General features: G+C 69.2%; 97 protein-coding genes and 1 pseudogene (1 of these 98 running past the window's edge). 48 read left to right on the top strand and 50 right to left on the bottom strand.

Going from position 1 to position 115,343, the window contains the following annotated elements:
* Positions 1 to 75, bottom strand: the 5' portion of a protein-coding gene (locus GVY64_RS02975) for an acyltransferase (protein ID WP_159838480.1). It extends 675 nt beyond the left edge of the window; 75 of the gene's 750 nt are visible here — the first part of the coding sequence; the start codon lies at positions 73 to 75; its stop codon lies beyond the left edge, outside the window.
* Between the two features lie 234 nt (positions 76 to 309).
* On the opposite strand from GVY64_RS02975, the gene GVY64_RS02970 reads away from it, so the two are divergent.
* On the top strand, positions 310 to 1,608 hold the full coding sequence (locus tag GVY64_RS02970; protein WP_159838478.1) for an outer membrane protein assembly factor BamB family protein: 1,299 nt from the start codon (positions 310 to 312) through the stop codon (positions 1,606 to 1,608).
* Between the two features lie 83 nt (positions 1,609 to 1,691).
* On the opposite strand, the gene GVY64_RS02965 is transcribed toward GVY64_RS02970, so the two are convergent.
* The 9 genes from GVY64_RS02965 to ctaD form a co-directional block, all read right to left on the bottom strand.
* Complete coding sequence (locus GVY64_RS02965) at positions 1,692 to 2,915, bottom strand: THUMP-like domain-containing protein (protein ID WP_159838476.1); 1,224 nt, start codon at positions 2,913 to 2,915, stop codon at positions 1,692 to 1,694.
* Between the two features lie 284 nt (positions 2,916 to 3,199).
* Complete coding sequence (locus tag GVY64_RS02960; RefSeq protein WP_159838474.1) at positions 3,200 to 4,177, bottom strand: class I SAM-dependent methyltransferase; 978 nt, start codon at positions 4,175 to 4,177, stop codon at positions 3,200 to 3,202.
* A gap of 37 nt (positions 4,178 to 4,214) precedes the next feature.
* Positions 4,215 to 4,988: an enoyl-CoA hydratase-related protein gene (locus GVY64_RS02955; RefSeq protein WP_159838472.1), complete on the bottom strand. Its 774-nt coding sequence runs from the start codon at positions 4,986 to 4,988 to the stop codon at positions 4,215 to 4,217.
* A gap of 102 nt (positions 4,989 to 5,090) precedes the next feature.
* On the bottom strand, positions 5,091 to 5,861 hold the full coding sequence (locus tag GVY64_RS02950) for an NUDIX hydrolase (protein ID WP_159838850.1): 771 nt from the start codon (positions 5,859 to 5,861) through the stop codon (positions 5,091 to 5,093).
* 217 nt (positions 5,862 to 6,078) lie between these two features.
* Positions 6,079 to 6,912: an ABC transporter ATP-binding protein gene (locus GVY64_RS02945; RefSeq protein WP_159838470.1), complete on the bottom strand. Its 834-nt coding sequence runs from the start codon at positions 6,910 to 6,912 to the stop codon at positions 6,079 to 6,081.
* A gap of 125 nt (positions 6,913 to 7,037) precedes the next feature.
* Entirely contained in the window at positions 7,038 to 7,841 is an 804-nt protein-coding gene (locus tag GVY64_RS02940; protein ID WP_159838468.1) for an aminoacyl-tRNA hydrolase, read from the bottom strand.
* On the bottom strand, positions 7,838 to 8,260 hold the full coding sequence (locus GVY64_RS02935) for a protease inhibitor I42 family protein (protein WP_159838466.1): 423 nt from the start codon (positions 8,258 to 8,260) through the stop codon (positions 7,838 to 7,840). The genes GVY64_RS02940 and GVY64_RS02935 overlap by 4 nt, the downstream gene beginning before the upstream one ends.
* A gap of 70 nt (positions 8,261 to 8,330) precedes the next feature.
* A complete protein-coding gene (gene serB, locus GVY64_RS02930) occupies positions 8,331 to 9,548 on the bottom strand; it encodes a phosphoserine phosphatase SerB (RefSeq protein ID WP_159838464.1) in 1,218 nt (405 codons plus the stop codon).
* 195 nt (positions 9,549 to 9,743) lie between these two features.
* Positions 9,744 to 11,486, bottom strand: a complete 1,743-nt coding sequence (ctaD, locus tag GVY64_RS02925) for an aa3-type cytochrome oxidase subunit I (protein WP_084488664.1) — start codon at positions 11,484 to 11,486, stop codon at positions 9,744 to 9,746.
* Between the two features lie 676 nt (positions 11,487 to 12,162).
* On the opposite strand from ctaD, the gene GVY64_RS02920 reads away from it, so the two are divergent.
* Complete coding sequence (locus GVY64_RS02920) at positions 12,163 to 12,969, top strand: VOC family protein (protein ID WP_159838462.1); 807 nt, start codon at positions 12,163 to 12,165, stop codon at positions 12,967 to 12,969.
* 73 nt (positions 12,970 to 13,042) lie between these two features.
* On the opposite strand, the gene GVY64_RS02915 is transcribed toward GVY64_RS02920, so the two are convergent.
* Positions 13,043 to 13,651 (bottom strand): hypothetical protein, encoded by a 609-nt coding sequence (locus GVY64_RS02915; protein WP_159838460.1) that lies wholly within the window; start codon positions 13,649 to 13,651, stop codon positions 13,043 to 13,045.
* A gap of 27 nt (positions 13,652 to 13,678) precedes the next feature.
* Positions 13,679 to 14,161 carry a hypothetical protein gene (locus tag GVY64_RS02910; RefSeq protein ID WP_159838458.1) on the bottom strand — a complete coding sequence of 161 codons (483 nt, stop codon included), beginning with the start codon at positions 14,159 to 14,161 and terminating at the stop codon, positions 13,679 to 13,681.
* 184 nt (positions 14,162 to 14,345) lie between these two features.
* Here GVY64_RS02910 and GVY64_RS02905 point away from each other — a divergent pair, with 184 nt between their 5' ends.
* The 9 genes from GVY64_RS02905 (at position 14,346) to GVY64_RS02865 (ending at position 35,767) form a co-directional block, all read left to right on the top strand.
* Positions 14,346 to 15,437, top strand: a complete 1,092-nt coding sequence (locus tag GVY64_RS02905) for an ABC transporter substrate-binding protein (protein WP_159838456.1) — start codon at positions 14,346 to 14,348, stop codon at positions 15,435 to 15,437.
* A gap of 134 nt (positions 15,438 to 15,571) precedes the next feature.
* Complete coding sequence (locus GVY64_RS02900; RefSeq protein ID WP_159838454.1) at positions 15,572 to 16,033, top strand: AMP-binding protein; 462 nt, start codon at positions 15,572 to 15,574, stop codon at positions 16,031 to 16,033.
* A 198-nt stretch (positions 16,034 to 16,231) separates the two neighbouring features.
* Positions 16,232 to 29,533, top strand: coding sequence for a non-ribosomal peptide synthetase (locus GVY64_RS02895; RefSeq protein WP_159838452.1), 13,302 nt, complete (start codon positions 16,232 to 16,234; stop codon positions 29,531 to 29,533).
* Positions 29,530 to 30,516 (top strand): ATP-binding cassette domain-containing protein, encoded by a 987-nt coding sequence (locus GVY64_RS02890; RefSeq protein ID WP_159838450.1) that lies wholly within the window; start codon positions 29,530 to 29,532, stop codon positions 30,514 to 30,516. Before GVY64_RS02895 ends, GVY64_RS02890 begins: the two co-directional genes overlap by 4 nt.
* Positions 30,513 to 31,331, top strand: coding sequence for an antibiotic transporter (locus GVY64_RS02885; protein WP_159838448.1), 819 nt, complete (start codon positions 30,513 to 30,515; stop codon positions 31,329 to 31,331). The genes GVY64_RS02890 and GVY64_RS02885 overlap by 4 nt, the downstream gene beginning before the upstream one ends.
* A complete protein-coding gene (locus GVY64_RS02880; protein ID WP_159838848.1) occupies positions 31,331 to 32,149 on the top strand; it encodes an ABC transporter permease in 819 nt (272 codons plus the stop codon). Before GVY64_RS02885 ends, GVY64_RS02880 begins: the two co-directional genes overlap by 1 nt.
* A gap of 152 nt (positions 32,150 to 32,301) precedes the next feature.
* Positions 32,302 to 33,171 (top strand): dioxygenase, encoded by an 870-nt coding sequence (locus tag GVY64_RS02875; protein ID WP_159838846.1) that lies wholly within the window; start codon positions 32,302 to 32,304, stop codon positions 33,169 to 33,171.
* Between the two features lie 541 nt (positions 33,172 to 33,712).
* Entirely contained in the window at positions 33,713 to 34,675 is a 963-nt protein-coding gene (gene nrdF / locus GVY64_RS02870; protein WP_159838446.1) for a class 1b ribonucleoside-diphosphate reductase subunit beta, read from the top strand.
* 132 nt (positions 34,676 to 34,807) lie between these two features.
* Positions 34,808 to 35,767, top strand: a complete 960-nt coding sequence (locus GVY64_RS02865) for a hypothetical protein (protein WP_159838444.1) — start codon at positions 34,808 to 34,810, stop codon at positions 35,765 to 35,767.
* Between the two features lie 55 nt (positions 35,768 to 35,822).
* Here GVY64_RS02865 and mgtE read toward each other — a convergent pair whose 3' ends face one another.
* Entirely contained in the window at positions 35,823 to 37,187 is a 1,365-nt protein-coding gene (gene mgtE / locus GVY64_RS02860) for a magnesium transporter (RefSeq protein WP_159838442.1), read from the bottom strand.
* An 878-nt stretch (positions 37,188 to 38,065) separates the two neighbouring features.
* On the opposite strand from mgtE, the gene GVY64_RS02855 reads away from it, so the two are divergent.
* The 4 genes from GVY64_RS02855 to GVY64_RS02840 all read left to right on the top strand — a co-directional run bounded on the left by GVY64_RS02855 (position 38,066) and on the right by GVY64_RS02840 (position 41,987).
* A complete protein-coding gene (locus tag GVY64_RS02855) occupies positions 38,066 to 39,148 on the top strand; it encodes an ABC transporter substrate-binding protein (protein WP_159838440.1) in 1,083 nt (360 codons plus the stop codon).
* Positions 39,145 to 40,002, top strand: coding sequence for an ABC transporter ATP-binding protein (locus GVY64_RS02850; RefSeq protein WP_159838438.1), 858 nt, complete (start codon positions 39,145 to 39,147; stop codon positions 40,000 to 40,002). The genes GVY64_RS02855 and GVY64_RS02850 overlap by 4 nt, the downstream gene beginning before the upstream one ends.
* Positions 39,995 to 40,885 (top strand): ABC transporter permease, encoded by an 891-nt coding sequence (locus tag GVY64_RS02845; RefSeq protein ID WP_159838436.1) that lies wholly within the window; start codon positions 39,995 to 39,997, stop codon positions 40,883 to 40,885. The genes GVY64_RS02850 and GVY64_RS02845 overlap by 8 nt, the downstream gene beginning before the upstream one ends.
* A 154-nt stretch (positions 40,886 to 41,039) precedes the next feature.
* The gene (locus GVY64_RS02840; protein WP_159838434.1) at positions 41,040 to 41,987 is read left to right on the top strand and encodes a TauD/TfdA dioxygenase family protein; all 948 of its coding nucleotides are present in this window, start codon (positions 41,040 to 41,042) and stop codon (positions 41,985 to 41,987) included.
* 123 nt (positions 41,988 to 42,110) lie between these two features.
* Here GVY64_RS02840 and GVY64_RS02835 read toward each other — a convergent pair whose 3' ends face one another.
* The 3 genes from GVY64_RS02835 to GVY64_RS02825 all read right to left on the bottom strand — a co-directional run bounded on the left by GVY64_RS02835 (position 42,111) and on the right by GVY64_RS02825 (position 45,166).
* Positions 42,111 to 43,913 (bottom strand): serine/threonine-protein kinase PknD, encoded by a 1,803-nt coding sequence (locus GVY64_RS02835; RefSeq protein ID WP_159838432.1) that lies wholly within the window; start codon positions 43,911 to 43,913, stop codon positions 42,111 to 42,113.
* Between the two features lie 434 nt (positions 43,914 to 44,347).
* A complete protein-coding gene (locus GVY64_RS02830; RefSeq protein ID WP_159838430.1) occupies positions 44,348 to 44,887 on the bottom strand; it encodes a hypothetical protein in 540 nt (179 codons plus the stop codon).
* Between the two features lie 60 nt (positions 44,888 to 44,947).
* Complete coding sequence (locus GVY64_RS02825) at positions 44,948 to 45,166, bottom strand: hypothetical protein (RefSeq protein WP_159838428.1); 219 nt, start codon at positions 45,164 to 45,166, stop codon at positions 44,948 to 44,950.
* A 241-nt stretch (positions 45,167 to 45,407) separates the two neighbouring features.
* On the opposite strand from GVY64_RS02825, the gene GVY64_RS02820 reads away from it, so the two are divergent.
* Positions 45,408 to 46,400 carry an LLM class F420-dependent oxidoreductase gene (locus GVY64_RS02820; protein WP_159838426.1) on the top strand — a complete coding sequence of 331 codons (993 nt, stop codon included), beginning with the start codon at positions 45,408 to 45,410 and terminating at the stop codon, positions 46,398 to 46,400.
* An 8-nt stretch (positions 46,401 to 46,408) separates the two neighbouring features.
* Here GVY64_RS02820 and GVY64_RS02815 read toward each other — a convergent pair whose 3' ends face one another.
* The 5 genes from GVY64_RS02815 to GVY64_RS02795 all read right to left on the bottom strand — a co-directional run bounded on the left by GVY64_RS02815 (position 46,409) and on the right by GVY64_RS02795 (position 51,247).
* Positions 46,409 to 47,224: an SAM-dependent methyltransferase gene (locus GVY64_RS02815; protein WP_159838424.1), complete on the bottom strand. Its 816-nt coding sequence runs from the start codon at positions 47,222 to 47,224 to the stop codon at positions 46,409 to 46,411.
* A gap of 170 nt (positions 47,225 to 47,394) precedes the next feature.
* Positions 47,395 to 49,476: a class 1b ribonucleoside-diphosphate reductase subunit alpha gene (gene nrdE / locus GVY64_RS02810; protein ID WP_236566596.1), complete on the bottom strand. Its 2,082-nt coding sequence runs from the start codon at positions 49,474 to 49,476 to the stop codon at positions 47,395 to 47,397.
* 62 nt (positions 49,477 to 49,538) lie between these two features.
* Positions 49,539 to 50,000 (bottom strand): class Ib ribonucleoside-diphosphate reductase assembly flavoprotein NrdI, encoded by a 462-nt coding sequence (gene nrdI / locus GVY64_RS02805; RefSeq protein ID WP_159838420.1) that lies wholly within the window; start codon positions 49,998 to 50,000, stop codon positions 49,539 to 49,541.
* A gap of 53 nt (positions 50,001 to 50,053) precedes the next feature.
* Positions 50,054 to 50,287 (bottom strand): glutaredoxin-like protein NrdH, encoded by a 234-nt coding sequence (gene nrdH, locus GVY64_RS02800; RefSeq protein ID WP_159838844.1) that lies wholly within the window; start codon positions 50,285 to 50,287, stop codon positions 50,054 to 50,056.
* A 390-nt stretch (positions 50,288 to 50,677) separates the two neighbouring features.
* A complete protein-coding gene (locus GVY64_RS02795) occupies positions 50,678 to 51,247 on the bottom strand; it encodes an NAD(P)H-dependent oxidoreductase (protein ID WP_159838418.1) in 570 nt (189 codons plus the stop codon).
* A 143-nt stretch (positions 51,248 to 51,390) separates the two neighbouring features.
* Here GVY64_RS02795 and GVY64_RS02790 point away from each other — a divergent pair, with 143 nt between their 5' ends.
* Positions 51,391 to 51,996 carry a TetR/AcrR family transcriptional regulator gene (locus GVY64_RS02790; RefSeq protein WP_159838842.1) on the top strand — a complete coding sequence of 202 codons (606 nt, stop codon included), beginning with the start codon at positions 51,391 to 51,393 and terminating at the stop codon, positions 51,994 to 51,996.
* A gap of 22 nt (positions 51,997 to 52,018) precedes the next feature.
* Positions 52,019 to 52,843 (top strand): ammonia-dependent NAD(+) synthetase, encoded by an 825-nt coding sequence (nadE, locus tag GVY64_RS02785; protein ID WP_159838416.1) that lies wholly within the window; start codon positions 52,019 to 52,021, stop codon positions 52,841 to 52,843.
* Positions 52,844 to 52,880: 37 nt separating this feature from the next.
* On the opposite strand, the gene GVY64_RS02780 is transcribed toward nadE, so the two are convergent.
* Entirely contained in the window at positions 52,881 to 53,123 is a 243-nt protein-coding gene (locus tag GVY64_RS02780) for a MoaD/ThiS family protein (RefSeq protein ID WP_159838414.1), read from the bottom strand.
* Complete coding sequence (gene moaA, locus GVY64_RS02775) at positions 53,116 to 54,174, bottom strand: GTP 3',8-cyclase MoaA (RefSeq protein WP_159838412.1); 1,059 nt, start codon at positions 54,172 to 54,174, stop codon at positions 53,116 to 53,118. Before moaA ends, GVY64_RS02780 begins: the two co-directional genes overlap by 8 nt.
* Before the next feature lie 164 nt (positions 54,175 to 54,338).
* Between moaA and GVY64_RS02770 the strand changes: the two genes are divergently transcribed.
* The 4 genes from GVY64_RS02770 (at position 54,339) to GVY64_RS02755 (ending at position 58,197) form a co-directional block, all read left to right on the top strand.
* Positions 54,339 to 55,583, top strand: coding sequence for a molybdopterin molybdotransferase MoeA (locus tag GVY64_RS02770; RefSeq protein WP_159838410.1), 1,245 nt, complete (start codon positions 54,339 to 54,341; stop codon positions 55,581 to 55,583).
* Entirely contained in the window at positions 55,580 to 56,629 is a 1,050-nt protein-coding gene (gene moaCB / locus GVY64_RS02765; protein WP_159838408.1) for a bifunctional molybdenum cofactor biosynthesis protein MoaC/MoaB, read from the top strand. Before GVY64_RS02770 ends, moaCB begins: the two co-directional genes overlap by 4 nt.
* Complete coding sequence (locus tag GVY64_RS02760; RefSeq protein ID WP_159838406.1) at positions 56,616 to 57,050, top strand: molybdenum cofactor biosynthesis protein MoaE; 435 nt, start codon at positions 56,616 to 56,618, stop codon at positions 57,048 to 57,050. The genes moaCB and GVY64_RS02760 overlap by 14 nt, the downstream gene beginning before the upstream one ends.
* A 133-nt stretch (positions 57,051 to 57,183) precedes the next feature.
* Positions 57,184 to 58,197 (top strand): AraC family transcriptional regulator, encoded by a 1,014-nt coding sequence (locus GVY64_RS02755; protein ID WP_159838404.1) that lies wholly within the window; start codon positions 57,184 to 57,186, stop codon positions 58,195 to 58,197.
* Here the strand turns inward: GVY64_RS02755 and GVY64_RS02750 are convergent.
* The 3 genes from GVY64_RS02750 to GVY64_RS02740 all read right to left on the bottom strand — a co-directional run bounded on the left by GVY64_RS02750 (position 58,187) and on the right by GVY64_RS02740 (position 61,074).
* Entirely contained in the window at positions 58,187 to 58,378 is a 192-nt protein-coding gene (locus GVY64_RS02750) for a hypothetical protein (RefSeq protein ID WP_159838402.1), read from the bottom strand. The genes GVY64_RS02755 and GVY64_RS02750 overlap by 11 nt on opposite strands.
* A 187-nt stretch (positions 58,379 to 58,565) precedes the next feature.
* A complete protein-coding gene (locus GVY64_RS02745) occupies positions 58,566 to 59,600 on the bottom strand; it encodes a CobW family GTP-binding protein (RefSeq protein WP_159838400.1) in 1,035 nt (344 codons plus the stop codon).
* Between the two features lie 94 nt (positions 59,601 to 59,694).
* On the bottom strand, positions 59,695 to 61,074 hold the full coding sequence (locus tag GVY64_RS02740) for an N-acetylmuramoyl-L-alanine amidase (RefSeq protein ID WP_159838398.1): 1,380 nt from the start codon (positions 61,072 to 61,074) through the stop codon (positions 59,695 to 59,697).
* A 562-nt stretch (positions 61,075 to 61,636) separates the two neighbouring features.
* Between GVY64_RS02740 and GVY64_RS02735 the strand changes: the two genes are divergently transcribed.
* Positions 61,637 to 62,008 (top strand): hypothetical protein, encoded by a 372-nt coding sequence (locus tag GVY64_RS02735; RefSeq protein WP_236566570.1) that lies wholly within the window; start codon positions 61,637 to 61,639, stop codon positions 62,006 to 62,008.
* Between the two features lie 61 nt (positions 62,009 to 62,069).
* Positions 62,070 to 62,819 carry an SDR family oxidoreductase gene (locus GVY64_RS02730; protein WP_159838396.1) on the top strand — a complete coding sequence of 250 codons (750 nt, stop codon included), beginning with the start codon at positions 62,070 to 62,072 and terminating at the stop codon, positions 62,817 to 62,819.
* Between the two features lie 12 nt (positions 62,820 to 62,831).
* Here GVY64_RS02730 and GVY64_RS02725 read toward each other — a convergent pair whose 3' ends face one another.
* Positions 62,832 to 63,689 (bottom strand): cyclopropane mycolic acid synthase family methyltransferase, encoded by an 858-nt coding sequence (locus GVY64_RS02725; protein ID WP_159838394.1) that lies wholly within the window; start codon positions 63,687 to 63,689, stop codon positions 62,832 to 62,834.
* A 166-nt stretch (positions 63,690 to 63,855) separates the two neighbouring features.
* On the opposite strand from GVY64_RS02725, the gene GVY64_RS02720 reads away from it, so the two are divergent.
* Positions 63,856 to 64,257 (top strand): PaaI family thioesterase, encoded by a 402-nt coding sequence (locus GVY64_RS02720; RefSeq protein ID WP_159838392.1) that lies wholly within the window; start codon positions 63,856 to 63,858, stop codon positions 64,255 to 64,257.
* Between the two features lie 22 nt (positions 64,258 to 64,279).
* On the opposite strand, the gene GVY64_RS02715 is transcribed toward GVY64_RS02720, so the two are convergent.
* Entirely contained in the window at positions 64,280 to 65,374 is a 1,095-nt protein-coding gene (locus GVY64_RS02715; RefSeq protein ID WP_159838390.1) for an MAB_1171c family putative transporter, read from the bottom strand.
* A 677-nt stretch (positions 65,375 to 66,051) separates the two neighbouring features.
* On the opposite strand from GVY64_RS02715, the gene GVY64_RS02710 reads away from it, so the two are divergent.
* Positions 66,052 to 66,780, top strand: a complete 729-nt coding sequence (locus tag GVY64_RS02710; RefSeq protein WP_159838388.1) for a TetR/AcrR family transcriptional regulator — start codon at positions 66,052 to 66,054, stop codon at positions 66,778 to 66,780.
* Positions 66,781 to 66,795: 15 nt separating this feature from the next.
* Here GVY64_RS02710 and GVY64_RS02705 read toward each other — a convergent pair whose 3' ends face one another.
* The gene (locus tag GVY64_RS02705; protein WP_159838386.1) at positions 66,796 to 67,350 is read right to left on the bottom strand and encodes an ester cyclase; all 555 of its coding nucleotides are present in this window, start codon (positions 67,348 to 67,350) and stop codon (positions 66,796 to 66,798) included.
* 449 nt (positions 67,351 to 67,799) lie between these two features.
* Between GVY64_RS02705 and GVY64_RS02700 the strand changes: the two genes are divergently transcribed.
* From GVY64_RS02700 to GVY64_RS02670, 7 genes are read left to right on the top strand one after another with little or no spacing between them, the layout of a single operon-like run.
* Positions 67,800 to 74,129 carry a type I polyketide synthase gene (locus tag GVY64_RS02700; protein WP_159838384.1) on the top strand — a complete coding sequence of 2,110 codons (6,330 nt, stop codon included), beginning with the start codon at positions 67,800 to 67,802 and terminating at the stop codon, positions 74,127 to 74,129.
* Positions 74,126 to 75,547 carry an aminotransferase class I/II-fold pyridoxal phosphate-dependent enzyme gene (locus GVY64_RS02695; protein ID WP_159838382.1) on the top strand — a complete coding sequence of 474 codons (1,422 nt, stop codon included), beginning with the start codon at positions 74,126 to 74,128 and terminating at the stop codon, positions 75,545 to 75,547. Before GVY64_RS02700 ends, GVY64_RS02695 begins: the two co-directional genes overlap by 4 nt.
* A complete protein-coding gene (locus GVY64_RS02690; protein ID WP_201297877.1) occupies positions 75,544 to 77,556 on the top strand; it encodes a CRTAC1 family protein in 2,013 nt (670 codons plus the stop codon). The genes GVY64_RS02695 and GVY64_RS02690 overlap by 4 nt, the downstream gene beginning before the upstream one ends.
* The gene (locus GVY64_RS02685; protein ID WP_201297876.1) at positions 77,553 to 78,785 is read left to right on the top strand and encodes an enediyne biosynthesis protein; all 1,233 of its coding nucleotides are present in this window, start codon (positions 77,553 to 77,555) and stop codon (positions 78,783 to 78,785) included. The genes GVY64_RS02690 and GVY64_RS02685 overlap by 4 nt, the downstream gene beginning before the upstream one ends.
* Entirely contained in the window at positions 78,782 to 79,276 is a 495-nt protein-coding gene (locus GVY64_RS02680) for a flavin reductase family protein (protein WP_159838380.1), read from the top strand. Before GVY64_RS02685 ends, GVY64_RS02680 begins: the two co-directional genes overlap by 4 nt.
* 40 nt (positions 79,277 to 79,316) lie before the next feature.
* Positions 79,317 to 80,279 carry a DUF1702 family protein gene (locus GVY64_RS02675; protein ID WP_159838378.1) on the top strand — a complete coding sequence of 321 codons (963 nt, stop codon included), beginning with the start codon at positions 79,317 to 79,319 and terminating at the stop codon, positions 80,277 to 80,279.
* A gap of 9 nt (positions 80,280 to 80,288) precedes the next feature.
* A complete protein-coding gene (locus GVY64_RS02670; protein WP_159838376.1) occupies positions 80,289 to 81,092 on the top strand; it encodes an SDR family oxidoreductase in 804 nt (267 codons plus the stop codon).
* Positions 81,093 to 81,159: 67 nt separating this feature from the next.
* On the opposite strand, the gene GVY64_RS02665 is transcribed toward GVY64_RS02670, so the two are convergent.
* Positions 81,160 to 81,597, bottom strand: coding sequence for a hypothetical protein (locus tag GVY64_RS02665; protein ID WP_159838374.1), 438 nt, complete (start codon positions 81,595 to 81,597; stop codon positions 81,160 to 81,162).
* Positions 81,598 to 81,693: 96 nt separating this feature from the next.
* Here GVY64_RS02665 and GVY64_RS02660 point away from each other — a divergent pair, with 96 nt between their 5' ends.
* From GVY64_RS02660 to GVY64_RS02650, 3 genes are all read left to right on the top strand, one after another.
* Positions 81,694 to 82,263: a TetR/AcrR family transcriptional regulator gene (locus GVY64_RS02660; protein WP_159838372.1), complete on the top strand. Its 570-nt coding sequence runs from the start codon at positions 81,694 to 81,696 to the stop codon at positions 82,261 to 82,263.
* A gap of 86 nt (positions 82,264 to 82,349) precedes the next feature.
* The gene (locus tag GVY64_RS02655; protein WP_159838370.1) at positions 82,350 to 82,721 is read left to right on the top strand and encodes a hypothetical protein; all 372 of its coding nucleotides are present in this window, start codon (positions 82,350 to 82,352) and stop codon (positions 82,719 to 82,721) included.
* A gap of 141 nt (positions 82,722 to 82,862) precedes the next feature.
* A complete protein-coding gene (locus GVY64_RS02650) occupies positions 82,863 to 83,558 on the top strand; it encodes a hypothetical protein (protein WP_159838368.1) in 696 nt (231 codons plus the stop codon).
* Positions 83,559 to 83,628: 70 nt separating this feature from the next.
* On the opposite strand, the gene GVY64_RS02645 is transcribed toward GVY64_RS02650, so the two are convergent.
* On the bottom strand, positions 83,629 to 84,921 hold the full coding sequence (locus GVY64_RS02645) for an MFS transporter (protein ID WP_159838836.1): 1,293 nt from the start codon (positions 84,919 to 84,921) through the stop codon (positions 83,629 to 83,631).
* A gap of 286 nt (positions 84,922 to 85,207) precedes the next feature.
* Positions 85,208 to 85,795, bottom strand: coding sequence for a TetR/AcrR family transcriptional regulator (locus GVY64_RS02640; protein ID WP_159838366.1), 588 nt, complete (start codon positions 85,793 to 85,795; stop codon positions 85,208 to 85,210).
* 71 nt (positions 85,796 to 85,866) lie between these two features.
* On the opposite strand from GVY64_RS02640, the gene GVY64_RS02635 reads away from it, so the two are divergent.
* The gene (locus tag GVY64_RS02635) at positions 85,867 to 86,586 is read left to right on the top strand and encodes an SDR family oxidoreductase (RefSeq protein ID WP_159838364.1); all 720 of its coding nucleotides are present in this window, start codon (positions 85,867 to 85,869) and stop codon (positions 86,584 to 86,586) included.
* 8 nt (positions 86,587 to 86,594) lie between these two features.
* Here the strand turns inward: GVY64_RS02635 and GVY64_RS02630 are convergent, their stop codons facing one another.
* The 6 genes from GVY64_RS02630 to GVY64_RS02605 all read right to left on the bottom strand — a co-directional run bounded on the left by GVY64_RS02630 (position 86,595) and on the right by GVY64_RS02605 (position 93,668).
* Entirely contained in the window at positions 86,595 to 87,359 is a 765-nt protein-coding gene (locus GVY64_RS02630; RefSeq protein WP_159838363.1) for a 3-oxoacyl-ACP reductase, read from the bottom strand.
* 26 nt (positions 87,360 to 87,385) lie between these two features.
* Positions 87,386 to 88,747, bottom strand: a complete 1,362-nt coding sequence (locus GVY64_RS02625) for an aldehyde dehydrogenase family protein (RefSeq protein ID WP_159838361.1) — start codon at positions 88,745 to 88,747, stop codon at positions 87,386 to 87,388.
* Entirely contained in the window at positions 88,744 to 89,490 is a 747-nt protein-coding gene (locus tag GVY64_RS02620) for a gamma-glutamyl-gamma-aminobutyrate hydrolase family protein (protein ID WP_236566569.1), read from the bottom strand. The genes GVY64_RS02625 and GVY64_RS02620 overlap by 4 nt, the downstream gene beginning before the upstream one ends.
* Positions 89,471 to 90,835 carry a glutamine synthetase family protein gene (locus tag GVY64_RS02615; RefSeq protein ID WP_201297875.1) on the bottom strand — a complete coding sequence of 455 codons (1,365 nt, stop codon included), beginning with the start codon at positions 90,833 to 90,835 and terminating at the stop codon, positions 89,471 to 89,473. Before GVY64_RS02615 ends, GVY64_RS02620 begins: the two co-directional genes overlap by 20 nt.
* A gap of 144 nt (positions 90,836 to 90,979) precedes the next feature.
* Complete coding sequence (locus tag GVY64_RS02610) at positions 90,980 to 92,368, bottom strand: lipase family protein (RefSeq protein ID WP_159838357.1); 1,389 nt, start codon at positions 92,366 to 92,368, stop codon at positions 90,980 to 90,982.
* A 166-nt stretch (positions 92,369 to 92,534) separates the two neighbouring features.
* Positions 92,535 to 93,668, bottom strand: coding sequence for an esterase/lipase family protein (locus tag GVY64_RS02605; protein ID WP_159838355.1), 1,134 nt, complete (start codon positions 93,666 to 93,668; stop codon positions 92,535 to 92,537).
* A gap of 275 nt (positions 93,669 to 93,943) precedes the next feature.
* Between GVY64_RS02605 and GVY64_RS02600 the strand changes: the two genes are divergently transcribed.
* The 4 genes from GVY64_RS02600 to GVY64_RS02585 all read left to right on the top strand — a co-directional run bounded on the left by GVY64_RS02600 (position 93,944) and on the right by GVY64_RS02585 (position 98,178).
* Positions 93,944 to 95,191: a PucR family transcriptional regulator gene (locus GVY64_RS02600; RefSeq protein WP_159838353.1), complete on the top strand. Its 1,248-nt coding sequence runs from the start codon at positions 93,944 to 93,946 to the stop codon at positions 95,189 to 95,191.
* Positions 95,192 to 95,233: 42 nt separating this feature from the next.
* A complete protein-coding gene (locus tag GVY64_RS02595; protein WP_236566568.1) occupies positions 95,234 to 95,932 on the top strand; it encodes a hypothetical protein in 699 nt (232 codons plus the stop codon).
* Positions 95,933 to 96,271: 339 nt separating this feature from the next.
* Positions 96,272 to 97,441: a thiolase family protein gene (locus GVY64_RS02590; RefSeq protein WP_159838351.1), complete on the top strand. Its 1,170-nt coding sequence runs from the start codon at positions 96,272 to 96,274 to the stop codon at positions 97,439 to 97,441.
* Positions 97,438 to 98,178: an SDR family NAD(P)-dependent oxidoreductase gene (locus GVY64_RS02585; RefSeq protein WP_159838349.1), complete on the top strand. Its 741-nt coding sequence runs from the start codon at positions 97,438 to 97,440 to the stop codon at positions 98,176 to 98,178. Before GVY64_RS02590 ends, GVY64_RS02585 begins: the two co-directional genes overlap by 4 nt.
* A 222-nt stretch (positions 98,179 to 98,400) precedes the next feature.
* Here the strand turns inward: GVY64_RS02585 and GVY64_RS02580 are convergent, their stop codons facing one another.
* The 3 genes from GVY64_RS02580 to GVY64_RS02570 form a co-directional block, all read right to left on the bottom strand.
* Positions 98,401 to 98,730, bottom strand: coding sequence for a transglycosylase family protein (locus GVY64_RS02580; RefSeq protein ID WP_159838347.1), 330 nt, complete (start codon positions 98,728 to 98,730; stop codon positions 98,401 to 98,403).
* 590 nt (positions 98,731 to 99,320) lie between these two features.
* A complete protein-coding gene (locus GVY64_RS02575; protein ID WP_159838345.1) occupies positions 99,321 to 99,785 on the bottom strand; it encodes a PaaI family thioesterase in 465 nt (154 codons plus the stop codon).
* Between the two features lie 144 nt (positions 99,786 to 99,929).
* Entirely contained in the window at positions 99,930 to 101,075 is a 1,146-nt protein-coding gene (locus GVY64_RS02570; protein WP_159838343.1) for an acyl-CoA dehydrogenase family protein, read from the bottom strand.
* 110 nt (positions 101,076 to 101,185) lie between these two features.
* On the opposite strand from GVY64_RS02570, the gene GVY64_RS02565 reads away from it, so the two are divergent.
* Positions 101,186 to 101,857: a TetR/AcrR family transcriptional regulator gene (locus tag GVY64_RS02565; protein ID WP_159838341.1), complete on the top strand. Its 672-nt coding sequence runs from the start codon at positions 101,186 to 101,188 to the stop codon at positions 101,855 to 101,857.
* A 27-nt stretch (positions 101,858 to 101,884) separates the two neighbouring features.
* On the opposite strand, the gene GVY64_RS02560 is transcribed toward GVY64_RS02565, so the two are convergent.
* Entirely contained in the window at positions 101,885 to 102,451 is a 567-nt protein-coding gene (locus GVY64_RS02560; RefSeq protein ID WP_159838339.1) for a type 1 glutamine amidotransferase domain-containing protein, read from the bottom strand.
* Between the two features lie 59 nt (positions 102,452 to 102,510).
* Positions 102,511 to 103,170 (bottom strand): MerR family transcriptional regulator, encoded by a 660-nt coding sequence (locus GVY64_RS02555; RefSeq protein WP_159838337.1) that lies wholly within the window; start codon positions 103,168 to 103,170, stop codon positions 102,511 to 102,513.
* Positions 103,171 to 103,277: 107 nt separating this feature from the next.
* Here GVY64_RS02555 and GVY64_RS02550 point away from each other — a divergent pair, with 107 nt between their 5' ends.
* The 4 genes from GVY64_RS02550 to GVY64_RS02535 all read left to right on the top strand — a co-directional run bounded on the left by GVY64_RS02550 (position 103,278) and on the right by GVY64_RS02535 (position 106,270).
* Positions 103,278 to 104,240 carry a hypothetical protein gene (locus tag GVY64_RS02550; RefSeq protein WP_236566567.1) on the top strand — a complete coding sequence of 321 codons (963 nt, stop codon included), beginning with the start codon at positions 103,278 to 103,280 and terminating at the stop codon, positions 104,238 to 104,240.
* Complete coding sequence (locus GVY64_RS02545) at positions 104,237 to 104,683, top strand: ABA4-like family protein (RefSeq protein ID WP_159838335.1); 447 nt, start codon at positions 104,237 to 104,239, stop codon at positions 104,681 to 104,683. Before GVY64_RS02550 ends, GVY64_RS02545 begins: the two co-directional genes overlap by 4 nt.
* Positions 104,680 to 105,216, top strand: coding sequence for a DoxX family protein (locus GVY64_RS02540; RefSeq protein WP_159838333.1), 537 nt, complete (start codon positions 104,680 to 104,682; stop codon positions 105,214 to 105,216). The genes GVY64_RS02545 and GVY64_RS02540 overlap by 4 nt, the downstream gene beginning before the upstream one ends.
* Before the next feature lie 103 nt (positions 105,217 to 105,319).
* Positions 105,320 to 106,270, top strand: coding sequence for an alpha/beta hydrolase (locus tag GVY64_RS02535; RefSeq protein ID WP_236566566.1), 951 nt, complete (start codon positions 105,320 to 105,322; stop codon positions 106,268 to 106,270).
* A 141-nt stretch (positions 106,271 to 106,411) separates the two neighbouring features.
* On the opposite strand, the gene GVY64_RS02530 is transcribed toward GVY64_RS02535, so the two are convergent.
* A complete protein-coding gene (locus GVY64_RS02530; RefSeq protein WP_201297874.1) occupies positions 106,412 to 107,860 on the bottom strand; it encodes an MFS transporter in 1,449 nt (482 codons plus the stop codon).
* A 155-nt stretch (positions 107,861 to 108,015) separates the two neighbouring features.
* On the opposite strand from GVY64_RS02530, the gene GVY64_RS02525 reads away from it, so the two are divergent.
* A complete protein-coding gene (locus tag GVY64_RS02525; protein ID WP_159838331.1) occupies positions 108,016 to 108,918 on the top strand; it encodes a LysR family transcriptional regulator in 903 nt (300 codons plus the stop codon).
* A 4-nt stretch (positions 108,919 to 108,922) separates the two neighbouring features.
* Here GVY64_RS02525 and GVY64_RS02520 read toward each other — a convergent pair whose 3' ends face one another.
* Positions 108,923 to 110,002: an ADP-ribosylglycohydrolase family protein gene (locus GVY64_RS02520; RefSeq protein WP_159838329.1), complete on the bottom strand. Its 1,080-nt coding sequence runs from the start codon at positions 110,000 to 110,002 to the stop codon at positions 108,923 to 108,925.
* Between the two features lie 359 nt (positions 110,003 to 110,361).
* Positions 110,362 to 111,504, bottom strand: a complete 1,143-nt coding sequence (locus tag GVY64_RS02515) for an esterase/lipase family protein (RefSeq protein WP_159838327.1) — start codon at positions 111,502 to 111,504, stop codon at positions 110,362 to 110,364.
* Positions 111,505 to 111,891: 387 nt separating this feature from the next.
* Here GVY64_RS02515 and GVY64_RS02510 point away from each other — a divergent pair, with 387 nt between their 5' ends.
* A complete protein-coding gene (locus GVY64_RS02510; RefSeq protein WP_159838325.1) occupies positions 111,892 to 112,542 on the top strand; it encodes a TetR/AcrR family transcriptional regulator in 651 nt (216 codons plus the stop codon).
* Positions 112,543 to 112,558: 16 nt separating this feature from the next.
* On the opposite strand, the gene GVY64_RS02505 is transcribed toward GVY64_RS02510, so the two are convergent.
* The 4 genes and pseudogenes from GVY64_RS02505 to GVY64_RS02490 form a co-directional block, all read right to left on the bottom strand.
* Complete coding sequence (locus GVY64_RS02505) at positions 112,559 to 113,434, bottom strand: metal ABC transporter permease (protein ID WP_159838323.1); 876 nt, start codon at positions 113,432 to 113,434, stop codon at positions 112,559 to 112,561.
* A gap of 26 nt (positions 113,435 to 113,460) precedes the next feature.
* The gene (locus GVY64_RS02500) at positions 113,461 to 114,195 is read right to left on the bottom strand and encodes a metal ABC transporter ATP-binding protein (RefSeq protein WP_159838321.1); all 735 of its coding nucleotides are present in this window, start codon (positions 114,193 to 114,195) and stop codon (positions 113,461 to 113,463) included.
* A complete protein-coding gene (locus tag GVY64_RS02495; protein ID WP_159838319.1) occupies positions 114,192 to 115,136 on the bottom strand; it encodes a metal ABC transporter substrate-binding protein in 945 nt (314 codons plus the stop codon). The genes GVY64_RS02500 and GVY64_RS02495 overlap by 4 nt, the downstream gene beginning before the upstream one ends.
* A 61-nt stretch (positions 115,137 to 115,197) precedes the next feature.
* A pseudogene (locus tag GVY64_RS02490) lies at positions 115,198 to 115,343 on the bottom strand (cytochrome P450); the annotation flags it as partial.

The raw sequence follows: 115,343 nt of genomic DNA, 5'->3' as shown, positions 1-115,343 counted from the left end.
ACGCGCCTGCTGCGGATCCCGGCGGCGCGATCCCCGCCAGCGCGAGCGCAACGGTGCGCCCCACATGCTCGTCACGAACGGTTCTCCTGTCGTGGTCCTACCGGCCGTCGCTCGCCTCGGCGGCGACGGATAGAGCCTATCGCTCGCGGCGGCCACCCGCGACGACCACCCGCGACCACAACGCCGGGACCGGTTCACCCGCGCAAAGGGCTCCCGTACAGTGACTCCTGCGCTCGGAGAGGGCGCGGGTGCGAGCCAACGACGACAGGAGTACGGCAGGTGCGAAGCGGCGGCGTACTGGCTACTTCCATGTGGCGACCGTCCCGGAAACGCGCCGCGGCCGTGCTGGCCGCGGTCGGCGCGCTGACCCTGGCCGGTTGCGGCACCGATTACGACGACATCACCGTCGGCACCGGCAAGGGCTGGACCGCCGCCTACCACGACGGCCGCAACAGCGGCACCGCTCCGATCACCGGATCGCGGAAGATCGGGCTGAGCTGGCAGCGGCCGATCGGCGGTCCGATCGCCCAGCCGGTCACGCTGGGGCCCGACGGCCAGCTGTTCCTCACCACGCGGCTGCAGAACTGCTCGATCTTCTCCTTCCAGATGGCCACCGGCCGCAAGCGGTTCTGCAACGCGCTGGGCCCGAGCGCGATCTCCGCGCCGTCGGCGGTCGACGGGATGACCAACGTCTACGTCGGCGACGACAGCAGGGTGATCTCGTTCAACTACCTCGGGCAACCGCGGTGGGCCACGCCGGTGGCAGGCACACCGGTCTCGGTGCAGTTCACCGGCGACGGAAAACTGCTGACGATCAGTCAGTCCGGTCAGGTCGACGTGTTGTCCCGGCAAACGGGCGAGCGGGCGGTCCCGACGCTGCAACTGCTCGGCGAACCCAACTTCCTCGTCAACGCCGGGCTCGGCTGGCCCGACTCGGGCCAGGGACTCGACGACTGCGCGACCGGAGGGCCGCAGTGCCCCGTCGCGAACATCTCCCCCATCGATGCGGGCAGCGGCAGCTTCTACGTGACGTTGTGGCAGCCGGGGCGGCCCGCGGCGGCCGTGGTCGCGCTGCGCTACACCGGGGACAAGGTCGTGCGGGAGTGGAGCGCCGAACTGCTGCTGGGCGGCAGTTCCACCAGCCCGGCTCTGTCCGCCGACGGCGGCACCCTCTACGTCGGCGACAACAACAACCGCCTGATCGCCCTGGACACCGCGGACGGGCGCACCAAGTGGGTGCATCGGCTGGACTGGACGCCGCGCGGCGGCATCTCGGTGTCCGATGACGGCCTCATCGTCCCGTCCGGCGAGGACGGCTACCTGCTCGCGCTCCGGGACAAGGGCGACACGGCCGAAACGGCTTGGGAGCGCAAGGATCTCGCGCTGCGTGGATCGGCAGCGCAGACGATGGGCGACACCGGTTACGTCACCGCGGCCATCGGGGACGGGCTCAACCTCGTCACCTTCGATACGCGAACCGGAAGCACCATCGATTCCGACGTCCTGCCGGGCGCGAAGGGAACCACCACCGGCACGTCGATCGGCGCGAAGGGTGAGGTCGTGGTCGCCACCCGCATCGGCGAGATCTTCGCCTTCGAGCCGGAGTAGCACCCGCCGAAGTGAGTACCGTTGCCGTACGGCGCGTCACCGCCGCACTTTCGGCGTGGGCCGGCGGCGACGCACCCGCGTGGTCACGGAGTGGCACAGAGGAAAACCGTCGCGGCGCGGCCGATGCGAGTGATCACCAGGGTGTGCGGGCGGGTGCCCCGCGGTTTCAGGCGCGCACGAAGGGCATCCGGATCGATGTCGACGCCCCGGGCGAGGATTTCGAGGGGGCCGCAATCGCGGCGATGCAGTTCGGCGCGCAGGGCTTTCTCACGGAAGTCCATGCGGTCGAGGATGCGGAAGCCACGCACGCCCTCGGGCACGGTGTCGCCGGTGAGATAGGCGATGCGCGGATCCAATTGCCACAGGCCGTGTTTCGCGGCGTAATGACGGACCAGACCGGCGCGCACGACGGCTCCGTCCGGGTCGATGATCCATTGCCCCGGCGCGCGCTCCTCGATGTCGTCGGATTCGGCATCGGTGATGCTCCACCCGCCGACCTCGGACGAAAGTACCGTCGCGCGACGACGGACACCCCGCTCGGCGAGTCCGGACGACCATAGGCACGCCTCACGCACCGAGCCGTCGAGTGAGACGACCTCCACCTCACCGGACCAATCGAGCCGGTCGAAATCGAGGCCGGGAGCGCATTTCACGGCGAGATCGCGGCCCGCGTAGGCCGCGAGCAGATCCGGCAGCGGCGGTTGGAGTTTGGCCGGGTCGTGCGTACGGCGGCCATCGGCGCGCCGGGCCGGGTCGGCGATGACCACGGTGTCACGACTGCTCGGGCGCAGGGCATCTGCTCTGGCCAGCAACACATTCCGGGTTTCCTCCGAGGGACCGGTGGCGGTTGCGCGCGCACTCCGCTCCCCCGCCCCGAGCCGGCGCGGCCCCAGATTGTGCGCGGCGATCGCCAGCCGCACCTCGTCCAGATCGCTGCCGAGCACCGCCGGGCACACCCGGGCCAGCTCGGCGAGTTCGGCTCCGATCGAGCAGGTGACGTCGTGCACCGTCCTTCCGGCCAGCCGCGCGGCGCGCTGCCGTGCCACCAGCGTCGGGGTGGCTTGCTGCAGCGCGTCGTCGGTAAGCAGCCACTGCCCGGCGTCGAGGAGTTTGGCGGCTGCTCTGCGCCGCAATCGCACTGTCTCGATCAGGGCCGCCGCCCGATCGCCGTGCGCGCGACGGACCCGCTCCAGATCGCGCAGGTGCGTCGCCGTGGTCAGCTCCAGCTGTCCCACCTCGGCCAGCGCGTCCCCGCCGATCGCGCTACCGAGGTATCCCACATCATCACGGGTGAAGCGATAGCCCACTACCGAGCTCCCGTAATCGTTCGCACCCTGCCGACCCACCGGCGTCCGGTGGCCGGGTCCGTCCCCCGCGCTGTCGCGACGGCCCCGTTCGGGTTGCCGGTGCGGGTGATCTCGACGGCGGCCTGTTTCCCGGCGCCTGTGGCGATCCCGCGAGCCTTGACCCGGTCACCGTTTCGGTGCCGCTCCATCTCCGGGTTCCGGCGCAGTGACGCCGGCCGGTTCACCTGGGCAGCAAGTTCGCTGCCCAGGTCGGCGATGGGGTCGCGACCGGTAGCGCGGGTCAACTACTTTCCGGCGGAGGTGGGCTTCACGCCGGTGATCATGGCGTTGTAGAAGAACTGGCGCGGAACGACGCGGCGCATGACGTTCTCGTCCACCCAGCTCAGCCCCAGCCAAGCGCGGTACATGGCCATCCGGTAGCGCCAGGTGAGTTTCTCGGCGGGCACCGCCGCCTCGAACGTGCGCACGGGCCAGCCCCACAGCGCCGCGGCGAACTCCTCGGTCTTGGCCGACACCTCGACGGCGCCGGCCGATCGGGCCATCGCCTCCAGGGCGCGCGGATCGAAGGTGTGCAGGTCGACGACCGCTTCCAGGGCCGCCGCGCGGGAGGACTCGTCCAGCTCCTCCTGCGGACGCCGCCAGCCGCTGAGCATCGGCAGCTTGGTCACCGTGGTGGTGGCCTTCCAGGTGATCCGGCCCAGCCAGCGCGCGTAGAAGTTGCCGACCGTGGTGGGCTCACCGGCGAACACGAAGCGGCCGCCCGGCTTGAGCACGCGCAGGCACTCCTTGAGCGCGAGTTCGACGTCGGGGATGTGGTGCAGCACCGCGTGGCCGACCACCAGATCGAAGGTGTCGTCCTCGTAGGGGATGGTCTCCGCGTCGGCGACCCGGCCGTCCACGTCCAGGCCCAGATTCTGCGCGTTACGCAACGCGACCTTCACCATGCCCGGCGACAGGTCGGTGACCGAGCCGGACTTCGCCACGCCCGCCTGCATCAGGTTCAGCAGGAAGAAACCGGTACCGCAACCGAGTTCGAGCGCCTTGCCGTATGGCAGCGGCGCGGGGCCCACGGCCAAGTCGAACCGGCCGCGCGCGTACTCGATACAGCGCTCGTCATAGGAAATGGACCATTTGTCGTCGTAGGTCTCGGCCTCCCAGTCGTGGTAGAGCACCTGGGCCAGCTTCGTATCCTTGAGCGCTGCTTCGACCTCTGCCTCGGTGGCGTGCGGGTTCGGCGCGGGGTCGTCGGGACGTACCGTCATGGTCGGCAAGCCTACCCAAATCCGCAGTTGACGCCTGCTATCGGCCCACGAATTCCGCCGACCCTGGACCGTTGGCCAGATAAGAACCTGTTCCTATCAGGCGATCTTCCGTCGTGAACAGGGCAGACCACTCCCCACGGGCCCGATCGAGGCCGTGCGGACCGGCTTCGAAGACCGCTTTCGCGGCGGCCAGCGCGCGGGCGGGACCCCCGACGAACCGGCGTGCCCAGCGCATCGCGGCGGTGTACACGTCGTCCGGCGCGACGACCTCGTCGACGAGACCGAGCGTCTTCGCCTCCTCCGGCTCGACGAATCGACCGGTGTAGACGAGATCTTTGGCGGGGCCGGGCCCGATCAGCAGCGCGAGCCGGCGGATGCCGGCGAGCGGGATCAAGCCGGTCTCGATCTGCGGCAGACCCAGCTTGACGTTGTCGCCGATGACGCGGCGGTCCGCGCCCAGCGCCAGCTCCAGTCCGCCACCGAGGCAGTAGCCGCTGATCGCCGCGACGGTGGGCTGCGGAATCCGGGCCAGGCAGCCCAGGGCGCGCTGCAGGTCGGCCGCCATGGCGGCGGCCTGCTCGCTGCCGAGACCGAACAGTTCGGCCACGTCGTCACCCGCCGAGAACACCCGTTCGTCGCCGTACACGACCACCGCGGCGACCCCAGGGTCCGCCGCGACGGCGTCGGCCGCCTCGGCCAGTTCGCGCACCAGCTGCACGTTCAGCAGATTCATCGGCGGGCGGGCGAACCGCAGGACTGCCACGCCCCGCGCATCACCCTCCGGCAGCTCCAGGGTCACGAATTCGGCCATGAGAGGCCACGCTACCGGGTCCCCACCGTCACCGACGGTGCGGATCGAAGACCGACCGCAGCCGCACCGACAACAGCCCGCCCGGCAGCTGGGCCGCCTCACTCATGGGCGCACGGATCCACGGAGTCGCCCTGTGTCGGGTAGGTCGGCGAAGTAGCGGTGGTTGTCGGGGAAGGACAGCTGCTGTGTGCCGTCCAGATCGGACAGCACGGGCAGGATCGGGTCGATCGCGCGCTCGGCCGCCAGGATGTCGGCGGTGGAGCGGAATTCGCCGAGCGCGACCAACTGCGACCACGTCGGCGGCAGCAGCACGTCGGTGCCCGAGCGCCAGCGTGCCAGGGCCTCGGCCGGGGTGCTCCACCGCACCTCCGCGGCCTCGGACGTGGCACCGTCTGCGCGCTGGCCCTCCGGCAGCACCGCGACGAAGAACCGGGTGTCGTATCGGCGCGGCTCGATGACGGGGGTGATCCAGTTCGCCCACGGACGCAGCAGGTCGGCGCGGAGCACCAGCTTCTCGTCGGCGAGGAACGACGCCAAGGTCAGCTCCCTGCGCTCCAGCCTGCCGCGCGCGTCTCGGTAGCCGGTGGTGTCGGAAACGACGCTGTCGGCGGCCGGCCCGGCCAGCAACACACCGCACTCCTCGAACGTCTCCCGGACGGCCGCGCAGACCAGCGCCTTGGCCCTGGTTTCGCTGGTCGCGAATTGTTCGGCCCACCACGCGGGTCCCGGACCGGCCCAGGCGATGTCGGCGGTTCCGTCGGAGGGGTCGACGCCGCCGCCGGGGAACACGGTCATGCCCGCGGCGAACGCCATCGCGCCGACCCTGCGCTGCAGGAAGATCTCGGGTCCGTCGGCCCCGTCGCGCACCAGCATCACCGTGGACGCGTCCTTGAGCGGCGATGCCGGTCGCTGAGAGTCTGCCTGCGCTTCTGTCTCACTCACCCTTGCACCATAACGGGCGCAATCGGACGCACTCCGTCCACAGCCCGCGCATGGCCGGAGTCGAGACCGACGTAGGACCGCACACGACCCGAGCGAAGGCGAAGGTACGCCCGATGCGCGCTTGGTGGGCGACCGCACGCCGGGCGGGTCAGCGGCTGCGGTGGCTGCCCGCGCGGCGCGCGCGCCGCGCGAAGTAACGACCGTCGACGCGATCGAGCGCAATCGATTGCCTGAAGGCGTCGCTGAGGTTCTCCGCGGTGAGCACGTCGGAGAGCAGGCCCTGTGCCACCACTTCGCCCTCGTTGAGCAGCAGGCCGTGCGTGAACCCCGGCGGAATCTCCTCCACGTGATGGGTGACCAGCACGATCGCGGGCGCGTCCGGGTCGGCCGCGAGATCGCCGAGCCGCTCGACCAGTTCCTCACGGCCGCCCAGGTCCAAGCCCGCGGCCGGCTCGTCGAGCAGCAGCAACTCGGGGTCGGTCATCAGCGCGCGGGCGATGAGCACCCGCTTGCGCTCGCCCTCCGACAGGGTGCCGTAGGTGCGGTCCGAGAGATGCTCGGCTCCCAGGCTTTCCAGCATGTCGATGGCGCGGTCGGTGTCCATGTCGTCGTAGCGCTCCCGCCAGCGGCCGAGCACCGCGTAGCCCGCGGAGATCACCAGATCGCTGACCTTCTCGTCGACCGGCACCCGGCTGGCCACCGCGGCCGACGACAAGCCGATCCGCGGGCGCAACTCGCTGATGTCCACCTTCCCGACCCGCTCCCCCAGCAGATGGGCGATGCCCGCGGTCGGATGCAGCTCGGCGGCGGCCATCCGCAGCAGTGAGGTCTTGCCCGCGCCGTTGGGCCCGAGGACCACCCAGCGTTCGTCGAGCTCGACCTGCCAGGTGACCGGGCCGACGAGAGTATGGCCGGAGCGGCGGACGGTCACGTCGGTGAAATCGATGAGCAGATCGGGATCCGGTTGCGGCACGCGCTCCATCTTGGCCCACGCGTGGGGGCACTTGCCAACGCGGGGAGGGTAAACCGAGCCGTTCGGTCGGATCTTCGCGGGACGGCTGCCCGCACGGCCGTATCGGGCACCCTCCGACACGCCCGCGCGACGGTTCACCAGGACCGGGCGGGCACCGCGATCACTGTCATCGAGCCCGGCGCCACTTCGGTGTATCCCGCGTCGCGCACGGCGACGGCTGCACCTCCGGCGACCTGCTCGACCAGCGCAGCCCAGCGCCGCGCATCCGCCTCGCGCACCGCGCAACGGAAGCCGAGTTCCGCCCAGCGCCACGCGTGCTCCACCGGCAGCGCACCGGCCAACAGCATGCTGGCGTGACCCACCTGCGCGGCCGACTTGCCCAGCGTCATCCCGAGCGCGGCGTTCACCCAGAGCACCGGCAGATCCGGATCGGGCGGCCCTGGATCGTCGTGCTCGAGATCGGTGCCGCCGATCTGCAGCCGCTTGATCAGCGGATCGACCTGCCCCACCGGGCCCGGGACCAGCGCCCGCGCCTGCGCGCCCTCGATCTCGACGGTGACGCCAGGCACGCCGCACGTCGCGCGCCATTGGGCGCCGCGCGCCCGGCGAGCCACCTTGCGGATCCGCGACCGCTTCCAAGCCAGATAGCGTTCCTGCCACTCGCCACCGGGCCCGACGCGCTCGTCCAGGCACAGCGCCACCGCGGCTGACGCGGCGGCGGCCAGCAGCGCACTGCGCGGCGGCGGATCGGTCTTGGGCAGATGCAGAACCATCTGCATCGCCTGCACCATGGCCGGGTCGTCCGGATCGCCCGCCCCGTAGCCCGCGGACAGCTCCGTGTGCCGGGCCCGGAACCCTTCGATGCCCGAAATCGTTGCACCCGTGAGACTTTCGCCGTCATCCCGGACCTCGGCACCACATTCCGGAATGCTCGTCATGGTTCCACCTCGATCGTCAACGAAAACGTCCTGGCCGGTTCCAGCCCCTGCTCCCACGGGCGCCGGTACTCCATCGTCAACGGCGTCTGCCCCACGGCCACGCCGACGAAACTCCACACCGACGTCCCACCCGCGCCCGGCGCGACAGGCACGGCCGGATCGGGTTCGAAATCCGCCTCGCCGTCCTGCTTCGCCACGGCCGCGTCCACCGTCGTGATGCTCCAGGAGTAGCCCGTGGACGGATTCGACGGGAGCGCGACCACCAGCCGCTGCCCGACCCGCAGTCGCCGCTGGTGTCCGTCGTCCGTCTCGCCCACGCGCACAACGGGATCCGCGGACTCGGTCGTAACCCCGTCCGGCGAGCCGCCACACCCCGCCACCGCCAACCCGGCCAGCAGCACAAGCAGGGCCTTCCGCACCCGTCCTCCGATCGCCGAAAGATCAACAGCAGCGAGCCTACCGAGGCGGACGCCGAACGGGCCGGGATGATCAGCCCAGCGGTACGCGGCGCAACAGCCCGTCCCTGGCGTCGGCGGCCTCCACCTCGTGCCGGGTGACCCCCAGGATGAACAGGACGGCGTCCAGATAGGGATGCGAGAGCGCCGCGTCGGCGACCTCGCGCAGCGCGGGCTTGGCGTTGAAGGCGACACCGAGCCCGGCGGCGTTGAGCATGTCGATGTCGTTGGCGCCGTCACCCACCGCGACGGTCTGTTCCATCGGCACCCCGGCCTCGGCCGCGAACTTGCGCAGCGCGGTCGCCTTGGCCGCCCGGTCGACGATCTCGCCGACGACCCGGCCGGTCAGCTTGCCGTCCACGACCTCGAGCGTGTTCGCCTGCACGAAGTCCAGTTCCAGCTCGTGCGCCAGCGGTTCGATCACCTGCCGGAAGCCGCCCGACACCACGCCGCAGCGGAAGCCGATCCGGCGCAGCGTGCGGATGGTGGTGCGCGCGCCGGGGGTCAGCTCGATCCGGTCTGCCACTTCCTCGATCACCGACTCGTCCAGTCCGGCCAGCGTGGCGACCCGCTGTCGCAGCGATTCGGCGAAGTCGATCTCGCCGCGCATCGCGGCCTCGGTCACCTTGCGGACCTCGTCCTCCACGCCCGCGTGCGCCGCGAGCATCTCGATGACCTCGCCCTGGATCAGCGTCGAGTCGACGTCGAAGACGATCAGCCGCTTGCCGCGGCGGGCCAGCCCCGCGCGCTCCACCGCAACGTCGACCTGCTCGGCCACCGCGACCTCGGCCAGCGCCGTGCGCAGCCGGGAATCGGTGTCCGGACCGGAGTCGATCGCGGTGACCAGCAATTCCATACCGGTCACCGGGTAGTCGGCGATACCGCGGATGGTGTCGATGTTCGCCCCCAAGGCGGCCAGTTGCCGCGACACCGCGCTGAACGCGCGCGCGGTGACCGGGCTGCCGAGGATGACCACCGCGTGCGTGGACATCGGCTGCCTGCCGATCGCCGCGTCCACCTCCACGTCGACGTGCATGCCGACGGTGTTCATGGCCTCTTCGAGCTCGTCCTGCAACGCCTCGGCGTCGGTCGGGCAGGTGACCAGGACGCCGAGTGTCAGCCTGCCCCGGATCACGACCTGCTCCACGTCCAGCAGACTCACCTGGTGCCGGGACATGGCCGCGAGCAGCACGGACGTCACACCGGGACGGTCGGGTCCGGTGACGGTGACGAGGACGGTGGTGTCGGCCAACTGATGCGCTCCATGTTCGATGTTCGCCGTCGCTGTGCTGGACGTCGTTGTCGCAACGCACGGTGCGTACTGATCTCTGCAAACGATCTCCACAAACGAGTGTGCACCCGCTGGTGACCAGCGGGTGCACACTCGTCGCGAGGAATCCTACGGCGCGGCCGGACGTCGTTCGCCCGGCCCCGGCGTGAAAGCGCCCTACTTCGCCAGGGCGTTCGGCTCGTGCAGCTCGGTGGCGTGCTTGCCCGAGCCCCAGCCCACGTGCGCCTCGGCGCGCATGCGCTCGACCATGTGCGGGTAGTGCAGCTCGAACGCGGGACGCTCCGAGCGGATCCGCGGCAGCTCGTAGAAGTTGTGCCGCGGCGGCGGGCAGGTGGTGGCCCACTCCAGCGAGTTGCCGTAGCCCCACGGGTCGTCCACGGTGACCACCTCGCCGTAGCGGTAGCTCTTGAAGACGTTCCACAGGAACGGCAGCATCGACGCGCCGAGCACGAAGGCGCCGATCGTGGAGATCGTGTTCAGCGTGGTGAAGCCGTCGCTGGGCAGGTAGTCGGCGTAGCGGCGCGGCATGCCCTCTGCGCCCAGCCAGTGCTGGACCAGGAAGGTGGTGTGGAAGCCGATGAAGGTCGTCCAGAAGTGCCACTTCGCCAGGCGCTCGTCCAGCATCCGGCCGGTCATCTTCGGGAACCAGAAGTAGATGCCCGCGTAGGTGGCGAACACGATGGTGCCGAAGAGCACGTAGTGGAAGTGCGCCACGACGAAGTACGAGTCGGTGACGTGGAAGTCCAGCGGCGGGCTGGCCAGGATGACGCCGGACAGACCACCGAAGAGGAAGGTGACGATGAAGCCGATGGAGAACAGCATCGGCGACTCGAAGGTCAGCTGACCGCGCCACATGGTGCCGATCCAGTTGAAGAACTTCACACCGGTCGGGACCGCGATCAGGAAGGTCATGAACGAGAAGTACGGCAGCAGCACCGCGCCGGTGGCGTACATGTGGTGCGCCCACACCGCGATGGACAGCGCGGCGATACCCAGGGTGGCGTAGACCAGCGTGGTGTAACCGAAGATCGGCTTACGCGAGAAGACCGGGAAGATCTCCGAGACGATGCCGAAGAACGGCAGCGCGATGATGTACACCTCGGGGTGGCCGAAGAACCAGAACAGGTGCTGGTAGAGCAGGATGCCGCCGGTGGCAGGGTCGTAGATGTGGCCGCCCAGGTGGCGGTCGTAGGCCAGGCCGAACAGCGCGGCGGTCAGCAGCGGGAAGGCCAGCAGCACCAGGACGCTGGTGACGGCGATGTTCCAGGTGAAGATCGGCATCCGGAACATGGTCATACCCGGAGCGCGCAGGCAGACCACGGTGGTCAGCATGTTCACGCCACCGAGGATGGTGCCCAGACCGGACACCGCCAGGCCCAGGATCCACAGGTCGGTGCCGACACCGGGCGAATGCAGGATGTCGGTCAGCGGCACGTACGCCGTCCAGCCGAAGTCTGCGGCGCCGCCCGGGGTGATGAAGCCGGCGGTCGCCATGCTGGCGCCGAACGCGTACAGCCAGTAGCTGAAGGCGTTCAGGCGGGGGAAGGCGACGTCGGGAGCGCCGATCTGCAGCGGAAGGATGATGTTGGCGAAGCCGAACACGATCGCGGTCGCGTAGAACAGCAGCATGATCGTGCCGTGCATGGTGAACAGCTGGTTGAACTGCTCGGTCGAGAGGAACTGCAGACCGGGGCGCGCCAGCTCACCGCGCATCAGCAGGGCCATCAGGCCACCGATGAGGAAGAAGCCCATCGACGTGGTCAAGTACATGACACCCAGGACCTTCGGGTCCGTGGTGGTGACCATCTTGTAGATGAACGAGCCCTTCGGCCCGGTCCGAGCCGGATAAGGCCGAGTCGCTTCCAACTGAGGGACTGGCTGGGGCTCTACGGCAGTCACTGATCCTCCTGAAAGGTGCCTTTAGGTCGCTCCGCAGGCTCCGCTGATCGCATCCATCCCCGATGTCGGGACAGACGACAGTTCGCTTGCGCTCTTGGCATCGTAAACCGGGGGCGCCCGCGTCGACCGAACGGGTCCTACTCTCTGTCGTATTCGATTGGCCGCGACTTCGTCGCGGCGTGTTCGCGGCCCCTTTATGGCTCGCGTCCGAGCGACCGCCGCCGGCGACTGCGTCGCGGACGCGGCGGCCACTCGGACGCGAGCCGGGCCGCGAACGGGCAATGGTCGGTCTCGCTTCGCTCGAAAGACGTGGTCCGGGTGAGTTGGCGCGTAGTCGGCAACCGATGAGTTGGTTGATTGCGTGCTGGTGCAGGTACCGACTCGGGTGCCCGTGGCGGCGGTCGGCGACAGCGATACGGAGAAGTAGACCGCCCTCCAACGATTTCGTCCGCCCGCGCACCTCAGCTCTCCAGGCGAGACGCTGGCCGGGATCGGCGTGCCTGCCGACCCTCGGGCGAGTGGCGTTCGGCGGCTCTGGCCGGGCGGCGATCGGCGGAGCTCCGCTGCGACCCGAGGTCATGGTCGCTCGAACTCGTCGCGCCGGGGACCGATGAGTTCCGCGAGCGGTGGGCGTCTGCATCGGTGACACGAGTTCACCTCAGCCAGGAGACCAGCGATGACGACACCGAAGAGCAGCAAGCCCGGCGATCCCTGCTGGGTCGATCTGTACAGCTCCGATCTCGATCGGAGTATCGCGTTCTACCGCGAGCTGTTCGATTGGACCGCGGAGAGCGCGGGCGAGGAGTTCGGCGGGTACGTCACCTTCCGCAAGGACGGGCGCGCGGTGGCGGGCGCCATGGGCAGGATGCCCGGCGACACCGACAGCCCCGAACAGTGGACGGTGTATCTGTCCAGTTCCGACGCGCAGACCACCGCCGACGCGGCGACCGCGGCGGGGGCGTCGCTGGTGGTGCCGCCGATGGCGGTCGGCGAGCTGGGCACGATGGCCGTGCTGGGCGATGTGGGCGGTGCGGGCGTCGGCATCTGGCAGGCCGGGGCGTTCCCCGGATTCGAGACCATGGGCCTGGTCTCCGGCGGCCGGTGGCGCGAGCACGCGGGCGCGCCGTCCTGGTTCGAGCTGCACACCCGCGCCTACGACGCCGCGCTGACGTTCTACCGGGAGGTGTTCGGCTGGTCGGACGTCTTCACCATTTCCGACGCTCCCGAATTCCGCTACTCCACGATCCACGCCGAAAGCCCGATGCTGGGCGGCGTCATGGACGCCTCGGCCTTCCTGCCCGAGGGCGCACCCGCGGGCTGGACCGTCTATTTCGGCGCCGACGACGTGGACAAGACCGTCGAGCGGCTCGTCGAACTCGGCGGAAAGGTGCTCTCCCCGCCCGAGGACACCCCCTACGGCCGCATGTCCGCGGTCACCGACGCCACCGGCGCCCGCTTCAGCATCGGCGGCAACCGCGCGTGAGGCGAATGGCCCGCACGAAGACTCCCCGCAACTCCGACTCTTGGTGCGGGTCCCTTTTCTCGTCTATAGCTTGTCACACCGGATTCGCGCGCACGAACTCCGCCATAACGTCCTCGATGCTCGCGATGATCAACGAATTCTCACCGGTGGATTCCTCGAATCGAATCGTCAATTCGTCGCACAAGGCGACGAATGGCTCGTCTTCGAGGTCGGTGAACAATCTCATTTCCGCGATGTTCCGCGCCCCGAGATAGGGCTCACGATATCCTCCACTGACGGCGTATGCCTCGTTCAGGCAGATCAGGAAGATTCCCGTCAGCGGACGCGCCGACACTTTTCTCTGCCGGAAGAACTGCGTCACCCCATCGGTTATTCGATCCGCGTTCACCAAGTCGAGGGTGTCGGCGTCCAAACCGTTCATGTATCCCGCAACGCTGTCGAGCGCCGCCAACCGCAGGCGATCGAATGCGGTGGATCCGTCTATCGAGCCGATAATCGCGATGGCGCTTTGTGCGCGGATGGCATGCACCGCCAGAGCATGACTGGAAGATTCGCCGCAGAATACCCGACCGCAGAAACGGACCATCTCCGTCAGATCGAGTCGCAGTCGTGACAGCGGTTCCTCGATGGCGTCCTCACCCCGTCTGGCAGCAGCGACCAGCTCGCGTCGACGTGTCCCCATCTGCGTTCAGCACCCCGTTCGAGTGAATTACATGGTCGCGCAGGCGAACCACTCGTTGTCCCGCGGCTCAGTATAGACAGTGAGGATGTCGTTGCCGCGGTTCGTATCGTAGGCGAGTTTCGCCCGGCTGCTCGTGCCGTTGTACTGGAGTATGTGCTGTTTGTGACCTGGCTTGTTCCCGTCCCTGGGGAAGCCGAAGCTCACCAACCGGTCCATGCAGTCCAAAAATGCTTTCGGATTGACGAACGGATCGTGCCCGCCATCGATCATATGGCGCAACGCATAGCACCGAAACTGCATCTTGGAGCCGTTCGGATGAACGGCGCCGTACAGTATCTGGCTCTCGTTCATGGCGCTGCCATCCGCATCGCACGCCGCCATATCGGCCGCGAACTTCTCGTAGTCGAATTTCGATCCGGGCGGAGGCGTTGCAGACGCCCCGCCACCTCCGGCAACGGTACAGACAACCATGAACAAGAACAACGCAAGCCGAATGGAACGCAATCTCATGATTCCCCCTCGTCGTTGTCGCGCAACTCCCCGTCGCGACCGCATCGAAACAGTAACACGGGCAGACCTCGTTCGAAAGGCGCGGCCGAGTCGCTCCACATGGAACGCGGCGAAAACCACGCCCGACGCCCACCCCTCCACCTCACCCTCGGGACGACCGGCGCCCACATGTACCCTCACTCGCATGCCGGTGAGCGACGTGATGCATGGACGCACCCGAATTCGCGCGATCCGCCATCGGAACAGCGCGGCCGGTCACCGGTTGCGGGCGGTCGTGGCGGCGGGCGCGGCGATTCTCGTGGCGGGATGCGGCGGCACCACCGACGACTCCGCTTCCATCGTGCGCACCACCACCAATATCGCGGGCGCGGGAGTGGTCGGCCTGGAGCGCGACACCACCCGGGCGTGCGCGCTGCCGAGCGCGCCGGATCCCGGTGACGCCACCCGCAGCGTCACCCACGCGGCCGGCGTCTCCGAGGTGCCCGCCGACCCGCAGCGCATCGTCGTGCTCACCACCTCCGCGCTGGACGCCGTCTGCGCGCTCGGCCTGTGGGAGCGGGTCGTGGGCACGGTGACCATGGACGGGCCGAGTCCGCAGCCCGCCTACCTCGGCACCGGCGTGCTGAAGATCCCCGGCGTCGGCACCGCCGAGCAGCCCGACCCGGCCCGGATCGCGAACCTGCACCCTGATCTGATCCTGGGCGAGATACCCACCGGCGCGGCGACTTTCACCGCGCTGCAGGCCATCGCCCCGACCGTGCTGGTCGGCTCGAACAACAGCTGGCAGGCCGAATTCGCCGCGTTCGCGGCGGGTCTGGGACGGCGCGGGGCGGCCGAGACCGCACTGCAGAACTACCGCACCGAAGCGCGCGACACCGGCGCCGCCTTGGCGGCGGGCCAGACCCAAGCCTCGGTCGTCCGGTTCGCCGCCGACAACCAGCGGGTGCAGGGCAGCGACAGCTTCTCCGGCCAGGTGCTCGGCGACGCGGGCGTGCAGCGCCCCGCGGCCCAGCGCGGCGCCTCGTTCGACGTGCGCGAGGACGAGTTCGCCACGAAGGTGGAGGGCGACGTCGTCTACGTGATCCTCGCGGGCCCGGAGGGCAAGGAGCGCGGCGAGACGGTGCTGCGCACCGACGCATGGAAGCACCTCGGCGCCGCCACCGATCGCCGGGTGTTCGCCGTGGAGGACAGCGTCTGGCACGGCGATGGCCTCACCGCCGCCCGCGCCCTGCTCACCGATCTGCGCAACACTCTCAACGGCTACGTGACCGACTGACCCACCCCCTTGGGTGGGGTTTCCCTCACCCTGGGAGTGCGTGGACCAGCGCTGGGGTTGCTGTCGAAAAGCCGTCTCGAGGACGAGATTCAGAGGTACGCCGAGAACCTCTCAATCGACCCCGAGGACACGACATGCACACGCTGACCGATTCGCTCGCCGACAACCTGTACGTCCTGCCGCAAGCGCAGTCCGTCGCCGAGGTCGATCCGCAAGCGGTCGTGGCGTCCGTCGCCGATTGCGACCTCACCTACGCCGAACTCGATCGCTGGTCCAACCGCCTCGCCCGGCTGCTGCTGGCCATCGGCGCGGGACCGGGCACCCGCGTCGCGGTCGCGATCGACCAGCCGATCGAGTCCGTGGTGGCCGAGCGGGCCGCCACCAAGATCGGCGCCATCACCGTCCCGGTCACCGACGACCGCTCCTACGCGCTCGGCACCCCGGTGGGCGTCACCACCAAGGATCAGCAGCCGGAGACCGCGGACGAGATCACCTGGCTGGTGCTGGACGAGCGCTCCACCTTGCAGCGCTACCTGGCCAGTTCCGCCGCACCGCTGCGCGCGGCAGATCTGGATCTGCTCCCGAAGACCGCCTGACCGGGCACTGTCTCCTCCCCGCGACCCGAACAGCGATGTTCGGGTCGCGCAGTGTGCGCAATACCCCCGCAGCGCCGGCCGCACCGGTTCAGAATTGAGTTGCCGCGTGCTGTGCGGCGGCAGGTACTACCGCTACCGCGGTGGCTACGGGCGGTCATTGCCGGATAGCCCGACCGCGGTCAGAACGTAGGACACGTCATGCAACAGCCTTCCCTTTCGGCGAAAAATCCGGACACAGTTCTCCCCGACGGAGCCTTCGCCCTGTCGGCGGCGCAGCGCGGCATCTGGTTCGCCCAGCATGTCGCGGGTGCCACGCCGATCTCCATCGCCCAATACGTCGAACTGACCGGGCCGATCGACCTCGACCTGCTCGCGCGATCGGCGCGGCAGGCCGGGCGCGAGTTCGGCACCGGCTACCTCCGCCTGATCGAGGTGGAGGGGCATCCGTTCCAGTTCGTCGACCCCACCCTCGACGACAGCCTGGAAACGCTCGACTTCCGCGCCGAACCCGATCCCGAGGCGGCCGCGCACGCGTGGATGCGCGCGGAGTACGAGACGCCGCTCGAGTTGACCCGTGACCGGCTGGTCCGCATCGCCATGCTGCGCGTCGGCGCGGACCGCTGGTTCTGGTACTCGCGCATCCATCACATCGTGCTCGACGGCATGGGCGCGCTGACCGTGGTGCAGCGCACCGGCGAGCTGTACAACGCCGCCGCGGAGGGCCGCGAGGCGCCGCCGGCCAAGGCGGAGGACCTGCGCAAGATCGTCGAGGCGGATCTGGCCTACCGCAGTTCGGAGCGGTTCGCCGCGGACCGGGAGCACTGGATCGCGCACCTGGACGGCATGGCCGACCCGGTGAGCCTGGCCGGGCGCACCGCGCGCGTGGACGGGCATCCGCGCCGGGTCACGGGCGCGCTGCCCGCCGAGACCGCGCGACTGCTGGACGAGGTGGCCGAGCAGGTGTCCTCCGGCGTCGCGCCGACCGTGGTCGCCGCGTTCGGCGCGTACCTGTCCGCGATGACCGGCGCACCGGAGGTCGTGCTGAGCCTCCCGGTGTCCGCGCGCACCACCGCGACGCTGCGCCGTTCCGGCGGCATGATCGCCAACGTGGTCCCGCTGCGGCTGCGGATGACGCCTGCCACGACGGCCGGCGACGTCATCCGGGCGGCCCAGGGTGAGCTGACCGGGGCACTGCGGCGCCAGCGCTACCGGCAGGAGGACATCTTCCGCGATCTGGGCTGGCCGATGGACGAGGCCGGGTCGTTCGGCCCGTCGGTGAACCTGATGATGGTCGACACCAGGATTCAGCTCGGCCCGGTCACCGGACGGTTGCACGTGCTGACCTCCGGCCTGATCGATGACCTGTTCGTCAACCTGTATCCCGGCGTCGGCGGCGAGAGCACGCATATCGACTTCCAGGCCAACGGCAATCTCTACAGCGACGCCGAGCTGACCGGCCAGCACCGGCGCTTCCTGTCGTTCCTGCACCGCTTCCTGGCCGCCGGGCCGGACGCGCCGCTGGCGAGCGTGCCGGTGCTGTCCGAGGACGAGCGCGCCGAATTCGCACCCGCCCGCGGGCCGGCGGGCGTCGCGGCGCGCACACTGCCCGCCATCCTCGCCGCGGGCGCGGCCCGTGATCCGCTGGCGACGGCGCTCGTGGAGGGCGAGACCGCGCTGACCTACCGCGAGGTGGACGACTACACCAACCGGCTGGCTCGGGTGCTGATCGCCGCGGGCGCGGGACCCGAGCGCACCGTGGCGATCTCCATCCCGCGGTCGGTCCGCTCCGTGCTGGCGACGCTCGCGGTCGCGAAGACCGGCGCGGCGTTCGTGCCGATCGACCCGACCTATCCGGCCGACCGGATCGAGCACATGGTCGGCGACAGCGGGGTGGTCGCGGGCATCACGATCGCCTCCGCGCGGAAGTCGTTGCCGGACCGGGTCTCCTGGCTGATCCTCGACGACGAGGGCACCGAGCGAGCGATCATCGAGCGGAACGCCGCACCGTTGACCGACGCCGAGCGGACCGCCGCGGTGCGCCCGGACCAGGTCGCGTACATCATCTACACCTCCGGCTCGACCGGCCTCCCCAAAGGCGTACTCGTCTCGCACCGCGGGCTGGCGAATCTCGTGGCGAGTTCCGGCGCCGGGTTCGGCGTCGACGCGGACGCCGTCGTCGCTCACGCGGTGTCGCCGAGTTTCGACATCTCGGTCGAGGAGATCCTGGTGACGCTCGCGGCGGGCGCGACGCTGGCCGTGGTGCCGCCCTCGGCGTACGCGGGCGAGGAGCTGGCCCACGTGCTGCGCGCGCACCGGGTCACACACCTCAACGTCACCCCGGCGGTCGTGGGATCGCTGGACCCGGCGACGCTGCCCGAGCTGCGCACCGTGATCGTCGGCGGTGACGCCTGCCCGCCGGAATTGGTCGCGAAGTGGTCGGGGCGGAGGCTGTTGAACGGCTACGGCCCCACCGAGACCACCATCACCGTGACCCTCAGCGCCCCGCTGACGCCCGGCGCTCCGGTCACCATCGGCGGTCTGGCCCGCGACGTGTCGGCCGTGGTCCTCGACCCCTGGCTGCGTCCGCTGCCGCCGGGCACCACGGGTGAGCTCTACCTCGCCGGGCCCGGCGTGGCGCGCGGCTACCACCGGCGCAACGGGCTGACCGCGGACCGCTTCGTGGCGAATCCGTACGCGATCGGTGAGCGCATGTACCGCACCGGCGACCTCGTGCGCTGGGTCGGCCACGACGGGCGCGTGGAACTGGAATATCAGGGCCGCAGCGACTTCCAGGTGAAGGTGCGCGGCTTCCGCATCGAACTGGGCGAGATCGACGCCGCCCTGCAACGCCACCACGACGTCGACTTCGCGCTCACCCTCGGCGTCGAAACCGGCTCGGGCGCCACCGCTCTCGTGTCGTACGTGCTGCCGAAGCCGGGCACGCAGCCGCATCCGGAGGCGCTGAAAGCCGCTGCGAGCGAGTCCCTTCCGGCTTACATGGTGCCCACGGTGATCATGGTGCTGGACAGTCTTCCGCTCACCCCGCTGGGCAAGGTGGATCGCAAGGCGCTGCCCGCACCGGAGTTCGGCGGGCGCACCAGCACGAGCAGGCCGCCGTCCACACCACGCGAGGAGACGCTCGCCGCGCTGTTCGCGGAGGTGCTCGGCCTGGAATCGGTGGGCGTGGACGAGAGCTTCTTCGCGCTCGGTGGCGACAGCATCGTCTCGATCCAGCTCGTGTCGCGGGCGAAGGCGGCCGGACTCGGGTTCGGCGCGCGGGATGTCTTCGAGCGCAAGACCGTCGCGGCGCTGGCCGCGGTGGCCACCGACGTGCCGACCGGCGTGGTGCACGAGCTGCCCGGCGGCGGCGTCGGCGAGGTGGAACTCACCCCGATCGTGCACGCGATGCTCGAGACCGGTGACGCCTGGCGGCGGTTCGCCCAAGCGGTGCTGATCGAGCTGCCCGCCGAGAGCGAACGCGCGAGTCTGGTCACCGCGCTCCAGGCCCTGTTCGACCGGCACGACCTGCTGCGTTCGACGCTGCGCCGCACCGGTGACGGCTGGAGCTGGGTGGTCGCCGAGCCCGGCGCGGTGAACGCGGGCGCCCTGCTGGAAGCCGTGACCGCGGACGCGGACCTCGAGACGACCTGCGAGCGTGCGCTGCAGCGCGCCGCCGACCAGCTCGACCCGGAGACGGGCGTGATGGCGCGTTTCGTGTGGATCGAGCGCTCCGATGCGGCGCCGCTGCTGTGGCTGGTGCTGCACCACCTGGTCACCGATGGCGTTTCCTGGCGCATCCTGCTGCCGGATCTGGCCACCGCAGCGCTGGGCGCCGAGCTCGCGCCGGTCGGCACGTCGTTCCGGCGCTGGGCACACGGACTGCGCGAGCACGCGGCCACCCGCACCGGCGAGCTGCCGCTGTGGCAACGCGTGCTGGCCACGCCCGATCCCGCGCTCGGCTCCGCGCCGATGGACCCGGCTCTCGATGTGGTGGGTTCCATGGCCCATCTGACGACCGTCGTGCCCGCCGGCATCGCGCACACCGTGCTCACCACCGCCCCGGATCGTTTCCACTGCGGCGCCGACGACGTGCTGCTGGCCGGGCTCGCGCTGGCGGTGGCCCGGTGGCGCGGACGCACCTCGGCGCTGTTCACACTGGAGGGCCACGGCCGCGCGGAGAGTGTCCTGCCCGGCGCGGATGTCGCGCGCACGGTGGGTTGGTTCACCAGCGTCTACCCCGTCGCGGTCGACCTGACCGGCATCGATGTGGCGGACGCGTTCGCGGGCGGGGACGCGGCGGGCGCCGCGATCAAAGCCACCAAGGAACAGCTGCGCGCCCTGCCCGACAAGGGCATCGGGTTCGGCATGCTGCGCTATCTGGTGCCGGACACCGCGGCGGCGCTCGCGGACGCGCCGACACCGCAGATCAGCTTCAACTACCTCGGTCGCGCGTCCACCGGCGGGGAGGCCGAGCCGTGGCTGCCGCGCCGGTTCGCCGCCACTCAGGACGACCGCGCACCGCTGGCCGCCGCGGTGGACATCAACGCCGTGCTCACCGACGCCGGTCTCGAGGTGACCTGGGCCTACGCCGGACGACTGTTCGACGAGGCCGATCTCGGCGAACTCGCCGCGCTGTGGGAGCAGGCGCTCGGCGCGCTGGCCGGGCACGCCGCTACCGCGCGCGCGGGCGGACGCTCCCCGTCGGACTTCGACCTGGTCGCCGTCACCCAGGCGCAGATCGACGCCTGGGAGCGCGACTACCCGACCATCGCCGACGTGTGGCCGCTCTCGCCGCTGCAATACGGGCTGCTCTTCCACGCGCTGTACGACTCCGACACCGCCGACGGCTACACGGTGCAGTCGCTGCTCACCTTGGCCGGGACGGTCGACGCGGCACGCTTGCGCCGGGCCGCGCAGGCTCTGGTCACCCGGCACGAGAACTTGCGCGTCGCCTTCGTCGAGACCGAGGACGGTCCGCGTCAGCTCGTCCTGGCCGACGCCGAGATCGAATGGCGGGAAGCGGATCTCACCGGTATCGCCGACGCGCAGGAGCGCGAGCGGGAGGCCGACCGGTTGATCGCGCTGGATGCTCGCACCCGGTTCGAGCTCACCCGTCCCCCGCTGCTGCGCTGCACGCTGATCCGGATCGCCTCGGACACCTACCGTTTCGTGCTGACCAACCACCACTTGGTGCTGGACGGCTGGTCGACGCCGCTGCTGGTGCGCGAGCTGCTCACCCTCTACGTCACCGACGGTGACGCCGCGGCGCTGCCGCCCGCGCACTCCTACCGTGAGTTCCTGACCTGGCTGGCGACCAGGGACGACGCCCAATCCCTCGCGGCGTGGACCGAATCGCTGGCCGGTATCGACACGCCGACCCGCGCGGTCCCCACCCTCGCAGGCATCGAATCGACCGAGACCGGCATGATCTCCGCCGACCTTTCCCGCGACACCGTGGCCCGGCTGGAGACCACGGGCCGGGAAGCGGGCGCGACGGTGAACACCCTGGTGCAGGCCGCGTGGGCGATGCTGCTTGCCATGCTCACCGGCCGCACCGACGTGGTGTTCGGCGGCACCGTCTCGGGACGGCCACCGGAACTGGGCGGGGTCGAGGAGATGGTCGGCCTGTTCATCAACACGCTGCCGGTGCGGGTGCGCCTGGATCCGGCGGAGAAGGTGGCCGACCTGCTCGCGCGCGTGCAGTCCGAGCAGGCGCGGCTGATGGACCATCAGCACGTCGGACTGGCCGCCATCCACCAGGCGGTCGGGCTGGCCGAATTGTTCGACACCCTCACCGTGTTCGAGTCCTACCCGATCGATCGCGAAGCGCTCTCGCAGGCGCTGGACATCGCGGGCATGCGGGTGCTCGATGTGGAAGGCACCGACGCGACGCCGTATCCGCTGAATCTCATGGTGATCCCGCTGCGCGGCGACGACGGCCGGGACACGCTGCGGATCACGCTGAAGTACATGGCCGACCAGCTCCCCGCGGAAGCGGCGCGGCCGCTGCTGGACCGCTTCGTCCGGCTGCTGACCCAGCTCGCGGACAACCCGCGCGCGCTGGTGTCCCAGCTGCAGTACTGCGACGACGCCGAGCGCGCCGCGCTGGTGCCGGTGCTGGGCCCGGAGTCGGTGCCGCAGGCCACGCTGCCCGAACTGCTCACCGCGGGCGCGCGGATCGATCCGGACGCCATCGCGATCACCGCGGGCGCGCTCACCATGACCTACCGCGAACTCGACGCCTGGTCCAACCGCTACGCCCGGGTGCTGCTGCGCCGCGGCGTCGGCCGCGAGGTGTTCGTCGTGCTGGCGCTCACCCGCTCCCTGGAATCGGTGGTCGCGGTGTGGGCGCTGGCCAAGACCGGCGCGGCGTTCGCCCCGTTGGACCCGAACTACCCGGTGGAACGCATCGAGCACATGCTCAGCGATTCGAAGGCCCCGATCGGCGTGACGGTCACCGCGACCGGCGAGACGCTGCCCGGCACGATCGACTGGCTGCTGCTCGACGACCTCAACACCATCCGGCGGGTGATGACCGTGTCCGAGGCGCCGATCACCGACGAGGAGCGCGGCGGCCCGATCGACCTGGACCAGACGGCGTACCTGATCTACACCTCCGGCTCCACCGGGAAGCCGAAGGCCGTGCTGCTCAGTCACCGCGGCATCGCGAATCTCGTGACGGCGCAACGGGAGACACTCGGGCTCGACCACACCGCCAGCGCGCTCCAGGTGGCCTCGCCGAGCTTCGACGCCTCGGTGTTCGAGCTGCTCACCGCGCACGGTGCGGGCGGCAGGCTGGTGGTGTCGCCGCCGGACGTCTACGGCGGGACGGAACTGGAAACGCTGCTGCGCACCCAGCGCGTCACCCACGCGGTGATCACGCCGTCGGCGCTGGCCACCATGGAACCCGCCGGACTGGAACACCTGCGCGTGCTCGCGGTCGCGGGCGAGGCGGCGACGCCGGAGCTGATCGAGCGGTGGGCGCCGGGCAGGCGCATGGTGAATCTGTACGGCCCCACCGAGTTCAGCATCTGGGCCACCGGGCCGGGCGAGCTCGTCGCCGGCGAGCCGATCACGATCGGCGGACCGATCCGCGGCGCGGCCACCGTGGTACTGGACGCCTGGCTGCGTCCGGTGCCGGTGGGCGTGCCCGGCGAGCTGTACCTGGCGGGTCCCGCCCTCGCGCGTGGCTACTTCAACCGGTACGAGATGACCGCGAGCAGGTTCGTCGCCGACCCCTTCGGCGAGCCCGGCGGGCGGATGTACCGCACCGGCGACATGGTGCGCTGGGTCGACAACGGGGACGGCTACGAACTGGAGTACTTGGGCCGCAGCGACTTCCAGGTCAAGATCCGCGGCCTGCGCGTCGAGCTGGGCGAGATCGACGCGGTGCTCTCCCGCGACGACGAGGTCGAATACGCGGTGACCATCGGGCGCGCCGGCCCGGCCGGCACCACCGTGCTGGTCTCCTACGTGCTGCCCGCCGAGGGCGCGCGGCTGGACGTCGAGCGGCTGCGAGCGCAGGTGGCCGCCGAGCTGCCCGGGTACATGGTGCCCGGCTACCTCGTCGTACTGGACACCATACCGCTCACGCCGGTCGGCAAGCTCGATCGCAAAGCCCTTCCGGTGCCGGACTTCTCGGAGGATCATCGGCCTTACCTCGCGCCGAGCACGCCGGTCGAGGAGGCGGTGGCCGCCGTGTTCGGCGAGGTGCTCGACCGCGAGCGCGTCGGCGTCGACCAGTCGTTCTTCGAACTCGGCGGCAATTCGCTGAGCGCGACGAAGGTGGTGGCGCGGGTGAACGCGGCGCTGGGCTCGCGGATCGCGCTGCGCGATCTGTTCGACGCGCCGACCGTGGCCCAGTTGTCCGCCCGGGTGGTGCCCGCCACCGGCGCGGAGCCCGGCCGGTTCGCCCTCGCGCCGCGGTTCCGGCCGGATCGCGTGCCGTTGTCGCCCGCGCAGCAGCGCATGTGGGTGCTCAACCGGATGGATCCGGATTCGCCCGCCTACAACATCGCGGTGGCACTGCGGCTCACCGGCGACCTGGACGTCGAGGCGCTGCGTGCGGCGCTCGTCGACGTGGTCGACCGGCACGAGAGCCTGCGCACGCTCTATCCCGCGGACGCGGAGGGGCCGCGTCAGGTGGTGGTGGACGCGGACGTGGCCGTGCCCGCGATGCCGGTGACCGACACCGAGGACGGCGCCCCGCTGCGCGAGCGGATCACCGAGCTGGCGGGAACCGGATTCGACCTCGCCGCTCAGCCGCCGCTGCGGGTGGGCCTGTTCCGCCTGCACGGCGGCGCCGAGACCGCACCGACCGCGGCACCGGTGTCGTCGGCTCCGTCCACCGGCTCCGCGCCGGTCGCGTCCGGGCCCGTCACCGGGACCGCGCCGGTCGCGTCCGGCTACACCGCGGGCCCGGAGGCGATCGCGGCCGCGACGCCGCCGGTACACGTCGTCGTGCTGGTGGTGCACCATATCAGCGCGGACGGCGCGTCGATGGCGCCGCTGGCCGCCGACCTGGTCGCGGCCTACTCCGAGCGGGCCCTTGGCGGACACGCCACCCGCGTCCCGCTGCCGGTGCAGTACGCCGACTTCGCACTCTGGCATCGCGAGGTGCTGGGCGACGAGGCGGACCCGGAATCGCTGGCGGCGCGCCAGATCGGCTTCTGGCGCGAGACCCTCGCGGGCGCGCCCGATGTGCTGGAACTGCCCGCCGACCGGCCGCGCCCGGCGGTGCAGACCATGCACAGCGCCGACTTCGGCTTCACGGTCGACGCCGAGACGCATCGAGCGCTGGTGGAATTCGCCGCCGCGCACGGCGTCAGCCCGTTCATGGTCGTGCACGCCGCGCTCGCGGTGCTGCTCGCACGCTTGGCCACCACCGACGACGTACTGATCGGCACGCCGGTCGCGGGACGCGGCGAGGAAGCGCTCGACCAGCTCGTCGGCATGTTCGTCAACACGTTGGCGCTGCGCACGCCGGTCGATCCGGGCGCGGGCTTCGCGGCGTTCCTGGACACCGTGCGGTCCGCCGACCTGGACGCGTTCGCCCACGCGGACGTGCCGTTCGAGCGGCTGGTCCAGGTGCTGGATCCGGCTCGCTCGACCGCGCACCACCCGCTGTTCCAGGTCTCGCTGTCGTTGCAGAACTTCGTCGAACCGGTGCTGGAACTGCCCGGCCTGCGGTTCGAGGTGGAGGACTTCGAGCGCGACGCGTCCCAGTTCGACCTGACCCTGGATCTGCGCGAGCGCTTCGCCGACAGCGGTCCGGCGGGCATCGACGCGGTGCTGACCTACGCCACGGACCTGTTCGACGAGGCGACGATGGCCGCGTTCGCCACCCGCTGGCGGCGCGTGCTCACGACGGCGCTGACCCGGCCCGAGATCCGCATCGCCGACATCGACATCCTCGACGACGCCGAACGCGCGACGCTGGTGCCGGTGCGCGGTCCCGCGCCCGCCGCGACCACGACGCTGCCGCAACTGCTGGCCGCGACCGCGCGGCGGTATCCGGATCGCGTCGCCCTCTTGGTCGGCGGGCACATCACCACCTACGCCGAGATCGATGCGCACGCCAATCGCCTGGCCCGTGTCCTGCTCGAGTCCGGCGGCGGGCCGGAAACCGTTGTCGCGCTGGGGCTGCCGCGCTCGGCGGAACTGCTCACCGGGATGTGGGCCGCGGCGAAAGCGGGCGCGGCGTTCCTGCCGGTGGATCCGAAGCATCCGGTCGAGCGCATCGACCACATGCTCACCGACTCCGGAGCGACCCTCGGCTTGACCCTCGCGGCGTTGCGGCCCATGCTTCCCGACAGCACGAACTGGCTGGTGCTCGACGACCTCGACCTGGTCGAGCGGTGGAGCGCCGCGAGCGACCGCCCCGTGAGCGAGCGCGAACTGCCCGGACCCGTCCGGCCGGACAACGCGGCCTGGATGATCTACACCTCCGGTTCCACCGGCACACCGAAGGGCGTCTCGGTCTCCCATCGCGGCATCGCCGATCTCGTCGCAGCGCAACGGGACTCGCTCGGCCTGGACGAGCACTCCCGGGTGCTGCAGGTGGCCTCGCCGAGTTTCGACGCGTCGGTGTTCGAGGCGATCATGGCCTTCGGTTCCGGTGGCGCGTCGGTGGTGGCACCGCCGGAGGTGTTCGGCGGCAGCGCGCTGGCCGAGCTGATCGACACCGAGCAGGTCACCCACATGGTGATCACGCCGTCCGCGCTGGCGACCCTCGATCCCGCCGAAGTGACCAGCGTCCGGGTGCTCGCGGTGGCAGGCGAGGCGGTCGGCGCCGAGCTGGTCGACCGCTGGGCCACCGGGCGCACCATGGTCAACCTGTACGGGCCCACCGAATCGACCATCTGGGCGACGGGTTCCGCGCCGCTGGAGCTGGGCGCCCCGGTGTCCATCGGCACACCGGTGCAGGGCGCGCAAGTGCTGGTCCTCGACGACCGGCTGCGCCCGGTCCCGTTCGGCGTGGCGGGCGAGCTGTACCTCGCCGGACCGGCGCTGGCGCGCGGTTACCACGCGCGGTCGACCCTCACCGCCGCCCGGTTCGTCGCAGACCCGTTCGGCGCGCCGGGTGAGCGGATGTACCGCACCGGTGATCTGGTGCGCTGGATCCGCGGCGAGGCGGGGCCGGAACTGGAGTATCTCGGCCGCACCGACTTCCAGGTCAAAGTGCGCGGACAACGGATCGAGCTGGGCGAGATCGACGCGGCGCTCGGCCGCGCCGACGGCGTGGACTTCGCGGTGACGCTCGGCGTGCCCGGCCCCACGGGGGCGACCGCGCTGGCCGCCTACCTGGTGCGCACGCCCGGGTCCGAGCTCGACGTGGCGAAGGTGCGCGCCTTCGCCGCCGACATCCTGCCCGGCTACATGGTGCCCGCGGCGTTCGTCGTGCTGGACGAGATCCCGCTCAACGCGGTCGGCAAGCTGGACCGCAAGGCGCTGCCCGCACCGGAGTTCGTCGCCGACCGCACCGAATACCGCGCGCCGGTCACGCCGACCGAGCAGCAACTCGCCACCATCTTCGCCGAATTGCTGGGAGTGCCGCAGGTGGGAGCCGACGACTCCTTCTTCGCGCTCGGCGGCGACAGCATCCTGGCGATCCAGCTGGTCTCGCGCGCCAAGCAACAGGGCATCACCTGCACCCCGTTGCAAGTGTTCGAGCACCGCACGGTGGCGGCGCTGGCCGCGGCCGCCGACGCCGCGGGGACCGTGGCGACGTTGGACGAGTTGCCCGGCGGCGGTGTCGGTGAGCTGCCGCTCACGCCGATCGTGCACTACATGCTGCACCGCGGCGGGAACTACGACCGCTTCGCCCAGACCGCGGTGCTGGAACTGCCGGTCGGCATCGAGCGCGCGCAGATCGTCGCGGTGCTCTCCGCCGCGATGGACCGGCACGACATGCTGCGCGCCCGGCTGGTGACCGACGGCGACGGCCCGCATCTGCTGGTCGGCCCGCCCGGCTCCGTGGACGTGGACGCGCTGGTGCACCGCGTCGAATGCACCGCCGTCGATCCGATCGATCTGCACGAGTTCGCCATGACCGAACTGGACGCCGCGGCCGACCGGCTCGATCCGGCCGAAGGCACGGTGCTGCAATTCATCTGGCTCGAGCCGGTGGGCGACGCGGGCGCGCGCACCCGGCCGGGCCGGCTGATCGTGCTGGCGCACCATCTGGTGATCGACGGGGTGTCCTGGCGGATTCTCGTGCCGGACCTGGTGGCCGCGTGGGCGCAGGTGTCGGCGGGCAACACCCCCGTGCTCGCGGAGACCGGAACGTCGATGCGGCGGTGGGCACACGCGCTGGCCGACGAGGCGCGTTCCGAACACCGCGTCGCCGAACTGGCGTACTGGCACGACGTGCTCGCCGCCCCCGATCCGGTGATCGGCGGCCGGGAACTCGACCCCGCCGTCGACCGGACCGGCACGCTGCGAATGGTCGAACGGGACGTCCCCGCGGAGGTCACCACCGCGCTGCTGACCACCCTGCCCGGCTTGTTCCACGGCAGCGTCAACGACGCACTGCTGGCCACCTTGGCGCTGGCGCTGGTGCGGTGGCGCGGCAGCGACCCGTCGGCGCTGGTGCGGCTGGAAGGTCACGGCCGCCAGGAGGAAGTGGTGCCGGGCGCCGATCTCTCCCGCACCATCGGCTGGTTCACCAGCCTCTATCCGGTGCGCTTGGACCTGGCCGGAATCGACGTCGACGACGCGCTGGCCGGTGGGCCCGCGCTGGGTAAGGCGATCCGCGCCGTCAAACACCAGCTGCTCGCGGTGCCGGACAAGGGCATCGGCTTCGGCTTGCTGCGCTATCTCAACGCCGAGACCGCGCGGCAGTTGCCGGAACGTCTGCCGGGGCGAGTCGGTTTCAACTACCTGGGCCGCTACTCCACCGGCGACATCCCGGCCGGGCTGGAGGGCTTGGGCTGGCTGCCGACCGACGAACTGGGCGACGTGCACGTCGCCGAAGACCCGGGCGTGCCGCTCCAATCGGCGATCGACGTGAACGCCGTCGTGATCGGCGACCGGCTGCGGGCGAGCTTCGGCTTCCCGTCCACTCTGCTCGACGAGGACGAGGTCACCGAGCTGGCCGAACTGTGGATCCGGACGCTGCACGCGGCGGCTCGGTTCGCCGCGACCCCGGCCGCGCGCACCGCCGCCGAGGAGGAAGCGGCGGCCACGGCGGCGCCGGCCGTTCCGGCGGCGGGCGGGCTCGGCTTGGACGTGGTGCTGCCGATCCGGCTCGGCGGCGACGAACCCGCGCTGTTCTGCATCCACCCGTCGTCCGGAATGTCGTGGACCTACCTGGGACTGGCCGACGCGCTCGCGCCCGGCCGCCCGATCTACGGGCTGCAAGCGCCCGACCTCGGCGGCCACGAACCGCCCGCCCGCTCCATCGAGGAGTTCGCCGAACGCTACGTGCGCGAGATCCGGACCCTGCAACCCGAGGGGCCCTACCACCTGCTCGGCTGGTCGTTCGGCGGTCTGATCGCCCACGCGGCGGCCGCGCGGCTGAAAGCCGAGGGCGCGGAGGTGGGCGTGGTCGCGCTGCTGGACGCCGACACCGCCGACATCGACGGCGACAGCATCGAACGGCTCACCGCGGGCTCGTTCGTGAACGCCTTCGGCGCGGTCTTCGGCATCCACGACGTGCCCGCGGACGCGACCGCGGAGCAGGCGGCGGATCTGATCCGCGAACGGCTCGGCGGGGTCTCGCTGATCGACGCCGCCACGCTGGAGCGGATGGCCGGGTCGTACAACGCCGCCGCGCGAACCAGGACCGGTTACCGCCGTCCGGTGTTCGACGGCGACATCGTGTACTTCAGCGCGGTCATCGACACTTCCGACATCTTCGGTCCCGATGGCTGGGGGCCGTATGTGACCGGCGAGATCATCAATCACGACATCGAGGCAACCCACGACGAACTGACAGCGCCGCACGTGCTGCCGGTCATCGCGCGCGTGCTCGATGCACATCTGGGAGGCCGAGGATGAATTCCGACCAAGGAGTCGTCGTCGAAGGGATCGAGAAATCCTTCGGCGTGGTGAAAGCGTTGCGCGGAGTCGATTTCGCGGCGGAGCCGGGCGAGGTGCTCGGCATCCTCGGACCGAACGGCGCGGGCAAGACCACGACGGTGAACGTCCTGTCGACGCTGATCCGGCCGGACCGCGGCCGCGCCACCGTCGCCGGGCACGACGTGGTGGCCGAACCCGCTGCTGTGCGCCGCAGCATCATGCTGACCGGGCAGTACGCCGCGCTGGACGACATGCTCAGCGGCTACGAGAACCTCGTGATGTTCGGCAGGCTGATGGGCTTGCGCAAGCGCGCCGCACGCGCCCGCGCGGACGAACTGCTGGCCGAGTTCGATCTCGAGCGCGCGGCGGCCCGCAAGGTCGGTACCTACTCCGGCGGCATGCGCAGGCGGATCGACATCGCCTGCGGCCTGGTCGTCCGGCCCGATGTGGTGTTCCTGGACGAGCCGACCACCGGACTGGATCCGCGCAGCAGGCAAGGGGTGTGGGATCTGGTCTCCGGCTTCAAGAAGGCGGGCATCACCACCCTGCTCACAACCCAGTACCTGGAGGAGGCCGACGCGCTCAGCGACCGGATCATCGTCATCGATCACGGCAAGGTGATCGCCGAGGGCACCGCCGACGAACTGAAGGCGCGCACCGGCGGCAGCTACTGCGAGGTGGTGCCGCTGAACCTGAAGGACCTGCCCGCCATCGCCGCGGCCCTGGGTTCCCTGCTGCCTCGCGAGAACCGGGACGCGCTCGGCCCGGATTCCGACCGGATCGCCATACCCGCCCCGGACGGCTCGAAGACACTGCTGGAAGCGCTGCGCCGGCTGGACAGCGCGGGCGTCGACCTCGTGGACGTCGCGCTGCGCCGCCCCTCGCTCGACGACGTATTCCTTCAGCTCACCGGGCATCTGGCGACCACGGAGGACTTCTCGCGGCCGGAGGTCGTCTCGTGACGGCGGCGACCTGGCTGAGCCAGACCCGGGCGGCGCCGCTGCGGCCGCAACAGTGGTGGGTGCTGACCACCCGGTTGATCGCGCCGTCCGTGCAGAGCGGCGAGGTGCTCACCTCGGTGCTGGCACCCGCGACCTTCACCGCCAGTTTCTACATCCCGCTGAAGACGATCATGACCGTCATCGGCACCGGATTCAGCAGCTACGCGCAGTACATGATGCCGCTGGTCGTGCTGCAGGCCGCCGCGTTCACCGCCGTCTCGGCCGCCTTCCGCGCCGCCACCGACTCCGTCGCCGGGCTCAACCGGCGCTTCGGCTCGATGCCGATCGGCCCGCTGGTGCCGGTGACGGCGCGCCTGTCCGGCAGCGTCTTCCGCTTGGTCATCGGGTTGATCACCGCGTTGGTCTGTGGCCACGTCATCGGATTCCGCTTCTACCTCGGCACCGCGGAGACGATCGGTTTCGTGTTGTTCTCGCTGCTCATCGGGCTCGCGCTGATCTGGGGCGGGGACGTCATCGGCACCGTGTCGCGCAATCCCGAGGCCACCGCGCAGGCGCTGGTGCTGCCACCGTTGATCTTCGGCATGCTGTCCACCGGGATCGCGCCCGCCGACCAGTTCCCGGCCTGGGTGCAGCCGTTCGTGCGCAACCAGCCGGTGTCCCAGTGGGCCATCGCCTTGCGCGCGTTCGCCGGTGACAGCGGACCGAACGCGGGTCAGTTGAGTCTGTCGCTGCTGGGGCCGCCGGTGGCGTGGGCGCTCGGCATCCTGGTCGTCTGCGTGCCGCTGTCGATCCGGCTGAGCTCGAGGAGGGCATGATGGCACTGCTGGCGGATCGCGGACACGAATCATGGACCGGCTCGGAAGTGTCGGTGTCGGCGCTGATGGCGCACACGCTGATCCAGACCCAGCGCCTGCTGCTGCGCTGGGCGCGCAATCCGGTCACCTTGCTGGAGACGCTGATCATCCCCTGCCTGCTGCTGATCATGCTGAACACCGTGATCGGCGGCCAGATCCAGAAGTTCACCGGCGAGAGCGCGCTCTACGGCTCGGTGCCCATGGTCGCCCTGGTGGGCGCGCTGTCCGGCGCGGTGGCGGGGGGCGTGCTGCTCGGCCGCGAACGCGACGCGGGTCTGCTCGCCCGCTTCTGGGTGCTGCCCGTGCACCGCGCTTCCGGTCTGGCTTCGCGGGTGCTCGCCGAGGGCTGCCGCATCTTCGTCTGCACCCTCGCGGTCGTCCTGGTGGGCTCCGTACTGGGTTTCCGGTTCCACCAAGGCGTCGCGGCGGCGATCGCCTTCCTGTTCCTGCCGGTCCTGTTCGGCCTCGCCTTCGCCACCATCGTCACCTCCGTCGCGGTGTTCACGGCGAAATCGACGCTGGTCGAGGGCATCACCATCCTCACATCACTGATGATGTTCTTCAGCACCGGCTTCGTCCCCCTGGTGGCCTTCCCGAAGTGGATCCAGCCGGTGGTCCACAACCAGCCCATGTCGGTGGGAGTCGACGCGATGCGCGCGCTCGCCTTCGGCGGACCGCTCGCGCGACCGCTCACCCTGACCGTCGTGTGGTCGCTCGGCGCGATCGTGCTCTTCGCGGTGCCCGCGACCATCGGCTATCGCCGGGCCAGCAGGCGCTGAGCCCGGTCACAGCGAACTCCCAGCGCGGCCCCAGCCGGTCACGAGCGTCCGTGCCTACCGTCGCGGAGGACGATCTCGGCGAACGAAAGGCACAGACAGTGGGCGCACGACATGAAGGGGCGCACGAGCACGATCTCGGCCTCGCACACGACATGAAGGTGCTGATGTCCCGGCGCCGCGCGCTGTTCTCCCTCGCGACCGCGGGCGCGGCCGCGGTCGCGGCGGGCTGCGCGTCGGGATCGAACGACCCGACGGCCACGGCGACGACCGCCTCCGCGACGACCGCGCAATCCGGCGGCGCCACCGCCGCCCCGCAGGAAACCGCGGGACCGTACCCGGGCGACGGGTCCAACGGACCCAACATCCTCGTCCAGTCCGGCGTGGTGCGCAGCGACATCACCCGTTCGTTCGACTCCTACTCCGGTGTCGCGCAGGGCGTCCCGATGACGCTCGAGCTGACCTTGCGCGACCTGGCCGCGAGCGGGGCGGCGGGAAAGGGCATGGCCGTGTACGTGTGGCACTGCGACCGGGACGGCAACTACTCGCTCTACAGCGACGGCGTCACCGAGCAGAACTACCTTCGCGGCGTGCAGGTGGCCGGCACCGACGGCAAGGTGACCTTCACGTCCATCTTCCCGGCCTGCTACTCGGGCCGGTGGCCGCACATCCATTTCGAGGTCTACGACTCGCTGGAGACCGCGGTCGCGGGTCGGAATGCCCGGCTCACCTCGCAGATCGCGCTGCCGCAGGACACCTGCGAGTCGGTGTTCGCCCACGACTCCGGCTACGCGCGCAGCGTCGGCAATCTGGCGCAGGTCACCCTGGCCTCCGACAACGTCTTCGGTGACGGCTGGGACGCGGAACTGGCCACCGTGACGGGCGCGCCGTCTTCGGGCCTGCGCGTCTCGCTCACCGTGGGCGTCGCCGAGAAGTCACAGAACACGCAGTCGGGCAACGGTTCCGGACCGCAGCCCGGCGGCCGACCGCCCGCAGACGCTCCCGGCGGCAGACCTGCGCGCTGACCGGTCGCACGTGTCCCGGCACGTCCGAGGAGCGCGCAGCGGCGTCATCGCCCGCGAGTTGCCTGGTCTGCGCCCCTCGGACCCCTGCGCTGGTCGAATCGGCGCGGGTGCGCGCGCCCGCCGAGGCGGCACCTGCGGCGGATCATCGTCCGGCCGCCGGTGACTTGCGGCACTACCGACGATCCGGCACACCGGGGAAACGACGGATCGGCGAGCCCGGCAACGCTTTCGCCGCCGCGCGGCCGGGATCGTCCGCGCCTGTGTGTCGCGGTGTCAGTACCTCGGACGCGGTTCGTCGGACCCCATATGGCAAACATCCAGCGAGCAACACTGCCCGCCGGGTGCCGATGTAGTCCCGCACGAGCGTGTGCCGCACAATAGGGGGCCGCGCGCGGCGTGTCCCGGCGTTCTTTCACCCAGCGGACGCGCGTCGCGGCGACACAAGGTGTTGTGCTAACCGGACATGTCAGCCACTAGGAGTAGTGTCCCCAGGGTAGACATTCCGTGACGGCAGCGGGCTCGGGAAAGGCGTGGAGGCAGGATGAAACTGATCGATCGGGTGTCGGCCATCAACTGGAATCGGGTGCCCGACGAAAAGGACGCCGAGGTCTGGGACCGGCTGACCGGCAACTTCTGGCTGCCGGAGAAGGTCCCGGTCTCCAACGACATCCCGTCGTGGAACACCCTGACCGCCGACGAGAAGCAACTGACCATGCGGGTCTTCACCGGCCTGACCCTGCTGGACACCATCCAGGGCACGGTCGGCGCGGTGAGCCTGATCCCGGACGCGCTCACCCCGCACGAAGAGGCGGTGCTGACCAACATCGCGTTCATGGAGTCGGTGCACGCCAAGAGCTACAGCTCGATCTTCTCGACGCTGTGCTCCACCCGCGAGATCGACGAGGCGTTCCGCTGGTCGGAGGAGAACCGCAACCTCCAGCGCAAGGCCGAGATCGTGCTGGAGTACTACAAGGGCGACGACCCGCTCAAGCGCAAGGTCGCCTCCACGCTGCTGGAGAGCTTCCTGTTCTACTCCGGCTTCTACCTGCCGATGCACTGGTCGTCGCGGGCCAAGCTCACCAACACCGCCGACATGATCCGGCTGATCATCCGCGACGAGGCGGTCCACGGCTACTACATCGGCTACAAGTACCAGAAGGGCTTGGAGCTGGTCACGCAGGCAGAGCGCGACGAACTCAAGAACTACACCTTCGAGTTGCTGTTCGAGCTCTACGACAACGAGGTCGACTACACCCAGGACCTCTACGACGAGGTCGGCCTCACCGAGGACGTGAAGAAGTTCCTGCGCTACAACGCCAACAAGGCGTTGATGAACCTCGGCTACGAGGGCCTGTTCCCGAAGGACGAGACCGAGGTGAACCCCGCGATCCTCTCGGCGCTGTCCCCCAACGCCGACGAGAACCACGACTTCTTCTCCGGTTCGGGTTCGAGTTACGTCATCGGCAAGGCCGTCAACACCGAGGACGAAGACTGGGAGTTCTGAGCCGTCGGTCAGGATGAGGCGCAGCACCGGGGCCCGGCAGCCATGCCGGGCCCCGGTCTTGTCTTCGTTCGCCGACCCGGGGTGAAAGACTCTGTGCTGTAGAGCATTCCAATCCCATGAGGGGGGCTTTCGATGTACCGACGGCTGGCTCTGATCGCGGCGGTGCTGGTGACCGCGGCCGCATGCCAGGACGACAGTCCGGCGGCGGTCTCGCAGACCGGTGACGGATCGTTCTGGTCCACGGTGCCGCAGACCGACGATCAGCGTCTGGAGGTGCTGCGCCGGATGCGTGCGATGGACACTTGCGCGCTGCTGCCGCGAGCCGAATTGACCGCGGTCGGCCGGGTGCTCACTGTCGGCACCGACGGGCTGAACTCCTGCAAGGCCGAACTCGACAGCTCGGACCGCTACAAGGGGAAGACCGTACGCTGGACCATGGCCGGACCTGTGCAGGAAGTGCAGATCCAGCGGGGAACGACCGAACGGCGCGGCGACGTGACCGTCAACTTGCTGGCGGACAAGGACACGCTGAGCGCCGAGCAAGCCGGTCAACTTCTCCAGCGCTCCTGTTCGGCCATGGCACGGTTTCCTTCGTCCGCCGCGATCGGCCTGTCGGTGGACACCCCCTTGGGGGTCGAGCCGTGTCCGATCGCCGAGTCACTGATCGGCACGGTGGTGTCCGAATGGAAGAAGGAACCACGCCAGGGCAGCGCGGCGGAAACGATCGTCACGGCGCTGACCGGCGCCGACCCCTGCGCGGTCCTGCCGAAGCTCGGCGTCGGGACCGACCCTGCGCAGCAAGGAGTCTCCAGCTGCACGTTCGTCCATCGCGGCGACGAGATCCGTCTCGCGTACGAATACAGCGCGGAGTCGCTGGTCACCGCGGGGAGTCCGGCGTTCACCGTCGGTAACCGCACCGTCTACCGAGATGCCCAGGACGAACTGCGGTTCTACAACGTCGCGGTGGGACCGCCGCTCGAGACCGGCAGCCGTAGCGTGCTCGGGCCGCGCCTACCAGCCATCTCGCTCACCGGGAAAGACGACGCGGCCCTCGAAGAGGTTGTGCGCCAGGTCTTGACGCTGTTCCCGTGAGCGGCCGGCGACCGCACGACGCTCGATCCGACGGCCGCGGGCATCGAAGACGCTGTCAGATACCGAGGACCAGCTTCGCCGTCGTGAAGTAGATGATCAGCCCGGTGGCGTCGACCAGGGTGGTGACCATCGGGGCGGAGACGACGGCGGGGTCGATGCGCAGTTTCTTGGCCAGCAGCGGCATGGTGCCCCCGATGGTGGCGGCCCAGCCGCAGATCAGCACCAGCGTGATGCCCACGACCAGGGCGATGCGCGGACCGACGAACAGGGCGCCGATCGCCAGGCCCACCGACGCCAGCAGCGAGCCCAGCACCAGGCCCACCCGGCATTCCCGCCAGATCACCCGCAGCAGATCCGACGCCCGCACCTCGCCGACCGCCACCGCGCGCACGCAGGCGGTGGCGGCTTGCGCGCCCGCGTTGCCGCCCGCGCCGATCAGCAGCGGGATGAACAGCGCAAGGTGCGCGGCCTGCTGCAGGGTGCCTTCGAAGAAGTCGGTCACGCTCACTGTCAGCGTCGCCGCGAACAGCAACAGCAGCAGCCACAGTGCGCGGTAGCGGGCCAGCTGGAACACCCCGGCGGCCATGTAGTGGCCCTCCCAGGGCGCCGATCCCGCCTGCAGCGCGACGTCCTCGCTGTCGGCGGCCTCGATCACCTCGACCGCGTCGTCGATGGTGAGCAGTCCGACCAGCCGGTCCTCGCTGTCCACCACCGGCAGGTTGATGTCGTTGGTCTCGCGCATCAAACGGGCGGCCTTCTCCGCGGAATCGGTGGCGCGCGCGAAGGCGGGCTCGGTGACGACCAGCTCCGACACCATCGTCTCGGGCTTGCTGAGCACCAGTTCGCGCAGTTCGACGATGCCGGTCAGCCGCCTGCCCGCATCGACCACCGGCAGCGTGTACACCGTCTCGGCGTTGCCGCCCTTGGCCCGCACCATGCCGAGCGCTTCGGCCACCGTCAGGTCGCGGGGCAGCGCCACCACCTCCGGCGTCATGAACTGACCGGCGGAGCCCTCCGGATAGCCGAGCAGGCTCGCGGTCATCCGCCGTTCACGCGGACTGAGGCCCGCCAGCGCCTTCTTGGCGACCTTCGCGGGCGCCTCGCGCAGCATGCGGGCGCGGTCGTCGGGCGCCATGCCCTCGATCAGGTCGCGGAAGCTCTGATCGCGCAGTCCTTGCAGGATCTGCTGCTGGTCCACCGGCTCGAGTTCCTCGAAGACGGCCAGTGCCAGGTCTTTGTCCAGCAGGCGGAACGCCATCCCGGCCCGTACCGCGTCCATGCGGGCGAGCTGGTCGGCGATGACGTGCGGCGGGTGGTTGCCGAGCCAGTCCAGCGCGGCGTCCACGCGACGGGTTTCGACGATGTCCTGCAGGGATTCGGACAGCGTCGGACGTACTTCGATGATGTCGGTCTGCGACATGAGAGGACCTCAGCACATGCGTGAGTGAACGGAGAACTCGAGAATTCACACCGCGGGCGCCGGCCCCTGCCGTCGCGACCTGATCAGGAATGCGAAGGGGCGGCGCCGCGCGGCCTTCGACTGGGAGGTTCGCTGCGCATCGCTACCCCACCTCCCTCTCGTCGTCGCCGCGGATCTCTGAATTCCGCACCATTCGGATCAACATCGCACGGACACGAAAACGTCCTCGTGCAGCTTACATCGCTCCGGAGAAAATGATCACCTCGCGAGGGCTCGCTGTGACCGAAGCCGCTTCTCAGCACCGGAAAGCGCGCGCCGGTGTTCCGGAATGTCGGCATCCTCCCCGTACGGCGACGACCGTGACGGCAGGCGAATCGAATCGGCCGCTCGCACAACAGTGCGATAACCGGGCCCGGCCTGGATCGGCGAAGAGCGCCGCACGATGTCTTCGCGCGAACGCGCGCCTGCGCGAACGATTGTGCCGCGTGACCGTCACCGAGCGGATTGATCGCACTATCAGGCCCGATGGTCATCGACCGCCGGAATACAGGTTTATACGCAGTCGGCGTCGAACTGTTGCTCCCATGCCTGGGAACCGGGAGAGTGTTTGCCAGGCAGGCGCTGAAAGTCACCGGCGTCGCCGACTCCAGCACAGCTCACGAAAGTTTCGAAGTGTCGACAGCAACAGCATTGATCCGCCGTCGCGCGGTCGACTTCATGCGCGTGCCACACGGAATCTGTTGCCGCTGAGGCAGCGCGGCCGTGGTCTGGCGACCGCACTCCGCGCGGTCGTCCACCGCCGCATCGCTCCCGCTGTGGTGTCGCCGGATGCCGGGCATCGAAATGCACGGCGTCGTCACGTCTTCGAAAGAACAACCATGCCTTTCCCCCTATCCTCCCGGCGCGTCGCCCGCGCTCTCTCCGCCGCCGTCGCGGTGCTCACCGGCCTGTCCGTGCTCACCGGCTGCGGCGAGTCCGCGCCCGCCAAGACCGCCGACGGCAAGACCGTGCTGCGCTATCAAGGCGCCACCGGGCAGGTGAGCCCCGTCGAATTGGCCGACGACCTCGGCTATTTCACGAAGATCAGCCTGCACTGGGAAGGCGACACCACCAGCGGCCCCGCCAATATCCAGGCGGCGGCGACCAACCAGGTCGAGTTCGGCAGCGCGTTCAACGGCGCGGTGGTCAAACTGATCGCGGGCGGGGCGAAAGTCACGTCGGTGCTCAGTTCCTATGGCGCCGACGAGGAGTCGTTCACCGGCTACTACATCCGTGACGACTCCGGCATCACGTCGGCGCGTGATCTCATCGGCAAGAAGGTCGCCGTCAACACCCTCGGCGCGCACCACGAATTCATCACCAGGGAGTGGCTGCATCAGCAAGGCCTGACCGACGACGAGATCAAGCAGGTGCAACTGGTCGTCGTGCCGCCGGCCAACACCGAGGACGCGCTGCGTAAGGGGCAGGTCGACGTCGGCGCGCTGGGCAGCGTCTTCCGGGACACCGCCCTCCGGCGCGGCGGCATCCACCCGCTCTACACCGACAAGGCCATCTTCGGCACGTTCGACTACGGCACCTACGTCTTCCGCAACGACTACATCGCCAAGAATCCCGAGGCCGTCGAGGACTTCGTGCAGGGCACCGCGCGCGCGATCCGCTGGCTTCAGGTGACGCCCCGCGACCAGGTGCGCGAGCGATTCACCCAGATCATCGGCAAGCGCGGCCGCAACGAGAACACCGGCTTGGTGCCGTATTGGCTGAGCTCCGGGATCCCGGTGCCAGGCGGCGTGGTCGCGGAGAAGGAACTGCAGATCTGGATCGACTGGCTGGTGCGCAACGGCGAACTGCCGAACGGCAAATTAAAGGCCGCGGATCTGTTCACCAACAAGTTCAACCCCTACGCCAACGGCAGATACAAGCCGGAGGCGGGACCGACCGGAGAGGTGGTGGCCGCGAAATGACCACGGCGACCAAGCTATCGCTGACCGGAGTGCGCAAGCAGTTCTCGGTGCGCGGGTCACACGAGCGATTCACCGCGCTCGAGGACATCTCGCTGGAGCTGCGCGAGGGCGAGTTCCTGGTGCTGGTCGGCCCCAGCGGATCGGGCAAGTCCACGCTGCTGGACCTGCTCGGCGGGCTGAGCAAGCCGACCTCCGGGGAGATCCTGCTGGACGGCAAGCCGATCACCGGCCCCGGTCTGGATCGGGGCATCGTCTTCCAGCAGTACGCGCTGTTGCCCTGGCGAACGGCCCGCTCCAATATCGAATTCGGCTTGGAGGCCAAGGGTTTGCGCCGCAAGGCGCGCCGGGAACTCGCCGAGCACTACCTGGAACTGGTCGGGCTGTCCGGGTTCGGCGACCGCTATCCCCACGAGCTGTCCGGCGGCATGAAGCAACGCGTCGCCATCGCGCGCAGCCTCGCGTTCGATCCCGAGGTGCTGCTGATGGACGAGCCGTTCGCCGCGCTCGACGCGCAGACCAGGGAGTCCCTGCAGGACGAACTGTTGCGCATCTGGCGGGCCACCGGCAAGACGGTGTTGTTCATCACCCACGGCATCGACGAGGCGGTGTACCTCGGCCGGCGGGTGGCCGTGCTGACCTCCCGGCCCGGCCGGATCAAGGCCATCGTCGACGTCGAGATCGATCGGGACACCGACGACGACGTCCGCTCCTCCCAGCGTTTCCGGGACTACCGCCACGAGATCTGGACGCTGCTGCACAGCGAGGTCCAGCGGGCGGCGAGCCTGGAGCTGGAGTCGTTGTCCGACCACGCGGCCGATGCCGAATCCACCACCGAGAGGACCGCCCATGTCTAGCGCCATACAGCTCACCGAGCGGCCGGTGCGGGAAACCGCGGCCGCGTCCACCCGGCCGGTCCCGCTGCGGCGGGCCGAGGTGGCGCCCTCCGCCGTGCCGCGAATCCTGCCGGCGGTGAGCCGATTCGCCTGGCGGGTGTTCAAGCCGACGGTCGTGATCGCCCTGTTCCTGCTGCTGTGGCAGCTCGCCCCCACCCTCGGGTTGGTGGACGAGGTGTTCCTGCCGCCGTTCTCGGTGGTCGCCCAGGCGTTCGCCGACCTGGTGGCGAGCGGGGAGATGTGGACGCACCTGTCCGCGAGCCTGAACCGTTCGCTGGCCGGGTATTCGCTGGCGCTGGTCGCCGGTATCCCGGTGGGCATCGCGATCGCCTGGTACAAGCCGGTCGCGGACTTCCTGAACCCGATCCTCGAGCTGTTCCGCAACACCGCTGCATTGGCGTTGCTCCCGGTCTTCTTGCTCATCCTGGGTATCGGCGAGACCTCGAAGGTCGCCATCGTCGTCTACGCGAGCTTCTTCCCGATCCTGCTCAACACCATCACCGGCGTGCGCACCGTCGATCCCCTGCTGGTCAAATCCGCAGCGTCGCTGGGCTTCTCGCCGTTGCGCCTGTTCCAGAAGGTGATCCTGCCCGCGGCGCTGCCGTCCGTCTTCACCGGTCTGCGGATGGCCGCCGCCAGTTCGATCCTGGTCCTGCTGGCCGCCGAGATGTTCGGGGCAAGGGCCGGGCTCGGCTATCTGATCACCGCCGCGCAGCAGAATTTCGCGATCCCGAACATGTACGCGGGCATCCTCGCCATCTCGCTGCTCGGTCTCGCCTTCAACGGTCTGCTGGTCGCCCTCGAACGCCGCCTGTCGCGGTGGCGCGCCCCGGCGAACTCCTGAGCCATGGCAGCCCCGCGCACGGTCGACCAGGCGTTGACCAAACGGCGCGCCGTCGACTTCATGCGGGTGTGCGGCAGCGCTTGTCGCGTCACCGCATTCCCCGCATTCCCGGTTGGCGCCGGCCCGATCCTCTAGTTCGAAATGAGTTCTACCGATGACCGCTGTCCACGAAACCCCCGTCTCGACCGCTACCGCTGACGCACTGCACGTCACCCCCGTCGCCGGCCACATCGGCGCCGACGTCTCCGGCGTCGATCTCCGTGAGCCGCTGACCGACCAGCAGGTCGCGGCCATCACCGACGCGCTGCACACCTACAAGGTGCTGTTCTTCCGCGACCAGCACATCGATCACGCCCAGCAGATCGCCTTCTCCCGCCGCTTCGGCGCGGTCACGCCGTCGCATCCCTATGACGACGACGCGCCCACGGAGTACCCGGAGATCCTCGCGGTCGACAGCCGGCTCTACGAGAAGCGGTTCGGGGTGCGCAAGCACAGTTACACCAACCAGTGGCACACCGATGTCTCCGCGCTGATCAACCCGCCCGCGGCCTCGATCCTGCGCGCCGAGATCGCCCCGGAGCGTGGCGGCGACACCGGCTGGACGAACCTCGTCGCCGCCTACGAGAACCTGCCCGAGTCGCTCAAACGATTCGTCGAAGGGCTGCGCGCCGAACACCGCTTCGGCGGCAACCGCCCCATCTGGGACTCCGACAGCGACTACGCGAAGAAGGTCGCGACCGCGCCGCTGGTCACCGAGCATCCGGTGGTCCGGGTGCACCCGGTGACCGGCGAGCGGGCCCTGTTCGTGAATCCCTGCTTCACCACCCGGATCGTCGGGCTCACCCCGCCCCAGAGCGACGCGGTGCTGCAGTTGCTGTTCGACGAGGTGACCGACCCGGCCTACACGGTGCGGTTCCGCTGGGCGAAGGGCAGCCTCGCGTTCTGGGACAACCGCGCCACCGCGCACCTCGCGCCGAGCGATCTGGACCATCTCGACGTCACCCGCGTGTTGTACCGCACCACCCTCGAGGGCGACATCCCGGTCGGCGTCGACGGTGAGCCGTCGAAGTCCATCGCCGGAGCGAAGTTCACCGGCGCGTAGGACCGGACAGGCGGAATCGGCCGGGCGTTTCGCCGACGCCCGGCCGATTTCGCGTCGTCGCCACCGCACCGATTCGCCGAGACGACAACCGCCTGGTCCGGCAACGGAAGCACATCACGGAGTTCAGCCGACGGAGAGCTTCACCACGGGATCGGGGCCCAGATCGGTGATGTAGACGTTGCCCGCCGGGTCGACCGCCAGACCCTGGGGATTCTTGAGGCCGGTGAACGGCAGCGGGGTCGGCGTCGACGCGCCCGCCGCCAACATCACGACCCATTTGTTGCCCCAGTCGACGACGTACACATCTCCCGACGTGTCGACCGCCAAGCCCTGTGGATCCTTGAGGCCGGTGAACGGCAACATGGTGGGCGCCGACGCGCCCGCCGCCAACAACCGCACCTGCTCGGTACCCAATTCGGTGACGTAGACGTTGCCCGCCGGGTCGACCGCCACACCATCGGGACCTTGGAGCCCCGCCAGCGGCAGCGTCGTCGCCGCCGCCGCGCCCGCCGCCAACTTCAGCACCCGATCATTGCCCCGGTCGGCGACGTAAACGTCTCCCGTATTGCCGACCGCCACGCCGTGGGGGTCCTTCAGGCCGGTGAACGGCAGCGGGGTCGCCGCCGCCGCGCCCGCCGCCAATTTCAGCACCCGATCGTTACTCGTGTCGCTGACGTAGACGTTGCCCGCGGCGTCGACCGCCACATCCTGGGGATTCTTCAAGCCGGTGAACGGCAGCGGGGTCGCCGCCGCCGCGCCCGCCGCCGATTTCAGCACCCGATCGCTGCCCATGTCGGTGACGTAGACGTTGCCCGCGGTGTCGACCGCCACACCGGTGGGCAGGCTGACGCCGGTGAACGGCAGCGAAGTCTGTGACGAATAGCCGGGGGCGACAGCTGTGGGCGAGGAGCCACCGCCGCCTGATTCCCGTTGGACACCGAGGACGACAGCTACGACGGCCACCACCGCCGCCGCGACCGCGGCGGCGAGCAGCACGGCCGTCTTGCGCGACGATTTGATTCGCCGACCAGGGCGCGCAGCCACGCCCCCGGTGCTGCCGATCGGAGAATCGCCCACCGCGGCGCAGGCCGCCACGGCCAGCTCACGCACGGTCTGGTACCGGTCGTCGGGATTTTTGGCCATCCCCTTGGCGATCACCGCGTCCAACTCAGCCGGCACCTCGGGTGTAGTGGTGCTGGGACGCGGCGGCGGAGTGTGCAGATGATGGGCGATCACACCTTGCATCCCGAATTCGCTCGCGAACGGCGGCCGACCGGTCAGGCACTCGTACAGCACGCACGTCAACGCGTACACGTCCACTCGGGCATCGGCCCTGACCTCCGCCCCGATCTCCTCCGGCGCCATGTACGCGACGGTGCCGATGGTCTCGCCGGTCGCGGTCAGCGTCCGGTCGTCGGCGGCGTGGGCGATCCCGAAGTCGATCAGGGAGGCGAACTCGTCGGCCCCCAGCAAGATGTTGGAGGGTTTGACATCGCGGTGGACCAGCCCGGCGTCGTGGGCCGCCTGCAGCGCGCCGGCCACCTGGGCGATGATCGCCACCGCTCGCCGCGGCGACAAGGCCCCTTCTCGGGTGATCACCGTGCGCAGGTCGGTGCCCTCGATCAAGCGCATATTCAGATAGAGCCGACCATCGATATCGCCGAAGTCGTGGATGGGGATCACATGGGGCTCGGTCAATTGCGCCACCGCCCGGCACTCCCGGCGGAACCGCTCACGCAGCTGCTCGTCATCGGCGAAGCGCTCGGGCAACACCTTGAGCGCCACCACCCGGTTGGTCAGCGAATCATGCGCCCGCCACACCTGACCCATACCGCCCTGGCCCAGCAGCGACAGCAGACGATAGCGTCCGAACGCCTCCGCGGACCTCTGAGTGGCGTCTCCGTCTCCCGCTACCGTTTCATCCATTGTGCCGTCCCGTGACCACCCCGACTGGCAAACGGTGTACTCGCTTGCATTCCGATCCGCGCCCGAGCGTCAGCCGCACACTCGTGAGACGTCCAGGACCGGACAAGCGAGCGTCGGCGCTGCTGTCGGCGTGCGGATTTCCCAACCATGCTCATGCCGGCAAGTAAGCGGCCGGGCACTGTCGTATCACCGGCGCGAGTACGCGAATCGCGCCCCAGAAAACCGCCAGCAACCTGTGCGAATTCAGTGTACCTCTACGTCTACTACCAACTCCGTGAAACCGGCCGTCCAGCAACCGCTGGAGTCCGGGCCGTCCGCCTTGACGGCCCGTCCGACATCGAACCGATCACACCGATCCGCGTCGGTCATGCCAGCGGTGCGCAGGGTGCCGCCGAGGACCGCGCGGGTCGCGAAATGCCCGGCTTCATGACGGACTACGAACGGACCGGCGGCATGGTCTCCAGCACGGCGCGCTCCACGTCATTCCAGCTCGGGACGTGGCGCACCCAGTCGGGAATCGGCTCGGACTGCGCGCCGAACAGGAACCGGTGCGGCACCAGATCACGCAGTACGCGGTGTACGTCGAGGCGGTCATCGATCATATGCGTGATGCCGAGTTCGGCGCAGTGCACCGCCTTGTCCGCCCGCGCACGGCAGAAGCGCACATTGTCGCGGGCGATCCCGGTCCGGTCGTAGAAGTCGTGGTGGTCGAGCCACTGGCGAGTGCGCTCCTCGATCCGGGGACCGCACTTCGAGATGATCCACGCGCGGCCCTCGAAGCGCCGGACCAGACGGGGCAATACGTCGAATGCGCCCGTGCTGGGCGGGGTGCGCAGCGCCTGCTCGGGCCCGCCGGAGAGGAACACCGTGTCCTCGTCGCCGGGCGCAAGGGCGGCCCCCTGGACGACTCGGCCGAAATCGATGCCGAGTCGAGGCTGCCTACGTCTATTCGAATGTCTGCCTGCTTCGTTCATACGATTTCCAGCGTGCGACATTCACCCCGCTGTCGCCAGTGCATTTCCTCGGTGTGCTTCTCAGCTTTGCCGCTCGTCGTGCGCCGCACGATGGGCGTCGATCTCAGGATTGTGCTCGATGCCCCATGCGGCCAGGGCGACCGCGTGGGGATCGAGGTGGTGCGCTCGGCAGACCGGCTGCGGCCGGCGATGCGCTGGATCGATGCGGTGCCGCTGGGCTTCGTGCGCCTCGTCGGTGTGCTCGAGTGCCCGGTGCGGTCGGACTGGTCTTGCCGCCACTCACGGCATCGCGGAGGCGCCGGCGGTCGCGGCAGCCGCGGGGGCTCGCTGCTGCTCGTTCTCGCCGTGGAAGCTTGCTCGCAACCATCTGGTGGTAGCGCCGATGGGTCCCGCCGCACCTGGCCGGAATTCGGTGCGCCGAGCGCCGAACGGTTGCCAGACCGCAGTGGACTGGTAACAGTGAGGTACGGAAGCCGCGGCGCTCGCCGCGGCGGTTCGGGTACACACGAAGGAGATATTCGTGCGCTTCGGCATCTTCATTCCGCAGGGCTGGCGGCTCGATCTGGTGGGCATCGACCCGGCGGACCAATGGGGGGTGATGCGAGACCTCGCCCAGCGCGCCGACGCGAACCCGGCGTGGGAATCGCTGTGGGTGTACGACCACTTCCACACCGTCCCGATCCCCACCGAGGAGGCGACGCACGAAGCGTGGACGCTGATGTCGGCGTTCGCCGCGACCACCTCGCGCATCCGCCTCGGTCAGATGTGTACCGCGATCAGCTACCGCAACCCGGCCTACCTCGCGAAGGTGGCCGCGACGGTCGACCTGATCTCCGGCGGGCGCGTCGAGATGGGCATCGGCGGTGGCTGGTACGAACACGAGTGGCGCGCCTACGGCTACGGCTTCCCGTCCGCGGGCGAACGGCTCGGCCGCCTCGACGAGGGTGTGCAGATCTTCCGTCAGGCGTGGACCAGTGGCTCGGCCACCCTCGACGGCAAGTACTATCAAGCCGACGGCGCGATCGTGCGGCCACTTCCGCTGCAGGAGAACGGAATCCCCCTCTGGATCGCGGGCGGCGGCGAGAAGAAGACGCTGCGCATCGCCGCGAAGTACGCGCAATACACCAACTTCAGCGGCAATCCCGAGGAGTTCACCCACAAGTCCGAGGTGCTGCGCGCCCACTGCGCCGACGTCGGCACCGACTTCGACGCGATCGTCCGCAGCTCCAACTTCAACGTCGTCATCGGCTCGACCCAGGCCGAGGTCGACGATCGCCTCGCGGCGCTGAAAGCCCGCCTGACGCCCGTGATAGGCACCGACGCGACCGAGTCCTACTTCGCCCAGCTCTACAACAGCGGCGCCGCCACCGGCACCCCCGAGCAGATCGTCGCGAACCTGCGCCGAGTCGGCGACCTCGGCCTCGGCTACGCCATCTTCAACTTCCCCGAATCCGCCTACGACACCTCGGGGATCGAACTCTTCGAGCGCGAGGTGCTCCCGGCCCTGAACTGATCACATGATCACCCGAGCTTGCGGCCGACCGCGCTCCAGCAGTTCACTTGCGCGTCGAGCCAGGACGGAGAATCGCCTTGCGGGCGCCATTGGTTGGTGACGACGATGCCCGGGTCCAGGAGGTCCAGTCCGGTGAAGAAGCGCGCGAATTCGTCTCGCGTGCGGGTCTGGGCGTAGACCCCGCTCTGCCGATACACGTTCAGCGCCTCGGTGATCATCTCCGGTTCGAGGTCGGCGGTGATATGCGAGACGACGAGGAATGAACCCGGCGCGAGGGCATCCAGCAACGTCTCGACGATGCCGTAGGGGTCCTGGTCGTCGGACAGGAAATGCAGCACGGCGACCAGACTCAGCGCTACCGGACGTTTCAGGTCCAGGGTGTCGAGGAGTTCGGGCGCGGCGAGGATCGTCTCCGGGTCCTTCAGGTCGGCGTCGACGTACGCGGTGCGCCCCTCCGGCGTGCCGGTGAGCAAGGCGCGGGCATGGGACAACACGATCGGGTCGTTGTCCACGTAGACCACCCGCGCTTCGGGCGTCGGCGCCTGCGCCACCTGGTGCAGATTCGGCTCGGTGGGGATGCCGGTGCCGATGTCGAGGAACTGTGTCACGCCCAGCGCGGTGAGCGCGTTCACCGCGCGGTGCATGAAGAGCCGGTTCTGCCGAGCCGCGACGCGAGTCGTCGGGAACGCCGCGATGACTTTCTCGGCCGCGTCCCGATCCACCTGATAGTGGTCCTTCCCGCCCAGGACGTAGTCGTATATCCGCGCACTGCTCGGCACGCTCGCGTCGTGGATCGGCCGGCCGTCGCCGCCGAGATCGGTCATCGTCGTTCCCATCACTACCGGATCGCTTCTGCGCCAGCTTATTCCAGACGCGAGTGGCTTCCCGCAGGTTGCGCGAACCGAGGCGGCGGAGCTGGGTAGCCGAGCGCGATCCCGGTGACCGGAGAATGCGACAGGGGCCTCCGGGCAGGAGGCCCCTGTCCGCTACGGACCTACAACATGCAGGAGACGCAACCCTCGACTTCGGTTCCCTCCAGCGCCATCTGGCGCAGGCGGATGTAGTAGAGGGTCTTGATGCCCTTGCGCCAAGCGTAGATCTGGGCGCGGTTGAGGTCGCGGGTGGTGGCGGAGTCCTTGAAGAACAGCGTCAGCGACAGGCCTTGGTCCACGTGCTGCGTGGCCGCGGCGTAGGTGTCGATGATCTTCTCGTAGCCGATCTCGTAGGCGTCCTCGTAGTACTCGAGGTTGTCGTTGGTCATGTAGGGCGCCGGGTAGTAGACCCGACCGATCTTGCCTTCCTTGCGGATCTCGATCTTCGACGCCACCGGGTGGATGGAGCTGGTGGAGTGGTTGATGTAGGAGATCGACCCGGTCGGCGGGACCGCCTGCAGGTTCTGGTTGTAGATGCCGTGCTCCATGACCGAGGCCTTCAGCTCACGCCAGTCGTCCTGGGTCGGGATGTGCACGTCCGCGTCGGCGAACAGCTGCCGCACGCGATCGGTCTTCGGCTCCCACACCTGCTCGGTGTATTTGTCGAAGTACTCGCCGCTGGCGTACTTCGATTCGGGGAAACCGCCGAAGTAGGCGCCGCGCTCGATCGCGATCCGGTTCGACGCCCGGATAGCGTGGTAGACCACGGTGTAGAAGTAGATGTTCGTGAAGTCGATGCCCTCTTCGGACCCGTAGTGGATCCGTTCGCGCGCCAGATACCCGTGCAGGTTCATCTGCCCGAGGCCGATGGCGTGCGAGGAGTTGTTGCCCTGCTCGATGGACGGCACCGAGTAGATGTGGGTCTGGTCCGACACCGCGGTCAGCGCCCGGATGGCCACCTCGATGGTCTGCGCGAAGTCGGGCGAGTCCATCGTCTTGGCGATGTTCAGCGATCCGAGGTTGCAGGAGATGTCCTTGCCCACCTTGGCGTAGGACAGATCGTCGTTGAACTCCGACGGTGTGGAGACCTGCAGGATCTCCGAGCACAGGTTCGAGTGGGTGATCTTGCCCGCGATCGGGTTGGCCCGGTTCACCGTGTCCTCGAACATGATGTACGGATACCCGGACTCGAATTGCAGCTCGGCGATGGTCTGGAAGAACTCGCGCGCCTTGATCTTCGACTTGCGGATGCGCTTGTCGTCGACCATCTCGTAGTACTTCTCGGTGACGTCGATGTCGGCGAACGGCTTGCCGTAGATGCGCTCCACATCGTAGGGCGAGAACAGGTACATGTCCTCGTTCTTCTTGGCCAGCTCGAAGGTGATGTCCGGGATGACCACGCCCAGCGAGAGCGTCTTGATGCGGATCTTCTCGTCCGCGTTCTCCCGCTTGGTGTCCAGGAACCGGTAGATGTCCGGGTGATGCGCGTGCAGGTAGACCGCGCCCGCACCCTGCCGCGCGCCGAGCTGGTTGGCGTAGGAGAACGAGTCCTCGAGCAGTTTCATGATCGGGATGACGCCCGAGCTCTGGTTCTCGATCTTCTTGATCGGCGCGCCGTGCTCGCGGATGTTGCTCAGCAGCAACGCGACCCCGCCGCCGCGCTTGGACAGCTGCAGCGCGGAGTTGATCGAGCGGCCGATGGACTCCATGTTGTCCTCGATGCGCAGCAGGAAGCACGACACCGGCTCGCCGCGCTGCTTCTTGCCCGAGTTCAGGAAGGTCGGGGTGGCCGGCTGGAAGCGGCCGTCGATGATCTCGTCGACCAGCTTGCCCGCCAGCGCTTCGTCGCCCGCGGCGAGCGTGAGCGCGACCATGCACACCCGGTCCTCGAAGCGCTCCAGGTAGCGCTTGCCGTCGAAGGTCTTCAGCGTGTACGAGGTGTAGTACTTGAAGGCGCCGAGGAAGGTGGGGAACCGGAACTTCTTGGCGTAGGCATGCTGGAACAGCTTCTTGATGAACTCGCGGCTGTACTGCTCGAGAACTTCCGCCTCGTAGTAGTTCTCGCCGATCAGGTAGTCCAGCTTCTCGTCCAGATTGTGGAAGAAGACGGTGTTCTGATTGACGTGCTGCAGGAAGTACTGGTGGGCGGCCTCACGGTCCTTGTCGAACTGGATCTCCCCGTTCGGACCGTACAGGTTCAGCATCGCGTTGAGGGCGTGGTAGTCGAGGACCTCGCCCGCTTCGGCGCCGCGGACCGGGGGCTGCTCTAAGCGAGCTGTCTTTCCGGCCGGTGCTGTCGTTGCTGTTGCCAAAACAATCCCAATCCCTCTCGGACGCGTTCGACGTCCTCAGCGGTTCCCATGAGTTCGAAGCGATACAGGTACGGCACCCCGCACTTGCGTGCGATGAGCTCGCCCGCGTAGCAGAAGGTGTCGCCGAAGTTCGTATTGCCCGCCGCGATGACCCCGCGCAGCAGCGCGCGGTTGTGCGGATCGTTGAGGAACTTGGCGACCTGCCGCGGCACGAAATCCTTGTCGGAACGATCGCCTCCCAGCACGTGCCGACCGCCCCCGTAGGTGGGGACGATCAGCACGTACGGTGCGTCGACCCGCAGCGAGTCGGCGGTGTGCAGTGGTATGCGAGTCGCCGGGAGGCCCAGCTTCTCGACGAAGCGATGCGTGTTCTCCGAAGCGCTGGAGAAGTAGACCAGCGCCGCCGTCTCCGACATGGTCGCCTTCCTCTTCTCGGGAGCAGCCCGGATGAACCGGAAGCGGTGGAGCGTCAGGCCGCCACGGTCGCGAGCGACTTGATGCGATCGGGCCGGAAGCCCGACCAGTGATCGTCCCCGGCCACCACGACCGGCGCCTGCAGGTATCCGAGTGCCATGACGAAGTCACGCGCCTCGTCGTTCTCCGAGATGTCGACGACCTCGTAGTCCACCCCGGCCTTGTCGAGCGCCTTGTAGGTGGCGTTGCACTGGACGCAAGCGGGCTTGGTGTACACGGTGACGGTCATTGACATCCCTCTCTCCTTGTGCCTGATCCACAGCTTGACCCGTATGCAATGCACGATCGACGTATGCTGCGCAAACTCCTGGAGCCGGACTCGAATCCCCTGATCAGCCACGCGTGGCCGCCTCCTGACGAGTGAGGTCTCTCGCCGTCTTCCAGTAGCGAAGACACTACACCTAGTGGCCGACAGATTCCTACAACACGACATGTAGCGAGTCACATTGATGAAATTCCATCGAGAGAAGTACCAGTACGCTCGATTCACCCCGAGATCAAACAGTGGCGCAGATCACCCTTCGGCGTGTCAGCATACTTTCAGCAAACTCTCTGGCAAACGAAGAGGGCCACCGCTACACATTGAGCGGTGACCCTCGTCCGAGACCGGAGATGGAGCTTACACGGACGCCAGTTCGCCGCGCGTGGCCTCCACCAGATCGCGCACGGTGGCGGCCAGCTGAGTCAGCGCCTCGGCGTCGTCGCGCGGGTGCGTGGCGCCGAACCGCTCGCCGATCACGCCGAAGTGCAGGTGCGCGGACTCGACCACCTTCGCGCCCGCGACGCCGAGGGCCTTGACCGCGTCGCCGTGCGCCCATTGAGCCGCGTTCGGGCTGATCGATGCGCTCACCACGGCGGTGGGCTTGGCCTTGATGGCCCCGGCGCCGTACGGACGGGAGGCCCAGTCGATCGCGTTCTTCAGCACTGCCGACAGCGTGCCGTTGTACTCCGGCGTGACCAGCAGCAGGCCGTCCGCCTCGGCGACCGCGTCGCGCAGCGCCTGGGCGGCCGCGGGCACGGAGCCGGGCACGTCGATGTCCTCGTTGTAGAACGGGATGTCGGCCAGCCCCTCGTAGAGGGTGACCTCGACACCCTCCGGCGCGGTGTGCGCCGCGGCCTCGGCCAGTCGCCGGTTGACGGAGGCGGCGCGCAGGCTACCGACGAGTGCGAGAATGCGGGTCTGACTCATGACGACTCCTGGTGTACTGATGAGGTGGTGTCCGTACGTTCACCACACACTAACCGGACCATGGTCCGATTACTTCCCGCGGAGTCGGCGTGAGCGCTGTGAACTACCCCACACCCGACGCGTCAGCCAACGGCTCGCACCGGCTGGTCGACGTGGGCACGCCGCTGCCCGGCACGGCCGAGCCCGCCGAGCGCGCCGACGCGGCCCGCAACCGGCGGCTGCTGCTGGACGCGGCGCAGCAGCTCGTGCGCGAGCAAGGCGTGGACAGCCTCACGATGGACGCGCTGGCCAAACGCGCCGGAGTCGGCAAGGGCACGGTGTTCCGCCGATTCGGCAGCAGATCCGGCCTGATGCTCGCGCTGCTCGACCATTCCGAGCAGAAGTACCAGGAGTCGTTCATCTTCGGGCCGCCGCCGCTGGGTCCCGGCGCACCGCCGGTGGAACGGCTGGTCGCCTTCGGGCGGGCCCGGCTGCTGGACATCGAGGTGGAAGGCGAACTGCACCGCGCCGCCGAACTCGGCGAGGCGGGTGACCGTTACTCGGGCGGGCCGTACGGATTGCTGCGCGCGCACGTCGTGATGCTGCTGCGGCAGGCAGGCGCACCAGGGGATGCCCGGCTCATCGCCGACGCGCTCCTGGCGATGCTGGGCGCCGCGCTGGTCATGCACCAGATGCAGGTGCTGGGCTACACCCGCGAGCAGATCGGCGACAACTGGGAGCACGTCGTTCGGCGCGTTGTCGCCTCCTGAACCGCCAGTAGACTCGGGCGCCATGGGGAACCTGCGCGAACAGATCATCAGTGAATTGGGTGTCCAGCCCACGATCGAACCGAAGAAGGAGATCCGCCGGCGGATCGATTTCCTCAAGGATTATCTGAACGCCACCCCCGCACGAGGTTACGTCCTCGGCATCAGCGGTGGGCAGGACAGCGCGCTGGCCGGACGGCTGTGCCAGCTCGCGGTCGAGGAACTGCGGGACGAGGGCGTGGACGCGACTTTCCTCGCCGTCCGGCTGCCCTACGGCGTGCAAGCCGACGAGGCCGACGCCCGCACCGCGCTGACGTTCGTCCGGCCCGACCGGCAGGTCGTGGTGAACGTCCGGCCCAGCGCCAACGCCGCGGCCGCGGAGGCGGCGTCGGCGCTGCAGGTGGACCGGTTGCGCGATTTCGTGCGCGGCAACATCAAAGCGCGCGAGCGCATGGTGCTCCAATACGCGCTGGCCGGTCAGGAGAACCTGCTCGTGGTCGGCACCGATCACGCGGCCGAGGCGGTCACCGGATTCTTCACCAAGTACGGCGACGGCGGGGTCGACCTGACCCCGCTCACCGGTCTCACCAAGCGCCAGGGCGCCGCCCTGCTCCAGGAACTCGGCGCGCCGGCCAGCATCTGGTCGAAGGTGCCCACCGCCGATCTGGAGGACGACCGGCCCGCCCTGCCCGATGAGGAGGCGCTCGGTCTGCGCTACCGCGAGATCGACGACTACCTGGAGGGCAACGAGGTCACCCCGGAGGTCGCCGAGCGACTGGAGAACATCTTCCGCAACACCCGGCACAAGCGCACCGTTCCGGTGACCCCGCTCGACACCTGGTGGCGCTGAGCGCCCTACCCGCGACCCGCCGCGCGGCGGGTCGCGTTCACCCGCCGGCGAACGGTGGCAGGACGTCGACGCGCGGGCTCAGCGCGGCCGTGGGGTCGCGGGTGAGTTCGTCGCCGATCAGGTAGGCGCACACCGACAGCATCTTGTCCAGGTCCGGGCCGTAGGCCGCCGACAGGGCCGCGCGCAGGTCGGCCACCGTCGCTCCGGCCGGGAGGTCGAGGGTTTCGCCGTCCTTGCCCACCGCGTCGGCGATCGCGGCGAAATAGCGGATCTCAACCACCGATGGCTCCCATCGTCCGCTCCGGGGGGACGAAGCCCTCCGCGTCGATGCCGTGACCTGCCCATTTGTTCCACATCGCCCCACGCCAGAGGGTCGCGACCTCCTCGTCGGACGCGCCGGAGCGCAGCGCCTGGCGCAGGTCGAACTCCTGGTCGCTGAACAGGCAGGAGCGCAGCATGCCATCCGCGGTGAGCCGGGTGCGGTCGCAGGTGTCGCAGAACTTGCGGGTCACCGTCGCGATGATGCCTACGGTGCCGGGCCCGCCGCCGACCAGCCATTTCTCCGCAGGGGCCGACGGATCGGCGCGACCGGCCTCGCTGAGCTCGAACCGGACGCCGAGCACGTCGAGCAACTCGGCGGCGGTGACCATGTTGGCGCGGGCCCATTCGTGGTCGGCATCGAGCGGCATCTCCTCGATGAAGCGCAGCTCGCAGCCCTCGTCCAGGCACCAGCGCAGCAGATCGGGAGCGCCGGAGAGGGTTTCGCGCATCAAGACGGCGTTGACCTTGATCGGGGCCAGTCCGGCGGCGCGGGCCGCACGGATCCCGGCGAATACCGATTCCAGGCGGTCGCGGCGCGTCAGCCGCGCGAAACCGGCCCGGTCCACCGTGTCCAGCGAGACGTTCACCCGACGCAGACCGGCCGCGGCCAAGCCCGACGCGCGGTGCTCGAGCCCGATGCCGTTGGTCGTCATGGCCAGCGGGATGTGTGGCACCGCGGCGTGGCAGCCCGCGATGATCTGTTCCAGGTCGCGGCGCATCAGCGGCTCGCCCCCGGTGAAGCGGACCTCGCGCACGCCCAGATCCCGCACCGCCAAGCGCACCAGACGCACGATCTCGTCCGGCGTGAGCAGTTCGTGCCGGGGAATCTCCGGCAGCCCCTCCTCCGGCATGCAGTAGGTACAGCGCAGCGAACACTTCTCGGTGATGGATACGCGCAGGTCGCGGGCGACGCGTCCGAAACGATCCAGCAAGTAGGGGGTGTCGGGACGGCCGGCGAGCGAGGGACGCCCGGAACGCACCGCGGGAATCCCGATCTCGACCAGAGTCACACGTCCATTATGACCGCCTGTCCCGATTCGTCTGCGGGCGGAATGCTCACCGAGGTCACGGATCGACAGTGAGGCAGCCGCCGCCGGGACGAGTACGGCGCCGGCGACCGGCGCACCGCGACAGAGGCGGAAAACCGCCCGGATCGGGCGTTAGGCTGACTCGCATGAACCCTCGGCCCGCCGGCGTCTCGGCCGAGCCCGTCGACGACTACCGCAACAGCATCGAACAGCTGCTGCGGCCCTTGGCCGCGCGCACGGTGGAGACCGTCGCGGTGCCGTCGGCGCTGGGCAGGCAATTGGCCGAGGACGTCCGTTCGCCGATCGACCTGCCGGTCTTCCGCAACTCCGCGATGGACGGTTACGCGGTACGCGCCGAATCGGTGCTGGTCGCGCCGGTCACCCTGCCCTTGGCCGGGGTGGTCGCCGCAGGCGCGGCGGGCCGAACGCCGCTGCCGCGCGGCGCGGCGATGAAGGTGATGACCGGAGCGCCGGTCCCGCCCGGCGCGGACTGCGTCGTGCCGGTGGAGGACGCCAGCGTGGGCGACGGCACGGTGACCATCGAACGCGGCCGCAGCGCAGGGGAATTCGTCCGAGAGCCGGGCACCGACGTCCGGACCGGCGACCTGCTCGTGCGGGCGGGCGCCCGGCTCGCCCCCCGGCACGTCGCCGCCCTCGCCGCGGTCGGCCTGTCCGCGGTGGCGGTCTTCCGCGCGGTGCGCGGTGCGGTGATCACCACCGGCGACGAGCTGGTGGCGGCCGGAAAGCCGCTGCGTCCCGGGCAGATCTACAACTCCAACGGCATCGCCCTCGCCGCGGCGCTGGCGGCCAACGGCGTCGAGGTCGTCTCGGTGGCGCACAGCACCGACGATCCGGCGCGCTTGCGCGCGCTGCTGTCGGCCGCGACCGAGCACGCCGACGTGGTGTTCACCTCCGGCGGGGTGTCCAAGGGCGACTTCGAGGTGGTCAAGGACGTGCTCGAGCCGATGGGCGGGCGGTTCGGCTCGGTCGCGATGCAACCGGGCGGCCCGCAGGGGCTGACCGTCGTCGACGGGGTGCCGGTGCTCAGCTTCCCCGGCAACCCGGTCAGCACGATGGTGTCCTTCGAGGTGTTCGCCCGCCCGATACTGCGTCACCTCGCCGGTCTGCCCACGGTGGACACCTATGATCTTCCCCTGGTCGGCGCCGTGCCGCGCTCGCCGGAGGGAAAGCGTCAGTTCCTGCGCGGCAAGCTGATCCGCGGGCGCCCCGGTGAACCGGCCGCGCACGGGCAGCCGCGGGCGGTCGAGGTGGTGTCCGGTCCTGGCTCGCATCTGGTGGCGGCGATGGCGCAGGCCGACGTGCTGATCGATGTGCCGGCCGAGGTCACCGCGCTGCCCGCCGGGGCACTTGTGCGAGTGTGGTCGTTATGAGCGAGTTGTCCCATGTCGACCACGAAGGCCGCGCCCGCATGGTGGACGTGAGCGAGAAGAGCGACACCACCCGGATCGCTGTCGCGGCAGGTGAGTTGCGCACCACGGCCGAGGTGGTCGCGCTGGTGCGAGCCGACGACATGCCGAAGGCGGACGTGCTGTCCACCGCCCGGATCGCGGGCATCGCGGGGGCGAAGAAGACCTCCGAACTGATCCCGCTATGTCATCAGTTGGCGCTGTCGTCGGTGCGCGTGGAGTTCGGTTTCACCGACACCGCCATCACGATCGAGGCCACCGCCAAGACCAAAGGCCCCACGGGGGTCGAGATGGAAGCGCTCACCGCGGTGGCGGTCGCCGGATTGACCTTGCACGACATGGTGAAGGCGGTGGACCCCGCGGCAACGCTGGACGGCGTGCGGCTGCTGACCAAAGAAGGCGGCAAGCGCGGGCACTGGGAGCGCCCAGCCGACGAGGCCCCCGCTGATCTGGAGGCGGTGACCGGCGAAGAGTTCGCCCCCGACGAGGCGGACACCCCCGAGTACGCCGAGGCGGAGTTCGGCGAAGAGGAACGCTCGGCGGTGGTGCTGGTCGCCTCGACCGGCGTCGCGGCGGGCACCCGCGAGGACACCACCGGACCGGTGCTCGTGGACTGGCTGACCGGACTGGGCTTCTCGGTGCGTGGGCCGCTGGTCTATGCCGACGCCGAGATCGAATTCGGCTTGGCCGACGCGCTGCGTTTCGAACCCGCGCTCGTCGTCAGCACCGGCGGAACCGGCGCCTCCCCCACCGACGCGACCCCCGAGGCCACCCTCGCCCTGCTCGACCGCGAACTGCCCGGTGTGGCCGAGGCGATCCGGCAGCGCGGCACCGCGAAGTTCCCGCTGGCGGCGCTGAGCCGCGGCGTGGCGGGGCTCGCGGGGCGCTCGGTGATCGTGAATCTGCCCGGCTCGCCGGGCGGCGTCCGAGACGGCATCGCGGTGCTCGAACCGCTGCTGGATCATCTGCTCGCACAAGTCGCCGGAGGTGGAAGTCATGACAACGGCTGAGGCCACGGTCCGGCTCGCCCGGATCAGCGACCAGCCGCTCGACCCAGCGCAGGTCGAGGAGGCGGTCACCGGGCCGCACTACGGCGCGGTCGTGGTGTTCACCGGGAAGGTCCGCGATCACGATGGCGGACAAGCCGTTTCGGCGCTGGAATACTCCGCGCACCCGCAAGCGGAGCGTTTCCTGCGCAGCGTCTGCGCGGAAGTCGCCGCGGCGCACGGCTTGCCGGTCGCGGCCGTGCACCGCGTCGGCTCGCTCGGCATCGGCGACCGCGCGATCGTCGTCGCGGTGGCGGCGGCGCATCGCGGCGCGGCATTCACGGCGTGCGCGGAACTGGTGGATCGGATCAAGCACGAAGTCCCGATCTGGAAGCGGCAATTGTTCGCCGACGGCCTGTCCGAATGGGTGAACGCCTGCGGGTGACCTGTCCGTGACATGAAACTCATGACGAATCAACACGGCCGGTATAGCGTGTGCGCGTCGCGGTGTCGTCGTCCTCGCTCGGTCTCGCTGCGCGTGTGAGCCGATCGGTCGCGGTGGGAGAAGGGAGCACGCGATGGGAACCGACCAGGTCTTGCTCCACCGATTCGTCATCTCGCAACTCACCGCGGCCGGTCTCGACCGCGACCTGCTGCTGCGGGAATCGGGATTGCCCGAGTGGACCATGGCGGGCGACGACCTGCACCTGCCCAGCCGGACGTTCTCCCGGTTGTGGGAGATCGGCGCACACGAACTCGGCGATCCGGACGTCGCCCTGAACGTGGCGAGCCGCTACGAGCTCACCTGCCTGGGTCTGTACGACTACTTGTTCTCCTCGGCGCCGACGCTGGGCGCCGGATTGGCCACGTGCGGACCGTACGTCACCGCGGTGACCACCAACCACCGATTCGACCTGGTCGCGGAGAACGACGACGAGGTCACCCTGTATCTCGACATGATCGACGGGGAAGGCCGCGGCCGGGATCTCACCCAGCTGTGGGGTCTGAGCGCGGTGCTCAGCCGGGCGCGGCGGGTGGTGCGCGAACCGCTGGCCCCGGTGCGGGTCTCGTTGCGCCAGCACGCTCCCGCCAAGATCGGCACCTTCGTCGAGGTCTTCGGCACCACCGCGATCGAGTTCGACGCGCCGGTGGACGCCATGACCTTCCGCGCCGCGGACATGGACCGGCCGTTGACGACCAGCGATCCGGTGCTGGCCGGCATACTCCGGCCCTTGGCCGCCGCGCTTCCACCGCCGCCGCCGCTGGCCACCGCCTGGCCGGAGCGCGTCGCGGCCGCCTTGGCGGACTGCTTGGACGACGGTGACGCGTCGTTGGAGCGGGTGGCGCGCAGGCTGGCCACCAGTCCGCGCACGCTCCAGCGGCGGCTGCGCGAAGCGGGTACCACGTGGCGCGCGGAGCTGGACCGGGCGCGCGGCGCGCGGTGGGTCGCCGCGACCGCCGCCGAGCCGCTGAGCCCTGCCCGCCAGGCAGAGATCCTCGGCTACTCCGACCCGGGATCGATGCGGCGCGCGGCGCGGCGGTGGTCGCCGGCCACGTCCGTGCCGCGGGTCGAGCCGACGTTCACCGCCTGAGGAACCGCGCGGCGATCGACCAGAACGTCGCGTCCTCGATAGCCCGGAAATCCCAGCTGTTGGTGAGGGCGTGGGTCTCGGCGACGATCGCGGGAACGTCGAAGTCGTCGCGGGTGGCGGTGCCCTTGGCCTCCAGCGCCTCGATGACGTACGCGGTGGCGCTCTCCATGGAATCTGACACGGGAAACTCCCATCGGTCGCAGAACGATTCGGTCGGTTACGGATCGGCTGCCGAGCGGCGCCGCGCGCGGCAGTACGCTCCCGGTGCCCGCCGCGCGGCGGACACGCATTCAGTCTCATGAAAAGACCGCTCGGTTACCAGCACCGAACGCGACAGGTCGCGACCGAACGCGCCAAATCCGATGCGCTCAGTGCGGCGTGTAGCGCCACACGCCGAGCATGCTCTGCGCGTCGAGCGGTTCGGCGGCGTCGTGCACGGTGTCGTGCAGCCGGGCCAGGACGGTGTCGGTGTGCAGGCCGGCGCCGATGAGCACCAGCTGCGCGCCTCGTGACTCGCCGCGCGACCAGGCGCCCGGCTCGAAGACGATGTGGCGGCCGACCATGTGCAGGACGAACCTCCTGCGTTCGTCGGCCACGCCGAAGGCGGCGAAACCTTTGGCCCGGAACAAGCCCGAAGGCGGATCCTCCAGGAAGCCGATCAGTTTGCGCGGGTCCAGCGCTCGTCCGCTGGCGAAGGAGACGCTGGTGTAGTCGTCGTGCAGATGACGGTGCCCGGCGTGGTCCTCGTGGTCGTGTTCGACGAGCAGTTCGTCGAAACTCAGCTGCTCGGCCACTGCCGGGCGTGCGCGCAGCGGTTCGTCGAACAGCAGCCCCGGATCGATCCGGCCGTAGGTGGTGGCGTACACCGGCACCGAGCCGACCAGTGCCGCGATGTCCGCGCGCAGCCGGGCGAGTCGCTCGGGCGCGACCCGATCGGCCTTGTTCACCACCACCAGATCGGCCAGCCGCAGATGGGTGCGCAGCTCCGGGTGGCGGGCACTGCTCTGCGGGAACTGTTCGGCGTCGACCACTTCGACCAGCCCGCCGTAGCGCAGGCGCGGATTGTCGCTGCCGAGCACCATCCGGATCAGGTTGCGCGGCTCGGCCAGGCCGCTGGCTTCCACCACGATCACGTCTATCCCGGCGCGCGGCTGGGTGAGCCGGGTGAACAACTCGTCCAGTTCGGTGACGTCGACCGCGCAGCACACGCAGCCGTTGCCGAGCGAGACCATGGCGTCGACCTGGCCGGCGACCAGCATCGAGTCGATGTTGATCGCGCCGAAGTCGTTGACCACCACGCCGATCCGGGTTCCCCGGTTGTCCCGGAGCAAATGGTTGAGCAACGTGGTCTTCCCGGAACCGAGAAACCCCGCGACGAGCACAACAGGAATCCGGTCAGCCATTCCGCTCACCCTAGTGCGCCGCGCGACCCGGGCGGAAAGCCGGACGCCACCCTGGCAGCGGCGAGAGTGGCGTCCGGCGGGTTCGATGTGTGAATTATTTGGCGGGGCCGAGCAGCATGCCCGCCAGGCTGTAGCCGAGATTGATCAGCTCCGTGGTGATGGCGTTGTTGTCCAGGCCGAGCAGCTTCGCCAGCGGCATCAGCAGTTCCATGATCGAGGCGTTGCCCCCGGCGGTCCCGGGTGACTGCTGCGCGTTCGGCGTGCCCGGCGACTGGGTCCCGGACGTACCCGGCGATGTCGGCGACCCCGAGGTGCCCGGAGACTGCGGAGTCGCCGTACCGGGGGCGGGCTTCGGCGTCGATGTGCCCGGAACGGACTGTGCCTGCGGCACCGCGGGAGCCGCCGGGCTCTGCGGCGCTCCTGGCGTCGTCGAACCCTGCGGAACTCCGGGGATCGTCCAGCTCTGCGGCGCTGCCGGACTCTGCGGCGATCCGGGAGTCGTGGAGTTCTGCGGCACCGCGGGAACCGTCTGGGCCTGCGGTACCACCGGGTTCGTCTGCGCCTGCGGACTACCCGGAGTCGTCTGCCCCTGCGGGGTTTCCGGGGCCGCCGCCGGGCGGTCGAGCGACGAACCCTGCGGAGCGGTCTGCCCGGATTGCTGATCAGGCGCGGCACTCGGCTGCGGCGCGCCGAGCAGGTGCCCGACCACGCCGGTGGTCAGCGCGATGGCGTGCTTGAGCTGGCCCTCCGGTGTTTCCAGCAGCGCCGCGTCCTCCGGATTGGCGCCGTTGCCCATCTCCAGGAAGACCACCGGGACGGTGGTCAGGGCGGGCCCGGCGACGTCCTTGCGGGTCTGCAGACCGTCCACCACGCCGCCATAGTTCGCAGGCGGGAATCCCGCCTCGCGGTAGGCGTCGCGCACCGCTTCGGACGCGGCGAGGCCCGCGCCGGACTGCGCCTGATCGATGATCGGATTCGGGATGGGCAGTTCGGGGACGATCAGGTGGAACCCGCGATACTGCGCGGGCGCGCTGTCGGCATGGATGCTCACGGCGAGATCCGCGCCGGACTGGCTCGCCGCGCGGGCCCGGTCGTCGATGCAGCCGCCCCAGTTCAGGTCGTCTTGGCGGCTCAGCACGACGTGCGCGCCGAGCGTCTCCAGCGACGTCTTGACGACTTGGGCGACGTTCCAGGTGATGGTGTGCTCGGGAACGCCGTTCATGGTGGTCATGCCGGTGGTCTGGCAGTCCTTCGTGCCGCCGCGACCATCGCTGACCTGTCTCGCCAAGTCTTGGGAGTGGTTCGATCCCTGGTGACCGGGATCGAGGAAAACGGTCTTGCCTGCGAGCTTCTTGGACATGTCCAGCGGCGACGGCTCCGCCTGTGCGGTGACCGGGAGCAACCCGGACAGCGTCACCGTCACCGCCGCCGTGACGGCGGTACAGATACCGGCTTTGACGATGCTTGGCTTCATAGTGCGGTCGGCGCCCCGGGATGGGGCGCCCCTCCCTTCCCACTTGTAACACCAAACCCAGTGGTTCACTCTGGCAACGCGTTTATCAGCAAAGCAAGCTGCGTGATCGAAGTGTTACAGCATGCGCGAGACCCGGCGACCAACCTCGGCCGGGCAGTTTGCGCGGAGATAGCAGAGCGTAATACATCGGCGGCTTCGGCACGCCGATCGGCACGCCGAAATCCTCGGCGACTTACTGGTGGGCGGGACGAATCGGCGACTACAGCACACTGGGAGCAGGGTGTCGTCGCCAGTAGCTGAACAACCGAGAAGTCAAGGAAACCTCCGGCGAAGTAGGGCGCGTATGCGAAGTAGGGCGCGTAACGGAATCGACGAACTCACCGGTCCCCCTTGGTCACACGGTCCTGGAGACCGAACCCGCGCGGATTCCCGGATTCGGCGCACACCACCAGGTCGGTTCTGGTATTCCTTGCCGCGGAGATGGGGGTCGTTCGGGTAAGCCGCGGCGGCGGGAGAACGACGACCGTGGACGCGGCGTCAGTACAAGGCAAGGAGAATCGGTATGCGTGCGCGCGCGCTCCTGTTCGCGGGAGCCATGACCACCGCGGTGACGCTGCTCGCGACGGCAACGGCGTCGGCCCAACCCGCGAACACGATGTCCGACAACGGCGTCTACCTGATCGGCGTCGACATCGCGCCCGGAATCTGGGAGGCGCCCGGCACCCCCGACCCCGCCTACGCCTGCGATTGGCGCAGGCTCTGGAAGGTCGAGGGCGACAACACGAACATGCAGTACATCATCGCGAACAACTACACCCGGCTCGGCCCCGTCCGGGTGGAGATCAAGCCGACCGACGTCGGGTTCAAGACCGAGAACTGCGGGCCGTGGCGGTTGTCGCCCGCGTCGCCGCCGACCGGCTCGTTCGGCGGCTGAAGCCGAACGCCATCCCAGGCGGCATATTGACTCGCGTTCAACAGCGGCTAGGGTCAGCCGCATGACGCGGAAAAGGATTCTGATCACCGGGGCGAGCGCGGGCCTCGGGGCCGCCATGGCGCGTGACTTCGCCGCCAAGGGCCGTGATCTCGCGCTGTGCGCGCGCAGGGTGGACGCGCTCACGGCGCTGCGCGACGAGCTGGCGGCGACCCACCCCGGGATCACCGTCGCGGTGCGCGCCCTCGACGTGGACGACCACGCGGCGGTGCCGGTCGTCTTCGAGGAGCTGCGCGACGAACTCGGCGGCCTGGACCGCGTGATCGTCAACGCCGGTATCGGCAAAGGCGCGCGGGTCGGCAGCGGACGTGCGGACGCGAACCTCGCGACGGCCACGACGAACTTCGTCAGCGCGCTGGCGCAGGCGGAAGCGGCGCTGGAGATCTTCCGCGCCCAGCGAGCCGGGCATCTCGTGCTGGTCGCCTCGATGAGCGCGGTCCGCGGCCTTCCCGGCAAGAAAGCGGCCTATTCGGCGAGCAAGGCGGGGCTCGCCGCCCTCGGCGAGGCACTGGCCACCGAACTGGCCCGTTCGCCGATCACCGTGACCACACTGTTGCCGGGGTTCATCGCCACGGACATGGCGGCCGAGGCGGGGGACGCACGGATGGTGACGTCCCTGGACAAAGGCGTCGCGGCCATGGTGGCCGCCATCGAGAAGGAGCGGCGGCGGGCCTGCGTGCCCGGCTGGCCGTGGCGGCTGGTCGACCTCGCACTGCCCCACCTGCCCGATGCCCTGGTGGCCCGGCTGAGCTGACCCGGCCGCCGGTCACTTGACCAGCGTGAACTGGATGACGTCGATGCGGCCCGCGCGGAATTGCGCCGCGCACCCGGTCAGGTACTTGATGTACCTCCGGTAGACCTCTTCGGACGCGAGGGCCACCGCCTCCTCCCGGTGCGCCCGCAGCGCCTCCGCCCAGCAGTCGAGGGTGCGCGCGTAATGCGGCCGCAACTCCTGCATCTTCTCCGTGCCGAGCCCTGCGCGTCCGGCGAGCCGCGTGACCTCGGCGGGGTGCGGCAGTTGTCCGCCGGGGAAGATCTCCCGCTTGATGAAGATGTGGAACAGCGCGTCTTCGCGGGTGACGGGAATCTGCATCCGCTGCAGGTCTTTCAGCGTGTACCCGACGATGGTGTGCAGCAGCATCCGGCCGTCCGGCGGCAGCATCCGGTGGCATCGCTCGAAGAACGCCTCGTACCGGGACCGCCGGAAATGCTCGAACGCGCCGATACTGACGATCCGGTCGGCCGCGCCGTCGTATTCCTCCCAGCCCTGCAACCGGACCTGCGCGCCCGCGATGCGTTCGCGCTCGATCTTGTTCCTGACGTAGTCGTACTGATTGCGGCTGAGCGTCAGTCCCACCACCTCGACACCGTAGGCCGTGGCGGCCCGTAGCATCGTCGAGCCCCACCCGCATCCGACGTCGAGCAGGGTCATTCCCGGCCGCAGGTCGAGTTTGCCGAGCGCCAGATCGATCTTGGCCTGCTGCGCCTGCTCGAGCGTCAGGTCCGGTTGCTGGAAGTAGGCACAGCTGTAGGTCATCGTGGGGTCGAGAAAAAGCGCGTAGAACTCGTCGGAAAGGTCGTAGTGCGCCTGCACCTGCCGATAGAACGGCTGGAGGTCGGTCATCGCGTTCTCCTGTTCATCGGGTTCATGCACTGATACCCCCGCACCCGCCGCCGCGTTTCACCACACGCCGACCGATACCGAACCGATGTGCAGGTCTCCGTGGGACAACGGGCGATTACCCCCGAAGTAATCGACTTCGCGACCGGCGACAGGCAGGATCGCGGCCATGATCGATGAGACGGGCACCAAGCTGTTCCACCAGACCATGCCGTTCACCGAGCGCCTCGGCGTCGAGGTGCTCACCCACGGACCCGATCTGGTCCGCAGCCGCCTGGCCTGGGACGAATCACTGTGCACGCTCGGCGGGGTGCTGCACGGCGGGGTGCTGATGTCGCTGGCCGACGCCACCGGCGCGGTCTGCGCGTTCCTGAACCTGCCCGAAGGCAAGCAGGGCACCACCACGGTGGAGTCGAAGACGAATTTCCTGCGCGCCGTCCGCTCCGGGCACGCCATCGCCTCGGCGACCCCGCTGCATGCCGGGCGCTCGTTCATCGTGATCGAGACCGTTGTCCGGGACGACGCGGACAAGCTGGTCGCGAAGGTCACCCAGACCCAAGCGGTGCTCTAGCCGCAGCCCGGGCGAGCGCCACTCAGCCCGCTGCCGCGCGGACGGCAGGCCACACGCGGGCGAGGTCGAGCAGTTGCCGCAGTCCCGCGTCGAAATCCGCCGCGGGGACCGGCAGCCGCACCGCGGTCCGTCCGCCCGGCGCCGACCCCGACCGGCGCGCGGCCGCCGCGCACGCCACTCGACGCGCGTAATCGGTCAGCGGGCATCCCGATCCGACCGGGTCGGCGGCCGCTGGGGCATAGCGTCCGAGCTGCAGCAGCGCGTCTTGGATCTCCACCGTCATGCGCAGCAGCCGGACCTTCGCATCCTCCCGCTCGTCGGCGGCGGGCCGCAGCACGATCTCGGGAACCGCGGCGGTGAGATCTCGCCACAGCGGGCGCAGCCTGCGGCAGGATCGCCCGGACCGGTCGAGTTCCACCGTGGCCAGCAGGGCCCGCACCAGCGGAATCGCGACCAGCGCCGCGTCGAGCGTCAGACAGATGATGACTGTCGCCTCGATCCTGAGCACCTGCGTGCCCAAGCCCGGCCGGCCGGAGATCACCTGCGCCATCGACAGCACCAGATTCGCCGCGAATAGCGTCGCAGCCCAGATCATCCCGCCGGATACCAGCTTCACCGCCAGGCCGACGTCGTGGGACCGCAGCTCACGCAGGCACATCGCGGCCAGCAAGGAGACATTCACCAGCAGCGGAAGGCAGAAGGCGCTCCACACCACGAGACCCTCGACATCCGGGGTCAGGTCGACGAGCCTTCCCTCCCGCCGGGCCTGCGTTCCCGCCAGGAGTATCGCCGCGGTGCATCCGGCGGCGATCGCGCAGCTGACCTGGTGCCTGCGCCGGACCGCCGCCGGATCCGCGTCGAAAGCCCAGACGCGGACGATTCCCTGCAGGCACATCGACGACATGACGGTGCAGCCCAGCGCCAGCTGATGCGTCAGACTGGCGATACCGGGCGTCATGGTGCACCGATACAGCAGCAGACTCAGCACGCCCCAGACGAACAGCCGGTTCACCAGTCGGTCGACCACCGTGTCGCGAAGCAGCGCCAGGCGGCCGGCACCGACTACCGCGACGAAGCCGAGCGCAGGCCAGGCGATCATTCCCGGAACGGATGACATCGGCCGACCTCCCACCCACGAAACCGTCGCCCGCGAACGATACCGTTGCCGGATGTTCGTGACCGCGCAGTTCCAGACCCGATTGACACTTCCGGGCACCGAGCATATGTCTTGTTTGTCCCTTTTTCGACATCACGTGCCGATCACCGGGGGAATGCGCGCACCGATTGTCACCGGGCCCAGAATCCACGCGCGTAGCTCATGCGAAGTCACAGCGTCGCACGCGGGGACGACGAATTGGAAATGGGCGCAAAAGATTCGGTTGAATGACTGTGGATGTTACGGTGTATCACATAGAGTTTCAGTGACGACACTCACCTCCGACACGCACCCTCAGGCGGGTGCGTCTGCTCTGTGTAGCTCGCGAACGCGGCTCCACCTCATGCTCTGCCCGCCCGTTCGTGCGGCAAGAACGGAGATATCTGTGCGCGATGAACCCCGATCGACTTTCCGGACCGAGCGAGTCGAAGGTGCATCGATCGGAACAGGTGTCGTTCCCCCACCACGGCCGCGTCGCGGCCGAACTCTCCGGCCGCGGCCGACGGCCCCGAGACCGGCGGCCCGCGCGGCAACCACAACCTGGGCGCGCTCGGTCGAGCGGCGGTACCGCCTCCCCGAGGACAGCGCACTAGCGAATCTATGCGTCACGGCGTGACCGTGCTGGGGAAACGGAAACGATGAGCAAGCAGACTGCCGGAACAACTGAACTAGCCGTGCGCCCGGCCGCCGGGACGGACTCGATGAACACCGCGTTGCGTGATCGCCTGATCGACGCGACCGTCGAGGTGGTGTCGACCGAGGGCTTGCACGCGCTGACCGTCCGCCGCGTGTCGCGAATGTGCGGGGTCTCCACGATGGCGGTGTATTCCAACTTCGGGGGCATGCCGGGCCTGATCCGAGCGGCGGGATCCGCCGGCTTCGCACAACTGGCCGAGCGCATGACCGTAGCCGGGGTGACCGAAGAGCCGATCACCGATCTGCTCGTGCTCGGCCTCGTGTTCCGCGACGAGGCCCAGCGCAGGCCGGAACTGTTCCAGCTGATGTTCGGCACCGGGACCCGCATCGACCTGAAGATCAACCGTGGCAATGTGCTGGTGGCCGGACACGATTCGGAGTTCGAGCATTACGCGGAGACCTTCGACCACGTGGTCGGGGCGGTGCAGCGCGCGCAGGACGCCGGGCTGATCAACACCCCGGAGGTCCGTTCCGCCGCGGCGCAGCTGTGGATGGGGCTGTTCGGCTTCGTCCAATTGGAGATGGCCGGCCATCTGGGCGACGACGGTCTGCTCGAAGTGCTGGTGCCCGCGATCGTGAATCTGCTCGTCGGCATGGGCGCGGAACTGGAGACCGTCGGCGCGTCGGTCCTGCTCGCCGTGGAGCGGTTCGCCACGCTGTTCGGCGACTGACCCCTCGCGTCCGGGTCAGAACGGCAGCCGGGACCTGAACCGCTGGGCGCGTGCCATCGCACGCTCGGCGGCACTTCCGCGCGGCGGCATCAGCCCCAATTGCAGCAGCATCTCGGTGAGGTCCCAGGTGGCCTGGCTGCGCCAGATCAGCCCGGAGCGGAACTGCCACGCGTCGATGACCAGCAGATCGATGCGCTTGCCGGTCGGCCCGAACCCGGGCGGATCGATCGGACCGAGGTGGGTACCGATCATGCGCCACGGCACGAGGGCGAGCCGGTTGTCCGCGGCGAGCACCGGCGCGAACGGATTGGTGTAGGCGACATCCGGGAACGAGCGCACCGTGTCGGTGACGAACTTCTCCACGCCCGCCCGCCCGTGCGCGGGCGCGTCCAGCGAGGGATCGTGCCAGATCGTGTCCTCGGTGACGCATTTCGCGACCGCCGCACCGTCTCCGCTGTTCCAGCCCGCGATGTATTGCTGGGTGAAGTCGAGCAGCCACGCGGCGCTTTCGATGGGTTCGGCCTCCGGCTCGATACGGAACTGCCCGGTGTTGTACGGATCCACGCCCATCGCCTTTCACCCCAGTGCGTATTCGACGAGCCATCGTAGTCACGAATGGAGGTCGGACTCAACAGGTCCCGGGGAACCGCCGCCGAACGATGCGGAATAACATCGGAATAACGGTGTAATTCCCCGGAGGCGCGGCGGCCATAACTGCGTAATAACAACAGAATAATATCGTCATACCCGTTCTGAACTGCGGTGATAACGAGTTGTCATTACTTATCCCGCAATGCATTTGGGTTGCGGGCGGTACGATTCCGTATTGACCTTCGCGAATCGGGCCTCCTACCATGGGTGGACACAGACCTCCTACCGCGGAACCACTTCACTCCGGACGACGCTGCCGGCCGAACAGGCTTACCGGCGTCGCGCTTCCGGTTGTCTCCACGCTGTTTCGACGACGTCGGCGAGAAACCGCCGACATTTTCGAATACCTGAGCATCAGGGGATTTTTCATGCCCAATGTAGCAATTGTCGGTATCGGCTGCCGTTTTCCGGGCGGCATCGACGGACCGGACTCGTTCTGGGATCTCGTCGTGCACAAGGGCGACGGGATCGTGGAAGTACCGGCGGACCGCTGGAACCTGGCGAAGTTCTACGACCCGGACCCGGACGCGCCGGGCCGGATGTACACCAGGCACGGCGGATTCCTGACCCAGCCGCTGTGGGAATTCGACGCCGAGTTCTTCGGCATCTCCCAGCGCGAGGCGTCGATCATGGATCCGCAGCAGCGGCTGCTGCTGGAGGTCGCCTGGGAGGCGCTGGACGACGCGGGGATGGCGGGCCGGGTCGGCGGCCGGGAGGTCGGCGTGTTCGTCGGCGGCTTCATGAACGACAACGCGTTGGTGCGCAGCGGCTCGGTGTCGCGGGCCTCGATCAACAGCCATAGCCCGACCAGTTCGTCGCACACACTGCTGTCGGCCCGCATCGCGTTCCTGCTCGATCTGCTCGGGCCCACCATGACCATCGACACCGCCTGCTCGTCTTCCCTGGTCGCGCTGCACCAAGCGGTGCTCGCGCTGGAATCGGGCGAGTGCGAGACGGCGATCGTCGGCGGCGCCAACGCGATGCTGCGGCCGGAAGCGTTCATCTCCATGTGCAAAGGCCGGTTCCTCGCGGTCGACGGCCGGTGCAAGTCCTTCGACGCCGCCGCCGACGGCTACGGCCGTGGCGAGGGCGCGGGCGCGGTGGTGCTCAAGCAGCTGGACGCGGCGGTGCGGGATCGGGACCGGATCTACGCGGTGGTGCGGGGCAGCGGCGTCAACCAGGACGGCCGCACGCTCGCCATCCCGGTGCCCAACCCTGTCGCACAGGAGGCCCTGGCCCGGCGGGTGCGCCTGCTGGCGGGCATCGACGCGCGCGACATCCGCTACGTGGAGGCGCACGGCACCGGCACGCCGGTCGGCGATCCGCTCGAATTGGCCGCGCTGGGCGCGGTGTACGGGGCCGTCGAGGGCCGCGACGAGCCGCTGCCGGTCGGCTCGGTGAAGAACAACATCGGGCACACCGAAGCCGCCGCGGGCGTCGCGGGCGTCATCAAAGCCGCGCTGACCTTGCACCACGGCGTCATCGCACCGCAACTGCGGCTGGACAATCCGAACCCCGAGATCGATTTCGACGAACTGCGGGTACGCATTCCGCTGGCGACCGAACCGCTGCCGAACGACGACGGCCGGGCCGCGGTGGCGGTCAACAGCTTCGGGTACGGCGGCACCAACGCCCACGCGATCCTCACTCGCGCACCGGAAGTGCCCGCGCCCGCCGCGGAGTCCGCGCGCGGGCCGATCACCGTGCTGCCGCTGTCGGCCCGCAACGAGACCGCGTTGCGCACGATGGCCACCCAGCTGCACGACCTCACCGAGGCCACCCCCGTCGAGGCGGTGACCGAGGCGGCCTGGGTGCAGCGCGCGCACCATCCGCTCCGCGCCGCCTTCGCCTACCGTGACGCCGAGGATCTGCGCACTCAGCTCGCCGATTTCGCCGCGGGCTCGGGCAAGTCGCCCGCCCGGGCGCTCACCGACGGTTCCACCCAGCCGGTGTTCGTGTTCAGCGGCATGGGCCCGCAGTGGTGGGGCATGGCCCGCGGCCTGCTCGAGGCAGGCGGGCATTTCGCGGCCGCCGCGCGGGCGATCGACGAGGTCTTCCGCGAGATCGCGGGCTGGTCGATCGTCGAGGAACTCCTGCGCCCCGAAGCGGAATCGCGGATCACCAGCACCGCCTACGCGCAACCGGCGAACTTCCTGGTCCAAGCCGCGCTGGTGGCCGAACTCGCCGAACTCGGCATCCACCCCGTCGCGGTGGTCGGCCACAGCGTCGGCGAAGTCGCCTCGGCCTATGTCTCGGGCTCGCTGTCGCTGCGCGACGCGCTGCTGGTGAGCTACCACCGCGCGCGGTTGCAGGCCACTACCGCGGGCACCGGCGGCATGCTGGCGGTCGGACTGCCGGAGGAACAGCTGCGCGAGCGCCTGGCCGGTGTGCCCGGCGTCTGCGTCGCGGCGATCAACAGCCACTCCGCGGCGACACTGTCCGGCGACCTGGCCGAATTGGACCGCATCAGGGAAGAACTCACCGAAGAAGGCGTGTTCGCCAAGGCCCTGCGCGTCGAAGTGCCCTATCACAGCCACCTGATGGACCCCATCCTCGGCGATCTCACCGCGGCGCTGGCCGACCTCGCGCCGCGACCCGCGCGGGTGCCGATCTGGTCCACCGTCACCGGTGGTGAACTGTCCGGCCCCGAGTGGGACGCCGAGTACTGGTGCCGCAACGTGCGCGAGCCGGTGGCGTTCGGCGCGGCCGTGGACAGCCTGCTCGACGCCGGGCACCGCGTCTTCCTGGAGGTCGGCCCGCATCCGGTGCTCAGCGGCAACATCAAGGAGGCGTTCGTGCGCCGCGGCCTCGACGGCGCGGCGATCAGCACCCTGGCCCGCAACGCCGACGACCGGGACAACCTGCTGCGCGCGGTGGGCGAGCTGTACCAGGTGGGCGGGTTGGACACCACGCACGCGCCCGGCGCGCCGGAAACCCCCGCCGCGCACCTGGATCTGCCCCGCTACCCGTGGCAGCGACGCAGGCTCTGGATCGAGGACCCCGCGATCGAGGCGGATCGCGTCGGCGCCGTCGACGGCTACGTCATGCTCGGGCAGCGCACCGCGGCCTCCGCGCCGGAGTGGGAGGTCGAGCTGTCCGTGGCCGCGTTGCCGTGGCTGCCCGATCACGTGGTGGACGGGTCGGTCGTGCTTCCGGGCGCGGCCTATCTGGACGCCGCGCTCAGCGCCGCCGCGGTGCGGACCGGCCGCGCCACCTTCGGGCTGGAGTCGGTGCAGTTCGTCGCGCCGCTGGTGATCGCACGGCATGACGTGCCGGTCCTGCGCCTCACGGTCGAGGAGACCACCCACCGGTTCACCTTGCGCTCGCGCGCCGCCACCGCGACCACCTGGACGGTCAACGCGTACGGCAGGCTGATCGAGGCGGACGTCGACGCGCGCACCGTCGACCTCACTCCGGCGGCGGACGCGGTGGACGTGACCGCGGCGACCCTCTACGACGGCCTCGCCGCCCACGGCCTGGCCTACGGTCCGAGCTTCCGGCTGATCACCGACGCTCGCGTCGGGGCCGACTCCGTCCTGGCCCGGCTGGATCTGAGGCCGCTGTCGGGCAGCGCGCCGAGCCTGCCGCATCTGGCCCACCCCGCCGCGGTCGACGCCGCGCTGCAGTGCTTCGCCGCCCTGTACGCCCAGACCGCGCCCGGCGCGAGCGTCGTCGTGCCGTCCTCGGTCGCGGGGGTGCGCTGGACCGGGCCGCTGCCCGAGCAGGCGGTCGTGCTGGTCCGCCGGGTGGACGGCGATCCGCTGGGCGCTGACATCACCGTCGCCTCGCCGGAAGGCGCTGTCGCACTGAGCCTTTCGGGTGTCCGGTTCGCCAGGCTGGCTGCCGAGCCGGACCTGCACGACCAGCTCGACGACCTGTTCTACGAGCCGGTGTGGTCGATCGTCGACGACATCGCGACCGCCGACGAACCCGCGGGCGGCGAAGAGTTCCTGCTCGTGGTCAGCCTGGGCAGCACCGTCTCCCAGCGCGCGAAGGAGATCGCCAGCGCCCGTGCCTCCTCGGAGATCCTCACCCTGGACCCGGAGGAGGCCGGCGCCTCGGATCGCGTCCTCGCGGCGCTGCGCGCAGCGCAGCAGCGGCCCGGGACGACGCGCGGCCGCCTCGTCGTGGTGTCGGGCGCCGAGCTGGACGCCGTGCCCAACGCCTACGGGCTCGCCCTGGTCGCGAAGGCGGTCGGCGAGCTGGTGGTCGGCGAGGAGAACGACGACGCCCCGGTGGCCGAGGTACGTGCGGTGGTGGTCACCGAGCAGGCGTTCTGCCTGCCGGTCGACGCCTTCGCGCATCCGGCGCAGGCCGCGCTCACCGGCGCGCGGCGAACGCTGCGCAACGAGCAACCCGCCGTGCAGTGGCGGCTGGTCGACACCGAACCGGCCACGCGCGCCGCCGACATCGTCGAGCAGGTGTTCGGCGACGGACGGGCCGACGAGGTCGCGTTGCGAGCGGGCGCGTGCTGGGCGCTGCACCTGCGCAAGTCCCTGCGGGAGCATCTGGCGGTCTGGGACGAGGCCGCGCCGCTGACCGACCCGGAAAGTTCGTTCCGCCTGGAGATTCCGCGATCCCGGCTGTTGTCGGATCTGGCCTGGCGCGCGGTCGATCGCGTGCCGCCGGGCCCCGGCGAGGTCGAGATCCGGATGGACGCGGTGGGCCTCAACTACAAGGACGCGCTCAAGGTGCTCGGCGTGCTCACCGAAAAGGAGCTTGCCGGAACGTACTTCGGCACCGACCTGGGGATGGACGGGTTCGGCGTCGTCGAGCGGGTCGGTCCCGGGGTGACCGAGGTCGCCGTCGGCGACGAGATGTCGGTGTGCGCCAGGGACCTGGTCCGCAGGCATGTCACCCTCCGGCCGGACGAGGGCGCCACGATGCCCCTGAACTATCCGGACACCGAACTCGACCCGTGCCACTCCAGCTCGGTGCTGCCCTTTCTGACCGCCGAATTCGCCTTCGGCGAGCTCGCCCACCTGCACGCGGGTGAGACGGTGCTGGTGCACGGCGCGGCGGGCGGCATGGGCATGGCCGCGGTCCAGGTGGCGGTGCGCCTCGGCGCGCGGGTGATCGCGACGGCGGGCTCGGAGGAGCGCCGTGCGGTGGCCGCCGCGGCGGGGGCGCACGAGGTGGTCAACTCGCGGTCGATCAGCTTCGTCGACGAGGTGCTCGCGCTCACCGGCGGACGCGGCGTCGACGTGGTCTACAACTCCTCCCCCGGCGAGATCCTCCAGCAGAATCTGCGGGTGGCCGCCGAGTTCGGCCGGATCATCGAGATCGGCAAGGCGGACATCTACGGCGGTGGCGCGATCGACCTGCGCCCGTTCGACCGGAACCTGTCGTTCTTCGCCGTGGACATGGACCGCGCCTTGGCCGTGCGCCCCGAACTGGTCCGTCGCGCGGCACGCCGGGCGATGGACGCGCTGAACGACGGCACCTACGACTATCTGCCCTACACCGCCTTCCCGATGACTTCGACCGCCGAAGCGTTCGAGACCGTGGTGCGGTCCAAGCAGATCGGCCGCGTGGTCCTCGACCTGCGCGAACCGGAACCGACCGTGCTGGGCAAGCGGCCGGGTCTGCCGATCGATCCGGAGGCCAGCTACTTGGTCACCGGCGGCTTCGGCGCGTTCGGACTGGCCACCGCGCGCTGGCTGGCGCGGATCGGCGCACGGCGCCTGGTGCTGGCCGGGCGCAGCGGCGCCACCGGGGACGCGGCTCGCGCGGCGGTCGCCGAAATCGCCGCCCGCGGTGTGGAAGTGGTCGAAGAACGCCTGGATATGGCCGATTACGACGCCGTCGCCGCGCTGGTCGAGCGCATCCGAGCGAGCGGGCACCCGCTGCGCGGGGTGTTCCACGCGGCCGGTGTGGTGAACAACCTCGAGGTACCGCAGATCACCGCCGAGTCGTTGACGGAGATCTTCGGGCCCAAGGTCGCCGGAGCGGTCAACCTGGACACCGCCGTCACCGCCGCGGACATCGAGCTGGACATGTTCGTGCTGTTCTCCTCGGCGAGCAGCATCGTCGGCATCTCACCCCAATTCGGCTACGCGGCAGCCAATTCCGTCCTGGACATGATCGCCGCCGCCCGCCGGGCCCGCGGCGCCGCCGCGCTCGCGGTGAACTGGGGCTTCATGAGCGGTGGCGGCGGCATGGCCGACTACGAGGCGGTCAGCCGGTACGCCGAGATGACCGGCTACCGCTCGGTGGACATGGACGTGGCCACCGATCTGCTGGGCGAATGCCTGCGGCTGAACCTGCCGCAGATCGTGCTGTTCGACGTGGACTGGAGCCAGTGGGCACTGGCGCACCGCCCGTCCACCCGCACGCCGCGTTTCGCCGAGCAGGTGGCGGCCGCGGGCGGCGGCGCGGCGGGTGCGGGCGCGCTGCGGGCGGAGATTCTCCAGCTGGGCGTCGACCAGCGCGGCGAGGTGGTGGCCTACCTGCTCGCCGAGCAGCTCGCGGCGGTGCTCGGCGTCGACGCCGAGACGATCGACCTGAACACCCCGCTGCCCGAACTCGGCATGGATTCGCTGATGGGCATGGAGTTCGGCGCTCGCGTCGTGCAGGTGCTCGGCACCCAGCTGTCGGTGCTCGCCGTGATCGGACTGACGTTGCGCGGGCTCGGCGCGCGAATTGCCGAGCAGATTGCCCAGGAAGAAGAGCGCGCGGCGAGGAGCGAGGACGAATGACCGGCAACAACAGAGAACTGGCCCGCGCACTGCTGGCCAGGCACGCGAGCGGCGAGCCCGGCGCCACTCCGGCGGCGGCCGACGGCGCGCGGGCCGCGAACGGCTCCGCCGCCGCGGCCACCGCACCCGGCAACAGCGCGTCACGCGGCGTCGCTCACACGTCCTTCCGTGACCACCCCGGCGTACTCGAGGCCGGACAGCGGTTCGGGCGGTTCGACACCTGGGTCAACCAGGTCGGCCTGGTCAACCCCTACTACCTGCCGCACGAAGGCGTCAGCGGCGCGGTGACCCGCATGGCCGACCGGGATGTGGTGAATTTCAGCAGCTTCGGCTATCTGGACCTGGCCGCCGACCCGCGGGTGCGGCAGGCGGCCAAGGACGCGATCGACCAGTACGGCACCTCCGCCGCCGCGGTCCGGATCGTGGCGGGCGAACTGCCGATCTATCGCGAGCTGGAAGCCGAGATCGCCCGCCGCTACGACACCGAGGCGGCACTGGTGACCGCGAGCGGCTACCTCACCAATGCCGCCGCGGTCGGATTCCTGCTCGGCAAGCGTGATCTCGCGGTCTGCGACGCGCTCATCCACCACAGCGTGGTCTCCGGCACGGAGTGGTCGCGCTGCAAGCGAGTCTCGTTCCGGCACAACGACCCCGAGTCGCTCGAGACGATTCTCAAGATGTCGCGGCGCAGCTTCGACCGGGCCATGGTGATCATCGAGGGCCTCTACAGCATGGACGGCGACGTGGTCCGACTGCCCGAGATCATCGAGGTGGCCCGACGCTACGACTGCTCGATCATGATCGACGAAGCGCATTCCTTCGGCACGCTCGGCGCGACCGGGCACGGCGTGCGCGAGCTGTTCGACCTGCCCGGCGACGCCGTGGACGTCTGGATGGGCACCCTGTCCAAGGCGCTCGGCAGCGTCGGCGGCTATCTCGCGGGCAACCGGGAACTGGTCGACGGATTCAAATACGTCGCAGGCGGTTTGAGCATGTACACCGCCGCGCCGGCCCCGTCGGCCATCGGCGCCGCCCTGGCCGGGCTCGAGGTCCTGCGCGACGAGCCGGAACGGGTGACCCGGTTGCGGCACAACAGCGAGTACTTCCACCGCCGCGCCGAGGAATACGGCTTCGACATCGGCACCTCGGAGGGTTCGCCGATCATCCCGGTCATGACCGGCGCCGACGAACCGGCGGTACTGGCGGCGCTGGCCATGCTGCAGCGCGGTTTCAGCGTGAACGCCATCACCCACCCGGTCGTCCCGGCCGGGGAGGCAAGGCTGCGGTTCTTCATCAACTGCAGGCACACCGAGCAGCACATGGACCAGGCGCTGGCCACGCTGCGCGAGGTGCTCGACGGACTCGCGGACACCGCGGGAAAGCAATTCACACTCGCCCATGAGGAGCAGCACTCGTGAAAATTCCCATCAACCGATCCCTCCTCCGAAAAGCGGTGGTGCCCGGGGTGGCCCTGCTGCTGATGGGCTCGCTGTTCATCCCCGCGCGGTCGGCGCTGCTGCCCACCTACGACGAAGCGGGCGGGCCGATCGCGAGCAAGTTCGACTTCACCGCGATGCCGATCGCCCTGCCCAAGGGCCTGCCGACCGATCGCAAGATCCGCGAGCTGCGCGAGCCGTACAAGCACCTGTCGGCCTGGATCTCCTCGGTCGGCGCGGCCATCGCGATGAACGATTTCGACGGCAACCGGCTGGCCGACGACCTGTGTGTGGTCGACCCCCGCTCCGATACGGCGTTCATCACGCCGACGCCGGACAGCAACACCGGCCGGTACGAGCCGTTCGTGCTCGATCCGAAACCGCTGCCCGCCGACGCGTCCACCGTTCCGTCGGGCTGCATCCCCGGCGACTTCAACGGTGACGGCCGGCTGGACGCCCTGGTGTCGTACTACGGCCGCACGCCGATCCTGTACCTGCAGCGCGCCAACGCGACCCGTTTGGACGCCAAGGCGTTCCGCCCGGTCGACCTGGTCCCCTCCCCGAACACCCCGGACGGGCACTACGAGGGCGAGCGCTGGATCACCGCGGCGGTCTCGGTGTCCGACTTCGACGGTGACGGCAAGCCGGACATCTACCTGGGTCAGTACTTCGACGACATGGACGTGCTCTCCAAGGAGGGCCAGCTCGCGCTGTGGATGACCGACTCGCTGTCCAACGCGCGCAACGGTGGCAAGGACCGGATCTTCACCCTGGCCTCCGCCAAGGCGGGCGACGAGCCGACCGCCGACTACCGTGAGGTGGCCAACCCGTTCCCGATCGGCATGGACACCGGGTGGGCGCTGGCCGCCGCCGCGTCCGACCTGAACGGCGACCAGCTGCCGGAGTTGTACGTGGCCAATGACTTCGGGCGCGACCGCCTGTTCGTCAACAAGTCCACGCCGGGACAGATCCGCTTCGGCTTCGCCGAGGGCGAGCGCGGCATCGTCGAGCCGAAGTCGTATGTGCTCGGCCATGATTCGGACAAGGGCATGGCGGCGGACTTCGGTGACCTGAACGGCGACGGCTTGCCGGACCTGTTCGTCAGCAACATCGCGGTGCGCTTCGCGCTGATGGAAGGTCACTTCGCGTTCTACAACACCGCCAAGGACACCACCGACGCGGCACGTCAGCTCGCCGAGGGCGTCGCGCCGTTCAAGAACCGCGCGACCGACGTCGGGCTGGCCTGGGAGACCTGGGGCTGGGACGCCAAGATCGACGACTTCGACAACGACGGTCGCAACGAGGTGGTCCAGGCCACCGGCATGATCAAGGGCGATACCAACCGGTGGCCGCAGATCCAGGAACTCGGCACCATGAACGACAACCTCACCAAGTACCCGTGGTCGTGGCCGATCATCGGCGAGGACTCGGATCTGGCGGGCAGCGATCCGGTCGGCTTCTTCAGCCGCGGTGACGACGGCAAGTTCGCCAACCTCACCCACGCCCTCGGCATGGACACCCCGGTGCCCTCGCGCGGCATCGCGGTCGGCGACACGTCCGGCAACGGCGCGCTGAGTTTCGCCGTCGCCCGCCAATGGGGCGACCCGACCTTCTATCACAACAACAAGGCGAACAACGGCCAGTTCCTCGGCCTCAAGCTGTTCCGACAGGCCTGGGAGGGCACCGCGACCGCGAACACCATCGCCGGTCTTCCCACGCAGGGCGTTCCGGCGGTGGACGCCCAGGTCGAGGTCCGCACGCCGGACGGCCGGTTGCTCACCAGTCACCTCGACGGCGGCAGCGGGCACACCGGCAAGCGCGCCACCGAGGTGCACATCGGACTCGGCGACGTCGACCCGGCCGCCCCGTTGCACGTCACGCTTCGCTGGCGGGAGACCAACGGCGCCCCGCACGAACAATCCCTCCAGCTCGCGCCGGGCTGGCACACCGTGAACCTCGCCTCGGACGCGCAGGAGGTCAAGCAGCGATGAGCGACAACGACAAGAAGGATCCGGGCGAGGCGACAGCCGCCTCGAACGGCCACCACGAAACCTCGGCGGCCGACGGCAACGGCAGCATCGTCCACGGCACATCCGCGGTCGACGACACGGCCCAGGAGGACAGAGCCGTCGCCACGGCCGGCAACGGGAACGGGAACGGGACGAGCGTGACCGCGTCGGAACGTATCTCGGCGGTCCAGCGCTCGGGCACCGAATTCGCCAAGGAATGGGTGGAGAAGCCCGCCGCGACGAAGGATCCGCGCTATCTGGCGCTGCGCAACTTCGCCATCTCGATCACCATCTTCAATCTGATCGGGTTCCCGCTGCTCGGCTTCGAGCAGCCGTTCCTCTGGCCGTTCATCGCGCTGGCCACCGCCTATTCCACCGAGATCGGGCTGGAAGTCCTGGCGGCTTGGGCGTACAAGCGGCCGCCCGCATTCCGGGGCCGGGGGCCGCGCGGGCTGTTCGAGTTCCTGCTGCCCGCGCACATCACGGGTCTGGCGTTCAACTTCCTGACCTTCGCGCACGACAAACTGTGGCCGGTGATCTTCGGCATCGTCGTCGCCGTCGGCACGAAGTGGGTGCTGCGCGCCAAGATCAACGGCAAGATGCGCCACTTCATGAACCCGTCGAACTTCGGTGTGGTGGTGTGCTTCCTGGTGTTCCCGATGATCGCGGTGGCCCCGCCCTACCACTTCACCGAATACATCACCGGCCCGGCGGACGCGCTCATCGTGCTCGGCCTGCTGATGACCGGCACGATGCTCAACGCCAAGCTGACGCTGAAGATGCCGCTGATCATGGCGTGGGTGGGCGCGTTCGCGCTGCAGGCCATCGTGCGCGGGCTCATCGAGCCGAACATCTCGATCCTGGCCGGCCTGAGCATGATGACGGGCCTGGCGTTCGTGCTGTTCACCAACTACATGGTCACCGACCCGGGCACCACCCCGTCGGGCAAGAAGCAGCAGATCATGTTCGGCGCCTCGGTGGGCATCATGTACGGCGTCGTCACCGCGCTGCACATCTCCTACGGGTTGTTCATCGCACTGGTCATCGTCTGCGGCGCTCGCGGCGTCTACTGGTGGGTCCGCGGGATCGCGGAATGGTGGCAGCAACGCGGCACGGCACCGGAGGCGGCGCAGCAGCCCGTGGTGGCCGACGACCTGGAGGCCGACATAGCGCGCGAACCCGAGCCTGCGAAGGAGGCTGCCCGCTCATGACCGACCGCGCCGAGCTGCGCCGCGTGCTCGGCGCGTTCACCACCGGTGTCACCGTGGTCACCACCGGGTCGCCACGGCCGCACGGCATGACCGCCAACGCGTTCACGTCCGTCTCGCTGGATCCCCCGCTGATCCTGGTGTGCGTCGCCCACACGGCGCGCCTGCATCGGGCGATCCACGAGGCGGGCGCGTTCGCCGTGTCGGTGCTGTCGGTCGACCAGGAGCCGGTGGCCCGGTACTTCGCCGACTCCGCGCGCCCCGACGGCGACGCGCAATTCGACCGGGTCGAGTGGTTTCCCGGTCCGCACACCGCGGCGCCGATGCTGGCGAACGCGGCCGCGGGCCTGGAATGCAAGCTCGACAACGTCTTCGACAGCGGCGACCACAGCATCGTCGTCGGCGAAGTTCTGCACGCCGAACGCGACGCCCGACTGGCCGCCGAGGGAGCGCTGACGTTCTTCGACGGCGGTTTTCGCCGCTTCATCCTGTGACGACGCCCCCAAAAGACTCCTCTGACGATTGGAGAATCACATGCCCTCGCCGTTGGGTCCGCTGCGCGCGGCCCTTTTCGTTCCCAGTCCGGCCAGTGTTCGCTCGGTGCTGAGCAAATTCGAGCAGCCCGACCAGCACACCGCGCTCGAACTCGAGCAGGTGACCATGCATCTGGTCGGCGGCATCGACTCCGCGGTCCGCAGCTCGGACAACGACGAGCTGATCGCCACACTGCTGCAGGTCCCGCCGAAGTACCGCGGGTTCGCCTACGAAGGCGCGGCCGTCGGCCTCACCGCGATCGACTCCCTCTCCCCCGGCCGGCGCGCGGCCGACCTGATCGAGGGTCCGGCCCGCGACTACGCGCTGACCATGTACGTCGGGGTCGGACTCGCGATGGCGAAGATCCCGAAGCTCCGGTGGAAGAAGCTGTTCCCGCAACACCCGCTGTTCCGCTGGCTGGCCATCGACGGTTACGGCTTCTACAAGGCGTTCTTCCAGATGCAGCGCTACGTGCGCGACAAGCACGTCGAGACCCGCTATCCCGGCTGGCTCGGCGACCGCGACAACCTGAAGCGCATCGCCGATCAGGGTATGGGCCGTGCGCTGTGGTTCATCGGCGGGGGCAGCCCGGCCGGGGTCGTGCGGCTGATCGGCGAGTTCGAGCCGCAGCGGCACGCGGATCTGTGGAGCGGCGTCGGCATCGCCGTCACCTTCGCGGGCGGCGTGGAACCGGCGGCGATGGAGGAACTCTGGGACGCCGCCGATGCGTTCCGGCCGCAGCTGTCGCTGGGGTCGGCCATGGTCGCCCGCATCCGGCAGCAGACCAACAGCGTCAACGAGCACAGCGAGGCCGCGGCGCAGGTCTTCTGCGGCGCGGGCGTGGCCGAGACCGACGCGCTGATCGAGAGCTCGCTCGACGGCCTGCCCGACGACGGCAGCTCCGGCACCTACCTGCTGTGGCGGGACCGTATCGCCGAGATCGTCACCGCGAGCCGAGCCTGAGCCGCCGCGATGGGACGGGTCGAGGACTGGGTCGGCAAGCACGTCGTCGTCACCGGCGGATCGGAAGGGATCGGCGCCGCGGTGGCGGAGGCTTTCGCGCGGCGCGGCGCGCAGGTCTCGATCATCGCGCGCCGTGAGCTACCGTTGCGCGACACCGCGAAACGGCTGGGCGTGGACTGCGCCGCCGCGGACGTGACGCGGCCGGACCAACTCGCCTCGGCCATCTCGGAATTGGAGCAGCGCAACGGGCCGTGCGAGGTCATCGCCTGTTGTGCGGGTCTCGCGCTGCCCGGGCGGTTCCTCGAGGTGGACGCCGATGAGTTCGAGGTGCAGATGTCGGCGAACTATCTCGGCGCGGTGTACGCCGTGCGGCAGGTGCTGCCCGGCATGGTGCGGCGGGGCGGCGGCAAGATCCTGCTGGTCAGTTCGACGTCGGCGTTCCTCGGAATCACCGGCTACACCGCCTACGGGCCGACCAAGGCGAGCATCCGGCAGTTGGCGTTGTGCCTGCGCTATGAAGTCGAGCCGAAGGGCGTGGACGTCACGGTGATCTATCCGGCCGACACCGACACACCGGGGCTGGCCATGGAGAACCAGCGAAAACCGGTGGAGACAAAGGCCATCACCGGGTCCATCGAGCCGATGTCGGCCCAGCGGGTCGCCGAAGCCGCCGTACGGGGCTTGGCACGCGGACGCCACCACATCGCGCTCGACCCGCTGACGCGGTTCTTCCTGGCCTGGGCGAACCTGCCCGAGGACCTCGCGCGGCCGTTCATGCGTCGCACCATCGCGAAGGCGCTGCGCGGCAACTGAACGTCGACCGCGCGAAAGGCCCGCTCGCACATCGAATTACGATGTGCGAGCGGGTCTTTTGCCGTACTCAGCCGGCGATGACGACCACACAGGCCGCGATGAAGAGCAGCTGCACCAGTGCCCGCAGCGGCAGCGGCATGGTCTTGATGCCCAGTTCGGCGCGGGCGGCGCGGACGTTCGCCGGGAACAGCGCCACCAGCAGCGCGATCAGGCAGGCCGCGGCCAGGTCCGCGGTGGCCGGGATCAGTACGCCCGCCGCACCCGCCAGTTCCAGCACGCCGGTCAGCGTCACCAGCGCGGCGGCGTTCGGCAGCCGCGGCGGCACCATGGCGATCAGGGCGTCGCGGCGCGGCTGGAGGAAGTGCGCGCTCGACGTGAGCACGAGCATCGCGGCCAGCCCGAGTGCGGCCGCGTGCGCCCACGAATCGAACCAACCGTGACCGATCAGCCACCCGGCGAGCCGGGCGAGTGCGGTGACGGCGACGAGGACAACCAGCGGTGCCATCGGGATCTCCTGTGCATCGAGCGAATCTTGACAGTGGAAAGATTAGGCACTCGGCGCGAACTTGTCAATGTCTAGATTATCGGTCACCATCGAGGTATGGCTAAGGACGGCTACCACCACGGAGATCTCCGCGCGGCCCTGCTGAGCGCGGCCGCCGAGCGGATCGCCGCCGACGGCGTCGACGCACTATCGCTGCGCAACCTGGCGCGGCACGCGGGCGTCTCGCACGCCGCGCCCGCCCACCACTTCGGCGACCGCGCGGGACTGCTCACCGCGTTGGCCACCGAGGGCTTCGAGCTGCTGGCCGCGCAGCTCGCCGGGGCCGGAGAGGATTTCCGCGAGGTCGCGGTGGCCTACATTCGCTTCGCCCGCGAGCACCCCGGACACTTCGACGTGATGTTCCGCCACAGTCTCTTGCACCCGGACGACGCGGCGTTGCGCGTCGCCCGGGAACGTTCCGCGACGGCCCTGCGCGCCGGTGTCTCGGACATCCGGCCGGGCGACAGCCACGACCGGCAGCAGGCGACTCAGCTCGCCGCATGGTCGCTGGTGCACGGCTTCGCTTCGCTGTGGCGCGAAGGGGCACTGCATAATTCATCACTGGCCGCCGAATCCGATCCGGAGGTCTTGGCCCGCAAGATGTTGTCCACCATCCGGTTCGACTGACCGGAAACCCGCTTGCGCCGAGCCGCCACCGTGCTATCCAGAGACCCGGAAGGAGCGGGCGGCCATCCCCCGGCCGCCATCGACACATGGACATCCACGCCTACCCGACCGAGGCGACCACACCGGTGGACCTGACCGAGGCGCACCGGATCGCCGACCACCATCTCGCCAACGGCGACTACGCCGACCGCGGAATCGCCTACCAGCTCACCGAATTCGACACCTGCTTCGTCGCCGTCGCCACCTTCCCCCGCCCGCCGCACGCCGAGCCGGACAGCCCGCTGGTGGTGGTCGGCGGTTCCGTCTGCGTCATCGACAAACCCACCGGCGCGATCTCCTACTGGCCGACCTACCCGGCCGACCTGGTGGCCGATCAGTACGCGACCGCTCTGCGAGACGGCCGCCTGATCATCGAGGACAGCTGGCCCGAAGACGACGAGCCACCCGCCGCTACCTGAGCCCCCGTCGCACGTGCCGGAGTAATTGCGGCCATTGACAATTGGAGATCAGCACACCAGCATGATCAACGGCACCGCCCAATGGCCAGATCAGGCAAACGTCGAGCTTTCGAAACCGATGCGGCTACAGGAGGCAGCTCCATGGGGGACAACGAGCCCGACGCGGACACACGCGAGACAGAGCAACCCCGGCAGCAGGACCCCGCCGAGCGCAAGAGCTGGGTTCGTCGTCACTCCGGGACGATTCTCACCACATTGCTGTTCCCCATCATCTCCGGGTTGATCGTCTTGGGGGTGGAGAAGTTCACCGATGACGACGCCTCCGCCGCGTCGACCTCGACGCCGGCTCAGCAGACCACCCGCAGCGCCGCCCCGGACGACCGCGCACCCTCGTCCGTTTCCTCCGCCGCACCGACGACATCGGCGACCGCTTCGCCGAACGATGTCCGATGGACCGGCACGATCAACCTCACCTATCTGGATTTGGACTCCGTCCCGCCCCGCGTGCTGACCAGCAACAATGGCGCCAGCGCATGGGTCAGTTACGACCGCAATGCTTCCGGTGGGTTCGACAAAGCCACCCTGTACGGACTCGGCGGCGGCTTCTTCACGACGAAGCCCACCCTCGCCCTGTGGACCACCCCGGCCGAACCCACCCGGCAGCAATGCTCCGACCTCGTCGCCACCCAGGGCGCCGAAACCCTCCCGGTCACCAAGGACAGCGCCTACTGCGTCAAAACCGCCGCAGGCCGCACCGCTTTCCTCACCGGCATCTCCGTCGACAACGCAATCCACGCCTACACGGCCTCGGTAACCGTCTGGTCCGCCACGCAGTAGACGACATCCCCAGCCGCACCCATCGGGAAGTCCAGGCACGACGGTGGTGTCGCGGGCGGTTGGCCGCGGTTCAGAACGCGGGTTGTGCGGGCAGATCCGGGTCGGAGGCAGGGTTGTCCTGGGCAGGTTCGCCCGCGTCGGGGACTTCGGTGCCGCGCAGTGAGGTGCCTGCGGTTTCGCGCAAGTAGTTCCAGGCGAGCAGGCCGATCAGGGACGCGCCGACCATGTAGACGGCGGGGAACAGCGACCAGCCGGTGGTCTGGATGACGGCCTCGTTGATCAGCGGGGCGGTGCCGCCGAAGATCGCGGTGGAGACGTTGTAGGCCAGCGCGAAGCCCGCGTACCGCACATGCGTCGGGAAGATGGCCGGGAAGGTGGAGCTGATGGTGGACAGCTGCGGCACGTACAGCAGGCCGAGCACGATGAAGCCGATGATGGCCCACACGGTCCCCTGCCCCATCAGCCAGTACATCGGCACCGCGAGCACAGCGAGACCCATCAGGGAGAACAACCACATCGGGCGGCGGCCGACACTGTCGGACAGTCGGCCGAAGAAGGGCAGCACCACCATCATCACCAACTGGCCGATCAGCATCATCGCTGTGGTCGCCGACTCGCCCATGCCGATGGTGTTCTGCAGATAGGTGGGCTGGTAGGTCAGCAGCGTGTAGTTCACCACGTTGAGCGCGACCACCAGTCCGGCCAGCGTGAGCGTCTCGCGCCGGTAGGTGGTCAGCACCTCGCGCAGGCCGCCGGGCGGATGCTTGTGCTCGGCGACCTCGGTGAACACCGGGCTCTCGGCCAGCCTGGCCCGCAGGTACCAGCCGGTCAGGCCGAGCGGTATGGCGATCAGGAACGGGATGCGCCAGCCCCATTCGTGCATGGTGTCCGAGCCGAGCGCGAGCTGGCAGGCCAGCACTGTCGCGGAACCGCCGACGAAGCCGGCGAGCGTGCCGAACTCCAGGAAACTGCCGAGGAAGCCGCGTTTGCGGTCGGTGGCGCATTCGGCGAGATACGTTGCCGCGCCGCCGTATTCGCCTCCGGTGGAGAAGCCCTGCACCACACGCAGCAGGATGAGCAGGATCGGAGCCAGCACACCGACGGACGCGTGGGTGGGCAGCACGCCGATGGCTCCCGTGGCGGCCGCCATGAGCAGGATGGTGGTGGCCAGCACGGCTTTCCGGCCGATCCGGTCACCGAGCGGCCCCCACACCATGCCGCCGAGCGGCCGGAGGACGAAGGAGACGGCGAAGCCGAGCATGGTGCCGAGCGTGCCCAGTTCGCCGGGGAAGAAGGCGTCGGTCAGGTATGTCGCCGTGGCGGCGTAGACGCCGTAGTCGAACCATTCGGTCGCGTTGCCCATGGCGGAGGCCGCCACGGAACGCCGCAGCGGGAAACTCTCGGATGTTCGGTCGGTCACGTGCACGTCCTCTCCAGTCCGTCCACGGACCTCGGTTCGTTCCACCTCCGGTCCGAGAACCGAAGGTGTGGCACGAAACAGACCGATACCCAGGATTCCAGCCCGGCAAACAGGCGCACAGCCGAGAACACGCAAGGAAGTCCACTGCGACCTGCCACTACTTGAACAATTGTGATGCCGGTCACATCAGATGGCGGAGGCGCTGAAAAGTGCCATCGAGCGCCGAGCTTCACCCCCGCCCGAGCATGGCGGCGACCGCGGCTGCGACCTCCCGCGCCAGCCCGCCGTCGACCGGGGCGTGCCGACTCAACAGCCGGTACCACATGGCCCCGAACGCGAAATCCACCACGAGGTCCAAGGGCACCGTCTCGGCGAACTCACCGTTGTCCACACCGCGCCGCAGCAATGTACGCAGCACCGCACGGCGTGGGCCGATCACAGTTTCCTGCAAGCGCTTCGAGAGTTCGGGATCACGCTGGGCATCGGCCATCAACCCGACCAGCGCCTGCCCCGTCAGCCTGCGCGTGAGTTCATATGTCGCGGTGAGCAAAGCTTCGATCTCCGCGAGCACGGCGGCGGACTCGGCATGCACGCGCAGCGCAGGGTCCTGCTCCGCGAGCCCCGCGAGCGCCTCCATGAGCACCGCGGCCTTGTCCGGCCACCAGCGGTACACGGTCTGCCTGCCCACGCCCGCCGCGTCGGCGATCGCCTTGATGGTCAGGTCCTGATAGCCGTCGCGTTCGCACAGCTCCAGCGCCACGCGCAGGATCGCGCGCCTGGCGTCCTCACTGCGCGGCCGGCCGCGTGTTCCGGTCATGCCGCCACTTTACAAGACACAGTGCCTCGTTTATATTTCGAGACACTGAGCATCGAAAATAGGAGGCTGTCGTGCGCAACCGAGTCGTCATCGTCGGCGGGACATCGGGCATCGGCCTGGCCACGGCGCGTAGGCTTGCGGCCCACGAATGCGACGTGGTCATCGCCGGTCGGGACGCGGACCGGCTCGCGGCCGCGCTCGCCGAGGCCGGCGAGAACGTCACCGGCCGGACCGTCGACGCGCGGGACGAGGCGGCACTGGCCCGGTTCTTCACCGAACTCGGGCCGATCGACCACGTGGTGGTGACCGTGACCGGCCCGTCGGGCACGGCACCGTTCCGCGAACTGGAACTCGACCACCTGCGCGGGCACGTCGAGGGCAAGCTGCTCGCGCACACTGCCGCGATGCAGGCGGCGCTGCCGCATCTGGCGGAGGGCGGGTCGATCACCTTGGTGTCGGCGGCGTCGGCGGGCGGTTCGATGCCCGCCACCGCGGCACTGGCCGCGGTGAATTCCGCGGTGGAGGCGATGGTTCCGGTGCTGGCCGCCGAGCTGGCACCTCTGCGGGTGAACGCGGTGTCCCCCGGCGTGATCGACACCGAGTGGTGGAGCTTCCTACCCGACGACGCGCGCGCCGAAGTCTTCGACTCGATCGCCGCGACCACGCCGGTGGGCCGCGTCGGCACCGCCGACGACGTGGCCCACGCGATCGAATTCCTGGTGGGGAATTCGTTCACGACCGGGATCGTGGTGCGCGTCGACGGCGGCGCACGATGGGGAGCGCCGAACTAGGGCGCGGTCTACAGCGGCGTCACGTACGCGCCCGCGATGCCACCGTCCACCAGGAATTGCGACGCGGTGATGAACGAGGAATCGTCGCTGGCGAGGAACGCGACGGCGGCGGCGATCTCCTCGGGTTCGGCGAACCGGCCGAGCGGAACGTGCACCAGACGCCGCGCGGCCCGCTCGGGATCCTTGGCGAACAGTTCCTGGAGCAAGGGCGTGTTGACCGGACCGGGGCACAGCGCGTTCACCCGAATGCCACTGCGGGCGAACTGCACTCCGAGTTCCCGGCTCATCGCCAGCACACCGCCTTTGGAGGCGGTGTAGGAAATCTGCGAAGTCGCCGCGCCCAGCACCGCCACGAACGAGGCGGTGTTGATCACCGAGCCCTTGCCGCGCTCGAGCATGTGCCCGATGGCGTACTTGCTGCACAGGTACACCGACGTCAGATTGACCTCCTGGACGCGCCGCCACGCGTCGATGCCGGTGGTCAGGATCGAATCGTCCTCCGGCGGGGAGATGCCCGCGTTGTTGAACGCGATGTCCAGCCCGCCGTAGGCGTCGACCGCGGTCTGGAACAGGGCCTCGACCTGGGCTTCGTCGGTCACGTCCACCTGGACGTACCGGCCGCCGACCTCCTTGGCGGCCGCCTCGCCGGTCCCCGCATCGATGTCCGCGACCACCACTTTCGCCCCCTCCGCCGCGAAGCGACGGACCGTGGCCAGACCGATACCGCTCCCGCCGCCGGTGACGACGGCGACTCGATCCTGTAAGCGCTGCAAGGTATCTCCTGTCGGATATGCGGGTATCACTGCGTGGCGAGGAAGACGTTCTTGGTCTCGGTGAAGGCGAGCGCGGCATCCGGCCCGAGTTCGCGCCCCAGCCCGGACTGCTTGAACCCGCCGAACGGCGTCCAATACCGCACGGAGGAATGCGAGTTCACCGACAGGTTGCCCGCCTCCACGCCGCGGGCCACGCGCAGCGCCCGGCCGACATCACGGGTCCAGATCGAACCGGACAGACCGTAATTCGTGTCGTTGGCGATGCGCAGCGCGTCGGCCTCGTCGTCGAACGGCAGCACGGCGACCACCGGGCCGAACACCTCCTCGGTGAGCACCCGGTCGGTGGGCGCGCCGGGCAGCACCACGGTCGGGGGGTACCAGAATCCGGGCCCCTCGGGCATGCTTCCGGTGAACGCCACCTCGGTCGAAGGCTGCACGAACGCGGCCACCCGCTCCCGGTGCGCCGCCGAGATGAGCGGACCCATCTCGGTGGCTTCGTCGGACGGGTCGCCCACCCGCACGCCCTGCACCGCAGGTTCCAGCAGTTCGAGGAAACGGTCGAAGACACTGCGCTGCACCAGGATCCGCGACCGGGCGCAGCAGTCCTGCCCGGCGTTGTCGAAGACGCCGGAGGGCGCGGTGGCCGCCGCCTGCTCCAGGTCGGCGTCGGCGAACACGATGTTCGCGCTCTTGCCGCCCAGTTCCAGCGTCACCCGCTTCACCTGCCGTGCGCAGCCCGCCATGATCTGCGTGCCCACTTCGGTGGAACCGGTGAACACCACCTTGCGAACGACCGGGTGGGTGACGAAGCGCTGCCCCACCACGGATCCCTTTCCGGGCAGCACCTGGAACACGTCCTCGGGCAGTCCCGCCTCGAGCGCGAGTTCGCCGAGCCGCAAGGCGGTCAGCGGGGTGACCTCGGCGGGCTTCAGCACCACCGTGTTGCCCGCGGCGAGCGCGGGCGCGAAGCCCCACGCGGCGATCGGCATCGGGAAGTTCCACGGCACGATCACCCCGACGACGCCGAGCGGCTCGTGGAAGGTGATGTCGACCCCGCCCGCGACCGGAATCTGCTGTCCCAGCAGTCGTTCCGGCATCCCGGCCGCGTAGTGCAGGACGTCGCGGACGTTGCCCGCCTCCCAGCGCGCGTTGCCGATGGTGTGCCCGGCGTTGGCGACCTCGAGCCGAGCGAGGTGCTCCAGGTCCGAGTCGACCGCCTCGGCGAACCGGCGCAGCAAGCGTGCCCGGTCTCCCGGCGCCACTTCGCGCCAGGCGGCCGAGGCACGCTGCGCGCGGGCGATGGCCGCGTCGGTCTCCGCTTCCCCGGCGAGTTCGACGGTGGTGACCACCTGTTCGGTCGCCGGGTTGACCACCTGCGCTGTCGTCACCGGTCGCGCTCCCTTCGATAGGTGTCCGCCGCCTCGACCAGCGCCCGGATCAATCGGCGATCGGTGGCGTCGGCCTCCGGATGCCACTGCACGCCGACCAGGAACGATCCGTCGGTGGACTCCACGGCCTCGATGGTGCCGTCGGCGGCGTACGCGGTGGCGGCCAGGCCCTCCGCGAGCCGATCGATGGCCTGATGATGGTGGCAGTGCACTTTCAGTTCCGGACCGGCCGAGCGGGCGATCCGGCTGCCCGCGATGGTCAGCACCCGGGTGGCGGTGAATCCGCCCTCGACGCCGGAGTGCTCCTCGTGACCGACGACGTCGGGCAGGTGCGGGATCAACGTGCCGCCGAGCGCCACGTTCGCCAGTTGCAGCCCGCGGCACACCGCGACTATGGGCATGTCCGCCGCCCGTGCCAGCTCGAACAGACCGAACTCCGATTCGTCCCGATCCGGCCTGGTGTAGCCGGGTATCCCGGACGACGGGCCGCCGTAGCGGACCGGATCGACGTCCGCGCCGCCGGTCAGCACCAATCCGTCGAGCCGCCGCACCAACTCCGGACGCGCGACGCCCGCGGGCGGCAGCAACACGGGGATACCGCCCGCGGCGGCCACCATCTCGACATAGGCGTGCGGCAGGACCGCGCCCGGCAGGTCCCAGGCGTTGAAGCGGACCTGTTCCACGTAGGTGGGCAGGCCGATCACGGGACGGGCTCCCGCGACCTCAGAGTCGTTCGAAACCACGGATACGCTCCCAGTCGGTGACCGCGGCGTCATAGGCGTCCAGCTCGACCCGCGCCGCGTTGCGGTAGTGCTCCACTACATCATCACCGAAGGCCGCGCGGGCCACCGTGCTGTCGCCGAACAGCTGGGCCGCCTCGCGCAGCGTCCGCGGCACCCGAGGGCGCTCGGAGCGGTAGGCGTTGCCGTGGAATTCCGGCTCCAGCGGCAGCCCGCGATCGATACCGTGCAGTCCCGCCGCGATGAGGGCGGCCACGGCCAGGTACGGGTTCACGTCGCCGCCGGGCACCCGGTTCTCGAATCGCAGCGAATGGTCCTCGCCGACCACGCGGACGGCGCAGGTCCGGTTGTCGCGGCCCCACGCGATCGCGGTCGGCGCGAAGCTCCCGGTGACGAATCGCTTGTAGGAGTTGATGTTCGGCGCCAGCAGGTAGGTGAACTCGCGCAGGCAGTCCAGCTGGCCCGCGATGAACTGCCGCATCAGCGCCGACATGCCGTCCGCGCCGTCGCCCGCGAAGACGGGCGCTCCCGAGTCATCGCGCAGACTCAAGTGGATGTGACAGGAATTCCCCTCGCGCTCATTGTATTTCGCCATGAACGTGAGACTGCGCCCTTCCTGGGCGGCGATCTCCTTCGCACCGGTCTTGTAGATGCTGTGGTTGTCGCAGGTGACCAGTGCTTCGTCGTACCGGAACGCGATCTCGTGCTGGCCGGGGTTGCATTCGCCTTTGGCCGACTCGACATACATTCCCGCGCCGTCCATCTCCTTGCGGATGCGGCGCAACAACGGTTCGATCCGCCCGGTGCCGAGCATCGAGTAGTCGACGTTGTACTGGTTGGCCGGTGTCAGTCCGCGGTAGCCGGCGTTCCAGGCGGCCTCGTAGCTGTCGTCGAACACCAGGAATTCGAGTTCGGTCCCGACGAACGCGCGCAGGCCGCGCTCGGCCAACCGGTCCAGCTGCCTGCGCAGCACCTGGCGCGGCGAGGCGGGCACGGGCCGCCCCTCCGGCACCACGTGCTCGACGTCGCACAACACGAGCGCCGTGCCCGGCCACCACGGTGTCGTCCGCAGGGTGCGCAGATCCGGCCGCAGCACGACGTCCCCGTACCCGGTCTCCCAGGACGACAGCGCGTATCCGTCGACGGTGGTCATATCCACGTCCACCGCGAGCAGGTATCCGCACGCCTCGGTGGCGTGCTGGACCACCTCGTCCAGAAAATATCGTGCTGCGCAGCGTTTGCCTTGCAGTCGCCCCTGCATATCGGTCATGGCGACCAGCACCGTGTCGATCTCACCCGTGTCGACCCGGTCCCGCAATTGCGCCACACTCAACATCCCGCTACGCATCCACGACCCCTCTCGGCACCAACCGTGCTCACGCTAGAGCAAAACGGACACCTTTGCGGTGCGACACCCGAATCTCGTGGGAACCCCGGGACGGTGTGCGATCGGGCCAGCTCAGACGGCCCCTCGGCGGCCGCGCAGCAGGGGTCAGGACAAGGGATTGCGAAGGGCGGCGGAAAGGATGGCCAGGCGGCGCGGGCGGGGCCGCGACAGCGCGGGCGGGCGCGGCGCGCGGATCGGCCGTCCGAGCCACATGCGGACAAGCAAGGCCGCGAAACCCAGGTGGCCGCGCAACGCCGGACCGGCGAAGGCGAGCGACCACCGCGTCTGCGTGCCGGCCGCGGGCAACTCGCGTCCGGCGAAGCGGCCGGCGAGCCAGTCGACCATGACCGGCAGCGCCAGGAACTGCAACAGCAGATGGGTGCTGAGCCGGTCGCGCAGGTAGCGCACGTGCACGCCCGCGTCCACGTAGCGCGCGACGTGGCCGTCCACGTCGGCGACCGCGATCACCTCGTCGTACACGCCTTGCAGCACCAGCATGGGCATGGCTGGCGCGCGGCGGCCCGGGTGGATGTCGTCGAGGATCCGTTGCAACCCGTCCTGGGCGATCATCGCGGCGAGCCCCGCGCCGCTGTGCTTGTCGATGTCGCGCCGGGCGAAGCGATACAGCAGCGGGAACGTCGCGGTGGTCTCGGTCTCGGCCAGCCAGCCCAGATACCGCGCGTCCAGGTGGGCGCGCAGCATGCGGTCCAGGTCCGGATACCCGCGGCGCAGCCCGGCGGTGAAGACGGCCGCGAATCCCGCGAACAGCGTGCCGTTGAGCCGGACGAAGGCGGCGGCCGGATCACCCACCGGCGAGCCTGCGACCGCGCCGACCACGTTCAGCTCCGGCGCGTACTCGGCGGCCGCCTCCGCGGCCCACGCGGTGGCCAATCCCCCGCCCGAATAACCCCACAGCGCGACCGGCGTGGCCGGTTCCAGCCCGAGCGGGACGAACGCGAGAGCGGCGCGAACCGCGTCCAGCGCGCGATATCCCGGCTCCCTGGCCACGCCGAACCGGCCGGCGGTCCCCCCGTGATCCGGCACCGACACCGCCCAGCCCCGGGCCAGGGCGCTGGCGATCAACGGCAGCTCGAGCTGGGGAATCGACCCCGCCGCCCGCGCCCCGCGCCGCAGTGCGTAGGAGGGAAGACATTTCGACGCCACCGCGTCGATCGCGCACTGGAACGAGACCAGCGGGCGCGGCTCGGCCGGATCCGCGCCCCACGGCAGCAGCACGGTGGTCACCGCCACCTCGGGCACACCATCCAGGTCACAGGTGCGGTAGAGCAACTGCCACGCCGAAATACGCTGCGGCACAAGACCGAAGAAGCCGATCTCCACGGTGCGCGTGCGGACGATCGCACCGGGGCGCAAGCGTCCGACCGCGGACGGCGGCACGTAGAAGGGATCGCCGTCCGGCAGCAGCGGCCGATGCGCGAACACGTCCGGATCGGGCGGCACCGGACCGCCGTCCCACTCGGGCTCCACACTCATCCGGTTCTCCCTTTCCGACGGCACGGCCGTGACGACGGGCACCGTCGGGCCGGGACGGCGCGCGATGCCCGTATTCCACCCAAGCAATGTCGTGGCCGGAAAAGAATTGTCCCCGGCACCAATTCGACGCTCGCGGATTCTCGCTTCGATGCAGTGACAACGAGGCTCAGAAGCCGCCGTTTCCGCCGATCATCCACGGATTGAAGGTGCATTCCAGCGCCGGATGTCCGACCGGATCCAGCGCGTGCAGCACGATCGAAGCCGCGCGTGGCGAGTACATCATCGTGAGGTGATCGGACATATCCTGCTCGCACCCGTCCTGCAGCGTGACGTTGTCCACCGTTGCGTCCGGACCCGCCTGCAAGAACGTCCATTGATACGGGTTGGTGATCTCGTCGTGCCGCGAACCGATGGCCGTGTAGGCGACGCCGGGCACCGTGTCGCCCTGCGCATTCAAACCGGCGTAGAACGGCGAGCCCGCCGCCTGCTGGATATTCGCGATGCCGACCAGCGGCTCGTAGAACCCGAGGATATTCACGCCGAGGTTGTTGATGATCCGGCCGAGTGTCGCGATGCCCAGCAGCGAGGTGCCGTGATGGGTGGCGCCCAAACTCACCAGTTCGCCCACTTTGCCCTGGCCGCCGTCGAATTTCAGATAGTGGTTGGCGATCGTGCCGCCTTGGGAGTGCCCGACGATGTCCACGGTCTGCGCTCCCGTCGCGGCCAGCACCCGGTCGACGAAGTCCCGCAGCTGCCCCGCCGAGTCCTCCATCGGCCCGACGCCGAAGCGCCCTGGCAGGATCGGTCCCAGGCCGCCGCCCTCCAGCAGGCCGGATCGCCCGTAGTTGAAGGCGAACACGCAGAATCCGGCGCGCGCCAAGCGCGGCGACAGGGCGGCGAAGGTGTCGTAGGCGTTGAGCCAAGTGCCGTGCAGCAACACCACCGGACGCGGGTGTTCGGCGGTCGGCGTGCAGTTCCAGCGGTTCGCGCCGGGCGGAGCCGCGTCGGGATGGGTGAGTCCGTAGGCGAAGGCGGCGAGATAGGCCGACATCTCCGGGCCTTCGCCGGACGCGTCGGAGGCGACGCTGGTCGCCCATCCCGACGAACTGCCGGTGTCCACGATCGCGCGCGGCTGCCTGCCGTCCGGCGCGGGCGTCAAGCCGGCGGTGATGTACTCGGCGAGGGCCTGCTGTGTCGGTTCGATCTCCGCCTGCGCGGCTCCACCGCCGAGCGCGGTCGCCATTGTCAGGCCCGCGATCACCGCTGCCCCCATGATCGCCCGTCGAGCGTTGTGCGTCATTGCCAACATCCTGTTCACTTCCATTCGCGCCGAACGAACGCGGCAGGCGGTGAAATCGTCGCACCGTCACGAAATGTTCTCCGCGCCACATTTGGAGACAGATGTGATCAGGGCCATATGCGCCGGCCGCTTTCCGAATGTAGAGCGCTCGCCGTAGCAATGTCACTGCACCTCGAGGAGAAGATTTCCACCGGGATTTTGGCGTGCGAGCCAAAATTCGCGCGGCCGCGCCGGCGACCTTGCCCCGGGATTCTGTGGTCGGAAACAATCGGCCCATGTCCGTCGTGTTGTCCCCGGTGACCGGAGACGCTCCCCTCGTCGCCCGGTTGCTCACCCGCTGGCCACAGATCGCCGAGCGCATGCTCGCCGCGGGCCTGGGCACCACCCCGCCCGCCGCCGATCTGCCGGAGGGGCATTTCACCGCCGAGGTGCTGCCTGCGATCTACGCCTGCGGCCGCGCGGTGCTCCAGGCGATCGGTGAACAGCGCAGCTTCACCAAATCGGAGGTCGCGACGTTCGTCGCCCCGGTGGCCGAGCGGCACGCCGAGGACCGGTTTCCGTTGCCCCTGCTCATCGAGGCCATTCACGGTTCCGCGCAGTCGGTGCTCCAGGAGGCGGCCGCGCTGGCGTCCCGCGACGAACTCGACGACCTCGTCGTGGTCGGCAGCCGCCTGCTCGACCTGCTGATGCAGATCAACATCACGGTCGTGGAGACCTACACCGAGGTCGAGCAGTCCATCTACAACGCCGAGCGGGAAGCGCGCCGCGCGCTGTGCTCGGCGCTGTTGCACGGGCTGCCCGCCGAGGAACTGGCGGCGCGGGCGGACACCACGCTGGCCGAGCGCTACACGGTGCTGGCGATCCACATCCGGCCCGACGACCAGCCGAGTACGGTCGCGACGCTGGTCGGGCGCCGCCGCATCCGCCTGCTGCACCGCGCGTTGGACGCCCTCGCGGGGACCAAAGCACTGGCCACCTTCGACGGCTGGACCGGAATCGCCTTGCTGCCCACGGGTTCGGACACCGAACTCGATGTCGCGCGCTATGCCGGGCTGGCCGCCGAATTGACCGAGCACTTCGGCATTCCGGTGTTCCTCGCCGAGTATCCCGCGGTGCCGCAGGACGCCATCGCGCAGACTGCGAAGGAAGCCACCGACCTCGCCGAACTCGCGCGGCTGCTCGGCAGGCCTGCGGGCGTCTACCAGCTCGACGACCTGCTCCTGGAATACCAGCTCACCAGACCGGGCACCGCTCGCGCGCGGCTGGCCGAGCGCATCGCCCCCATCCTGGACAGCCCGCACCTGCTCGACGCGCTCGACGCGCACCTGCGCCACGGCTCCGACCGCAAAGCCGCGGCCGCCGAGATCCACGTACACCCGAACACTTTCAGTTACCGCCTGCGCCGCATCGCCGAAATCACCGGGGCCGATCCCACCGATCCGCACGACTCGCGGCTGCTGGCGGCCGCGCTGACGATTCAGCGCCTGTATCCCGGCAGGCAGGCCGGTGACGGGAAGCCCTAGAAGGGCTCGCCCAGCGCGCCGGTCGCGGTTACCGTCCGACACATGGGAGACGAGCACGAGTCGATCGACGCCGGCGGTTACTTGCTGACCGGTCGATCGCTGGACGAGTACCGGGCGATGTTCGCGCTCACCGACGACGACTTGCGCGGCGATATCCTCGACTGTCCCGGCGGTGCCGCCAGTTTCGCGGCGGAGGCGGCGGCGTTCGGCGCACGGGTGGTCGCGGTCGATCCGGTCTATCGCCTGCCCGCGGCGGAGCTGACCGCCCTGGCGTCCGCGGAACTCGACCACAGCGCGTCTCACACGACAGCCGCCGCCGACCACTACGTCTGGGGTTTCTACGGCGATCTCCACGCCCATCGCGAGATGCGGAAGACCGCCGCGGGCCGGTTCGCCGCTGATCTGCGCGCGAACCCGGCGCGCTACCGCTTCGGCGCCCTGCCCGCGCTCGACTTCCCCGATCGGACCTTCGATCTGGTGCTGAGCTCGCATCTGCTGTTCACCTACGCCGACCGGCTGGATTCCGACTTCCATGTGGCCGCGTTACGGGAACTGGTGCGGCTGAGCCGCGGGGAGGTCCGAGTGTTCCCGCTCCGCGACCATGCCGGCGGACAGCTGGACGACCTGCTGGATCACGTTCGAATGAGATTGCGGGCCGAGGGAATCCAGTCGGAAGTCGCCGACGTGGAGTTCGAGTTCCAGCGCGGGGCGCGCTCGATGCTGCGCTTGTCGGCATCCTGATACCCGTCGCTCGAGTTCGGTGGCGCGTCGCGGCTGTTCACTGCGGTGAAGCCGCGATCGGTCGGGCGCGTTGCTCGACGCGGTAGGCGGCATCCGACCCGACGGCCGTCCGGGTGTGCTCGACGAGACCTCCGCCGCCACCCAGTTCGTCCGAGTCCGACTTGCCGGCATCTGCTCAGCGAGCAGTGGCCCGGACGCTGAGCGGTCTCCCCAACCCGGTACGTCGCCCGTACGTCGAACCCGAACCGCGCGGGACACCCGGCCGGGCATGGCCCAATGGGGCGAATCTGTGTTAACTTAATCGAGAATCACAATTAACTTAGCTGATCGGAGAGGGCTATGAGGTCCGCCGTCATCGTCGATGTCGTTCGCACACCGTCCGGTAAAGGCAAAGCAGGCGGCGGCCTGTCGGAGGTGCATCCGGCCACCCTGCTGGCGGGCGTGCTCGCCGAACTCGTCGCCCGCCACGACCTCGATCCCGCCCTCGTGGACGACGTGGTCGGCGGATGCGTCACACAGAGCGGAGAGCAGGCGTTCAACATCAGCAGGACCGCCGCGCTGGCCGCCGGTTTCCCCGAGTCGGTGCCCGCCACCACCGTGGACCGGCAGTGCGGGTCCAGCCAGCAGGCCGCGCACTTCGCGGCGCAAGGTGTCATCGCGGGCGCCTACGACATCGCGATCGCGTGCGGCGTGGAATCCATGAGCCGAGCGCCGATGTTCTCCAACGGCCAAGGCAAAGATGCCAACCGCGGCCCGCTCGCGCACCGTTACCCGGAGGGTCTCATCCAGCAGGGCATCGCGGCCGAGGTGATCGCCGCCCGATGGAAGTTCGACCGCACCGCGCTGGACGAATTCGCCGCCCGCTCGCATCGGCTCGCCGCCGAGACAGCGGCGCAAGGCGGCTTCGACAACGAACTGGTCGCGGCGGGCACGCTGACCGCCGACGAGACCATCCGGCCCGCCACCACCGGCGAAAGCCTCGCGAAGCTGCGGCCGGCCTTCGCCGACGATCAGTACACCGCACGCTTCCCCGAGATCGAGTGGTCGATCACTCCGGGCAATTCCTCGCCGCTCACCGACGGGGCCTCGGCCGCGCTGATCACGAGCGAGGAGGCGGCGGCGAAACTGGGCCTGCGCCCGCGCGCCCGGTTCCACTCGTTCGCCGTGGTGGGCGACGATCCCCTGCTCATGCTCACGGCGGTGATTCCCGCTACCCGCAAGGTGCTCGACCGCGCCGGGCTGGGCATCGATGACATCGACGCCTACGAGGTGAACGAGGCGTTCGCGCCCGTGCCGCTGGTCTGGCGGCAGGAACTGAACGCCGATCCGGAGAAACTGAACCCGCGCGGCGGCGCGATCGCCCTCGGTCACCCGCTGGGCGCGTCCGGCACCCGCATCCTGGCGACGCTGGTCAACCATCTCGAACAGACCGGCGGCCGCTATGACCTGCAGACGATGTGCGAGGCGGGCGGCCTGGCCAACGCGACGATCATCGAACGCCTCGGATGAGCGCCCGCACCGCGCTGGTCACCGGCGGATCCCGCGGCATCGGCGCGGAGGTGGCGCGCCGCCTGGCCGGCGAGGGCTATCACCTGACCCTCGCCGCGCGCACGCCCGACACCCTCGAGCAGACCGCGGCGCGCCTGCGTGCCGAAACCGGGGCGGACGTGCAGACGGTGGCGGCGCAGCTGAACGACCTCGACCAGGTGCGCGCCCTGGCGCAGGCCCACGAGGAACGCTTCGGCGGGATGAACGTGCTGGTGCTGAGCGCGGGCACCGGCACGGCGGGCGCCGTGGCCGACCTGCCCGCGAAGGCGTACGAGCGCATGCTCGACGTGAATTTCCGCGCGCCGCTGACCCTCATTCAGGCGGCGCTGCCGCTGCTGCGCAAGAGCGCGGACGCCGACCGCGGGCGCGGCGCGAAGATCGTCGCGCTGGCTTCCATCACCGGTGTCGCCGGAGAGGCGGGCCTCGCCGCGTACGGAGCCACCAAAGCGGCGCTCATCTCGCTGTGCGAGACGGTCTCCCTGGAGGAGTCCGGGAACGGCGTCAGCGCGACGGCGGTGTCCCCCGGCTACGTCGACACCGACATGACCGCGTGGAAACGGGATGCCCTCGACCGGTCCGCCATGCTCGCCACCGGGGACATCGCCGAGATGGTGCTGGCGATCACCCGGTTGTCCCGCAACGCCGTGGCGCCGAACATCGTGCTGTCGCGCGCCGGTGACCAGCTGTGGCGCGCGTGAGCACCGTTACCCCACAGCGACCTGGGCGCGGGTCCGGCAGCGAAACGGAGGGCCGAATCCGTTTTCGGTGAATCGCAATTCGGGACGGATTATCGGATTCCGATTTCCGATGCCAGTGCGGCGATAAAGTAATATTCGCCAACAGGCAGAGTCGCCGAAAAATAGCACCGGCGCCTACCGCGATTCGCGGTAGGCGCCGGTAGCGCTATAGGCTGTGACGCGTCAGAGGTACGCGCCGCACACGGGCCAGGCGCCCGGACCCTGGGTCGCGAGCACGTTCTCGGCGACGCGGATCTGCTCTTCGCGGCTGGCGTTGGAGGGGCTGCCGGAGCCACCGTTGGCCTCCCAGGTGCTCTGGGTGAACTGCAGGCCGCCGGAGAAGCCGTTACCGGTGTCGGTGCCCCAGTTGCCACTGCTCTCGCACTGCGCGACGGCGTCCCAGTTGTGGGCCGACGCGGTGGCGGTCGACAGGCCGAACGGCACGGCGACGAAAGCGCCGATGGCCGCGGTGAAGCCGAGAACACGAGTGGTGAATTTACGGTTTTGCGACATGAGATTTCCCGCCTGCGCCCACCGGCTCGGCGAATGTCGCCGCGCCCCTGTCCCCAGGAAGGTCGTGGACACTCGAACCGCGGGACAGGGTTTCCGGCGTTCTGCGATTCGAGCTCGATCTCGGTGTTGCCCCGAGCCGTGACCGACGTTAGCGGAGATTTCGCGGCAGATCACGTTCGAATAACTTCGAACCTGGTTTAACCCCCGGTCGAGACTCTGCGTCATCCGCGCAGGTCGATCGCGGAAAATTGCGCGATACGATTCGGCTGTTATAGCGCCGTGATGTGGTCGAGATCACTGCGAAATGGTGAAGCGGATCGCATTTCCGCAGGTCCACGACTTGCGGTAGTAGGCGTGCAGGTGCCCACATCCGCCGCCGAGCACGACTCGGCTACCGAGTCGTTACCTCGACTACGCACCTGAGATCCAACGGTGCACCTACACACCCGGCCGCAGCGCGACCAACCTGCGATCTCGGCGCGGTAACGACTGGGCCGGAGCCCGGAGAGTCCGAACCGGTTCGCCGCTCAGTGCGGCATCCCGTCGCCGGAGGCGCGTCGAAACCGATCCACCTCCGGCGCCGAAGCGGGCTACTTCCCGTGCGCCCGCAACTGGTAGAGGCCCTCGGTTTCCGCCACGACCACACCATCGGCGTCGGTGACCACCGCACGCAGCGTGAAGTCGGCCTTGCCGTTCTCCCCCGCCTCTGCGGCGATGCGCGTGATCTCCTCGTCCGACAGCGACGCCTCGGCCCGCACAGCGGTCTTGGCCGGCTTGCGGAACGAGATGCGCAGGTCCTTCACCAGCGGGTAGAACGCCGAGTTGTCGAAGGTCGCGACCGCGATGGCGCCGCCGAGGATCTCGGCGACGGTGAACAGCACACCGGCGTACATCACGCCGAAATGGTTGCCGTTGCCCTCGACGGGGACCGAGGTCGCCGCGAAACCGCGCCGTACCTCCTCCGCCTGCACACCCATCTTGTGTGCGATCGGAATGGTGAATTCCAGTGCTCCGTTGACGATGTCCTTGAACGGAGGAGTCTCGACGTCACTCATCGCAACCGTCCCTTCGCGCCGGGATGGCCGGCACCTCGTTGTCTCTGACCACGACCACCTCGGTGGACGTCACCGAAGCGTAGAGGCTCGGGGCCGCACGCCGACAGAGTGTTGGCGCTTTGCCAACACTCTCGGCTCCGCGGGTCACAGACTGCGGGCGATGATCTCCTTCATGATCTCGTTGGTGCCGCCGTAGATCTTCTGCACGCGGCTGTCGGTCCACATCCGCGAGATCGGATACTCGGTCATGTAGCCGTAGCCGCCGTGCAGCTGCAGGCATTCATCGGCCACCGACATGGCCCGGTCGGTGGTCCACCACTTGGCCATGGCCACGGTCGGGATGTCCAGTTCCCCGCGCAGATGCCGCATGATGCAGTCGTCCAGGAAGACGCGGGCCACCCGGGTCTCGGTGGCCGCCTCGGCGAGGGTGAACTTGGTGTTCTGGAACGCGAACAGCGGCTTGCCGAAGGCGTGCCGCTCTTTGGTGTAGCGCAGTGTCACCTCCAGCGCGGCTTCCATTCCGGCCACCGACCCGACGGCGATGATCAGCCGCTCCTGCGGGAGCTGCTGCATCAGCTGGACGAATCCCTGCCCTTCCTGGGTGCCGAGGAGGTTCGTGACCGGCACCCGGACGTCCTCGAAGAACAGTTCGGAGGTGTCCTGCCCCTTCTGGCCGACCTTGTCCAGCACCCGGCCACGCCGGAAGCCCGCCCGGTCGGCCTCCACCAGGATCAGCGAGATGCCGCTCGCGCCTTCGCTGGTGTCGGTCTTGGCGACGACGATGACGAGGTCGGCCTGGCTGCCGTTGGTGATGAAGGTCTTGGAACCGTTCACCACGTACTCGTCGCCCTCGCGGATCGCCTTGGTCTTCACATTCTGCAGGTCGGAACCCGTGCCGGGCTCGGTCATGGCGATCGCGCCGACGACCTCGCCGGCGGCCATCTCGGGCAGCCATTGCCGCTTCTGCTCTTCGGTGCCGTAATGCAGCAGGTAATGCGCGACGATGCCGCTGTGCAGCGTGGCGCCCCAGGAGGTGTCGAACGCCTTGGCCTGCTCCTCGATGAGGACGGCCTCGTGCGCGAAGGTGCCGCCGCCACCGCCGTACTCCTCCGGGATCGACGCGCACAGCAGGCCGAGCGCGCCCGCCTTGTTCCAGAACTCGCGGTCGACGTGGTGCTGCTCGATGAACTTGTCGATGTTCGGCGTCAACTCCTTCGCGAAGAACGAGCGGGCGAGCTCGCGCAGGGCGTCCAGGTCGTCGTCGAGCCAGGCGGACCGGTAGGTCGTCATCGGGTGTCCTTGCGAAAGTCTGATACCGACAGTTACGGGTACAGTGTGTACCAAGTGCCTGGCGGGTACAAGGTGTACCACGGATTCTTCCGGTCGATACGCTGAGCGCCGTGGCACGACAACCTTGGGTGGACACCGCCGACGCACGGCGCTCCACCAGCACCAGGCCCGGCCGCGAGGAGCGCCGCCGCGCCATCGTGCAAGCCGCGATCGCGGCGATCGAGGAGGACGGGCCGCACGCGCTGACCGGCCGGATCGCCGACCGGGCCGGATTGGCCCGCACGCACGTCTACCGGCACTTCGCCAGCAAGGAAGAACTCGATCTCGCGGTGGCCAGACACGCGCACCACGACTTGACCGAACGAATTCGCGCGCGCCTTGCGGTGGACGGCACGCCGCTGGACATCATCCGCGCGCCCTTGGCCCAGCATGTGCGGTGGGCCGCCGAACATCCCAATCTGTATCGGTTCCTGGTCGGACGCGACTACCGGCGCGGCCGCAACGAGCCGCGCGTCGGCGGGAGCGCTTTCGCCGCCGAGATCTCCGCGGCGGCGGCGCGCTACCTGCCGGAATTCGGGGCCGATCCGCTGGCCGCCGACCGCGTGGTGGTCGCGCTGCTCGGCTTGGTCGACGCCTCGGTGCGGTGGTGGCTCGAACACCAGGACACCACCGAGGCCGCGCTCGTCGACCGCTTGACCACCGAATGCTGGCTGCTCATCGACAACCGGCTCCGCGATCTGGGCATCGCGATCGACCCGCGGAAACTACTGCCGGGCAAGTGATTCGGCACGCGCGGCGAGGTCGCCGGGTCAACGCGAGGCAGGGACCACTTCCCGCGTGATGGCGTGCACGAAATCGGGAAGATCGCCCGGGTTGCGCGAGGTGAGCAACGTCCACCCATCCTCCGTGGACCGGACGGCCGCTTCGTCCACCCACTCACCGCCGGCGTTGACGATGTCGGTCCGCAGCGAGAAGTACGAGGTCAGCGTCTTGCCGGACACGAGTTCGGCGTTCACCAGCAGCCACGGGCCGTGACAGATCGCGGCGATCGGCTTGCCCGCGCCCGCGAATTCCTTGGCCAGCTCGATCGCGCGGTCGGTGACCCGCAGCTTGTCCGCGTTCACCGTGCCGCCGGGTACGACGAGCACGTCGAAATCGTCCGCGGAGACCTCGTGCAACGACGTATCCGGTTGCACCGTCGCGTCTTTCTCCGTGTCGTGCCGGTAGGTCTGCACCTCTTCGCGCTTCGGCGCGGCATGGGTCACCTGCGCGCCGCGATTGCGTAGTTCGTCCCGCGGCACCAGCAATTCGTCCCGCTCCACGCCCGTGTTCGAGGTGATGATCAGCACCCGCGTCCCATTCAGCTGATCGGTCATGAGCTGCTCTCCTTTCGGTCGGGATGGTCCTTTTCCCGGCATGCCGCACGAGAGCCCGGCTAAACCTCGCCGGAGGCGGGAGCGGCGTCGTCGCCCTGGGGCAACAGCGTGCCGGAGAGGTGTTCCTGAGCCAGCCTGCGCAGCGCGGCGAGCAGGGTGTCGCCGAGAATCGTTCCCACGATGGCCGTTTCGGTCATCCGTTCCAGGCCGCGCTCCTTGCGCACCAAGGCGATGTCGGTGGCGGCGATGGCTTCGCTGGCGCCCGCGTAGTCGTCCATCGCGGCGACCACGTCGTCGTGGCCGAGCAGGCGCAGGGCCGCGCAGACGTCGACGAGCGTGCCACGGGCCGGGCTGTCGTCGTGGATGCGCCAGCCGCGCCGGTCCAGCAGTGCCGCGACGTCCTCGGCGGCGGCCTCCCGCTGCTCGGCACCGATCTGGGACCTCCGCCCGCCCAGGGCGTATTGCACATGCCCCAAGGAGTCCCGCGCGGACAGCTTGCCGCTGTCGAGCGCCGCGAGCAGTTCCTTCGCCGCGTCGATGGACACGCCGCCGATGTCGACCAGCGCCCGGATCAGCCGCAGCCTTCCGACGTGCGCCTCCCTGTATTCGGCCTGGTTGCGATGGGTTCGCACGCCCGAGGGCAGCAACCCCTCGCGCACGTAGTACTTGATCGTCGCGGGAGCGACGCCGCTGGCGCGGCTGAGTTCGGCGATCCGCATCGGGCTCCTCGGGCTCGGTGGCTGTCTTGACAATCGATAGTACAGCTATCCATAATCTCTACTGATAGTACAACTATCGATATCTCCAGTTCCCGAAAGGTCGACCTGTGACCGCCCTCTTCCAACGCTTCCCCGCCCTCTCCTGGCATCGCCCCCTGATGCTGCTCGCCGTCGCCATGGCGCTCCTGGTCGTCTGGTCGCTCGGAGGCATGATCGTCGACGACCGCACCGTGACCGGCCTGCCGATCTGGGCCAAGTCCGCCAAGTTCGCCCTTTCCGTGCTGATCTACGCGGTGACCTGGGCGTGGTTGCTCAGCCAGCTCACGCGATGGCGACGCGTCGCGTGGTGGGCGGGGACCGTGGCGGCACTGGGGCTGGCAATCGAACTCGTCGTCATCACCACGCAAATCGTGCGGGGCACCACCAGCCACTTCAATTTCACGACGCCGCTGAACGCGGCACTGTGGGAACTCATGGGGTCGTCCATCGTGGTGGTCTGGCTTGCCACCCTGGTCGTGTCGGCCGCGTTGTTCGCTCACCCGGCGGCCGATCCCGCCCGTGACGCGGCGATCCGTTACGGCGCCGTACTCTCGCTCGCGGGCGCCGCACTCGGGATGCTGATGGTGGCGCCGACGCCCGAACAGCGGGCCGCGGACAGCGCGATTCGCGGCGCCCACACCGTAGGGCTTTCCGACGGCGGGCCCGGGCTGCCCCTTCTCGGCTGGAGCACGGTCGGCGGCGATCTGCGCATCCCGCATTTCATCGGCATGCACGCGTTGCAAGTGATTCCACTGGTTGCGCTCGCGCTCGAGTACGGGTCGCGGCGGTTCCCGGTCCTGCGCGCGCCGGACACCAGGCGAAGGCTTGTCGTGATCTCGGCGGCGACCTACGCCGCGCTGCTCGCGGTGCTGACCTGGCAGGCGCTGCGCGGACAGTCGGTGGTCCGTCCCGATGCGACCACCCTCGCGGCCTTCGCTGCCGTCGTCCTCGCCGCCGCGGCGGCCACGGCCGTCGCGGTCCGGCCGAAAGGCGCTGCGGTCCGGCGCTCCTCGATCGGAGCGGGCCGATGACGGAACTGCTGTTCGATGTCACCTTCTGGTTCGCGGCGCCGTTCTGGGCACTGATGATCCTGGCGCCGAAGTGGCGGCGGACCGGGGCGGTCGTCTCCTCACCGCTCATCTGCCTGCCGCCGCTGATCGTCTACGCGGCACTGATCGTGCCCGAGTTCGGCACATTCGCCGCGGCGCTGGCAGACCCGGAACTCTCCGGCCTGGGCGCGGTGCTCGGTTCGAGCTCCGGCGCCGCGGCGGCCTGGGCGCATTTCGTGGCCTTCGACCTGTTCCTCGGCCGCTGGATCTTCCTCGACAGCCGCACCCGCCGCCTCCCATCGCTGCTGATCAGCCCGCTTCTCGTACTCACCATCTTGTTCGCGCCGCTCGGCGTCCTGCTCTACCTGCTCATCCGACTCACCACCACCCCGGCGCCCGGCCGGTCCGTCCCTACGGAGGCATGATGGAAACCCTCGTCGTTCTGCTGAGCACCCTGCTCGCGCTGCGAGCGGCCGGGGCCCTCGGCGTACACCGATTCGCCGCCTGGCCCACCTGCGCCGCCTACGCCCTCGGCGTGATGCTGATCATGACCGGCACCACACATTTCCTCCCGGAAGCGTTCGCGGACTCCCCCGTGCCCACCCACGCCGATCTGATCCCTATGGTGCCGCCGTTCGTCCCGTTCCCCGGCGCGATGGTCTACCTGACCGGCGTCCTGGAACTGCTGGGCGCGGCGGGCCTCTTCCTCGCACGCGGCCGCCGGGCCGCGGGGCTGGGGCTCGCCGCCCTGTTCGTCGTCATGCTGCCCGCCAACATCTACGCGGCCGTCTCCGGCATCCCGTTCAACGGCGCACCCGCGACGCCGCTGTGGGCGCGCATCCCCGAACAGGTGCTGTACATCGGCGTCGCCCTGTGGGCAGCCGGGATACCGCGGTCCTCGCGGCCCGGGGCCGACAGCCTGCGGACGGCTACCGCGACGAATCGCACGGTCTCCTGACGACCATCCGAAAGCCGCTGCCTGCGGCGGGCTTTCGGTGGGGGGACGGCGAATCGCCAACAGTGGCAGGCGTACCGGCGACGCGGACGGGTACAACGAAATAGTGAGTGCTTCTAGGTATTTGGGCGCGCTCGTCAGCGTGCTCGCGACCGCTGTCGCGGCGACCGTCCTTTCCGTTCCCCCCGCCGGAGCAGAGCCCGCACGGGCGCACGTGGTCGGGCAAGTCCCGCTCGGTGGCTCGATTTCGCAGATCGATGTCTATTCGCCGTCGATGGACCGGGTGGTCACCAATCGGGTGATCCGCGCCGCGGGTGGCGGTCCAGCGCCCACGCTGTACCTGCTCACCGGCATCGGCGGTGGGGTCGACGGCATATCGTGGTGGGACGACACCGACGTCCGGGAGTTCTTCGCCGACAAGCACGTCAACGTGGTGATGCCGGTCGGCGGCGCCTTCAGCATGTACACCGACTGGCTCGCCGACGATCCGGCGGTCGGGCGCAACCGGTGGCAGACCTACCTCACCCGGGAACTGCCGGCCACGCTCGACACCGAGCTCGGCGCGACCGGACGGAACGCGATCGCCGGAGTCTCGATGAGCGCGGGTTCCGCGATCGACCTCGCGATCCAAGCGCCCGAGGTGTACGACGCGGTGGCGGCCTACAGCGGGTGTCCGTGGGCGGCGGACGCCGTCGGCGCGGCGATGGTGAGCGCGCAGGTCCTCCGTGGCGGGGGCAATCCGGGCAACATGTGGGGCGCTCCGGGTGAGGCGATCTGGCGGGCCCACGACGCTTTCGCCAATGCGAGCGCCCTGGCCGGGAAGACCATCTACTTGTCCGCCGCTTCGGGCACGCCGGGCGCGATAGATCGAGGCCTGCCGTTCCCGCCGATCGAGGCGATCGCGAGCTCCTGCACGGCGGCTTTCGCCGATCGCCTCGACGAGCTGGGGCTACCGGCGATCCACGTCAACCGCTCGGAGGGCTCGCACACCTGGGGGCAGTTCGAGACAGACCTGCACGACTCCTGGCCGCACCTGGCCCGCGCCCTCGGCGCATAGAAGTCTCGGATCCATCGAACGCTCCGCCCGCCCACCGTGGGCGCGCGGGAGGAGCATCGGCGAAACGAGTACTGCCGACGAGCACACGAGGCCGCTCTGGACCGAACTGCGAACTCGACATGCGTCGAGCGCGATGCGCGGTCAGTCCAGATGGTCGCCGTCGAGCGCGTCGGCACTCGACCGCCGACGCGCACCCGATCCGCGCACCCGTACCGCCAGAACCATGGCCAGTCCGAGGGTGACGAGAAGCGCTGCGACGGCGAAGGTCCACTGCGTACCGCGTGCGATCCGCTCGGGCGCGGCGACGGTGACATCCCCCGCGCCGACCGCGAATGCGAAGACGGCCCCCATGACCGAGGCTCCGGTGATGAGACCCAGATTGCGGGAAAGGTTCAACATGCCCGACACCACACCGCGCTGGTGCGGCGCGACATCTTTCATGACCGCGGTGTTGTTGGCCGCCTGGAACAGCGCGTAGCCGCAAGTCGTGACCATCAGCGGCACAACGTATCCGATGACCCCCGCGGTCCTGGGCAGCACCGCGAGCGCGGCCGTGCCGCCGATGACGGCGCCGAGCCCCACGACGACCATCCGCCCGGCGCCGAAGCGATCGGTGGCGCGTCCCGCGGGCACGCCGGTGAGTGCGGACACCGCCGGACCGGCCGACATCACCAACCCGACGACCGCCGGAGCGAGATGCAGGGCACGAGCGAGGTGGAAGGGTCCCACGACCAGCGTGGTCATCACCACGGCCGAAACCAGCGCACTCGCCGTGAGACCCGCGGCCAGGACCGGATCGCGGAACGTGGCGATGTCCAGCAGCGGGGAGGAAACCCGCCGCTCGGCCACGACGAACAGCCCGAGACCCACCGCGCACGCACTCAGCAGCCCGAGACCGAGCGGGCCGAACGACTCCCCCTCGACCGTCATGGCCAGCGCGTAACAGCCGAGGGTGATGGCCAGCAACAACGTGCCCAGACAATCGAAAGACGCGCGACCGGAACGGCTTTGCGGTGCCGATACGGGCAGTGCGCGGGCCGCGAGAGCCAGCGTGAGGAGCCCGATCGGCACGACGAGAAGGAAGATCGCACGCCAGCCGAAGGCGGCGACGAGAACTCCGCCCAGTGAGGGGCCCAGCGCGGTGCCGACCGCGGACATCGTCCCGAGCAGCCCCATGGCGCTGCCGGTGCGGTCGTTCGGAACGGTTTCGCCGACGAGGGCCATCGTCAGCGCCATCATGCACGCGGCGCCTGCTCCTTGCAGCGCCCGGGCCGCGACAAGGAGGACGAGATCCGGGGCGAGTCCGCACAGCAGCGTCGCGAGCGTGAACACGCTGATGCCCACGAGCAGCAACCGCCGCCGACCGGCGAGGTCACCGAGCCGGCCCACGCCGACGATCAGTGTCGTGGTGGCCAGCAGATAGGCGATGACGATCCACTGGACCTCGTGGAAGGAAGCACCGAAAGCCGCCGCCATGGTCGGCAGCGCGACGTTGGCGACACTGATGCTCAGCGAGGGCAGCAACATCGCCAGCGACAGCGCGAGCAGCGGCCGGGCGGACGGTGAACGACGAACTGGGATTGTCCACACGAGTGGTTCCGCTGGTTTCACGACGATGACCTCTTCCGTCGGGGGTGTCCCCAAGGACGCTAGATTCCGCCGTGACCAGGCGGAAGACGCACATTCGGAAACGTATTCATGCACCGGACGCCATGTCACGCCACGATCTGTGCGATCGTGTGCGCATGGCGCGGCCCGACCTGAACTTGCTGATCACCCTGGATGTCCTGCTCGAGGAGGGCAGCGTGACCCGGGCCGGCGAACGGCTCGCGCTCAGCCCTTCGGCGATGAGCCGCCAGCTCGCGCGGCTGCGCCGGACCACCGGTGACCCGCTGCTCGTGCGGGCAGGCCGCGGGCTGGCGCCGACGCCCCGCGCCGTCGAACTGCGCGACCGTGTACGCACTCTCGTCCGCGATGCCGAAGAGGTGCTACGTCCGGTCGGCGAGCTGGACTTGGCCGGGCTGCACCGCAGTTTCACCCTGCGCAGCACCGACGGATTCGTGGAGAGGTTCGGACCGGATCTGGTGGCCGAAGCCGGCCGCGCAGCACCGGGCGTGCGGCTGCGGTTCGTCCAGAAGGCCAAGCGCGACCCCGGTGCTCTGCGCGACGGCAGTGTCGACCTGGAGATCGGAGTCGTCGAGCGCGCACTGCCTCCGGACATCGCGAGCACGGCTCTGTTCACCGACCGGTTCGTCGGGGTGGTGCGTAGCACGCATCCGCTGCACACCGGCGCCGTCACGACGGCCCGCTATGCCTCGGCGCGGCACGTCCACGTCGCGCGGCGCGGTCTGGACGAAGGCTTGGTCGACGAGGCCATGCGCCCCACCGGCCACCGGCGCGACATCGTGACGGTGGTGGACGGCTTCGGGGCCGCCGTGGCGCTGGCCAGAACCTCGGATCTGGTCGCGACGGTGCCGGAGCGCCACACCGAGATCCTGCGGCGTGGCATGCATTCGTTCGCGCTGCCGTTCCGCACTCCCGAGGTGACGGTGTCGTTGCTGTGGCACGTCCGGCTCCAGGCCGACCCGGCGCACCGATGGCTGCGCGGCCGTGTGCTCGACGTATGCCTGCGGGCGGAGCCGGAGTGAGTCCTCACAACCCCGCGTCGTGCGGGTAACGCGCGGCCAGCCCGGACCGGTCACCGAGCCCGAAGTTCATGACCAGATCGTCGGCGACCTGGACCAGCACGTCGCGTCCTTCGACCGTGACCGCCCACTCCATCGGCAGTCCGGAGACGCCGTGCACGGCGCCGATCAGATTGCCCGCCACCGCGCCGGTGGAATCGGAATCGCCGGAGTGGTTCACCGACAGCAGCAGCGCCGCGCGCACGTCGCCGGTCCTGGCGGCGTGCAGGGCGCAATACACCGCGATGGCCAGGCACTCCTCCGCGATCCACCCTTCGCCGACCCGCTCGACCTGTTCGGCCGACACCGCTTGCTCGGACACCTCGACGGCTCGGGTCATTGCCGCCATGGTTTCCCCGCTCGCCGGAAACGCCGTGAGCTGAGCGATCGTCTCCCGCACCGCCGTCGACAGCTCGACACCGCTCACCACGCGATCGATCAGTGCCGCGAACGCGCCCGCGGCCAGATAACCCGTGGGATGTCCGTGGGTCAGTTGCGCGGCCCGCGCGGCCGTGGCGAACGCCTGTTCCGGGCCCATACCGGCCAGCCCGAACGGCGCGGACCGCATGACCGTCCCGCATCCCTTCGAATGCGCGTTCACCGGTCCGGGTTCGCCGAGCGGCACGGGGGCGAGATATCCCCGCGCTTGCTGTCCCAGTCCGGACATGCAGGCGTTTCCCGGCGCGCGCACCGCGTACAGGAACGGCAGGCTCGCCAGCCACCCGTCGGTCTCGGCGGCGGGCCCCTCTTCGCGCTGGGTCTGTAACCAGCGCAGATACGCCCGGCGCAGCGCGGGCACCGGGTCGGCGCCCGGCGCCGCCCGCAGCAGCCCTTCCGCGGTGAACAGCGTCATCTGGGTGTCATCGGTGACCTGCTGCGGCGCGTCCACCGCGTACTGCGGCAGGAAGCCCGTCACCCCCGCGTCGCCATAGCGCTGCCGGATCTGCTCCAGCCGCAGGAATTCGACAGGCCACCCCAGCGCGTCCCCCACCGCCCCGCCCAGCAGGGAGCCACGCACCCGATCGAAGATCGTCGTGTAATCCACCACGCCGCGTCATCTTTCCGTATGCGCCCCGCTTCGGTGCACGACGCCTCAGTCCGGCGTCGAATCGGTGCTGCGCAGGAAGGTGAGGGCGGCCAGGACGCGCTGGTTGTAGAGCGAGCCGTGACGGTTCAGCCCGGTGGTCTCGGGCAGCACGCGGGTCGCCGATGCCCGTCGCGGAGATCGTCACGGATTTCCCCTCCCGGACCGGTGATCTCGATGGTGACGTTCTTATGGCGGAGCAGTCAGTCGGGAACGGCGCGGGCCAGCACCGTGAGGGTGCCGCCCGCGCCGAGCGCGATGATCAAGGCAGTGCTCACTCGCGACGAAACCGAGTCCGCACGACAGGGTCTGCCGGACGCGGATCAGTGATCCGCGCCGCCGATCATCCACGGATTGAAGGCGCAGTCCAGCACCGGGTTCGCTTCCGGATCGAGAGCATGCAGAGCGATCGAGGCCGCGCGCGGCGAGTACATGATCGTCAGATGGTCCGACATGTCCTGCGCGCAGCCGTCTTGCAGGGTGATGTTGTGCACGACGGCGTCCGGCCCCGGCGTCAGGAAAGTCCATTCGTACGGATTGGAGATCTCGTCATGGCGGGTGCCGACCGAGGTGTACTCGACGCCGGGGACGGTGTCACCGTGTTCGTTGAGCGTCGTGTAGAACGCGGAGCCCACCGCCTGCTGGATATTGGCACGGCCGACGATCGGTTCGTAGAAACCGAGGATGTTGACGCCCAGATTGGTGATCAGCCGGCCCAGCGTCGCCATTCCCATCAGCGACGTGCCGTGGTGGGTGGCTCCGAAAGAGATCAGTTTGCCGACGTTGTCGGCGCCGCCTTCGAATTTCATGTACTGGCTCGACACCGGCCCGCCCTGGGAATGCGCGATGATATCGACACGGTCCGCGCCGGTCGTCGTGCGCACCTGTTCGACGAAATCGCGTAATTGCCTCGCGGATTCCTCCATCGCGCCGACGCCGTAGCGGCCGGGCAGGACGGGGCCGATTCCGCCGCCTTCGAGCAGACCGGAGCGCCCGTAATTGAAGGCGTAGACGCAGTATCCTGCGCGCGCGAGCCGCGGCGACAGATAGGCGTAGGTGTCGTAGGCGTTGAGCCAGGTGCCGTGGACCAGGACGACCGGTCGCGGATGCGCGGCGGAAGGGGTGCAGTTCTGGCGGTTCGCACCCGGTGGAGACGCGTCGGGATGGGCTACACCGTGCAGGAAAGCTGCCAGGTAGGCAGGCATCTCCGGCCCCTCGCCCACTGCGGCGGAAGCGTAACTGCGTGCGGCGGAACCCGTACTGCTGCCGGAATCCACGATCGCTTGCGGGCGCCTGCCGTCCGGCCCGGGGAGGAGTCCGGCGTTCAGTTCGTCGACGAGTTGCTGCTCCGGGGATCGCGTTTCGGGCTCCGCGTGCGCCGCTCCGATTCCGAGAGTCATGGCCAGGACGGTCACTCCGGCGGCAATCGCGGCGCCGAACGCGCGGCGGCGAATTGGATGCTTCATTGCAAGCCTTTCATCAGCGTCCGCGTCAGGATTTCCTGCGAACACTTTTCATCCTGAAGTATCGGTGCCGCCACTGCCACTGCGTCCGAAACACAAGTTGCATGGCCGACTTCGTCTCCGGCTACAAATCACTCGAGTGGATTCTCCGAATTCCGGGCATGCCGGAATTCCCGCGGTACGGGCGTGGAAATAGTGACATCGGAATTCGCGGATCCAGCCGATCGATCGACCGTCTCACCCAGGCGGGGTCGCGACCCGCCGCTGACGACTCTCGGCAACCTCCAAAAACTATCACTGCAAGTTTCGACTCACCGTAGAGCAGCTCTACTAGCAGTGCAAGTTTTCTCCCGACGCCTGCGAGAATGCGGGGACCGGAAGGAGACCCCCATGGCCAGACCACGGCGGCCGCTGCTCACCCGCGACCGCATCATCGAGACCGCGCTCGCCCTCGTCGACGCCGAGGGCCTCGCCGCCGTCTCCACGCGACGGCTGGCCACCGAACTGGGCGTGCAGGGACCGTCGCTGTACAACCACGTCCGCACCAAGGACGACCTCATCGACGCCGTGGTCGACGCCGTCCTCGGCGAAGTCGACATCTCGATGTTCGACGGCCTGTCGGCCCGGAATCCGGACTGGCGCTCGTCACTGCGCGCCTGGGCCCGTTCCTACCGCACCGCGATGGCGGCGCATCCGCACATCGTTCCCGCGCTGGCATCCGGTCCCGGCCATCGGCCCAACGCGCTGCGTATGGCCGACGCGGTCTTCGGCGGCCTGGTCGCGGCGGGGTGGCCGCGCCGCGAGGCCACCACCGTCGGCACGACCATGCGCTACTTCCTCACCGGAGCGTCGCTGGGATCGTTCGCCGCTGGCTTCCCCGCCGACGTCGCGGTGTACGCCGACGCGTATCCGCACCTGAACGAAGCGCACCTACTGGCCGAGCGGCAGCAACGGATCGATCGGGACGCCTTCGAAGTGGGTCTGGAAGCACTGCTCGACGGGCTCGCGCACCGCTATCGACTGGTCGCCGAAGACGCGTAATCCGCGCGGCGCCGCTTCACCCGCGAACAGCCGTCCGCTCCCGGCCGCGCGCCGCGAAGATCCGCCGCCCCAGCACGCCGTGCCTGGGTGCGAACAGGTACACGGTCGTGAAGACCAGCCCTTGGACGACCACGACCATGCCGCCGGGAGCCGTGTCCAGGTGGTAGCTCAGGTACAGCCCCGCCACCGCGCAGGTCACCGAGACGGCGGGCGCGATCACCAGCATCCGGCCGAAGCGGTCGGTGAGCAGATAGGCCGTGGCGCCCGGGATGATCAGCATCGCCACCACCAGGACGACACCGACGGCTTGCAAGGCGACCACGGCGGTCAGCGCCAGCAGGCCGAGCAGCGCCGTGCCGAGCAACCGGGGACTCAGCCCGATGGCGTGGGCGTGTGTGGGATCGAAGGCATAGAGGGTGAAGTCGCGGCGCTTGAGCACCAGGGCGGCGAGGGTGATCGCGGCCAGGACCACGACCTGGACCAGCTCGGCGCGGCCGACCCCGAGCAGATTGCCGAACACGATGTGGTTGAGGTCGGTCTGGCTGGGCGTCACCGAGACCAGCACCAGGCCGAACGCGAACAGCGTCGTGAAGACGATGCCGATGGCGGCGTCCTCCTTGATCCGGCTGGTGTCGCGCACCACGCCGATCAGCGCCACCGCCAGGAATCCGAACACGATCGCGCCCACCGCGAACGGCAGCCCGACGATGTAGGCCAGCACCACCCCGGGTAACACCGCGTGCGAGACGGCGTCCCCCATCAGCGACCACCCGATGAGCACCAGCCAGCAGGACAGCACCGCGCACACCAGCGCCGCGGTCACGGTGGTGGCCAGCGCACGCAACATGAACTCGTAGCGCAGAGGGTCGAGGAAGATTTCGCTGAAGCTCATCGCGTCCGTCCCATACTCGGCCGGGCTCACACCCGGTTCATCACATCCAGGCCGAACGCCCTGGCCAAATTCTCGGGCTGAAGCACCACGTCGGGGCTGCCCTGGGCGAGCACCGTGCGCATCAGCAGCACCGCCTCGTCGGCTAGGCCGGGCAGCGCGTGCAGATCGTGCGTCGACACCAGGATCGTGGCGCCGCCGTCGGCGAGATCGCGCAGCAGCGCGGTGATCGTGGCCTCCGACCGCTTGTCGACACCCGCGAACGGCTCGTCGAGCAGCAGCACCGTCGCGCCCTGCGCCAGCCCGCGCGCGACGAAGGCGCGTTTGCGCTGCCCGCCGGACAATCGGCCGATCTGCCGGTCGGCGAGGTCGGTCAACTCGACGCGTTCCAGCGCGTGCGCGACGGCTTCCCGATCGGCCTTGCGCGGACGACGGGTGACACCGAGCCGGCCGTATCGCCCGGTCATCACCACATCGCGCACCGACAGCGGGAATGTCCAATCGACATCCTCGCTCTGCGGGACATAGCCGAGGACGCCCGCCCGGCGCGCCGCGACCGGCGCGCCGCCGATGATCCGCACCGTTCCCCGGTCCGGCCGGACGAGGCCCATGATCGTCTTGAACAACGTCGACTTGCCGGAGCCGTTCATGCCGATGAGACCGCACACCCGACCCGCGTCGACGGTGAGATCCACGTCGTCGAGCGCGGGCACTTCGCCGTAGCGGACGGTGACGCCGCGTACCTCGATCGCGGGCGCGTTCACGGACGGTGTCCCGTCAGCGCGGAGCCGATCGTCTGCGCGTCGTGCCGCAGCAGCGCCAAGTAGGTCGGCACCGGACCGTCGGCTTCCGACAGCGAATCGACGTACAGCACGCCCCCGAACGCCGCGCCCGTGGCCTCGACCACCCGGCGCATCGGCGCGTCCGACACCGTGGATTCACAGAACACCGCGGGCACCCGCTTCTCCCGGACGAAGTCGATGGCCGAGGCGATCTGCTGGGGCGTGGCCTGCTGCTCGGCATTGACCGCCCAGATGTACTTCTCGGTGAGTCCGGCGTCGCGCGCCAGGTAGGAGAAGGCGCCCTCGCACGTCACCAAGGCGCGCTCGTTCGGCGGCAGGGCGTTCAAGGTGTGCGTCAATTCGTCGTGCACCTTGCGCAGCTCCGACTTGTACCGATCTGCGTTGGCCCGGAAATCGGCCGCGTGATCGGGGGCGAGGTCGCTGAACGCGCGCACCATGTTGTCGACGTAGATCTGCGCGTTCTGCGGCGACATCCACGCGTGCGGGTTCGGTTTGCCCTGGTAGGCGTCCTCGCGGATCGGTACCGCGGCGACGCCTTCGCTGACCACGACGTGCGGCACCCGCACGTCGGAGACGAACTGGGCGAACCACGCCTCCAAGTTCAGGCCGTTGTCCAGGATGAGATCGGCCTTCGCCGCCTTCTTGATGTCACCGGGAGTCGGCTCGTAGCCGTGGATTTCCGCACCCGCCTTGGTGATCGACTCCACGGTCAGATGCTCGCCCGCAACGTTCCTGGCGATGTCGGCGAGCACCGTGAACGTGGTGAGCACCGTGGGCGTGCCGTCGCGCCCGGCTCCGTTTCCGGCGCAGGCGGTGAGGGTGAACGCCGAGACGCACACGACTATTGCCGCCGCCCACCGACGGGGAGACCGGGCGAGCACATGGTGGAGCCGAACCTTCATGCAATGAGATGGTAAGTTCGGCAAGCCTAACTTTCAAGTTCGGCCTACTTCCGCCTCCGCCCTACGGCAGCGGCAACGGTGGCGACGCCGGGAAGACGACCGGCAGGGCGGTCAGCGCTCGATGGAACGGACCCGGACGCCACGCGAGCTCGTCCACCGCAACCGCGAGGCGCAGTTCCGGCAGGGCGTCGAGCAATTGATCGATGG

Source organism: Nocardia sp. CY41, assembly GCF_009829325.1.
Classification (GTDB): Bacteria; Actinomycetota; Actinomycetes; order Mycobacteriales; family Mycobacteriaceae; genus Nocardia.
Note: the sequence above shows the minus strand (reverse complement) of the source record. Positions and strands in the feature narration are given on the sequence as shown.

Excerpts from the sequence above, each read along its gene's own strand:
- GVY64_RS02970 (WP_159838478.1), top strand. The coding sequence starts at position 310 with ATGTGGCGACCGTCCCGGAAACGCGCCGCGGCCGTGCTGGCCGCGGTC.
- GVY64_RS02960 (WP_159838474.1), bottom strand. The coding sequence starts at position 4,177 with ATGACGGTACGTCCCGACGACCCCGCGCCGAACCCGCACGCCACCGAG.
- GVY64_RS02955 (WP_159838472.1), bottom strand. The coding sequence starts at position 4,988 with ATGGCCGAATTCGTGACCCTGGAGCTGCCGGAGGGTGATGCGCGGGGC.
- GVY64_RS02950 (WP_159838850.1), bottom strand. The coding sequence starts at position 5,861 with ATGCTGGTGCGCGACGGGGCCGACGGACCCGAGATCTTCCTGCAGCGC.
- GVY64_RS02945 (WP_159838470.1), bottom strand. The coding sequence starts at position 6,912 with ATGGAGCGCGTGCCGCAACCGGATCCCGATCTGCTCATCGATTTCACC.
- GVY64_RS02940 (WP_159838468.1), bottom strand. The coding sequence starts at position 7,841 with ATGACGAGCATTCCGGAATGTGGTGCCGAGGTCCGGGATGACGGCGAA.
- GVY64_RS02920 (WP_159838462.1), top strand. The coding sequence starts at position 12,163 with ATGACGACACCGAAGAGCAGCAAGCCCGGCGATCCCTGCTGGGTCGAT.
- GVY64_RS02915 (WP_159838460.1), bottom strand. The coding sequence starts at position 13,651 with ATGGGGACACGTCGACGCGAGCTGGTCGCTGCTGCCAGACGGGGTGAG.
- GVY64_RS02910 (WP_159838458.1), bottom strand. The coding sequence starts at position 14,161 with ATGAGATTGCGTTCCATTCGGCTTGCGTTGTTCTTGTTCATGGTTGTC.
- GVY64_RS02905 (WP_159838456.1), top strand. The coding sequence starts at position 14,346 with ATGCCGGTGAGCGACGTGATGCATGGACGCACCCGAATTCGCGCGATC.
- GVY64_RS02900 (WP_159838454.1), top strand. The coding sequence starts at position 15,572 with ATGCACACGCTGACCGATTCGCTCGCCGACAACCTGTACGTCCTGCCG.
- GVY64_RS02895 (WP_159838452.1), top strand. The coding sequence starts at position 16,232 with ATGCAACAGCCTTCCCTTTCGGCGAAAAATCCGGACACAGTTCTCCCC.
- GVY64_RS02890 (WP_159838450.1), top strand. The coding sequence starts at position 29,530 with ATGAATTCCGACCAAGGAGTCGTCGTCGAAGGGATCGAGAAATCCTTC.
- GVY64_RS02880 (WP_159838848.1), top strand. The coding sequence starts at position 31,331 with ATGGCACTGCTGGCGGATCGCGGACACGAATCATGGACCGGCTCGGAA.
- GVY64_RS02875 (WP_159838846.1), top strand. The coding sequence starts at position 32,302 with ATGAAGGTGCTGATGTCCCGGCGCCGCGCGCTGTTCTCCCTCGCGACC.
- nrdF (WP_159838446.1), top strand. The coding sequence starts at position 33,713 with ATGAAACTGATCGATCGGGTGTCGGCCATCAACTGGAATCGGGTGCCC.
- GVY64_RS02865 (WP_159838444.1), top strand. The coding sequence starts at position 34,808 with ATGTACCGACGGCTGGCTCTGATCGCGGCGGTGCTGGTGACCGCGGCC.
- mgtE (WP_159838442.1), bottom strand. The coding sequence starts at position 37,187 with ATGTCGCAGACCGACATCATCGAAGTACGTCCGACGCTGTCCGAATCC.
- GVY64_RS02855 (WP_159838440.1), top strand. The coding sequence starts at position 38,066 with ATGCCTTTCCCCCTATCCTCCCGGCGCGTCGCCCGCGCTCTCTCCGCC.
- GVY64_RS02850 (WP_159838438.1), top strand. The coding sequence starts at position 39,145 with ATGACCACGGCGACCAAGCTATCGCTGACCGGAGTGCGCAAGCAGTTC.
- GVY64_RS02845 (WP_159838436.1), top strand. The coding sequence starts at position 39,995 with ATGTCTAGCGCCATACAGCTCACCGAGCGGCCGGTGCGGGAAACCGCG.
- GVY64_RS02840 (WP_159838434.1), top strand. The coding sequence starts at position 41,040 with ATGACCGCTGTCCACGAAACCCCCGTCTCGACCGCTACCGCTGACGCA.
- GVY64_RS02835 (WP_159838432.1), bottom strand. The coding sequence starts at position 43,913 with ATGGATGAAACGGTAGCGGGAGACGGAGACGCCACTCAGAGGTCCGCG.
- GVY64_RS02830 (WP_159838430.1), bottom strand. The coding sequence starts at position 44,887 with ATGAACGAAGCAGGCAGACATTCGAATAGACGTAGGCAGCCTCGACTC.
- GVY64_RS02815 (WP_159838424.1), bottom strand. The coding sequence starts at position 47,224 with ATGACCGATCTCGGCGGCGACGGCCGGCCGATCCACGACGCGAGCGTG.
- nrdE (WP_236566596.1), bottom strand. The coding sequence starts at position 49,476 with ATGCTGAACCTGTACGGTCCGAACGGGGAGATCCAGTTCGACAAGGAC.
- nrdI (WP_159838420.1), bottom strand. The coding sequence starts at position 50,000 with ATGTCGGAGACGGCGGCGCTGGTCTACTTCTCCAGCGCTTCGGAGAAC.
- nrdH (WP_159838844.1), bottom strand. The coding sequence starts at position 50,287 with ATGACCGTCACCGTGTACACCAAGCCCGCTTGCGTCCAGTGCAACGCC.
- GVY64_RS02795 (WP_159838418.1), bottom strand. The coding sequence starts at position 51,247 with ATGAGTCAGACCCGCATTCTCGCACTCGTCGGTAGCCTGCGCGCCGCC.
- nadE (WP_159838416.1), top strand. The coding sequence starts at position 52,019 with ATGGGGAACCTGCGCGAACAGATCATCAGTGAATTGGGTGTCCAGCCC.
- GVY64_RS02770 (WP_159838410.1), top strand. The coding sequence starts at position 54,339 with ATGAACCCTCGGCCCGCCGGCGTCTCGGCCGAGCCCGTCGACGACTAC.
- moaCB (WP_159838408.1), top strand. The coding sequence starts at position 55,580 with ATGAGCGAGTTGTCCCATGTCGACCACGAAGGCCGCGCCCGCATGGTG.
- GVY64_RS02760 (WP_159838406.1), top strand. The coding sequence starts at position 56,616 with ATGACAACGGCTGAGGCCACGGTCCGGCTCGCCCGGATCAGCGACCAG.
- GVY64_RS02755 (WP_159838404.1), top strand. The coding sequence starts at position 57,184 with ATGGGAACCGACCAGGTCTTGCTCCACCGATTCGTCATCTCGCAACTC.
- GVY64_RS02745 (WP_159838400.1), bottom strand. The coding sequence starts at position 59,600 with ATGGCTGACCGGATTCCTGTTGTGCTCGTCGCGGGGTTTCTCGGTTCC.
- GVY64_RS02740 (WP_159838398.1), bottom strand. The coding sequence starts at position 61,074 with ATGAAGCCAAGCATCGTCAAAGCCGGTATCTGTACCGCCGTCACGGCG.
- GVY64_RS02735 (WP_236566570.1), top strand. The coding sequence starts at position 61,637 with ATGCGTGCGCGCGCGCTCCTGTTCGCGGGAGCCATGACCACCGCGGTG.
- GVY64_RS02730 (WP_159838396.1), top strand. The coding sequence starts at position 62,070 with ATGACGCGGAAAAGGATTCTGATCACCGGGGCGAGCGCGGGCCTCGGG.
- GVY64_RS02725 (WP_159838394.1), bottom strand. The coding sequence starts at position 63,689 with ATGACCGACCTCCAGCCGTTCTATCGGCAGGTGCAGGCGCACTACGAC.
- GVY64_RS02720 (WP_159838392.1), top strand. The coding sequence starts at position 63,856 with ATGATCGATGAGACGGGCACCAAGCTGTTCCACCAGACCATGCCGTTC.
- GVY64_RS02715 (WP_159838390.1), bottom strand. The coding sequence starts at position 65,374 with ATGTCATCCGTTCCGGGAATGATCGCCTGGCCTGCGCTCGGCTTCGTC.
- GVY64_RS02710 (WP_159838388.1), top strand. The coding sequence starts at position 66,052 with ATGAGCAAGCAGACTGCCGGAACAACTGAACTAGCCGTGCGCCCGGCC.
- GVY64_RS02705 (WP_159838386.1), bottom strand. The coding sequence starts at position 67,350 with ATGGGCGTGGATCCGTACAACACCGGGCAGTTCCGTATCGAGCCGGAG.
- GVY64_RS02700 (WP_159838384.1), top strand. The coding sequence starts at position 67,800 with ATGCCCAATGTAGCAATTGTCGGTATCGGCTGCCGTTTTCCGGGCGGC.
- GVY64_RS02695 (WP_159838382.1), top strand. The coding sequence starts at position 74,126 with ATGACCGGCAACAACAGAGAACTGGCCCGCGCACTGCTGGCCAGGCAC.
- GVY64_RS02685 (WP_201297876.1), top strand. The coding sequence starts at position 77,553 with ATGAGCGACAACGACAAGAAGGATCCGGGCGAGGCGACAGCCGCCTCG.
- GVY64_RS02680 (WP_159838380.1), top strand. The coding sequence starts at position 78,782 with ATGACCGACCGCGCCGAGCTGCGCCGCGTGCTCGGCGCGTTCACCACC.
- GVY64_RS02675 (WP_159838378.1), top strand. The coding sequence starts at position 79,317 with ATGCCCTCGCCGTTGGGTCCGCTGCGCGCGGCCCTTTTCGTTCCCAGT.
- GVY64_RS02670 (WP_159838376.1), top strand. The coding sequence starts at position 80,289 with ATGGGACGGGTCGAGGACTGGGTCGGCAAGCACGTCGTCGTCACCGGC.
- GVY64_RS02665 (WP_159838374.1), bottom strand. The coding sequence starts at position 81,597 with ATGGCACCGCTGGTTGTCCTCGTCGCCGTCACCGCACTCGCCCGGCTC.
- GVY64_RS02660 (WP_159838372.1), top strand. The coding sequence starts at position 81,694 with ATGGCTAAGGACGGCTACCACCACGGAGATCTCCGCGCGGCCCTGCTG.
- GVY64_RS02655 (WP_159838370.1), top strand. The coding sequence starts at position 82,350 with ATGGACATCCACGCCTACCCGACCGAGGCGACCACACCGGTGGACCTG.
- GVY64_RS02650 (WP_159838368.1), top strand. The coding sequence starts at position 82,863 with ATGGGGGACAACGAGCCCGACGCGGACACACGCGAGACAGAGCAACCC.
- GVY64_RS02645 (WP_159838836.1), bottom strand. The coding sequence starts at position 84,921 with ATGGGCAACGCGACCGAATGGTTCGACTACGGCGTCTACGCCGCCACG.
- GVY64_RS02640 (WP_159838366.1), bottom strand. The coding sequence starts at position 85,795 with ATGACCGGAACACGCGGCCGGCCGCGCAGTGAGGACGCCAGGCGCGCG.
- GVY64_RS02615 (WP_201297875.1), bottom strand. The coding sequence starts at position 90,835 with ATGCGTAGCGGGATGTTGAGTGTGGCGCAATTGCGGGACCGGGTCGAC.
- GVY64_RS02610 (WP_159838357.1), bottom strand. The coding sequence starts at position 92,368 with ATGAGTGTGGAGCCCGAGTGGGACGGCGGTCCGGTGCCGCCCGATCCG.
- GVY64_RS02605 (WP_159838355.1), bottom strand. The coding sequence starts at position 93,668 with ATGACGCACAACGCTCGACGGGCGATCATGGGGGCAGCGGTGATCGCG.
- GVY64_RS02600 (WP_159838353.1), top strand. The coding sequence starts at position 93,944 with ATGTCCGTCGTGTTGTCCCCGGTGACCGGAGACGCTCCCCTCGTCGCC.
- GVY64_RS02595 (WP_236566568.1), top strand. The coding sequence starts at position 95,234 with ATGGGAGACGAGCACGAGTCGATCGACGCCGGCGGTTACTTGCTGACC.
- GVY64_RS02590 (WP_159838351.1), top strand. The coding sequence starts at position 96,272 with ATGAGGTCCGCCGTCATCGTCGATGTCGTTCGCACACCGTCCGGTAAA.
- GVY64_RS02585 (WP_159838349.1), top strand. The coding sequence starts at position 97,438 with ATGAGCGCCCGCACCGCGCTGGTCACCGGCGGATCCCGCGGCATCGGC.
- GVY64_RS02580 (WP_159838347.1), bottom strand. The coding sequence starts at position 98,730 with ATGTCGCAAAACCGTAAATTCACCACTCGTGTTCTCGGCTTCACCGCG.
- GVY64_RS02575 (WP_159838345.1), bottom strand. The coding sequence starts at position 99,785 with ATGAGTGACGTCGAGACTCCTCCGTTCAAGGACATCGTCAACGGAGCA.
- GVY64_RS02570 (WP_159838343.1), bottom strand. The coding sequence starts at position 101,075 with ATGACGACCTACCGGTCCGCCTGGCTCGACGACGACCTGGACGCCCTG.
- GVY64_RS02560 (WP_159838339.1), bottom strand. The coding sequence starts at position 102,451 with ATGACCGATCAGCTGAATGGGACGCGGGTGCTGATCATCACCTCGAAC.
- GVY64_RS02555 (WP_159838337.1), bottom strand. The coding sequence starts at position 103,170 with ATGCGGATCGCCGAACTCAGCCGCGCCAGCGGCGTCGCTCCCGCGACG.
- GVY64_RS02545 (WP_159838335.1), top strand. The coding sequence starts at position 104,237 with ATGACGGAACTGCTGTTCGATGTCACCTTCTGGTTCGCGGCGCCGTTC.
- GVY64_RS02540 (WP_159838333.1), top strand. The coding sequence starts at position 104,680 with ATGATGGAAACCCTCGTCGTTCTGCTGAGCACCCTGCTCGCGCTGCGA.
- GVY64_RS02525 (WP_159838331.1), top strand. The coding sequence starts at position 108,016 with ATGGCGCGGCCCGACCTGAACTTGCTGATCACCCTGGATGTCCTGCTC.
- GVY64_RS02515 (WP_159838327.1), bottom strand. The coding sequence starts at position 111,504 with ATGAAGCATCCAATTCGCCGCCGCGCGTTCGGCGCCGCGATTGCCGCC.
- GVY64_RS02510 (WP_159838325.1), top strand. The coding sequence starts at position 111,892 with ATGGCCAGACCACGGCGGCCGCTGCTCACCCGCGACCGCATCATCGAG.
- GVY64_RS02505 (WP_159838323.1), bottom strand. The coding sequence starts at position 113,434 with ATGAGCTTCAGCGAAATCTTCCTCGACCCTCTGCGCTACGAGTTCATG.
- GVY64_RS02495 (WP_159838319.1), bottom strand. The coding sequence starts at position 115,136 with ATGAAGGTTCGGCTCCACCATGTGCTCGCCCGGTCTCCCCGTCGGTGG.